Source organism: Mycobacterium sp. 236(2023) (assembly GCF_029623955.1).
Taxonomy (GTDB): domain Bacteria; phylum Actinomycetota; class Actinomycetes; order Mycobacteriales; family Mycobacteriaceae; genus Mycobacterium.
In genome coordinates this window covers 115344-229291 of the sequence record NZ_JARSBP010000006.1, presented here as the reverse complement: position 1 = coordinate 229291, position 113948 = coordinate 115344, and the positions used below count along the sequence as shown (strand labels likewise).

Annotated in this window: 107 protein-coding genes (2 of these 107 cut by a window edge); 43 read left to right on the top strand and 64 right to left on the bottom strand. The window is 66.2% G+C overall.

Translation table 11 applies throughout. The features are described from left to right. Positions 1-983, bottom strand: partial view of a dihydrodipicolinate reductase gene (locus P9A17_RS24040; protein ID WP_278041257.1) — the 5' portion only. 73 nt of this gene lie to the left of the window's left edge; 983 of the gene's 1056 nt are visible here — the first part of the coding sequence; it begins with the start codon at positions 981-983; its stop codon lies beyond the left edge, outside the window. An 80-nt stretch (positions 984-1063) separates the two neighbouring features. Between P9A17_RS24040 and P9A17_RS24035 the strand changes: the two genes are divergently transcribed. After that, positions 1064-1870: an SDR family NAD(P)-dependent oxidoreductase gene (locus P9A17_RS24035; protein ID WP_278041256.1), complete on the top strand. Its 807-nt coding sequence runs from the start codon at positions 1064-1066 to the stop codon at positions 1868-1870. Between the two features lie 3 nt (positions 1871-1873). Here P9A17_RS24035 and P9A17_RS24030 read toward each other — a convergent pair whose 3' ends face one another. The 3 genes from P9A17_RS24030 to P9A17_RS24020 are packed head-to-tail and all read right to left on the bottom strand — an operon-like array spanning position 1874 to position 4673. After that, positions 1874-2866 carry an acyl-CoA dehydrogenase family protein gene (locus P9A17_RS24030; protein WP_278041255.1) on the bottom strand — a complete coding sequence of 331 codons (993 nt, stop codon included), beginning with the start codon at positions 2864-2866 and terminating at the stop codon, positions 1874-1876. After that, on the bottom strand, positions 2863-4002 hold the full coding sequence (locus tag P9A17_RS24025; RefSeq protein WP_278041254.1) for an acyl-CoA dehydrogenase family protein: 1140 nt from the start codon (positions 4000-4002) through the stop codon (positions 2863-2865). Before P9A17_RS24025 ends, P9A17_RS24030 begins: the two co-directional genes overlap by 4 nt. Then, a complete protein-coding gene (locus tag P9A17_RS24020) occupies positions 4002-4673 on the bottom strand; it encodes a hypothetical protein (RefSeq protein WP_278041253.1) in 672 nt (223 codons plus the stop codon). The genes P9A17_RS24025 and P9A17_RS24020 overlap by 1 nt, the downstream gene beginning before the upstream one ends. Before the next feature lie 112 nt (positions 4674-4785). Here P9A17_RS24020 and P9A17_RS24015 point away from each other — a divergent pair, with 112 nt between their 5' ends. Genes P9A17_RS24015 through holA form a run of 3 tightly spaced genes read left to right on the top strand, consistent with a single transcriptional unit; the run spans position 4786 to position 8021 of the window. Beyond that, entirely contained in the window at positions 4786-5598 is an 813-nt protein-coding gene (locus tag P9A17_RS24015; RefSeq protein WP_278041252.1) for a ComEA family DNA-binding protein, read from the top strand. A 3-nt stretch (positions 5599-5601) separates the two neighbouring features. Beyond that, positions 5602-7065 (top strand): ComEC/Rec2 family competence protein, encoded by a 1464-nt coding sequence (locus tag P9A17_RS24010; protein ID WP_278041251.1) that lies wholly within the window; start codon positions 5602-5604, stop codon positions 7063-7065. Positions 7066-7070: 5 nt separating this feature from the next. Further along, positions 7071-8021, top strand: coding sequence for a DNA polymerase III subunit delta (holA, locus tag P9A17_RS24005; protein WP_278041449.1), 951 nt, complete (start codon positions 7071-7073; stop codon positions 8019-8021). A gap of 48 nt (positions 8022-8069) precedes the next feature. On the opposite strand, the gene rpsT is transcribed toward holA, so the two are convergent. After that, positions 8070-8330: a 30S ribosomal protein S20 gene (rpsT, locus tag P9A17_RS24000; protein WP_278041250.1), complete on the bottom strand. Its 261-nt coding sequence runs from the start codon at positions 8328-8330 to the stop codon at positions 8070-8072. 197 nt (positions 8331-8527) lie between these two features. On the opposite strand from rpsT, the gene P9A17_RS23995 reads away from it, so the two are divergent. From P9A17_RS23995 to P9A17_RS23985, 3 genes are read left to right on the top strand one after another with little or no spacing between them, the layout of a single operon-like run. Next, positions 8528-10165 (top strand): circularly permuted type 2 ATP-grasp protein, encoded by a 1638-nt coding sequence (locus P9A17_RS23995; protein ID WP_278041249.1) that lies wholly within the window; start codon positions 8528-8530, stop codon positions 10163-10165. A gap of 14 nt (positions 10166-10179) precedes the next feature. Then, positions 10180-11154 (top strand): alpha-E domain-containing protein, encoded by a 975-nt coding sequence (locus P9A17_RS23990; RefSeq protein WP_278041248.1) that lies wholly within the window; start codon positions 10180-10182, stop codon positions 11152-11154. Positions 11155-11156: 2 nt separating this feature from the next. Further along, the gene (locus tag P9A17_RS23985) at positions 11157-11996 is read left to right on the top strand and encodes a transglutaminase family protein (RefSeq protein WP_278041247.1); all 840 of its coding nucleotides are present in this window, start codon (positions 11157-11159) and stop codon (positions 11994-11996) included. On the opposite strand, the gene P9A17_RS23980 is transcribed toward P9A17_RS23985, so the two are convergent. Then, positions 11993-12844 carry a ribonuclease Z gene (locus P9A17_RS23980; protein WP_278041246.1) on the bottom strand — a complete coding sequence of 284 codons (852 nt, stop codon included), beginning with the start codon at positions 12842-12844 and terminating at the stop codon, positions 11993-11995. The genes P9A17_RS23985 and P9A17_RS23980 overlap by 4 nt on opposite strands. Before the next feature lie 58 nt (positions 12845-12902). Next, positions 12903-13910, bottom strand: a complete 1008-nt coding sequence (locus tag P9A17_RS23975; protein WP_278041245.1) for an aldo/keto reductase — start codon at positions 13908-13910, stop codon at positions 12903-12905. A gap of 124 nt (positions 13911-14034) precedes the next feature. Here P9A17_RS23975 and P9A17_RS23970 point away from each other — a divergent pair, with 124 nt between their 5' ends. Both P9A17_RS23970 and P9A17_RS23965 read left to right on the top strand, forming a co-directional pair. After that, positions 14035-14463: a CBS domain-containing protein gene (locus P9A17_RS23970; protein ID WP_278041244.1), complete on the top strand. Its 429-nt coding sequence runs from the start codon at positions 14035-14037 to the stop codon at positions 14461-14463. A gap of 7 nt (positions 14464-14470) precedes the next feature. Beyond that, positions 14471-15070, top strand: a complete 600-nt coding sequence (locus tag P9A17_RS23965; RefSeq protein ID WP_278041243.1) for a GNAT family N-acetyltransferase — start codon at positions 14471-14473, stop codon at positions 15068-15070. A gap of 27 nt (positions 15071-15097) precedes the next feature. On the opposite strand, the gene P9A17_RS23960 is transcribed toward P9A17_RS23965, so the two are convergent. Beyond that, positions 15098-15709, bottom strand: a complete 612-nt coding sequence (locus P9A17_RS23960; protein ID WP_278041242.1) for a type II toxin-antitoxin system PemK/MazF family toxin — start codon at positions 15707-15709, stop codon at positions 15098-15100. Between the two features lie 114 nt (positions 15710-15823). Here P9A17_RS23960 and lepA point away from each other — a divergent pair, with 114 nt between their 5' ends. The 8 genes from lepA (at position 15824) to P9A17_RS23920 (ending at position 24061) form a co-directional block, all read left to right on the top strand. Further along, positions 15824-17665 carry a translation elongation factor 4 gene (gene lepA / locus P9A17_RS23955; RefSeq protein ID WP_278041448.1) on the top strand — a complete coding sequence of 614 codons (1842 nt, stop codon included), beginning with the start codon at positions 15824-15826 and terminating at the stop codon, positions 17663-17665. A 12-nt stretch (positions 17666-17677) separates the two neighbouring features. After that, the gene (locus tag P9A17_RS23950; RefSeq protein WP_278041241.1) at positions 17678-18379 is read left to right on the top strand and encodes a sensor domain-containing protein; all 702 of its coding nucleotides are present in this window, start codon (positions 17678-17680) and stop codon (positions 18377-18379) included. Between the two features lie 127 nt (positions 18380-18506). After that, positions 18507-18641, top strand: a complete 135-nt coding sequence (locus P9A17_RS23945; protein ID WP_278041240.1) for a hypothetical protein — start codon at positions 18507-18509, stop codon at positions 18639-18641. Positions 18642-18710: 69 nt separating this feature from the next. Continuing rightward, the gene (locus tag P9A17_RS23940; protein ID WP_278041239.1) at positions 18711-18989 is read left to right on the top strand and encodes a WhiB family transcriptional regulator; all 279 of its coding nucleotides are present in this window, start codon (positions 18711-18713) and stop codon (positions 18987-18989) included. A 93-nt stretch (positions 18990-19082) separates the two neighbouring features. Continuing rightward, positions 19083-20510 (top strand): APC family permease, encoded by a 1428-nt coding sequence (locus tag P9A17_RS23935; protein ID WP_278041238.1) that lies wholly within the window; start codon positions 19083-19085, stop codon positions 20508-20510. Continuing rightward, positions 20507-21844: a glutamine synthetase family protein gene (locus tag P9A17_RS23930; protein WP_278041237.1), complete on the top strand. Its 1338-nt coding sequence runs from the start codon at positions 20507-20509 to the stop codon at positions 21842-21844. Before P9A17_RS23935 ends, P9A17_RS23930 begins: the two co-directional genes overlap by 4 nt. Next, positions 21841-22851 carry an LLM class flavin-dependent oxidoreductase gene (locus P9A17_RS23925; RefSeq protein WP_278041236.1) on the top strand — a complete coding sequence of 337 codons (1011 nt, stop codon included), beginning with the start codon at positions 21841-21843 and terminating at the stop codon, positions 22849-22851. The genes P9A17_RS23930 and P9A17_RS23925 overlap by 4 nt, the downstream gene beginning before the upstream one ends. A gap of 16 nt (positions 22852-22867) precedes the next feature. Continuing rightward, a complete protein-coding gene (locus P9A17_RS23920; RefSeq protein WP_278041235.1) occupies positions 22868-24061 on the top strand; it encodes an acyl-CoA dehydrogenase family protein in 1194 nt (397 codons plus the stop codon). 162 nt (positions 24062-24223) lie between these two features. Here the strand turns inward: P9A17_RS23920 and P9A17_RS23915 are convergent, their stop codons facing one another. The 14 genes from P9A17_RS23915 to P9A17_RS23850 form a co-directional block, all read right to left on the bottom strand. Further along, on the bottom strand, positions 24224-26938 hold the full coding sequence (locus tag P9A17_RS23915) for a fumarate reductase/succinate dehydrogenase flavoprotein subunit (RefSeq protein WP_278041234.1): 2715 nt from the start codon (positions 26936-26938) through the stop codon (positions 24224-24226). After that, complete coding sequence (locus P9A17_RS23910; protein ID WP_278041233.1) at positions 26938-27681, bottom strand: ABC transporter ATP-binding protein; 744 nt, start codon at positions 27679-27681, stop codon at positions 26938-26940. The genes P9A17_RS23915 and P9A17_RS23910 overlap by 1 nt, the downstream gene beginning before the upstream one ends. 28 nt (positions 27682-27709) lie before the next feature. Then, positions 27710-28573, bottom strand: coding sequence for an ABC transporter permease (locus tag P9A17_RS23905; protein WP_278041232.1), 864 nt, complete (start codon positions 28571-28573; stop codon positions 27710-27712). Next, complete coding sequence (locus tag P9A17_RS23900) at positions 28570-29991, bottom strand: ABC transporter substrate-binding protein (protein WP_278041231.1); 1422 nt, start codon at positions 29989-29991, stop codon at positions 28570-28572. The genes P9A17_RS23905 and P9A17_RS23900 overlap by 4 nt, the downstream gene beginning before the upstream one ends. 27 nt (positions 29992-30018) lie before the next feature. Next, complete coding sequence (locus P9A17_RS23895; RefSeq protein WP_183471137.1) at positions 30019-30246, bottom strand: ferredoxin family protein; 228 nt, start codon at positions 30244-30246, stop codon at positions 30019-30021. A 3-nt stretch (positions 30247-30249) separates the two neighbouring features. After that, complete coding sequence (locus P9A17_RS23890) at positions 30250-30996, bottom strand: GntR family transcriptional regulator (RefSeq protein ID WP_278041230.1); 747 nt, start codon at positions 30994-30996, stop codon at positions 30250-30252. 251 nt (positions 30997-31247) lie between these two features. Beyond that, positions 31248-32561: an NtaA/DmoA family FMN-dependent monooxygenase gene (locus P9A17_RS23885; protein WP_278041229.1), complete on the bottom strand. Its 1314-nt coding sequence runs from the start codon at positions 32559-32561 to the stop codon at positions 31248-31250. 16 nt (positions 32562-32577) lie between these two features. Beyond that, the gene (locus tag P9A17_RS23880) at positions 32578-33396 is read right to left on the bottom strand and encodes an ABC transporter ATP-binding protein (RefSeq protein WP_278041228.1); all 819 of its coding nucleotides are present in this window, start codon (positions 33394-33396) and stop codon (positions 32578-32580) included. Between the two features lie 8 nt (positions 33397-33404). Next, positions 33405-34223 carry an ABC transporter ATP-binding protein gene (locus tag P9A17_RS23875; protein ID WP_278041227.1) on the bottom strand — a complete coding sequence of 273 codons (819 nt, stop codon included), beginning with the start codon at positions 34221-34223 and terminating at the stop codon, positions 33405-33407. Next, on the bottom strand, positions 34216-35118 hold the full coding sequence (locus P9A17_RS23870) for an ABC transporter permease (RefSeq protein WP_278041226.1): 903 nt from the start codon (positions 35116-35118) through the stop codon (positions 34216-34218). Before P9A17_RS23870 ends, P9A17_RS23875 begins: the two co-directional genes overlap by 8 nt. Further along, positions 35115-36128 carry an ABC transporter permease gene (locus P9A17_RS23865; protein ID WP_278041225.1) on the bottom strand — a complete coding sequence of 338 codons (1014 nt, stop codon included), beginning with the start codon at positions 36126-36128 and terminating at the stop codon, positions 35115-35117. Before P9A17_RS23865 ends, P9A17_RS23870 begins: the two co-directional genes overlap by 4 nt. A 6-nt stretch (positions 36129-36134) precedes the next feature. Then, positions 36135-37667 carry an ABC transporter substrate-binding protein gene (locus P9A17_RS23860; protein ID WP_278041224.1) on the bottom strand — a complete coding sequence of 511 codons (1533 nt, stop codon included), beginning with the start codon at positions 37665-37667 and terminating at the stop codon, positions 36135-36137. Between the two features lie 123 nt (positions 37668-37790). Beyond that, the gene (locus tag P9A17_RS23855) at positions 37791-38885 is read right to left on the bottom strand and encodes a 12-oxophytodienoate reductase (RefSeq protein WP_278041223.1); all 1095 of its coding nucleotides are present in this window, start codon (positions 38883-38885) and stop codon (positions 37791-37793) included. Positions 38886-38924: 39 nt separating this feature from the next. Then, positions 38925-40133 (bottom strand): acyl-CoA dehydrogenase family protein, encoded by a 1209-nt coding sequence (locus P9A17_RS23850; RefSeq protein WP_278041222.1) that lies wholly within the window; start codon positions 40131-40133, stop codon positions 38925-38927. A 107-nt stretch (positions 40134-40240) separates the two neighbouring features. Here P9A17_RS23850 and P9A17_RS23845 point away from each other — a divergent pair, with 107 nt between their 5' ends. Together P9A17_RS23845 and P9A17_RS23840 are read left to right on the top strand one after the other, a co-directional pair. Beyond that, the gene (locus P9A17_RS23845; RefSeq protein WP_278041221.1) at positions 40241-41572 is read left to right on the top strand and encodes an NtaA/DmoA family FMN-dependent monooxygenase; all 1332 of its coding nucleotides are present in this window, start codon (positions 40241-40243) and stop codon (positions 41570-41572) included. Positions 41573-41583: 11 nt separating this feature from the next. After that, on the top strand, positions 41584-42915 hold the full coding sequence (locus tag P9A17_RS23840) for an NtaA/DmoA family FMN-dependent monooxygenase (RefSeq protein WP_278041220.1): 1332 nt from the start codon (positions 41584-41586) through the stop codon (positions 42913-42915). A gap of 125 nt (positions 42916-43040) precedes the next feature. Here P9A17_RS23840 and P9A17_RS23835 read toward each other — a convergent pair whose 3' ends face one another. Then, complete coding sequence (locus tag P9A17_RS23835; protein WP_278041219.1) at positions 43041-43523, bottom strand: hypothetical protein; 483 nt, start codon at positions 43521-43523, stop codon at positions 43041-43043. A 109-nt stretch (positions 43524-43632) separates the two neighbouring features. Here P9A17_RS23835 and P9A17_RS23830 point away from each other — a divergent pair, with 109 nt between their 5' ends. Beyond that, the gene (locus tag P9A17_RS23830) at positions 43633-45171 is read left to right on the top strand and encodes a rhodanese-like domain-containing protein (RefSeq protein WP_278041218.1); all 1539 of its coding nucleotides are present in this window, start codon (positions 43633-43635) and stop codon (positions 45169-45171) included. Between the two features lie 11 nt (positions 45172-45182). Here P9A17_RS23830 and P9A17_RS23825 read toward each other — a convergent pair whose 3' ends face one another. Next, entirely contained in the window at positions 45183-45554 is a 372-nt protein-coding gene (locus P9A17_RS23825) for a MerR family transcriptional regulator (protein ID WP_278041217.1), read from the bottom strand. A 63-nt stretch (positions 45555-45617) separates the two neighbouring features. Here P9A17_RS23825 and P9A17_RS23820 point away from each other — a divergent pair, with 63 nt between their 5' ends. Beyond that, positions 45618-46484: a polysaccharide deacetylase family protein gene (locus P9A17_RS23820; RefSeq protein WP_278041216.1), complete on the top strand. Its 867-nt coding sequence runs from the start codon at positions 45618-45620 to the stop codon at positions 46482-46484. Here the strand turns inward: P9A17_RS23820 and P9A17_RS23815 are convergent, their stop codons facing one another. The 13 genes from P9A17_RS23815 to P9A17_RS23755 all read right to left on the bottom strand — a co-directional run bounded on the left by P9A17_RS23815 (position 46485) and on the right by P9A17_RS23755 (position 62762). After that, positions 46485-46832: a hypothetical protein gene (locus P9A17_RS23815; RefSeq protein WP_278041215.1), complete on the bottom strand. Its 348-nt coding sequence runs from the start codon at positions 46830-46832 to the stop codon at positions 46485-46487. A gap of 169 nt (positions 46833-47001) precedes the next feature. Beyond that, positions 47002-48405 (bottom strand): LLM class flavin-dependent oxidoreductase, encoded by a 1404-nt coding sequence (locus tag P9A17_RS23810; protein ID WP_278041214.1) that lies wholly within the window; start codon positions 48403-48405, stop codon positions 47002-47004. Positions 48406-48416: 11 nt separating this feature from the next. Beyond that, positions 48417-49757 (bottom strand): NtaA/DmoA family FMN-dependent monooxygenase, encoded by a 1341-nt coding sequence (locus P9A17_RS23805; protein WP_278041213.1) that lies wholly within the window; start codon positions 49755-49757, stop codon positions 48417-48419. Then, positions 49754-51382, bottom strand: a complete 1629-nt coding sequence (locus P9A17_RS23800) for an ABC transporter ATP-binding protein (protein ID WP_278041212.1) — start codon at positions 51380-51382, stop codon at positions 49754-49756. The genes P9A17_RS23805 and P9A17_RS23800 overlap by 4 nt, the downstream gene beginning before the upstream one ends. Positions 51383-51396: 14 nt before the next feature. Beyond that, positions 51397-52197, bottom strand: a complete 801-nt coding sequence (locus P9A17_RS23795; RefSeq protein ID WP_278041447.1) for an ABC transporter permease — start codon at positions 52195-52197, stop codon at positions 51397-51399. 95 nt (positions 52198-52292) lie between these two features. Beyond that, positions 52293-53261, bottom strand: a complete 969-nt coding sequence (locus P9A17_RS23790; protein WP_278041211.1) for an ABC transporter permease — start codon at positions 53259-53261, stop codon at positions 52293-52295. After that, a complete protein-coding gene (locus tag P9A17_RS23785; protein WP_278041210.1) occupies positions 53261-54853 on the bottom strand; it encodes an ABC transporter substrate-binding protein in 1593 nt (530 codons plus the stop codon). Before P9A17_RS23785 ends, P9A17_RS23790 begins: the two co-directional genes overlap by 1 nt. A 136-nt stretch (positions 54854-54989) precedes the next feature. After that, positions 54990-56207, bottom strand: a complete 1218-nt coding sequence (locus P9A17_RS23780; RefSeq protein WP_278041209.1) for an acyl-CoA dehydrogenase family protein — start codon at positions 56205-56207, stop codon at positions 54990-54992. A gap of 9 nt (positions 56208-56216) precedes the next feature. Next, entirely contained in the window at positions 56217-57539 is a 1323-nt protein-coding gene (locus P9A17_RS23775) for an NtaA/DmoA family FMN-dependent monooxygenase (RefSeq protein ID WP_278041208.1), read from the bottom strand. An 11-nt stretch (positions 57540-57550) separates the two neighbouring features. After that, entirely contained in the window at positions 57551-59230 is a 1680-nt protein-coding gene (locus P9A17_RS23770; RefSeq protein ID WP_278041207.1) for an ABC transporter ATP-binding protein, read from the bottom strand. Positions 59231-59245: 15 nt separating this feature from the next. Next, complete coding sequence (locus P9A17_RS23765) at positions 59246-60121, bottom strand: ABC transporter permease (protein WP_278041206.1); 876 nt, start codon at positions 60119-60121, stop codon at positions 59246-59248. Continuing rightward, complete coding sequence (locus tag P9A17_RS23760; RefSeq protein WP_278041205.1) at positions 60118-61137, bottom strand: ABC transporter permease; 1020 nt, start codon at positions 61135-61137, stop codon at positions 60118-60120. The genes P9A17_RS23765 and P9A17_RS23760 overlap by 4 nt, the downstream gene beginning before the upstream one ends. After that, entirely contained in the window at positions 61134-62762 is a 1629-nt protein-coding gene (locus P9A17_RS23755) for an ABC transporter substrate-binding protein (protein WP_278041204.1), read from the bottom strand. The genes P9A17_RS23760 and P9A17_RS23755 overlap by 4 nt, the downstream gene beginning before the upstream one ends. Before the next feature lie 180 nt (positions 62763-62942). Here P9A17_RS23755 and P9A17_RS23750 point away from each other — a divergent pair, with 180 nt between their 5' ends. Next, entirely contained in the window at positions 62943-64256 is a 1314-nt protein-coding gene (locus tag P9A17_RS23750) for an NtaA/DmoA family FMN-dependent monooxygenase (RefSeq protein ID WP_278041203.1), read from the top strand. Positions 64257-64263: 7 nt separating this feature from the next. On the opposite strand, the gene P9A17_RS23745 is transcribed toward P9A17_RS23750, so the two are convergent. Both P9A17_RS23745 and P9A17_RS23740 read right to left on the bottom strand, forming a co-directional pair. Continuing rightward, entirely contained in the window at positions 64264-65082 is an 819-nt protein-coding gene (locus P9A17_RS23745) for an ABC transporter permease (protein ID WP_278041202.1), read from the bottom strand. Further along, positions 65079-65837 (bottom strand): ABC transporter ATP-binding protein, encoded by a 759-nt coding sequence (locus P9A17_RS23740; protein WP_278041201.1) that lies wholly within the window; start codon positions 65835-65837, stop codon positions 65079-65081. Before P9A17_RS23740 ends, P9A17_RS23745 begins: the two co-directional genes overlap by 4 nt. A gap of 136 nt (positions 65838-65973) precedes the next feature. Between P9A17_RS23740 and P9A17_RS23735 the strand changes: the two genes are divergently transcribed. The 7 genes from P9A17_RS23735 (at position 65974) to P9A17_RS23705 (ending at position 73982) form a co-directional block, all read left to right on the top strand. After that, positions 65974-67584, top strand: a complete 1611-nt coding sequence (locus P9A17_RS23735) for a rhodanese-like domain-containing protein (RefSeq protein WP_278041200.1) — start codon at positions 65974-65976, stop codon at positions 67582-67584. Continuing rightward, complete coding sequence (locus P9A17_RS23730) at positions 67584-69104, top strand: ABC transporter substrate-binding protein (RefSeq protein ID WP_278041199.1); 1521 nt, start codon at positions 67584-67586, stop codon at positions 69102-69104. The genes P9A17_RS23735 and P9A17_RS23730 overlap by 1 nt, the downstream gene beginning before the upstream one ends. Continuing rightward, positions 69101-70066 carry an ABC transporter permease gene (locus P9A17_RS23725; protein WP_278041198.1) on the top strand — a complete coding sequence of 322 codons (966 nt, stop codon included), beginning with the start codon at positions 69101-69103 and terminating at the stop codon, positions 70064-70066. Before P9A17_RS23730 ends, P9A17_RS23725 begins: the two co-directional genes overlap by 4 nt. Continuing rightward, positions 70063-70926 (top strand): ABC transporter permease, encoded by an 864-nt coding sequence (locus P9A17_RS23720; RefSeq protein ID WP_278041197.1) that lies wholly within the window; start codon positions 70063-70065, stop codon positions 70924-70926. The genes P9A17_RS23725 and P9A17_RS23720 overlap by 4 nt, the downstream gene beginning before the upstream one ends. After that, positions 70923-71777: an ABC transporter ATP-binding protein gene (locus P9A17_RS23715; RefSeq protein WP_278041196.1), complete on the top strand. Its 855-nt coding sequence runs from the start codon at positions 70923-70925 to the stop codon at positions 71775-71777. Before P9A17_RS23720 ends, P9A17_RS23715 begins: the two co-directional genes overlap by 4 nt. Further along, complete coding sequence (locus tag P9A17_RS23710) at positions 71734-72528, top strand: dipeptide/oligopeptide/nickel ABC transporter ATP-binding protein (protein WP_278041195.1); 795 nt, start codon at positions 71734-71736, stop codon at positions 72526-72528. The genes P9A17_RS23715 and P9A17_RS23710 overlap by 44 nt, the downstream gene beginning before the upstream one ends. A gap of 116 nt (positions 72529-72644) precedes the next feature. After that, complete coding sequence (locus P9A17_RS23705; RefSeq protein WP_278041194.1) at positions 72645-73982, top strand: NtaA/DmoA family FMN-dependent monooxygenase; 1338 nt, start codon at positions 72645-72647, stop codon at positions 73980-73982. Positions 73983-74023: 41 nt separating this feature from the next. On the opposite strand, the gene P9A17_RS23700 is transcribed toward P9A17_RS23705, so the two are convergent. The 14 genes from P9A17_RS23700 to P9A17_RS23635 form a co-directional block, all read right to left on the bottom strand. Further along, complete coding sequence (locus tag P9A17_RS23700; RefSeq protein WP_278041193.1) at positions 74024-74821, bottom strand: SDR family NAD(P)-dependent oxidoreductase; 798 nt, start codon at positions 74819-74821, stop codon at positions 74024-74026. 30 nt (positions 74822-74851) lie between these two features. Beyond that, positions 74852-75328, bottom strand: coding sequence for an acyl-CoA dehydrogenase family protein (locus tag P9A17_RS23695; RefSeq protein ID WP_278041446.1), 477 nt, complete (start codon positions 75326-75328; stop codon positions 74852-74854). Positions 75329-75393: 65 nt separating this feature from the next. Then, positions 75394-76023 carry a hypothetical protein gene (locus tag P9A17_RS23690; RefSeq protein WP_278041192.1) on the bottom strand — a complete coding sequence of 210 codons (630 nt, stop codon included), beginning with the start codon at positions 76021-76023 and terminating at the stop codon, positions 75394-75396. A gap of 18 nt (positions 76024-76041) precedes the next feature. Then, positions 76042-76962 carry a MetQ/NlpA family ABC transporter substrate-binding protein gene (locus P9A17_RS23685; RefSeq protein WP_278041191.1) on the bottom strand — a complete coding sequence of 307 codons (921 nt, stop codon included), beginning with the start codon at positions 76960-76962 and terminating at the stop codon, positions 76042-76044. Positions 76963-76972: 10 nt separating this feature from the next. Beyond that, positions 76973-78529, bottom strand: a complete 1557-nt coding sequence (locus tag P9A17_RS23680) for a copper resistance protein CopC (RefSeq protein ID WP_278041190.1) — start codon at positions 78527-78529, stop codon at positions 76973-76975. Positions 78530-78532: 3 nt separating this feature from the next. Next, positions 78533-79288, bottom strand: a complete 756-nt coding sequence (locus P9A17_RS23675; RefSeq protein ID WP_278041189.1) for a YcnI family protein — start codon at positions 79286-79288, stop codon at positions 78533-78535. A 3-nt stretch (positions 79289-79291) separates the two neighbouring features. Further along, entirely contained in the window at positions 79292-80389 is a 1098-nt protein-coding gene (locus tag P9A17_RS23670; protein ID WP_278041188.1) for an LLM class flavin-dependent oxidoreductase, read from the bottom strand. Positions 80390-80400: 11 nt separating this feature from the next. Continuing rightward, positions 80401-81273 carry an ABC transporter permease gene (locus P9A17_RS23665; RefSeq protein ID WP_278041187.1) on the bottom strand — a complete coding sequence of 291 codons (873 nt, stop codon included), beginning with the start codon at positions 81271-81273 and terminating at the stop codon, positions 80401-80403. Continuing rightward, the gene (locus tag P9A17_RS23660; RefSeq protein WP_278041186.1) at positions 81260-82111 is read right to left on the bottom strand and encodes an ABC transporter ATP-binding protein; all 852 of its coding nucleotides are present in this window, start codon (positions 82109-82111) and stop codon (positions 81260-81262) included. Before P9A17_RS23660 ends, P9A17_RS23665 begins: the two co-directional genes overlap by 14 nt. 9 nt (positions 82112-82120) lie before the next feature. Beyond that, positions 82121-83209, bottom strand: a complete 1089-nt coding sequence (locus tag P9A17_RS23655; RefSeq protein ID WP_278041185.1) for an ABC transporter substrate-binding protein — start codon at positions 83207-83209, stop codon at positions 82121-82123. A 221-nt stretch (positions 83210-83430) separates the two neighbouring features. After that, complete coding sequence (locus tag P9A17_RS23650; RefSeq protein WP_278041184.1) at positions 83431-84417, bottom strand: 2-dehydropantoate 2-reductase N-terminal domain-containing protein; 987 nt, start codon at positions 84415-84417, stop codon at positions 83431-83433. Next, positions 84414-85493: an LLM class flavin-dependent oxidoreductase gene (locus tag P9A17_RS23645; RefSeq protein WP_278041183.1), complete on the bottom strand. Its 1080-nt coding sequence runs from the start codon at positions 85491-85493 to the stop codon at positions 84414-84416. Before P9A17_RS23645 ends, P9A17_RS23650 begins: the two co-directional genes overlap by 4 nt. Then, positions 85490-86872 (bottom strand): NAD(P)/FAD-dependent oxidoreductase, encoded by a 1383-nt coding sequence (locus tag P9A17_RS23640; protein ID WP_278041182.1) that lies wholly within the window; start codon positions 86870-86872, stop codon positions 85490-85492. Before P9A17_RS23640 ends, P9A17_RS23645 begins: the two co-directional genes overlap by 4 nt. Beyond that, on the bottom strand, positions 86869-88209 hold the full coding sequence (locus P9A17_RS23635) for an LLM class flavin-dependent oxidoreductase (protein WP_278041181.1): 1341 nt from the start codon (positions 88207-88209) through the stop codon (positions 86869-86871). The genes P9A17_RS23640 and P9A17_RS23635 overlap by 4 nt, the downstream gene beginning before the upstream one ends. 143 nt (positions 88210-88352) lie before the next feature. Between P9A17_RS23635 and P9A17_RS23630 the strand changes: the two genes are divergently transcribed. After that, positions 88353-89570: an acyl-CoA dehydrogenase gene (locus tag P9A17_RS23630; RefSeq protein ID WP_278041180.1), complete on the top strand. Its 1218-nt coding sequence runs from the start codon at positions 88353-88355 to the stop codon at positions 89568-89570. A gap of 24 nt (positions 89571-89594) precedes the next feature. Here the strand turns inward: P9A17_RS23630 and P9A17_RS23625 are convergent, their stop codons facing one another. After that, positions 89595-90527 (bottom strand): LysR family transcriptional regulator, encoded by a 933-nt coding sequence (locus tag P9A17_RS23625; protein WP_278041179.1) that lies wholly within the window; start codon positions 90525-90527, stop codon positions 89595-89597. A gap of 303 nt (positions 90528-90830) precedes the next feature. Continuing rightward, positions 90831-91775 (bottom strand): aldo/keto reductase, encoded by a 945-nt coding sequence (locus tag P9A17_RS23620; protein ID WP_278041178.1) that lies wholly within the window; start codon positions 91773-91775, stop codon positions 90831-90833. A gap of 231 nt (positions 91776-92006) precedes the next feature. On the opposite strand from P9A17_RS23620, the gene P9A17_RS23615 reads away from it, so the two are divergent. Genes P9A17_RS23615 through P9A17_RS23595 form a run of 5 tightly spaced genes read left to right on the top strand, consistent with a single transcriptional unit; the run spans position 92007 to position 96523 of the window. Continuing rightward, entirely contained in the window at positions 92007-92948 is a 942-nt protein-coding gene (locus P9A17_RS23615; RefSeq protein WP_278041177.1) for a TauD/TfdA family dioxygenase, read from the top strand. Positions 92949-92984: 36 nt separating this feature from the next. Next, the gene (locus P9A17_RS23610) at positions 92985-93920 is read left to right on the top strand and encodes an amidohydrolase family protein (RefSeq protein ID WP_278041176.1); all 936 of its coding nucleotides are present in this window, start codon (positions 92985-92987) and stop codon (positions 93918-93920) included. Positions 93921-93955: 35 nt separating this feature from the next. Beyond that, positions 93956-94966, top strand: a complete 1011-nt coding sequence (locus tag P9A17_RS23605) for an aldo/keto reductase (protein WP_278041175.1) — start codon at positions 93956-93958, stop codon at positions 94964-94966. Positions 94967-95024: 58 nt separating this feature from the next. Then, positions 95025-95768 (top strand): sensor domain-containing protein, encoded by a 744-nt coding sequence (locus P9A17_RS23600; protein WP_278041174.1) that lies wholly within the window; start codon positions 95025-95027, stop codon positions 95766-95768. A gap of 32 nt (positions 95769-95800) precedes the next feature. Then, positions 95801-96523 (top strand): sensor domain-containing protein, encoded by a 723-nt coding sequence (locus P9A17_RS23595; protein WP_278041173.1) that lies wholly within the window; start codon positions 95801-95803, stop codon positions 96521-96523. 2 nt (positions 96524-96525) lie between these two features. On the opposite strand, the gene P9A17_RS23590 is transcribed toward P9A17_RS23595, so the two are convergent. Further along, the gene (locus P9A17_RS23590; protein WP_278041172.1) at positions 96526-96795 is read right to left on the bottom strand and encodes an ANTAR domain-containing protein; all 270 of its coding nucleotides are present in this window, start codon (positions 96793-96795) and stop codon (positions 96526-96528) included. Between the two features lie 75 nt (positions 96796-96870). After that, the gene (locus P9A17_RS23585; RefSeq protein ID WP_278041171.1) at positions 96871-98889 is read right to left on the bottom strand and encodes a glycoside hydrolase family 15 protein; all 2019 of its coding nucleotides are present in this window, start codon (positions 98887-98889) and stop codon (positions 96871-96873) included. Positions 98890-98976: 87 nt separating this feature from the next. Between P9A17_RS23585 and P9A17_RS23580 the strand changes: the two genes are divergently transcribed. From P9A17_RS23580 to P9A17_RS23550, 7 genes are all read left to right on the top strand, one after another. After that, entirely contained in the window at positions 98977-99183 is a 207-nt protein-coding gene (locus tag P9A17_RS23580; protein ID WP_278041170.1) for a hypothetical protein, read from the top strand. Positions 99184-99539: 356 nt separating this feature from the next. Next, positions 99540-100565, top strand: a complete 1026-nt coding sequence (locus tag P9A17_RS23575) for a sulfate ABC transporter substrate-binding protein (protein WP_278041169.1) — start codon at positions 99540-99542, stop codon at positions 100563-100565. Further along, on the top strand, positions 100562-101434 hold the full coding sequence (gene cysT, locus P9A17_RS23570; RefSeq protein ID WP_278041168.1) for a sulfate ABC transporter permease subunit CysT: 873 nt from the start codon (positions 100562-100564) through the stop codon (positions 101432-101434). The genes P9A17_RS23575 and cysT overlap by 4 nt, the downstream gene beginning before the upstream one ends. Before the next feature lie 7 nt (positions 101435-101441). Continuing rightward, positions 101442-102260: a sulfate ABC transporter permease subunit CysW gene (cysW, locus tag P9A17_RS23565; protein ID WP_278041167.1), complete on the top strand. Its 819-nt coding sequence runs from the start codon at positions 101442-101444 to the stop codon at positions 102258-102260. A 16-nt stretch (positions 102261-102276) separates the two neighbouring features. Then, positions 102277-103329, top strand: a complete 1053-nt coding sequence (locus tag P9A17_RS23560; RefSeq protein ID WP_278041166.1) for a TOBE-like domain-containing protein — start codon at positions 102277-102279, stop codon at positions 103327-103329. Between the two features lie 21 nt (positions 103330-103350). Continuing rightward, positions 103351-104142: a sulfite exporter TauE/SafE family protein gene (locus P9A17_RS23555; protein WP_278041165.1), complete on the top strand. Its 792-nt coding sequence runs from the start codon at positions 103351-103353 to the stop codon at positions 104140-104142. 30 nt (positions 104143-104172) lie between these two features. Beyond that, positions 104173-105195 (top strand): TOBE-like domain-containing protein, encoded by a 1023-nt coding sequence (locus P9A17_RS23550; RefSeq protein ID WP_278041164.1) that lies wholly within the window; start codon positions 104173-104175, stop codon positions 105193-105195. Here P9A17_RS23550 and P9A17_RS23545 read toward each other — a convergent pair. The 6 genes from P9A17_RS23545 to P9A17_RS23520 form a co-directional block, all read right to left on the bottom strand. Continuing rightward, positions 105192-106190, bottom strand: coding sequence for a hemolysin family protein (locus P9A17_RS23545; protein ID WP_278041163.1), 999 nt, complete (start codon positions 106188-106190; stop codon positions 105192-105194). The genes P9A17_RS23550 and P9A17_RS23545 overlap by 4 nt on opposite strands. Then, on the bottom strand, positions 106187-107551 hold the full coding sequence (locus P9A17_RS23540) for a hemolysin family protein (protein ID WP_278041162.1): 1365 nt from the start codon (positions 107549-107551) through the stop codon (positions 106187-106189). Before P9A17_RS23540 ends, P9A17_RS23545 begins: the two co-directional genes overlap by 4 nt. Positions 107552-107637: 86 nt before the next feature. Then, complete coding sequence (locus tag P9A17_RS23535; protein WP_278041161.1) at positions 107638-109107, bottom strand: amidase family protein; 1470 nt, start codon at positions 109105-109107, stop codon at positions 107638-107640. 38 nt (positions 109108-109145) lie between these two features. Then, the gene (locus P9A17_RS23530) at positions 109146-109850 is read right to left on the bottom strand and encodes a sirohydrochlorin chelatase (RefSeq protein WP_278041160.1); all 705 of its coding nucleotides are present in this window, start codon (positions 109848-109850) and stop codon (positions 109146-109148) included. Between the two features lie 7 nt (positions 109851-109857). Continuing rightward, the gene (locus P9A17_RS23525) at positions 109858-110565 is read right to left on the bottom strand and encodes a phosphoadenylyl-sulfate reductase (RefSeq protein WP_278041159.1); all 708 of its coding nucleotides are present in this window, start codon (positions 110563-110565) and stop codon (positions 109858-109860) included. Between the two features lie 6 nt (positions 110566-110571). Beyond that, positions 110572-112245, bottom strand: coding sequence for a nitrite/sulfite reductase (locus P9A17_RS23520; RefSeq protein WP_278041158.1), 1674 nt, complete (start codon positions 112243-112245; stop codon positions 110572-110574). Between the two features lie 408 nt (positions 112246-112653). On the opposite strand from P9A17_RS23520, the gene hemW reads away from it, so the two are divergent. Beyond that, positions 112654-113829 carry a radical SAM family heme chaperone HemW gene (hemW, locus tag P9A17_RS23515; protein WP_278041157.1) on the top strand — a complete coding sequence of 392 codons (1176 nt, stop codon included), beginning with the start codon at positions 112654-112656 and terminating at the stop codon, positions 113827-113829. On the opposite strand, the gene P9A17_RS23510 is transcribed toward hemW, so the two are convergent. Continuing rightward, positions 113830-113948: the 3' portion of an LLM class F420-dependent oxidoreductase gene (locus tag P9A17_RS23510; RefSeq protein WP_278041445.1), read on the bottom strand. 742 nt of this gene lie beyond the right edge of the window; the window shows 119 of its 861 coding nt (coding positions 743-861); its start codon lies off the right edge, out of view — the gene reads right to left on this strand; it ends in the stop codon at positions 113830-113832.

Genomic DNA, 113948 nt, shown 5'->3' with positions numbered 1-113948 from the left:
GCGGGCACCGCGTTGGTCACCGGCAGCGCGGTGTAGATCATGCCGAGCCCCATGAATCCGGGTTCCGTCCAATCCTTCGGCGGCAGGCAATGGACGACGGTGCGCATGTTGGGCAGGCCGAACACCTGCACGACGTGTCCGTGCTCAAGCGGCTTGGGTGGGGTGACGTGCTCGCCCATGATCCAGTTGAACCCGACGCTGACGATGTTGTGGTCACCGACCCAGCCGCGGTGATAGCCCATGACACCGCCGACGGTGCCCTTCGGGATCTGCATGAACCCCAGGTCGGTGTCCCCGGTGGCCGTCGTGAACGTGACGTCGAATGTGATGCGGTCCAGTTTCGCTCCGATGGCGTCGGCCATCATCGCCGCGGACTCGGCGAATACCTCGCTCTCGCGTCGCACGCTCTCGGCCAGCCCGGGGGTGTCGGGGTCTTGGGAGAAGCCCATCGCGGTCTGGGTGCCCGCGGACTCGTAGGTCGAGCAGTCCACCGACTCGGTGATGCGGATCTCGTCGACGCGCTCACACGAACCGGACAGCGCCATGCCGACAAGGTTGCTCATCCCGGGATGGGCGCCGCTGCCGAATATCGTGGAATTGCCGGTCTCACAGGCCTTCCTGATGCGAGCGAGATCCTCCGGCGTCTGCTTGCCGCCGGTGATCCATGCCGCACTCGAGCAGACGTTGATTCCCGATTCGAGCAGCCGGACCAGTTCGTCGATGCTCGGCCACAGCGGGTTGTAGCAGCAGGCGTCCGGCTTCAACGCAACCAGCTCTTCGATGTCGTTGGTGGCCTTGACCCCGGTCGGCTCCGGCCAGCCCGCGAGTTCGGCGGCGTCCACCCCGACCTTGTCGGCTCCGTGCGCGAAGACGCCCACCAACTCCATGTCGTCACGGCCGATGATCGCGTGCAGCGACCGTCGTCCGATGTTGCCGGTGGTCCACTGGATGACGCGCAGCGGTCGGTCGGTGGTCGTGCTCATGGCAGAGAGCCCTCCTCGTCGAGTGTGAACAACACCGAGTGTTTGTTCACACTGCAAGCTACTGCCTCTAAGGTGACCGCATGAGTGACATGGCGCCGGTGGCTGTCGTGACCGGGGCCAGCAGGGGAGCGGGGCAGGGTATCGCCACCGCGTTGGCGGCCCGGGGATGGCGCGTCTACGGCACGGGACGGACCATGCCCGACGCGCCGGAATGGGGCGTCGGCGTCAAGGTCGACCACCACGACGACGACGCCGTCGGGCAGCTGTTCGAGCGCGTCGCCGCCGAAGCGGGCGGCCTGGACCTGCTCGTCAACAATGCTGCGGTCATCTCCGACGCACTGGTGAGCCCGGGGCCGTTCTGGGAGAAGCCCCGCAGCCTGGCCGACGTTCTCGACGTGGGTCTGCGGTCTTCCTATATCGCGTCCTGGCACGCCGCCCCGCTGTTGACGGCTCGGGACCGCGGGCTGATCGTCTTCACATCGTCGCCGGGCTCGGTCTGCTACATGCACGGGCCTGCGTACGGCGCGCAGAAGGCCGGCGTCGACAAGATGGCCGCCGACATGGCGGTCGACTTCCGTGGCACCGGTGTCGCCGCGGTGTCTCTGTGGATGGGAATCCTGCTCACCGACAAGCTCACATCCGCCTTCGAGGGGAACCCGGACGCTCTGGCTTCCTTCTCCGAACAGGCCGAGACCCCCGAATTCATCGGGCACGTCATCGACGCGCTCTACCGGGATCCGAATCTCGCCGACGTGAGCGGTCAGACGTTGATCGCCGCCGAACTGGCGGCGCAATACGGCATCACCGACGAGGGCGGGCGGACACCGCCCTCGCACCGGGGCATGTTGGGGGAGCCCCGCATTCCCAGTTCCGTCGTCGTCCGCTGAGCGCTAAGGGCAGATCAGCGACCACAGTCCGTGGGGCCCCGCCTGTACGGCCATGTCGGTCAGCACCGCATCCCAGTGACGCACCGATCCGTACTCCGAACGCCAGGCCAGCGCAGCCCTGGTGAACTCGTGGAGGCGGTGCTCACTGGTCGTCCCGATGGCGCCGTGAATCTGATGGGCGTTGCGCACCACGACCGTCGCCGCGTGGCCAGCACACGAACGCGCCGCGGCCACGAGGAACTCCAGGTTGGGGGCCGACCAGTCGGTCGACACCGCCGTCGTCAGCGCGGTCTCGGTCGCCGAACGTGCGAGTGCCGCCTCGGCTGCGATATCGGCGATCTGATGCTGCACGGCCTGGAACTTGGCCAGCGGCCGACCGAACTGATGACGTGACGTCGCATGCTCGATCGTCATCTCCAGCGCCCGGTCGAGGGCCGCACACACCTGAATCGACCGCACCAGCGTGGACTTCAGCCGCAGCACCGTGATCGTCGCCGCATCCACCTCGACACCGGTCAGCATGTCGAGATCGGCGGTGACGCCGTCGCGGGCCTCACCGATCATGTTGGTGCCGGCGGTGATCGCCACCTCGTCGGTGGAGACGTCGGCGATGGAGTAGGCATCGCCGGTCGACCACACCAGGACGACCCGGTCCACATGTGAGGCCCATGGCACCGAGGCCGCCGCACCGTTTTCATCGAGCACGCACACCGTCCGCACCGATGCATCACAGTCGATGCCCACCGACTCCAGAACCCAGCAGGCCAGCAAGTCGTGCTCTGCCAACGGGATTCGCGTGCCGTGGCGCACCGCCGCCGACAACAGTTCGGCGGCTTCGTTCCAGCCCGCACCGCTGCCGCCGGACTCCTCATCACCGGTGAGCCGGATCAGCCCGAGCCCGTCGAGTCGGTTCCACAGGTCGGCGTCGCGCCCGTGTTCGGCGAAGACGCCGTCCATCATCTCCGCCAGCGCCGGGTCGATTCCCGGGGTCGTCATCGGATCCCCAGGCCGCGCGCGATGACGCCGCGTAGCACTTCGTTGGTGCCACCGCGCAGTGTGAAGCCGGGGCGCTGATCGACGGCGAAGGTGGTCATGGCCGAGAACTCTTGTCCCGCAGCATCGTCGGCCGCGAGATGGGCGAACTCGGCGATGTCACCCTCGGTCGTGGTACCGAGGACCTTGACGACGGCGGCGGGCACGTCGGCGGGCTCGTGACGCTCCAGCGCCCCGGCCACAGCGGTCGACATCTGGTGCAGGCCCGCCACTCGCGCCACCAGCCGACCGAGGTCCTCGCTACGCGGAACCGATTGTGCCGCCATGCTTTCCGCAAAGGCATCGAGTAGCACGAATGTCGACAGGAAGCGTTCGGGTCCGCTGCGTTCGAAGCTCAGCTCCGAGGTCACCTGCTGCCAGCCCTCGCCGATGGTGCCGAACACCATCTCATCCGGGACGAAGGCGCCGTCGAGGATCACCTCGTTGAAGTGGTGAGCGCCGTTCATCGACACGATCGGACGGATGTCCACGCCGGGGCCGCGCAGGTTCACGATGAACTGACTGAGTCCGGCGTGCCGGTGGGCGGGGTCCACCGGTGCGGTGCGAACCAGCGCGATGAAGGCGTGCGAGAGGTGGGCGCCCGACGTCCAGACCTTGGTGCCGGTCAGACTCCAGCCGCCTTCGACGCGTTCGGCTTTGGTGCGCACGCTGGCGAGGTCGGATCCCGAATCCGGTTCACTCATCCCGATTCCGAAGAAACACTCACCGCGTGCGATCTTCGGAAGGAATTCCTGCTTCTGGAATTCGGTGCCGTACTTCAACAGTGACGGCACGATCTGCCGGTCGGCGATCCAGTGCGCGGCCACCGGCGCACCCGCGGCGAGCAACTCCTCGGTGACGACGAACCTTTCGAGAAACGAGCGACCGTGCCCGCCGTAGGCGGCCGGCACCGTCATCCCCAGCCAGCCGCGTTCGGCGAGCGCGGCGCTGAAATCCTCGTCCCATCCGCTCAGCCATGCGTCGGGTGACGGGGTGAATTTCCCGGCGGCGAGTTGGTCGGCGAGGAACCGGCGCACCTCAGCGCGCAGATCATCGGCGTCCACAGTGGCCGACGGGGGAACCAGTCGTGGTAGGGCCATCAGTCTCCCGGGTGTTCGTCGGCGGTCGACAGTTGTTCGGTAGGGGTCTCGTCCGGGGGAGGTTGCGGCGCTTGGCCGCTCGCGCCGGCAGGCAGCGTCAACGCAACTCCGAGAACGAGGAAGAACGCGGCGGTCAGTGTTCCGCCGAGGTAGTGGTTCATCGGTCCGCCGGGGGAGATGAAGCTGCCGGGTGGCCCGATGACGGTGATGGTCTCGATCAGCTGTTCCACCGTGAAGACAGCGGCGGCGGTGCCGAGCCACCGCGGCAGACGACCTTCGTTTGCGGTCAACAGAATCGGGATGGCCACCAGGATGTTGGCGATCGTGGACACCGGCAGCCACAGCGCGCCGATGTCGTCGATTGCCAGGGCCGTTCCGACGGTCACCTGACCGGGCCGCAGCGCCGGCCCGGCGATGAACCACACCGAGATGCACAGCTGGGCGACGAGCACCGACGAACCGATGGTGAACAGATGGGCGGGCGGTCCGGTCAGCCGGTCCCGCGCGAAGGCGAGCACCACGACGATGGCGAGCGCCGAGAAGGCCAGCAGCAGTGCCTGCATGCGGACGAGCCCGGGGTCGGGGTCGCGGACCGCGGAGAGCCCCAGGACCGCAGTCGAGTAGAGCACCGCGAACGCGACTCCTGCGATCAACGGGGCTCGGCGGTTCATATCGAAGAGCAATGGTAGCCGTCCTATCCCCAATGCCGAGTTCATCCACAGGCGGCGCCACTCGACCGTCTACGGGGTCTGTGCCGTCACCGCGCACGCATACCGTCGGCGCATGTCCACCGAATTGCCTGCCGACCGGTTACGACGGCGCCTCGGCGGCGACGATGCCGACCCGCTGGACGATCCGGATGATCCGCCCGACACATCGCTGTCGCGGTGGCTCCCGGCGCAGTCGCCGTCGGGTGTCTCGGCGTGGCTGTCGAAAATCCGTGCCGATCCCGGGCGGGCGGGCGTCATCGCGCTCGGTGTCATCGGAGTCGTCGCCGTGCTGGTGACGGTGCTGACCCTGATGCGGGACGGCCCTCCCGCGGTCGTCGCCGCCAAACTTCCGCCGGTCGAGATGGTCTCGTCGGCGGCGCCGGCTTCGGGCGGGCCGCAGGCAGTCCCGGCGCAACCCGTGGTGGTCAGCGTCGTCGGTCTGGTCCAGACGCCGGGTCTGGTCACCCTCGAACCCGGCGCCAGGATCGCCGATGCACTCGATGCCGCGGGCGGCGCGCTCGACGGCGCCGACGTGCTGGGTCTGAACATGGCGCGACGTGTCGCCGATGGTGAGCAGATCGTGGTCGGTATCGGTGCTTCGCCGGGTCAGCCCACCGAGATGGGCAGCTCGGTCGTGACCGAACCCGGACCATCGGGAGCTGATCAACCTGGCGAGAATGCAACGGAGCCAACGGCATTGATAGACCTGAACGGAGCCACCGCCGAGCAGCTCGACACACTGCCGGGCGTCGGTCCGGTGACGGCGGCGGCGATCATCGCGTGGCGCGACGCCAACGGTCGGTTCGACAGCGTGGATCAGCTCGGCGACGTCGACGGTATCGGGCCTGCGCGTCTGGACAAGCTGCGCGACCTCGTCCGGGTATGACCGGTGGACCTGCGACTCGTCCCGGCAGCACTGACGAGCTGGGCGGTGACGGCGGCCGGGATCGTCTGGTGGCAGGCGGGGGCGGTCGCCGCGGTGGCGGCAGCGGTGACGACGACAGCCGTCACGGGCTGGTGGGGCGCGCGCCGCCGCCCGGGAGGCCTCGACCGCAAGGTCCTCGCGACGGGAGTGTTGGCCGTGTTGATAATCGGGGCCGGTTTCGCCGTGGCCGTGCTGCTGCGTGTCCAGGCGGTGCGCGACCACGCGATCACCCAGTACGTCGGAGGCATCACCTCGGTGACGGTCACCGCTTCTGAGACACCGCGGGTCCTCGACGGCGGGCGTACGTTGATCCGCGGGAGGCTCGTGGTGCTCGATGGCACCGAATCGTCGGGCGACGTCGTGGTCTTCGCCTCGGGTGCCGATTACGCAACGCTCACGGCCGGCCAGCCGGCCGCGTTTCGCGCACAGGTGGGCCGCCCGACACGGCACGACCTCAGCGTCGCGGTGCTGTCGGCGCAGGGTGAGCCGGTACCGGGTGAGGCGGCCCCGATCCACCGGGCCGCCCATCACCTGCGGACTCGTTTCGCCGACTCCGCACGCCTGGCGTTGCCCCCGGGCGAGGCCGCCATGCTTCCCGCGCTCGTTCTCGGCGACACCTCGGCGGTGGCGTCGCGGACGACGGCCGAGTTTCGCAGCGCGGGTCTATCGCATCTGACAGCGGTATCCGGCGCGAACGTGACGATCGTGTGCGGGGCGGTGCTGCTGTCGGCGGTGCTGATCGGGCCACGCGCGGCGGTCGGGCTTGCGGCGGTCACGTTGGTCGCGTTCGTCGTCATCGTGCAGCCCTCACCGAGCGTGTTGAGGGCCGCGGTCATGGGATCGATCACGTTGCTCGCTGTGCTGTCGCACCGGCGGCGACAGGCACTACCTGCGCTGTCGGCGACCGTGATCGCGTTGATGATCGGCGCACCCGAGTTGGCCGTCGATGTCGGATTCGCGCTGTCGGTGTCGGCCACCGCGGCGCTGATCGTGCTGGCCCCTGCCTGGTCGCGGCGTCTCACCGGCCGGGGGTGGCCCAAACCGCTCGCAGATGCGGTGAGCGTGGCGGTCGCCGCGCAACTCGTCACCGCGCCTCTGGTCGCGGCCATCTCCGGATCGGTGAGCCTGGTGGCCGTCCTCGCGAATCTCGTCGTGGCGCCGGTGATCCCGCCGATCACCGTCATCGGGACCGCTGCGGCCGCGCTGTGTGCGCTGTGGCCCGCGGGTGCCGAACTCCTGATCCGCTTCACCGGCCCGGAGGTGTGGTGGCTGCTCACGGTGGCCCATTGGGCGGCGCGGATGGCGGCTGCGTCGGTAACCGTGCCGTCGGGCCCGGCGGGCGTGACGGTGGTCGTGTTGACGGTGCTGGCGGCGGGGGCGGTGTGGCATTGGGCGGTGTCGGCGCGACGTGACACCATCGTGCGGTGAGTCAAGTGAGCGGCCTGCACCTGATCCTGGGCGATGAGGAGCTGCTGGTCGAGCGCGCCGTCGCCGAGGTCCTGGCGAGCGCCCGGAAATCGGCGGGGACAAATGACGTACCGGTCGATCGCATGCGGGCCGGTGAGGTCAGTGTCAGCGAGCTCGCCGAACTGCTCAGCCCGTCGCTGTTCGCCGACGAGCGGGTGCTGGTCCTGGAGTCCGCCGCAGAAGCCGGCAAGGACGCGGTGGCGCTCATCCAGAACGCCGCCGCGGACCTGCCGGAGGGGACGATGCTGGTCGTCGTCCACTCGGGCGGCGGGCGCGCGAAGTCACTCGCCGACCACCTCAAGAAGCTCGGCGCCGACGTCCATCCCTGCCCGAAGGTGACCAAGGCCGCCGAGCGCGCCGACTTCGTCCGTAAGGAGTTCCGCGCGCTGCGGGTGAAGGTCGACGACGCGACGGTGACCGCGGTGCTCGACGCGGTGGGGTCGGACCTTCGCGAGCTCGCCTCCGCCTGCTCGCAGCTGGTCGCCGATACCGGCGGGACGGTCGATGCGGTCGCGGTGCGTCGCTACCACTCGGGCCGGGCCGAGGTGAAGGGCTTCGACATCGCCGACAAGGCCGTCCTCGGCGATGTCGCGGGGGCCGCCGAAGCGCTGCGGTGGGCGATGATGTCCGGCGAACCGCACGTCGTGCTCGCGGACGCGCTGGCTGAGGCCGTGCACACGATCGCGCGGGTGGCCCCACTGTCCGGGGATCCGTACCGGCTGGCCGGTGAACTCGGTATGCCGCCCTGGCGCGTGCAGAAGGCGCAGAAACAGGCACGGCGATGGTCCCGCGATTCGGTGGCCGAGGCGGTTCGGGTGGTGGCCGCGCTGAATGCCGATGTCAAGGGTGCGGCCGCGGATGCGGACTATGCCCTCGAGAAAGCAGTGCGCTCAGTCGCCGAGTTGGTCAGCGAGTAAGCAGACCAGCTATCGGCAACTGAGCGCGGAAAGCTGAAGCTGAGGGCCTCAGATCTTGTTGAGGGCCCTGGCCAGCGCCGACTTGCGGTTGGCGGCCTGGTTCTTGTGGATGACGCCCTTGCTGGCGGCCTTGTCGAGCTTGCGGCTGGTCGCGACCAGCAGTTCGCCGGCCTTGTCCTTGTCGCCGGACTCGACGGCCTCCCGGAAGCCGCGCACCGCCGTGTGCAGCGACGACTTCACCGACTTGTTGCGCACCCTGCGGCGCTCGTTGGTGAGGATGCGCTTCTGCTGCGACTTGATGTTGGCCACGCGTGTATTCCTTCTAAAGCTCGACTGGGTTACTTGAGTCTGTGGGCGCCCGCACGGGGGCAGCGACTGTTCAGGGTAGCAGCGAGTGGGTAAAAGGCCCAAAGCGAGCGTCACCGGCCTGCCGAAATGGTCGGAATGCTGCAGAGTGGCATCCACATGCTCGCGCAACGTGCGCCCGGGAAAGAGTAGGGGACATCTTGGCGACCGAAACGGTGCGAACCGCACGAAACGGCACGAGAACCGCGAAGCGCCATGACGGCATCTTCGGTGGCTACAACAAGCTCGGGTCGTACTCCCGGGCCTTCGACGAGATGTTCGACGCCGAGGGCACCGTCCGGGGTCCGTACAAGGGCATCCACAAGGAACTCGCACCGTCGGATGTGTCCGAACTCGAAGCCCGCACCGAAGCGCTCGGGCGCGCGTTCATCGACCAGGGCATCACGTTCTCGCTGTCGGGGCAGGAGCGGCCGTTCCCCCTCGACCTCGTGCCGAGGGTCATCTCGGCGGCGGAGTGGACGCGGCTGGAACGCGGCATCAAGCAGCGCGTCAAGGCGCTCGAGATGTACCTCGACGACATTTACGGCGAGCAGGAGATCCTGCGCGACGGTGTGATCCCGCGGCGGCTGATCACCTCGTGCGAGCACTTCCACCGCGAGGCCGTCGGCATCGCGCCGCCCAACGGCGTGCGCATCCATGTGGCCGGCATCGACCTGATCCGCGATGCGCAGGGCACCTGGCGGGTGCTCGAAGACAACCTTCGATCGCCGTCGGGCGTCTCCTACGTGATGGAGAACCGTCGCACGATGGCGCGCGTCTTCCCCAACCTGTTTGCGACCCACCGGGTGCGCGCGGTGGGCGACTACTCGTCGCATCTGCTGCGCGCCCTGCGCAACGCGGCCGCCAACAATGTCGCCGATCCGACGGTCGTGGTACTCACCCCCGGCGTCTACAACTCGGCGTACTTCGAGCACTCGCTGCTCGCTCGGCAGATGGGTGTCGAACTCGTCGAGGGCCGCGACCTGTTCTGCCGCGACAACGCCGTGTACATGCGCACGACCGAAGGCGAGCGTCAGGTCGATGTGATCTATCGCCGCATCGACGACGACTTCCTCGATCCGATGCAGTTCAAGCCGGACTCCGTGCTGGGCATCGCCGGAATTCTCAACGCCGCCCGCGCCGGCAACGTCGTGATCTCCAGTGCCGTCGGCAACGGCGTCGGAGACGACAAGCTGGTCTACACCTATGTACCGACGATCATCGAGTACTACCTCGGCGAGAAGCCGCTGCTGGCCAACGTCGACACGTTCCGCTGCTGGCTCGACGAGGAACGCGAGGAGGTGCTCGATCGGGTCGACGAGCTGGTGATCAAGCCGGTCGAGGGATCGGGCGGCTACGGCATCGTGTTCGGTCCCGACGCGTCGGAGAAGGAACTGGCCACGATCGCCAAGAAGATCATCGCCGACCCGCGCGGCTGGATCGCCCAGCCTGTGATGCAGCTGTCGACGGTTCCGACGCAGATCGGCGACAAGCTGGCGCCCCGCCACGTCGACCTGCGTCCGTTCGCGGTCAACGACGGAGACGACGTGTGGGTGCTGCCCGGCGGCCTGACCCGGGTCGCGCTGCCGGAGGGTTCACTGGTCGTGAACTCCAGCCAGGGCGGCGGGTCCAAGGACACCTGGGTGCTGGCCTCGCGGACGTCGGCCGCCGATCGTGAGCTCGGCGCGGCGGAGGTGGTGCGCTCGTTGCCGCGGGCTGCAGGCAAGAACGGCAGCAAGTACGGCAAGGTCGACACCACCTCAGACCAGCAGCAGCAACAACAGCAGAACCAGCAGTAGGGGGGCGCTGAACCATGTTGGCACGCAACGCTGAATCGTTGTATTGGATCGGCCGCTATGTGGAGCGCGCCGATGACACAGCCAGGATTCTGGACGTCACCGTGCACCAGCTGCTCGAAGACTCCAGCGTCGATCCCGACCTGGCTTCGCGCACGCTGCTGAAGGTCCTCGGGATCGAGTCTCCCGACGAGCGTCTCGACGTGTGGTCGCTGACCGACATCGTGGCGTTCAGCCGCGAGACGTACGGCGCCTGCTCGATCGTCGAGGCGATCTCGGCGGCACGCGAAAATGCGCGTGGTGCACGAGAAGTCACGTCGACCGAGATCTGGGAGTGTCTGAACACCACCTACAACGCCCTGGCGGAGCGGGAACGCGCCGCCAAGCGGCTGGGTCCGCACGAGTTCCTGTCCTACGTCGAGGGCAGGGCGGCGATGTTCGCCGGGCTGGCCGACTCCACGCTCAGCCGCGACGACGGCTACCGGTTCATGGTGCTGGGCCGGGCGCTGGAACGGGTCGACATGACGGTGCGACTGCTGCTGTCGCGGGTCGGGGACAGCGCGTCTTCGCCGGCGTGGGTCACGCTGCTGCGGTCGGCCGGCGCGCACGACACGTACCTGCGGACCTATCGCGGAGTGCTCGACGCCGGCCGGGTTGTCGAGTTCATGTTGCTGGACCGGCTTTTCCCCCGGTCCATCTTCTACTCGTTGCGGCTGGCCGAGCACAGCCTCGACGAGTTGATGAATCGTCCGCACGACCGACTCGGTTCTACGGCGGAGGCGCGGCGCTTGCTGGGACGGGCACGTAGCGAGCTCGAGTTCCTCCAGCCCGGGGTGCTCCTGGACTCGTTGGAGAGCCGGCTGGCGGGTCTGCAGCAGACGTGCTTCGACGTCGGAGAGGCGTTGTCGCTGCAGTACTTCCACTCTGCGCCGTGGGTCGCGTGGACAGATGCGGGACGTGACGCACTGGTCATCGAAGAGGGAGAGATCTAGATATGTGGCGGATGCGAGTGGTGCATTCGACGGGATACGCCTACAAGTCGCCGGTCACCGCGTCGTACAACGAGGCGCGCCTGACCCCGCGGTCGGACTCCCGGCAGAACGTGATCCTCAACCGCGTCGAGACGGTGCCCGCAACGAGGTCCTATCGGTACGTCGACTATTGGGGCACCGCGGTGACGGCGTTCGACCTGCACGCTCCGCACACGGAGCTCGAGGTCACCGCGTCGTCGGTGGTCGAGACCGAACGGCCCGACGCACCCAAGGACAAGGTGAGCTGGGCCGATCTGACCACCGAAGCCGTGATCGACAAGTACGACGAGGTACTCGCCCCCAGCCACTACGTGCCCGCGAGCAAGCGCATCGAACGGGTCGGTAGGCGCATCGCGAAATACCACGAGCCTCAGGAGGCGGTGATCGAGGCGGCGCGCTGGGTGCAGGGCGAACTGCAGTACGTGCCCGGCACCACCGGTGTGCACACATCAGGCGTCGATGCGCTGCGAGAAGGCAAAGGCGTATGTCAGGACTTCGCACACTTGACGTTGATCCTGTTGCGCAGCATGGGCATTCCGTCGCGCTACGTCTCGGGGTATCTGCACCCGAAGAAGAACGCGAAGGTCGGTGACACGGTCATCGGGCAGAGCCACGCGTGGATTCAGGCGTGGACGGGGGAGTGGTGGTACTACGACCCGACCAACGACGCCGAGATCAACGAGCAGTATGTCAGCGTCGGCGTGGGCCGCGACTACGCGGACGTCTCCCCGCTCAAGGGCATCTACTCGGGTGAGGGCTCGACGGATCTCGACGTCATCGTCGACATCACCCGGCTGGCTTAACTTTTCCGAGCGCACACGCCCGGGTGGACCTCGACGCGGTGCAGATCGTCGCCGAGTTCGATCTGGCAGTCGAACTTCGACGCGGCCAGTTCGCGCCAGGCGTCTTCCTGCCCTGGCTGCAGCGGAGGCACATAGTGGGTGAGGATCAGCGTGCCGACGCCCGCCTGCTGCGCGGTTTCGGCGGCCTGCTCCACCGACGAGTGGTAATCCAGGATGTCGCGCAGCCGCTGCTGCGGTGACAGTGCCACCAAGTCCTCGCGAATCACCGTGTGTACCAATGCTCCTGCTCCGGTGGCAAGCTCGGTCAAGCTGTCACAGGGCACCGAATCGCCTGCCACCACGACCGACGCGTCGCCGTATTCGATGCGGAACGCAATGGTCGGTTCGACCGGCCGGTGATCGGTGGGGGCCACGCGGATCTGGACGTCATCGGCATCCCAGATCGGGCCGTCGGTGAACTCGTGAACCTCCACGACGGGAGGTTCGGTGATGTCGGCGTGATGCCCGACGCGATAGCTGATGTCGGGCGCGAGGGCCTCCAGGGTGGCCGCGACGACCGCCGCGGTGCCGGGCGGCCCGTAAACAGGCAGCGGCGTACGCGTGAACGTGGAGACCCACCGCGTGGTGATGACGTCGCTGAGGTCGGTGATGTGGTCGCTGTGCAGGTGCGTCAGCAGCAGCGCCGCAATGTTGGCTGCGCCGACACCGACCGCGGCGGCGCGCATCAACACACCACGCCCGCAATCGACGAGGAACAACGCGCTGCCGGCCCGGACCAGCGTGGAGGGTCCCGCCCGGTTGGGGTCCACCATCGGGCTTCCGGTGCCGAGCAACGTCACTTCGATCATGGGCAAGATATACCGGCCCCGTCGACGCAGCGTGCGGTTATCGCGGGTTGGTTGCCCGCTATTCGCGGCTTGAGCCGATGTGTGACATATCCGCGTAGCGGGCGCCCGTGACCCCATCGCCGGCCGCTCCCAGTAAGTCGACCTGTTCGGGTGTCAACGTCACCGACAGTGACGCGAGGTTCTCGTCGATCCGCGCCGCACGCCGCGTGCCGGGAATCGGCACCGACGCCACCCCGAGGTCGTCCGCGCGGTGGCGCAGCCATGCCAGCGCGACCTGTGCCGGAGTCGCTCCGGCCTCGTGGGCTACTGCGGTCACCGCGTCGACAACGCTCTGGTTGGCGTCCAGCGCGGCACCGGCAAACCGGGGCATGGTGCGGCGGAAGTCGTTGGCGCCCATGTCGGCTGCCGATCGCACGCTGCCGGTGAGGAAGCCGCGCCCGAGCGGGGAGAACGGGACGATCCCGACGCCGAGTTCGGCGGCGGCCGGGACGATGACCGCTTCGATGTCCCGGGTCCAGATCGACCACTCGCTCTGCAGCGCGGCGATCGGATGAACGGCGTTCGCGGCGCGCAGTTCTGCGGCGGAGACCTCGGACAATCCGAGGTGGCGCACCTTGCCCGCGGTCACGAGTTCGGCCATGGCGCCTACGGTTTCCTCGATGGGGACGTTCGGGTCGCGACGGTGCAGGTAGTACAGATCGATGACGTCGGTGTGCAGCCGTTGCAAGCTCTCGTCGACGCACTGACGGACGTAGGCGGCGTCGCCGCGCAGGGACACGCTTCCCGCGGCACGCTCGGCGGGATTGCTCTGGATGCCGAACTTGGTGGCCAGCGTGACCTCATCGCGGCGGTCGGCCAGCAGGCGCGCGATCAGGCGTTCGTTATCGCCGGATCCGTAGATGTTGGCGGTGTCGAGGAACGTGACGCCGACGTCTACGGCGTGATGGAGGGTGGCCAGCGATTCGTCGTCGTCGACCGCCCCGCCGTAAACGGGTGTGAGTGCCATTCCGCCGAAACCCATTGCGCTGACTGGCAATTGGTCGCCGAGGGTGATTGATACCGGCATGGCCGTCCTTTCGGGCAGGTTCGGGGTCATCTTTGCGTGCAACCGGGGCAATGTCGGATGTGTTCCGCTGGGAACCTGCTGAGTAGTAGCCTGGTGTGAGCCAGGTCACCACAGGGAGATGTCGATGCGGATATCCGACGTGCTGCGCAACAAGGGTGCGACGGTCGCCACGATCACGCCGGAGACCTCGGTCGCCGGGCTGCTGACGGAGCTGACGGTGCACAACATCGGCGCAATGGTGGTGGTGTCGCCGGACGGACTTCTCGGCATCGTGTCCGAACGCGATGTGGTGCGTAAGCTCCACGACATGGGTGCTGACCTGCTCCGCCGGCCGGTGTCGGAGATCATGACGACGCTCGTGGCGACGTGCTCTCCGGACGATTCGGTGGACAGTTTGAGCGTGCTGATGACGAACAATCGGGTGCGGCACGTGCCCGTCGTCGTTGACGGCAGGCTCGCCGGCATCGTCAGCATCGGCGACGTCGTGAAGACCCGAATGGAGCAGCTGGAGCACGAACAGGAGCAGCTGCAGGCCTACATCACGCAGGGCTGATCCCTCGGTGGCCGATGTCGATGTCCGGTTCGCGCAGAAACCGGACGTGAAAGAGCTTTCGCGGGTACTCGGCCGGGCGTTCTTCGACGATCCCGTGATGACGTTCATGGTGCCCGACGACGCCAAGCGTGCGCGGGCGCTGCCGCTGGTGTTCGGCGCGATGACGCGGCACCACTTCCTCGGCAACGGCGGTGTCGAGGTCGCCGGCGACATCGGGGCGGCGGCGCTGTGGGATCCGCCGGGGCGGTGGAAGCAGACGCAGCGTGAGGAGCTGCGGATGATGCCGCGCTTCCTGCTCGCGATGGGTCTGCAGGTCGGGCGCGGAATGGCGATTTCGGAGCTGATGAAGAAGAACCATCCCGAGGAGCCGCACTGGTATCTCGCCGTCATCGGCAGCGACCCCGACGTGCGCGGCGGCGGGTTCGGGCACGCGCTGATGACGTCGCGACTCGACAGGTGCGACAAAGAGGGCGCGCCCGCCTACCTGGAGTCGAGCAAGGAATCCAACGTTCCGTATTACATGCGGTTCGGCTTCGAGGTGACCGGCGAGATCCACGTTCCCGACGGCGGTCCGACGATGTGGCAGATGTGGCGGCGACCCGGCTAGGTCAGCTCACCCCGCCGGAGGCGGGAATCAGGACCACGAGTATTCGGAGCGCAGCCGGGCGGCGACGACGTCGAACACGTGCCGTTCCAGAATGGCGCCCTCGCGCCGGATGCCTTCTTCCGGGACGTCGAGAACCCGGTCCAGCCGCACCCAGCTGGCCCTGCCCTCGTAATCCCAGGACCCGTTGCCGATGCCGACCCAGTTCGGTTCGTCGCGGTGATGGTCCTGGCTCGACAGCATCAGGCCGAGTAAGACCCTGTTGTCGCGGCCGACGACGAGGACCGGGCGGTCTTTACCCCGGGTCGGGTCGTCCTCGAACACCACCCACGTCCAGACGATCTCACCGGGGTCGGCGCGTCCGTCGAGGTCGGGTGCGTAGGAGACCCTGCGGGCGCGATGCGCCGTCGGGACGAAGTTGTTGGACACCGGACGGCCCGCGGGCAGCGCCGGGGCGTTGCTCTCCGATGGTCCGGCCAGCACATCGAGGCCGATCCGGATGCCCTGTTGGATGCCGCGCTGAACGGCGTCCGATTTCTGCAATTGGCGGACCAGTTTCGGCGCCTCGTTGAACACGAGGTTCTCGGTGCTCTTCACCAAGAAGCGTTGAAACGCCTTGAAAGGCGATGCCGATGCGGCCATACCCGACAAGCATAGGCGGTGCGATCACGGCTCGATTGGGCCGCGGGGTGCTGCGGTCGATACTCTGGACGAGCCTTCTCAGGCTGACAGACCGCGCTCACCAGGAGATTTCCAATTAGCAGCTTCGCCGACAAGACGTTCACTGCGCCGGCGCAGATTCGGAACTTCTGCATCATCGCCCACATCGACCATGGCAAGTCCACGCTGGCCGACCGGATGCTGCAGCTCACCGGCGTGGTCGACGAGCGTTCGATGCGGGCCCAGTACCTCGATCGGATGGACATCGAGCGTGAGCGCGGCATCACGATCAAGGCGCAGAACGTGCGCCTGCCGTGGGTTGTGAACGGCGAAGAATTCGTTTTGCACCTGATCGACACGCCTGGCCACGTCGACTTCACCTATGAGGTATCCCGCGCGCTGGAGGCCTGCGAGGGTGCCGTGCTGCTGGTCGACGCCGCGCAGGGCATCGAGGCGCAGACGCTGGCCAACCTGTACCTGGCGCTGGATCGCGACCTGACGATCATCCCGGTGCTCAACAAGATCGACCTGCCGGCCGCCGACCCCGACCGGTACGCCGGTGAGATCGCCCACATCATCGGCTGCGAGCCCGAGGATGTCCTGAGGGTGTCGGGCAAGACGGGCGTCGGCGTCTCCGAGCTGCTCGACCACGTCGTGCGCGAGATCCCGCCGCCGCAGGGCGACTCCGACGCGCCGGCGCGCGCGATGATCTTCGACTCGGTCTACGACATCTACCGCGGCGTCGTCACGTACGTGCGCGTCGTGGACGGCAAGATCACCCCGCGCGAACGCATCGCCATGATGTCGACAGGCGCGACCCACGAACTGCTCGAAGTGGGCATCGTCTCGCCCGAACCGAAGCCTTCCGACGGACTCGGGGTCGGCGAGGTCGGCTACCTCATCACCGGCGTGAAGGACGTGCGCCAGTCGAAGGTCGGCGACACCGTGACCACGGCGCGCAAGGGCGCGACCGAAGCGCTGACGGGATACCGCGAACCCAAACCGATGGTCTACTCGGGGCTGTATCCGGTGGACGGCTCGGACTATCCCGTGCTGCGGGAGGCCCTGGACAAGCTTCAGCTCAACGACGCCGCGCTGACGTACGAGCCCGAGACGTCGGTGGCGCTCGGCTTCGGCTTCCGGTGCGGGTTCCTCGGTCTGCTGCACATGGAGATCACCCGCGAGCGACTGGAACGTGAGTTCAACCTCGACCTGATCTCGACCGCGCCGAACGTCGTGTACCGCGTCGTCAAGGACGACAACACCGAGATGACGGTGACGAACCCGTCGGACTGGCCGGAGGGCAAGGTCCGGTCGGTGTTCGAGCCCGTCGTCAAGACGACCGTCATCGCGCCGAGCGAATTCATCGGCACGATCATGGAGTTGTGCCAGGCCCGGCGCGGCGAGCTCGGTGGGATGGACTACCTGTCGCCCGAACGCGTCGAGCTCCGCTACACAATGCCGTTGGGCGAGATCATCTTCGACTTCTTCGACTCGCTGAAGTCGCGCACCCGCGGCTACGCCAGCCTCGACTACGAGGAGGCCGGCGAGCAGGAAGCCGACCTCGTCAAGGTCGACATCCTGTTGCAGGGTGAGGCCGTCGACGCGTTCTCGGCCATCGTCCACAAGGACGGCGCGTCGGCCTACGGCAACAAGATGACGACCAAGCTCAAGGAGCTCATCCCGCGACAGCAGTTCGAGGTGCCGGTGCAGGCCGCGATCGGGTCGAGAATCATTGCGCGCGAGAACATCCGGGCCATCCGCAAGGACGTGCTCTCCAAGTGCTACGGCGGTGACATCACCCGTAAGCGCAAGCTGTTGGAGAAGCAGAAGGAAGGCAAGAAGCGGATGAAGACGATCGGCCGTGTCGACGTCCCGCAGGAGGCGTTCGTCGCGGCGCTGTCCACCGAGTCCGTCGCCGACAAACCCAAGAAATAGGGACGGGCGACAATGCGCGGGGCGCGTGCCGGGGTGGCGATCGCCGCGACCCTGCTGTGTGTGGGGGCCACCGCGTGCACCAGCGTCGTGGACGCGACGGCGGTGCGTGGCGGGGACGCGTCGCCGGGAACCACGACCATCCTCGGTGAGCGGGACCTCGACTCGATCCTGCTCGACGAACGGGAGCTCAACGACCTACTGGGTAGTTCGCTGATCGAGGTCACCGGCGAGGTCGACAAAATGACCGACGACACCGCGGATGTGTCGGACCCCGAATGTGTCGGTGCGCTCTACACCGCCGAGGAGCCGGTCTACGCGGACACCGGCTACACCGCCGTGCTGACGCGGCTGGCGAGTGAGTCGGGCGACGACTACGAGCATTGGGTCGAGGAATCCGGGGTGGTGCTGCCGACAGCAGACGCGGCGGAGAAGTTCGTCGCCGAATCGGCGACGCAATGGGAGGACTGCGGCGGTCAAGCCGTATCGGTCAGCGACGGTGACGACTGGTACGACTGGGATCTCAACGATGCGGTCACCACGGATGGCATTCTCAGCCAGAAGTCGACGGCCCTGGATTCGATCGAGTGGGAGTGTGAGCACGCGCTGGTCGCGGTGTCGAATGTGGTCCTGGAAGCGTCGGTGTGCGCCGAGAGGATTGCCGACGAAGCGTCGGTGCTGCTGACCGAGATGGTTGCGAAGGCCTCGCAGCGCTAGTTGTACGCGGGCTGATTCAAACGTCGCTGAATCGTAAAGCGTTGCACTGCCCGTGTTTTCACGGAGTGCGGGTTGGTGCTCGCTTGCGCGTGTTCTGCTGCAGACCGTTCGGGCATAGCGTGGCGCCATGGAGGAGACGCCCACGCCGTGGCTGATCGCCCAGGCCATCGAGTCATCAGGTATTGCGGTGTTGTGGGTGTGGGTCGCCTCGCTTGCCGGTGCCGCGCTGGTTCTGCTCGGCGCAATCCTGTTCTGCAGCTGAGATTCGGGCGTAAAGCTCACGCGGAGTCGATGTCTGGGCACCGCGCCTGATCTGGGTCAACATCGGCGCATGACAGCGGTGTGGCAGGCCCAACCCGACACGGACGAATACTGGAGTTGGCAGCTGCACGGCAGGTGCCTGGACTTTCCGGCGGACCTGTTCTTCCCTGAGAGTGAGCGACGTGCCGATCGCCGTGAGCGCGAGGAGAAGGCCAAGCGGATCTGCCGGGACTGCCCCGTGTTGAATCGGTGCCGCGAGCACGCCGTGCGCGTTCCCGAGCGCTACGGCATCTGGGGTGCAACCACGCCGCGGGAGCGCGGCATCCCTCCGACGCACCGCGGCAGATAAAAGAATTCACGCTGACCGCAATAATTGAGCAACGCCGGAGACGTCCCTACGGTGCGTTCAGCATCATCCCATGACACCAGAAGGACGTCACTAATGTCTGAAGCAACGCTGCCCGGCGAGGGTTTGGTGGCAAACTCGGACGCGCCGCAGGAAACTCGGCGGCTGCGCGGCAATCTCGGCGTCGCGTCGATCGTGTTCATGGTCGTCGCCGCGGCTGCACCACTCGGCGTCATCGGCGGTGTGGTGCCGCTCGGGCTCGCCAGCGGCAATGGCGCGGGCTTCCCGGCGACGTTCATTGTCGCGACCGTGATCCTGCTGCTCTTCTCGGTGGGGTTCACCGCGATGACACCGCATGTCGAGGAGGCCGGTGCCTTCTTCTCGTACGTTCGGCAATCCCTGGGACTTCCGGTCGGCATCGGCATCGCGTTCGTCGCCATCGTGAGCTACGTCGCCCTCGAAGCCGGTGTGTACGGGCTTCTGGGTCCCGCGGGTGCCAGCGTCGTCGAACTGTTCGGCGGTCCCGCCCTCCCGTGGTGGCTGTTCGCCGCGGCGGCGTTCGCCGTGACCACCTACCTGGGCTACCGCAACATCGAGCTGTCCAGCCGCGTGTTGGCCGTCCTGCTCACCGCCGAGATCGCGATCGTCGCGATCCTCGACCTGGTGATCGTCGTGCGCGGTGGCGACCACGGGTTGTCCTCGGGGATCGTCAACCCGGATGCGATCTTCTCCGGATCCCTGGGCATCGGGCTGCTTTTCGCGATCATCAGCTACGTCGGATTCGAAGCCACGGCGATTTTCCGCGACGAGGCCCGCGCCCCAGAACGCACCATCCCACGCGCCACCTATGTCTCGCTGCTGCTGATCGGTGTCTTCTACGCGATCACCAGCTGGGCGCTGATCTCCGGTTGGGGTGACGAGCAGGCGGTCGCGCAGGCGACCGACAACGGTGGCACGTTCCTCGGCGACACCGCGTCGCGTTACATCGGGGTGTTCGGTGCCGACGTCATCACGGTGCTGTACTTCACGAGCCTGTTCGCCTGCATCCTGGCGTTCCACAACGTGGCGTCGCGCTACATCTTCGCGTTGGCACAGAAGGACGTGCTGCCCGCGTCGTTGAGCCAGCCGCACGCCAAACACGGTTCGCCGCATCAGGCTTCGCTGTGGATCTCCGCTGTGGTCGCGGTGAGCGTGATCCTGGCGGTCGCTTTCGGCCTGGATCCGGCCGCGCAGTTCTACACGTGGTTCGCCGGGGCGACGACAGTCGGCATCGTCGTGCTGCTGATCGCGACCAGCGTTGCGGTGCTGGTGTTCTTCGCCAAGGACCGCCGCGGTCTGTCGCAGTGGCGGGTACGTATCGCGCCGGCGCTCGGGCTGGTCGGCCTGCTGGGCTCGCTCGCCCTGATACTGGCCAATCTCAGCGATCTCGTCGGTGGGTCAAGCATTTTGGCGTGGGTGATCATCGGCCTGCTCGTCGGCGCGTTCGCTGCGGGCACGGTCGTCGGGCGGAGGGCCGCGACATGACGCAGTTGTCCGAGCCTGACGTCAGCACCGCGGCCGATGAACTGCGGGAGGGCATCGCCGACGGTTCGCTGACCGAGATCGAGGTGGCCTGGAGCGACCCGTTCGGCCACGCGGCGGGGAAGCGAATCCCGGCCGGACAGTTTCTCGACCGGGCCACCGGAACAGGGTTCGCGTTCTGTGAGGCCGCGTTGGGCTGGAACACCGACGGCACGGTGATCGACGGACTGCGACTGACGAACTGGGACGGGGGATACCCGGATGTCTATGCGGTGCCCGACTTTTCGACGTTCACCAGGTTGCCCTGGCGTCGCGGTGTCGGGCATGTGATCTCCGATATCGTCACCCATCACCGCACCCCGTCACTGTTGGATCCGCGGGCGGTGCTGAAACGGGTGCTGGCACGGCTGCAGGCCCTTGGTTTCACCGCCAAGGTCGGCGTGGAGTTCGAGTTCTACCTGCTCGAACTCGACGGTTCTCCGATCATCGACCGAATCCAGGCGTACTCGCTGGAGAACGCCAACGCGTTGGACCCGTTGATCGCCGATTTGTACGAAACGCTGGGCGCCTTCACACGATTGGAAGGCATCCAGACCGAATACGGACCCGGCCAGGTGGAGACCAACCTGGTGTACACCGACGCGTTGGCCGCCGCTGACGACAGCGCCAGGCTCAAGTACGCGGCGAAGGAAGTCGCACGCCGACACGGCAAGTTGGCCAGCTTCATGCCGAAGCCGTTCTCGGAACACTCCGGAAGCTCGGCGCACCTGCACATCTCGCTGTGGCGTGATGGCGAGCCTGTGTTCGAGCCCGCCGGCGGCGCGGAAAGCCAGGACGCCCGGTACGCGATCGCCGGGCTGTTCGAACACTTGCCGTCGATCACGCTGTTCGGGGCGCATTCGGTCAACGCCTACCGCCGCTTCGCGCCAGACACGTTCGCGCCGGACACCGTCAACTGGAGTCGCGACAATCGCAGTGCCGCCATCCGCTCCCTGATCGAGGACCAGCCGGGATCGTCGCGCATCGAGTTACGTTCGGGTGCTTCCGATTCCAATCCGTACTGGCTGATCGCGTCGGCTCTGGCCGCGGTGATCGCGGGATTGGAGGCGCGTCGCGAGCCGCCCGTGGCGGCCGTGGGCAACCTGTACGGCAAGGGCACGCCTCTTCCTGACTCGCTGGGGACCGCTGTCGCATTGGCTGTTCAGGATGACACCATCCTCGACATTCTCGGTGAGCAGTCGGTGCTCGACTTCGCCGCGATCGCCCGCAGTGAATGGGATCAGTATGTCGGGCACGTCAGCGACTGGGAGCGGCGTCGCTACCTGACTACGTCATGACGGGACCCCGATTCGGGGTGTGGGCACCGGTCTACGGAAACCACGGTGCCCGTAACCATCCGCAGGATGCCCCCGACGCCGGTTACCGACGCAACCGTGACCTGATCGTGCACGCCGAACAGGTGGGATTCGACGCCACCCTGGTGGCGCAGCACGTGATTCATCCCAGCGATGTCGAGGACGACGTGCTGGAGACGTGGTCGACGCTCGCGGCGCTCGCCGAGGCCACCGAATCGATCGAGCTGATCGGTGCGATCAAACCACTGCTGTTCAACCCGTTGGTGTTCGCCAAGCTCGCCGCCAACATTGCCGACATCTCAGAAGGGCGGCTGTCGATCAACGTCGTCAGCGGATGGTTCCTGCCGGAGCTCGAAGCACTCGGCGTGACGCTACTCGATCATGACGACCGCTACGAGCACACGAGGCGCTGGCTCGAGAAGGTGACTGCGCTGTGGGCGGGCAAGCAGGTCGACACCGGCGGAAGGCAACCCGCGTTGGTGCGTCCGGTACCTCGGTTCGTGCCGCCGGTGTACGTCGGTGGCGAGTCCGAGCCGGGAAGGGCGCTGGCTGCGGCCACGGCTGACGTGTTCTTCATCAACGGCAGGCCGCTGCCCGAAACCGAAGAGGTCATCGCCGATCTCCGGTCCCGCCGAGCCGGATTGCGGTTCGGACTGTCGGCATTCGTGATCGCTCGGGACACCGACGCCGAAGCGCAGGCTGAGGCCGAACACCTGCAGGCGCTGGTGGACGCCGAAGTCCGTCCGGAGATCTCCGGCGGAACCGACCCGAAGACCCAGATGTACAAGGTGCTTGCAGGCACCAGTCGCGTCGGTTCGAACGGTGGAACACTGGCCGGGCTCGTCGGCAGTTATGACACTGTGGCCGAACGTATCTCGGCGTTCCATGCCGCAGGTATCGAACTGTTCATGCTGCAGTTCCAGCCGATCGAAACGGAACTCGACCGGTTCGCCGAGCACATAATTCCCCGATACCGCAAGGCCGACTGACGGACAAGGAGTGACGATGACCCTCACCGTCGATAACGACGTTGCCGGGCGGCTGGCCCGCCTCACACCGATCGTCGAAGCGTTGCGTGCCGACGATCCGTCGGCCGAGCGGGAACGGGTGCTCCAGCACGACGCGGTCGCCGAGTTGCGCGGTTCCGGTGTCCTGACGCTGCGGGTCCCGAAGCGGTACGGCGGGCCCGGTGGCAGCACCCGTGACGTCCTCACCGCCGTCATTCACATCGCGTCGGGGAGCTCCAATGTGGCTCAGGCACTTCGGGCTCACTTCGGGTTCAGTGAGCGCCTGTTGAGCAATCGCGCCACCGAGGCCGAGCGGTTCGAATGGTTTCCCAAGATCAACGCGGGACTTGTGGTCGGCAACGCCATCACTGATGCCAAGGGTCGTACGCCGGGCAGCTCGGACACCACCGTGCTGCCCGACCGTGACGGTGTGCTGCGGCTCAACGGGCACAAGTTCTATTCGACCGGCACGTTGTACGCCGACGCGATCGCGGTGTCGGCGGTTGACGCTCAGGGCAACGATGTGCAGGTGATCGTGCCGACCGACCGTGCAGGTGTCGAATTGTTCGACGACTGGGACGGTTTCGGGCAGCGCATGACCGCCAGCGGGGCCACCCGGTTCACCGACGTCGAGATCGCTCCGATCGAGGTGACGACGGTATCCGACGGGCACCACCTCGGACACAGCACGACATTCCTACAGCTGTACCTGGCGGCAGTCGCCGCGGGGATCGCCGTGGCGGTGCGCAACGATGCGGTCGAGTACGTGCAGACGCGTGCGCGGCCCGCGGCGCACTCGCTAGCGAGCCGCGCTGCCGACGATCCGTTCATCCTGCAAGCGGTCGGAGAGATCGGTGCTGCTGCGGCGGCCGCCCAAGCGTTGGTGCTTTCGGCCGCGGACTCTCTGGATGCGCTGGTGGACAACGGACTTCAGGATGACGCGGGAGCCCTGGCCGACGTGGCCGTGGTGGTCGCGCAGGCGCAGCTGGTTGCCGAGCGGCTGACGCTGGACGTCGCGCAGCGGTTGTTCGACACCGGGGGAGCGTCGGCGACGTCACGCAAGCTGAACCTCGATCGCCATTGGCGCAACGTCCGCACGGTCGCCAGCCACAACCCCCTCGACTACAAGGCGCACGCCGTCGGCAACTACCTCGTCAATGGAACGACACCGCCGGCCAACGGCTACTTCTGACGATCCTTGCCCCGCACCGCGAGCGCGCGCGTCTGCACAGGGACACGCCGCAGAACTTGGCGCTCGGCGCGCGCTCGTTGCGGTCGAACGTGCATGAAATGCCCGCGGGACCCGGCGTGTCGGCGGGCAGACACGCGCGCTCGCGGTGCAACAGAAGGACCCTCAGGTTGCCGCTTCCAGCGCCCGGCGTGCGTAGGCGCGTACGTCGGCGTCGCCGTCGTCGAGCGCTCCGGTGAGGGCTTCGCGGGCCGCATCCTCCGACGATGCCCACCGCGTCAGGCTCAGCACGGCGGCCTTACGGACGTCCAGGTGGGGGTCCGAAAGTGCCTGCGACAGTGGCGGTACCGCAGCAGACGGTGACGGTGCACCCGCCAGCGCGCGGGCCGCGCCCTGGCGAATCTGCCACGCCGACGCCGCCAGCGCCTTCTCGACCGTCGACACATCGGCATCGTCCCAGCCGATCGCGCCGATCGCCGTGAGCGCGGCGGCGCGCACCAGTGGGTCGGCGTCGTCGATCAGGGCGCGCACGGTGGCCGATCCCGCACCCAGCGTTCCCAGTCCGTTGGCGACGGCGATCCGAACCTCACGGTTGGCGTCGGTGTGTGCCGTCGCGACGCCGTCCACATCGTCCACCGAGACCAGGGCGCGGACTGCTTCGATCCGGACCCGGTGATCGGCGTCTGCCGCGAGCTCCCGGTAACGCCCGGCGTCACCGGCGCGGCGTGAGGCCAGCACATAGATGGCCGCGCCGCGCACGACGGCATCGCTGGAATCAACGTGTATCTGAACGGCTTCCGGATGGGGCAGGACCTCGACGAGCTCGCGGATCCCGGCGGCGGCGACGTGGCGGACCTCTACGTCGGCGTCGCTGAGCGCCTCGATCAGCGGTACGGCGTATCCGTCGCACAGCGTCTCGGTCAGCACATCGACGGCGATGCGCCGCACTCCGGGATCGCTATCGGCCAGGAACGGTGTCAGCTCGTCGACGGAGGGTTCGTCGAGCGCCAGCACCGCGGCGATGCGCGGCGACGGAGGCTGAATCGCCGTGGCCGGCACCCGCGACACCTCCGAGGCCGGAGCGCGACCACCCGCCAGTTCGGGCTCGATGACGGCGATCGGCTCGCTTTCACCGCTGGGCAATCCGTCGAGGCCGGGCACGGAAACGAAATACGGTGCGACAGGCCGCTTGAAGAACTCCATGTCACCGTCTTCGGTCCGGCGCAGATTCAGGTGGTAGCGCCATTCGACGTCGTCCCGTTCGGGAACATCACTGCGCTCGTGATACAGCCCCCAGCGCGACTCGGTACGGGTCAGCGACGACCGGGCCGCCATCTCGGCGCAGTCACGGATGAACGACACCTCCACCGCCCGCATCAACTCGTGCGGTGTGGTGGCGCCGATACCGGCGACTTCGTCGCGCATCCGGGAAAATGTCTCGACGGCCAGCGACAGTTTGGTCGCGGTCTTCGGCGGGGCGACATAGTCGTTGACGAACCGGCGGAGCTTGTACTCCACCTGAGGCTGCGGCGGACCGTCAGGATTACGCAGCGGCCGATAGATCAGCTCGTGCGCCGCCTCGATCTGATCGGCCGGAAGATCCTGTGGGACAGCCACATCGGCGATGGCCGAAGCGGCGTCCGCACCGGCCAGATCACCGTAGACGAACGCGCCGATCATGTAATTGTGGGGCACGCACGCCAGGTCGCCTGCCGCGTAGAGTCCGGGAACGGTTGTGCGTGCGTTCTCGTCGACCCACACGCCGGATGCCGAATGTCCACTGCACAAGCCGATCTCAGAGATGTGCATCTCGATGTCGTGTGTGCGGTAGTCGTGGCCGCGGTTGGCGTGGAACGTTCCGCGTGTCGGGCGTTCGGTGGTGTGCAGAATGTCTTCGAGTGCGGTCAGCGTCTCGTCGGGCAGGTGGCTGACCTTGAGGTAGATCGGCCCGCGAGCAGATTCGATCTCGCTCTTGACCTCCGACATCATCTGGCCCGACCAGTAGTCGGAGTCGACGAAACGCTCTCCGAGGGCATTGACCTGGTAGCCGCCGAACGGGTTGGCGACGTAGGCGCACGCGGGACCGTTGTAGTCCTTGATCAGCGGGTTGATCTGGAAGCATTCGATGCCCGACAGTTCTGCCCCGGCATGGAACGCCATGGAGTAGCCGTCGCCGGCGTTGGTCGGATTCTCGTACGTGCCGTAGAGGTACCCCGAGGCCGGCAGACCCAGCCGTCCGCATGCGCCGGTGGCCAGGATGACGGCCTTCGCGGCGACGACCACGAATTCTCCGGTGCGGCTGTTGAGTGCCGCCGCGCCGACGGCGCGACGCGTTGATTTCCCGTCGCTTCGCTCGCCCAGGTCGTCGGTCAGCACGCGAACCGGTACCAACCGGTTCTCGATCTGGATCTTCTCGCGCATCGACCGCTGCCGCAGCACTCGGTAGAGAGCTTTCTTGACGTCCTTGCCCTCGGGCATCGGCAACACATACGACCCCGACCGGTGCACGCGGCGCACCGCGTACTCGCCGTGCTCGTCCTTCTCGAACTTGACGCCATAGCGTTCCAGGCGCTGCACCATCGCGAAACCCCGTGTCGCGGTCTGGTAGATGGTGCGCTGGTTGACGATCCCGTCGTTGGCCCGCGTGATCTCGGCGACGTAATCCTCCGGTGTCGCCTTTCCGGGGATCACCGCGTTGTTGACGCCGTCCATACCCATCGCCAGTGCACCGGAGTGCCGGACGTGGGCCTTCTCCAACAGGAGTACCTGGGCGCCGTTCTCGGCGGCGGTGAGGGCGGCCATTGTGCCCGCGGTGCCGCCGCCGATGACGAGGACGTCACAGTCCAGCCGGATCGCGTCGTCGAGTGAAGGTATCTGCATCAGGAAACAAGCTCCGAATGGTCTAGGGCGGCAATGACTTCAGTGCGCAGAGCCGTGCGCGACACAGATGTGTCACGGGGTGAAGGGACGTCGAGCAGCGCCCGCAGCGGTCGGCCGGCGCGACCGAGGACCGCGATCCGGTCACCGATGAGCAGCGCCTCGTCGACGTCGTGGGTGACGAAGACGATCGTCGTCGGGTGTGCTCGCCATGTGTCGATGAGCAGCCGCTGCATTGTCGCTCTGGTCTGGGTATCCAGCGCTCCGAACGGCTCGTCCATCATCACCGCTCTGGGCGCTCCGGCCAGTCCGCGCGCGAGTTGGACACGCTGACGCATGCCGCCGGAGAGACTCTTGGGAAGGTACTTCTCGAAACCCGTCAAACCGACGTCGGCGATCCACTTCGAGGCCTCCTCGCGGCGGCCCTGTCGCGGTCGGCCGGAAAGCTTCAGCGCCAGTTCGACATTGGACTGCACCGTGCGCCACGGCAGAAGGGCGTTGTCCTGGAACACCATCGCCCGATCCCTGGACGTGTTCGCCACCCGCACGCCGTCGGCGAACACGTCCCCGCTGTCGGGGGTCAGCAGACCCGCCAGTGCCCGGAGCACTGTGGATTTCCCGCACCCGGATGGGCCCGTCAGGACGAGTATCTCGCCGGGCCGGACGTCGAGATCCAGGCCGGCGATCACCGGCGCACCGCCGTAGCTCAATTCCAGATCGCGGAGTTCGAAGGTGAGTCCGCTCATCGGTACTGTCTCCTCTTCGCGCAAGCGCTCATCGGTTGCTCTCCTCGCCACGCGGCAGCCAACGCGTCACGCGGCGGCCGATCAGTTCGACGGCCGCCGATGTGACGAAGCCGAGCACGCCGATCGTGATGATGCCGACGAATACCTCGGGGTAGGCGAGCACCGTGTACGCCTGCCACGTCCGGTATCCCACCCCGAGGCGGCCCGAGATCATCTCAGCCGAGATGACACAGATCCACGCCACTCCGATGCCGACGGACAAGCCACCGAAGACGCCAGGAAGGATGCCGGGCAACACCACCCGCACGATCACGTCCCAGCTGTTGCCGCCGAGGGTGCGCACCGAGTCCTCCCACAACGTAGGCAGAGCGCGTACCGCGTGGCGCGTACTCACCATGATCGGGAAGTACGCGGCGAGGAACGTGATGAACACGATCCCGGCCTCGTCGGTGGGGAACAGCAGGATCGCGACGGGCACGATCGCGATCGCGGGGATCGGGCGGGCCAGTTCGGTGAGCGGCCCGAATACGTTGGCGAACTTGGCCGATCGTCCGAGCAGGATCCCGGTGACGACGCCGGCGATGGCGGCGAGCGCGAAGCCGGTGAGGATGCGGATCAGCGACTGCCCGAGGTCGAGCCAATAATCGGTGGTCGCGACGCGCACCGCGAATGCCGCGACGATGTCGCTGACGGTGGGCAGCGTGTCGAACCGCAACCAGAGCCGAACATCGTTGGCGGTCAACAACTGCCACAAACCGATCGCGGCAGCGACCGAAGCGATCCGAACGAGCCAGGCCCGCCACGGCGCGTTACGCGTCGCCTTGGGCGACGTCTTGCGCGGCGTCGCGACCACCGGTGCATCGGCGGTCAGAACCGCAGGCGGGGTGGTCATACCGCGCCCGCCAGCGCCTGCTGGTAGTCGACGACCGCGGCGCCCGGGTGTGCTGTTGTGTAACGCGCGGCCCCGGCGGCGGTGTCGAACGGCAGGTGCTTCTGGCCGTCTCTGACCCAGAAGGACTTGTCGGCGAACCAGCGGGTGCCGAACTCCGTGTCGGGAACGAAAGCAGCGCGGATGTTTTGGCCGTCGGCTGTGGCTTCACGGACGGCGCGCAGAAGGCAGTCGGGGTTGGCTGCGGGTTGGGTGGACTCGGCGCCGTCGATCCACAGTTCGCCGGCGAGCTTCGCATCGGTCACCGCGACGTCGCACACGGGATCCTGACCGCTGATCGCCGACGGGTTCGTGGTGTCGCCGAGCGCCGCGTCGTAGTCCTGACCGCGGTCGGCGAATGCCTTGCGGATCGCTGTGTCGGACACGAAGTTGTCGACGTCGAGCGGGGCGAATTCACCGATCGACTGCAGGTACGGAACGTCACCCTTGAGCGCCTCGACCAGGGATGGTTTCAGCGTGGTGTCGAAGCTCGTCCCGCCGGGCCCGTTGTAGAGGTAGACGACTTCTTCCGGCAGTCCACTGCCCTCGGCCACCAGTTTGGCCGACTCCAAGGGGTTGTCGTTGAGGAATTCGGTGGCGTCGAGCTGTGCCTGGAGGAACGCGTCCAGAACCTCGGGGTGCTGGCCCGCGTAGTCACGACGCACGACGACACCGTGGAAGGTCGGGTAGTCGCCTTCGGCTCCGTCATAGAGCAGAGTGGCCTTGCCCTGGAAAGCGAGCAGGCCGGGCCACGCGACGAACTGCGACAGTGCCTGAACCTGACCGGATTCCAGCGCTGAGGCTCCGACCTGCGGCTGCTGGTTGAGTACCTCGACACCGGTTTTCGGATCGATGCCGGCGTTGTCGAGCGCTCGGACCAGCGTGCCGTGCCCGGCGGATCCGACGCTGGCCGAGACCTTCTGCCCTTTGAGGTCGGCGATGGTGCGTGCCGGTGAGTCGGGCGGTACCACAACCATGTTGAGCGAACCGGTGGGGCTGTAGCCGGTCACCGAGACGAGCTCGGTACGAGCACGCTCGTTGGCCTGGGTCTTGGAGCCGTTGATCAGTAGCGGGTAGTCACCCATCGAGCCGATGTCGATCTTCTCGGCGACCATCTGCGCGGTGATCGGGGCGCCCGTGTCGTAGTCCTGCCACTCGACGACGTACTCCTTTCCGCCCTCCTTGGTGATGTCGCCGAGCCGTTGCTCGAAGAAACCCTTGGCCCGCAACAGCGTTCCGGCGGTCACGGTGTTGATGGTCTTGGATTGGTAGCCGATGACAACACGGACGGTGTCCTCGGACTGGGACTGAGAGTCCAGCGAGCACGCGGTCAGCGAGGTGGCGGTGGCCGCGGTGAGCAAAGCAGCGAGTGCGCGTTTCATGGCGTGGTCCTTGGTGTTTCGGAGCGGCTAGCGGATGAGGTAGGGCATGTTGACGGTGACGGCGCCGGTGGGACAGCGTGCGGCACAGGGCCCGCAGTACCAGCACTCGTCGACGTGCATGAATGCCTTGCCGTTCTCCGGGTTGATCGCCAGCGAGTCGAGCGGGCAGATCTCGACGCACAGCGTGCATCCTTCGATGCACAGTGACTCGTCGATGGTGACGGGTACGTCCACACGCTGGGTGACCTGAGCCATGAGCTATCCCCTAATCAGATTGCTGCGCAGTGTGATTCGGTCACCACGCATCCGGATGTATTCGAGATCGACGGGCCGCCCGTCGTCGAGGTGGGTGAGTCGTTCGAGTAACAGCAGCGCGGCGTTGTCGGGCACCTGCAGGATCGCCGCCGAATGCGGATCTGCGGTGACGGCTTCGACGGCGACTCCCGCGTGGCCGAGACGCCGGCCGGTGACCAACTCGATGAGGGAGAAGACGTCGTTGTGCTCCAGCGAATGCTCGATGACGGCTTCTCCGATGTCGCGCGCCAGGTAGGTCATGTCCAGGCTCAGCGGGAGGTCACCGAGGTAACGCAACCGTTCGACGAAGACGACGGGCTCACCCGGATCGAGCTGGAGCTTGTGGGCGACCGACGGTGGCGCCGAGACGGTGAGGGTGGCTCGCACCTCATTGCGGATCTCGCCGTAGCCCTTGAATGTTTCCTTCAACCCGACGAGGGCGTCGAGACCGTGGTCGTACTTGCGGATCGCGACATGCGTGCCGATCTTTGGTTCGCGGTCGATGAGGCCTTCGGCTTTCAGAACCCCGAGCGCCTCCCGCACGGCATTGCGTGAGACGAGGAACTCGGCGGCCAGCTCGGATTCCGAGGGAAGGCCGCTCTGGTATCCGCCGGCGTGGATCTGGTGGCGGACCACGTCAGCCACCAGACGCGCCTGGTCGGAGCGCGGTCGGCGCAGGGGCGTCGGAGAGTCGTCGCGGGCGGGTTCCACCACCGGTCACCTCGGGTCGTCTTGGGCTGCAAGAGCGCTGAAAGTGCTGGTGGTGACCGTAAATCGCATACGGCGAATGGCCGAATGATGTACTGGCGGTGGTTTCGCAACGGACTCCATTGCGCCGCCTCGCCGGGACGTTGACCTGGGGCGATCGGGGTAGCGGCGGTCATTGCGCCACCCTCGCTGCGCCTGCCTGGTTTTGATCGCGATGAGCGCAAATCCGCCGACAGGTCGACCGGCCCCGGGAGCTACCCGGATGCCGCGAGTGGAGCGGACTCCGGATCGTGGGTCGTGAACAGGTCGCGGAAGGTCGTGGGCTCGTTGCTCAACGGCGTGAAGTACCCCGCGCGCTGGAGTTCTGGCAGCAGACGTCCGGTGATGGCATCCAGTCCGTGGGGATAGTGGGTGGGCCAGATGTTGAATCCGTCGGCGAGGCCTGAGTCGAACCGCTCCGCGAACGCGGCGACGACGTCGTCGACGGTGCCGACGACGGTCCAGTGTCCGTTGGTGTTGGCCACGTAGTCGACGAGCTCCTCCAGGGTGTACTCCTCATCCACGGCCAGGCTCTTGAAGACCTCGTAGCGTCCCTGGCGACGCAGGATGTCGTCGGGCGGCGGGATGATCGCCGGGTCGATCGTGTCGGTCCGTGCGAGACCGCTCAGATCGGCACCGCCCAGGAGCGCTTCGATGCGGCGCCGGCCGGCCTCGAAATCGCTGGGCTCCCTCAACTGCGCGGCAAGTTCCCGCGCTTGGGCTCGGTTCTCGCCGATGATCGGGATGACACCGGTGATCACCGTCGGCCGGGTCCCGTCGGCGCGTTGCTCGCGCGCCCGTCGACGAAGGTCGGTGAAGTAGTCCTCGGCGATGCGCTTGCTCGGTTGCACGGAGTAAACGAAATCAGCGACCTCGGCGGCGAATTGGCGTCCGAGATCCGACGAGCCTGCTGCGCCGATGCCCGGAATCCCCTGGGGCGAACGCGGCACATTGAGCGGGCCCTCGACCCGGAAGTGCTCGCCCACGTGCTCGATCGGCTTGACGAGGTCGGACAGGTAATAGAGCCCCGAATCCGCGTCCTCGATCACGGCTTCGAGATCCCAACTCGACCAGAGCTTTCGGAGGACAGCGGTGAACTCGCGGGCGCGCGCATACCGGTCGTCGGGGCGAGGCAGCGTGCCGCCGTAGTTCTTCTCCCCGGTGAACGACGTCACGAGGTTCACCCCGATACGGCCGCCGCTGAGGTTGTCGAGAGAGTTGACGGCGCGGGCGACGGTGAACGGTTCGTTGAATGTTGTCGACACGGTGGGGATCAGACCGATCCGCGAGGTCCGCGCGGCCAGTGCCGCCAGCAGTGTCAGCGGCTCGAAGGCACGCGGCACCTGCCGTGCCTGATCGAGCGTCAGCCCGTCGGCCAGCAGCAGCCCGTGTACGCCTGCACGCTCGGCTTCCACCGCGACGCGGAGGTAGTGCTCGAAGGACTCCAGATGGCGACCCCGCGGAAGCCACTTCCATGCGTTGCGTTGACCGGTACCCAACATGATCGTGTAGCGGGGCGTGTCAGGCATCAACGACCTTTCCGTATCAGGAGATTTCGAGACGGCGGCGCAGCGTGGTCCGTTCGTCCTTGGTACTGCCGTGGGTGAACAGGCTGCCCGCAGACCCGACCAGCAGCTTCGAGTAGTCGTGGGCGGGCTCGCGGATCAGGTCCCAGGTGGGGGCTTCTTCGACGATGCGGCCGCGGAACAGGACAGAGGTCCGTGTGGTGACGGCCGTAGCCGAACCGATGTCGTGTGTGATCAGCAGCAGCGCAATTCCCTGCCGGTTCAGCTCGACGAGCAGATCGATTGTCGACGCCCGGTTGGCGGCGTCGAGGGCGCTGAGGGGTTCGTCGAGAATCAACAGTTTCGGATGCTGGATCACCGCGCGGATCAACCCGATACGTTGGCGCTGTCCGCCGGACAGCTGCGAGGGCCGTTTGTCGAACAGTGACTGGTCCAGCCCGAAGCGGTCGAACAGTTCACGACTGCGTTCCGCCGCGGCTCGGCGCGACATTGATGTCCGGACGAGAAGTGGTTCGATCGTGGAGTTTCCCACCGTGATCGCGGGGTCAAGGCTCTGCAGGGTGTCCTGGAATACGTAGTCGATGTCGCCGGCGCGCCTGAACTCCGTCCTCTGCCTGCCGTTCAGGCGAGCGATGTCGCGCCCTTCGAAGAGGATCTCACCCGAGCGCGGCGTGACGACGCCGAGGATGGTCCTGGCCAATGTCGTTTTACCCGAGCCGGATTCGCCGATTACCGCGACGGATTCGCCGGCCCCGATGTCGAGGCTGACATCTTTGAGTACGTCGTTGCGGCCGCGACGGCTGCGGTAGCTGACGTCGACGTTTCTGACTTTGAGCACCGTGTTCCCTAACCCACTGACGCGGTCTGCGCCACGGCGTCGACGCGATCGATGCCGTATTTCGTGTAGGAGTCGATGAGCAACCGCAGGTATTCCGACCGCGGCTCCCGCAGAAGGCGTTGTGTCGGTCCGGCTTCCACCACGACGCCGTTGCGCAGCACGATGAGGTCGTCAGCCAGCCGGGACACCACCGAAAGGTCATGGGAGACAACAATGACCGACATCTTCGCGTGATTTCTGAGGTCGGCGATGAGGTCGAGGACCTCCGCCTCGACCGTGACGTCCAACGAGGTCGTTGCCTCGTCGGCGATGAACACCTCCGGCGAGCGGGCAAGCGCCAGAGCGATGACGATGCGTTGCAGGGTGCCACCGCTGAGCTCGTGACGATACCGGGTCAGGACAGCTTCGGCGTCCCGGATGTTGACAGCCCGCAACGCATCCAGCGCCCGGCGACGGCGTTCCTCCTTGGGGATGCGCAGAGCGACGCGGTAGAACTCCTCGAAGTGCTGCAACACGGTGTAGGACGGGTTGAGGTAGCTTCCGGGGTCCTGGAAGACGGCGCCGAACTTGTTCGCCCACAGGGACCGCCACGTCGCAGTGTCGAAGGTTGCGGAGTCCTCACCGAAGAGTTCGATGTGACCGGACGTCGCGCGGACCGTGGTCGGCAGCACCCCCAGGATGGACTTGACGAGAAGAGTTTTCCCGCTGCCGGATTCCCCGACGATGCCGAGCACCTTGCCCTGGTCCAGGGTGACGCTGACATTGCGCAGAATCGCCCTGTCGGACTCCAGCGAGAGGTTCCGCACGGTGACGACCGCTTCAGTCATTGCTTTCCTTTCCGGCGATGGTCAGTGGCGCACTGCCGAGGCCGCCCGGCGAATCGACTGTCTGCAGTCGTCCGGAATCGGCCTCGGCGTCGCGGAGCAGATCCGCGAGCGCGTGGAAGGCCCACACCGCGGCGATGATGAACGCAGAGGGGAAGATGGGGCCGAGCGGCTGGCGGCTGATGTGCCCGAGGGTGTCGGCCAGTATGCCGCCCCAGGTGGGCTCCGGCGGTTGGACGCCGATGCCGAGGAACGACAGCGACGATATGACGATCAACCCGGCCGCGACGGTGTTCGCGAAGGTGACCGCCAGTGCGGGAATCAGCTTGGGCAGAATGTGTTTGGCGACCACCCACGCGGTCGACGCCCCGAAAAGCCGTGCCGCCAGGACGTAGTCCGCGGAAATCGTGTTCAGCGCTATCGATCTCGACACCCGGTAGAAGATGGGGGAGACGAGTACCCCGACGACGACCAGTGCGGGGATGAGCCCGTTGCCGAGCAGTGCGGTGACCGCGACGGCCACGATCAGGAACGGTAGCGCGATCACCGTGTCCATCAACCGCAGGCTCGACCATTCGAACACCCGGCCGAGATACACCGACAGGATGCCGGGAAGCGTCCCGACGAAGAAGGCGACGACGCTGACCAGCACGCCGCCCAGCAGGCTGACACCGGCCCCGGCCAGGATCCGGCTGAGCACATCGCGCCCGAGGTTGTCGGTGCCCAGCCAGTGCGCCCCGGACGGGCCGGCCAGCGGCACACCGGTGATGTCGAGCGGATTGAACGGCGCCAGCGCGGATCCAAAGGCGCCGATCAACACCAGCCCGGCCGCGAGGATCAGGGCGAACTGACCGGAGCGTTTGCGTAGTGCGTAGCGGATCCACATGAGCGTCGTCACGCCCCTCTCTGCCCTGCCGGGGCAAGCACATTGAGCAGTGAGTTGATGAGGAAGTTGAAGCCGACCACGGCGATGATGCAGATGACCAGAACTCCCTGGACGGCAGGGACATCGCCGGCAAGCGCCGAATCCGCTGCATACATCCCGAGACCGGGAATGCCGAAAATCGTCTCGGTGATGACAGCGCCGCCGATGAGGCTGGGTAGTTTGAGACCGATCAGTGTGATCGCCGGCCCGACACCGTTGCGAATCGAATAGGCCCAGAGCTGGCGCGTTCCGGAGTAGCCGTTGAGCCTGGCCCCGAGCAGATAGTTCTCGTCGCGCGTGCCGAGGATCGAGGTGCGCAGCTGCCGCGCCACGTCGGCGATCAGGTCGAGGCTCAACGCCGTAGCCGGAAGCACGATGTGTGAAAACCACGGCCAGAAACCTTGATTGGGTGAGCTGTAACCCGCCGATGGCAGCACTGGAAGCGCCACCGCGAACACCAGGATCAGCGCGATGCCCATGATGAAGGCGGGCAACACCGACATGATGGTCGTGAAGAACGTGACCGAGCGGTCCAGCCAGGATCCGTGGTACTTGACTGCCAGCACACCGAGCGCGGTGCCGACGACGACGCCGATGAGCAACGCGACGGCCGCGATCTGGAGGCTGATGAGCGCCCGCCGCAGCAGGACGTCGCCGATCGCCGCCTGTGACACCCAGCTGTAGCCGAAGTCTCCGGTGAAGATGCCGGTCAACCATTCCCAGTACTGCTCGAAGAAGGGCTTGTCGAGTCCCCACTTCGTCGTCAGCTCCGCGACCGCCGACGCCGACGGGTTCTCGCCGAGCACCACGAACACCGGATCGATGCCCGAGATGACAGCCAGCAGGAACGTGAAGAAGGTGGCCGCGAAGAAGACGGGAACGAGCACGGCCAGCCATCGGCCGATTACTCGGAACGCACGAAAAGCGTTGGCCCGTATGCGTAACCAGCCGAGAGAGTCGGCTTTCACAGTCGTCTCAGTCATGTTGTGTCACAGGTTCTGCGAGACGGTGACGCCCTTGAAGCTGACGCTGCCCGGTGTCCGCGGGAAGTCGGAGATCGTGTCGGACTGCACGTAGGAGTAGTGGTAGGTGTACAGGTAGATCTTCGAACCGAACTTCAGCGATGACGTCGCCAGGGCCTGCACGGCCGCTTCGTAGTTCGGTGAATCGAGCGGAGTCGCTGCCGCCGCGTAGAGCAGGTCGTCGAAGTCCGCGGGTTGCAGGCCGCTGACGTTGACATTGCCGTTGGCGGAGAACTGCTGGCTGAAAGTCTGCAGTGGGTCGAGGTAGTTGTGTGTCCCCGACACCAGCAACGGATACTCCTTCGACTTGGTGAAGGCGAGTTTGGAGATCGCGTCGGTCGGCAGCACCTGGATGTCGGCATTGATCCCGATGGCTTCCAGCTGCGACTGCAGGACTTCGGCCTGTGCCTGGTTCTCTGCGGCGATCGGGATCGTCAAGCTGATCGCTCCGGGCGCATAGCCGGCTTCGGCGAGAACGCCTTTGGCCTTCTCCGGGTTGTACTCCGGGTTGTTCAGCGCCGGGACGTGGCCGATTTCGCCTTCCTGGTAGGGCTGAGCGGAAACGGCACCAATTCCGTTACCCGCCTTGGTCAGGAACTCCTCGCGGTTGATTCCGAGGTTGAGGGCCTCGACGACCTTCGGGTTGTCGAACGGGGCACGCGAGACGTTGACATTGATGTACCAGTTGTTGTTGCCCGCCGGGCTGAACACCTTGACTCCCTCGACGCCTTCGGCGGACCGCTGGGTGCCGGTGTCGATCGCATTGACCAGGTCGTACTGACCCGACGTCACCGATGCGGTCGCCTGCGCGGGCCCGGGCTTCGGGTAGAACTCGATGCGGTCCACGTGAATGTTGGCCGCATCCCAGTAGTTCGGGTTCTTCTCGAGATAGACGTGATCACCCTCGACGAACTCGGTCACCGTGTACGGCCCCGCGCCGGTCGGGTTGTGCTTGAGCTCTTCGGGATCGACGGCGGGGCTCGGCACCTGACCGGCTTTGGGACCGAGGCGCAGCAGGATGCCGTAGTCGGGGCGCTTCAGGTGGAGGGTGGCGGTGTACTCGTCGTCGGCGGTGACCGTTTCGACGGATTCGAAATCCACCTTGCGGGCGGATTCGGGATCGTCGAGCGCGCGCTCGAAGAACGCCTTGATCGCCTCGGCGTTGACGGGCGTGCCGTCGCTGAACGTGTTGCCTTCGCGCAAATTCAGCGTGAGTTCAGTTCCCTGCGGGTTGTATTCCCAACTTTCGGCGAGACCGGGGCCCGGCTTGCCCTCGGGCGTGATCGATAGGATGGGTTCGTATACGAGGTTCGTGTAGTACTGCGGGTAGTGCGAACTCGTCAGCACCGGGTCCCAGTCGGGCGGGATGATCACCGCCCACCTGATGAGGCTGCCGTTGTCGGTGGCGCTTCCGCACGCGGAGAGGCCGAGCACGAGAGCGATGGCCATTCCGGCCGCGATCGCGGTCCGGAGGATCGGGGTCAGTGCGGATTTCAACATCGTCAGGCGCAGTTCTCTCGGTTGGCGGGGGTACCTGCGCTCCACCAAACCCGCCCGGGTCCGTCGCAACCAGACTGTTTATCTACCGAAAATGAAAGGGATTTGCTTAACCGTGGCGGACGGTCAGGCCAGGGCGGACAGCGCCCGTGCCGGGTCGTACCCTGCAAAGCCGTCGAGTTGCCCGTCGCGCAGGCGGTTCACCCACGAGGGGTCCGCCAGCAGTGCACGACCGATGGCAGCGATGTCGAACTCGTCCGCGTCGAAGTCTGCCACCAGGCGGTCGGCGGGCTCGGGTTCGATGACCTGTCCGGGCTTTTCGCTGCGGAACTGGGTTTGCAGGCCGACCGATCCGACGGCGATGACGGGCACTTCGGCAACCTGCTTGGTCCAGCCCGCGAGGGTGCGTTGCGCGTCGACGTCGGGAAAGGCGGCTGTGTAGTGCCGTCGCGTCGACGGGTGCAGGATGTCGACGCCGGCGGCTACCAGCGGGTTCAGCAATGCACGCAGTTGCGTGGGGTCCTCGGCGATGGAGGCGCCGTAGTCGGTGCCCTTCCACTGCGAAAACCGGTAGGCGATCGGGTAATCGGGGCCGACCGCGGCACGAACCGCGGCGACCACCTCGGCCGGGAAGCGGGTCCGCTCCGACAACGATCCGCCGTATCCGTCGGTACGCAGATTGGTCTTCTCCCAGAGGAACTCGTCGAGGAGATAACCGTGCGCGCCGTGCAGTTCCACCGCGTCGAAGCCGAGCTCTCGTGCCGTCGCGGCGGCCTGCGCGAACTGTGCAGCCACCGCGGGCAATTCGTCGACGTCGAGCGCCCGGCCTTTGATGTTGCCGAGCCCGTCGATACCGGACGGGCTCACCGCGACGACTCCGTCGCCCTCGGCGCGTTCGGCGCCCTGGTGCCAGAGTTGCGCCGCAATCGTCGCGCCCTCGTGGTGGACGGCGTCGACGACACGTGCCCATCCGGCGAGGACCTCGTCGCCCGCGATGGTCGGAATGGACGACGGATAGCCTGCCGAGGGATCGGCGAGCCTGACGCCCTCGGTGATGATCAGCCCGACACCGCCGGCCGCACGCTTGCGGTAATACTCGGCGACGTCGGCGCCGGGCACTCCGTCGGGGGAGGCCTGCCGGGTCATCGAAGCCATCGCGAAGCGGTTGGGCACCCTCAAAGAACGGACGGTCAGCGGTTCAAACAGGTCAGCGATGGTCACAGCGCAATACAACATCGGTGGATCCACCGAACATTCCGGTCAGAAGAATCCCTGATTGGGCAGCGGCGTGCCGTTGAGTGCGTGGCGGCCCACAGCGACAGCTTTGAGGGTCTTCGGATTGTGTGCCGCGATGGACCGGATGTTGCGCCAGTGCCGGTCGAGGTGCTTGCTGCGGTGCACCAGCGAGCCGCCGCCGACGTCGAACAGTTCCGACGCCGCGCGGTTGGCGATCTCGTCGATGACGACCTTGGCTTGGGCGTTGTACAGCGACGCCCGCAGCGAGAGCTCGGGCTCGGCGGGAGTGCCGTGCGCGGCGTAGGCCTCGGTGAGCGCCGCCCCGGCGTTGAGCACCATCGACTCGGCCGCGAAGGCCTGGCTGTGCAGCAGGCCGACGGTGTAGGCGACGATCGGGTCGTCGGCAGGGGTCTCCTCGACGGCGTGGTAGAAGGCGCGGGACTTGCGGTGGACGTGCTCGACCGCGTCGGCGGCGATGCGGTGCAGGATGCCGGTGATCATCGCGCTGAGCTGGATGTGGAAGAACGTGGAGCGGTACGGCAGGGCGTCACGGGAAAACGCGCCCTTGGCGAAGTAATCCTCGGGCCCCACGACGACATCGTCGAAAGTCACTGTGCCGCTTCCGGTGAAGCGCTGTCCGAAGCCGTCCCAGTCGTTGGTGCGCACCACGCCCGGGCGATCCGTCGGGAGGATCACCTCCGCTTTGGTCCCGTCGACGTCGGTGACACCGACGATCAGCCAGTCCATGTACAGGCTGCCGGTCGTATAGTGCTTCGTCCCGTTGAGGCGCAGCCCCTGCGGAGTCGACGTAATCGACGTCCGGTACGGAAAGTCGATGGCGCCGGCTTTGGCGCTCAGCTCGGTCGACGCCGAGCCGATCAGGTCGCCCTGGGCGACCCGGTCCAGCCACCGTGCGTCCTCTGGGCGGGTGCTGCGCAGCAGGTTCTCGACGACCCCGAAGTGGCTGCGGATGATGTGCGCGACGTTGGAATCCGCCGCGGCGAGGTCGATGAACAACCGGAACGCCTCGACCAGTGTCGCGCCCCCACCACCTCGGGCTGCGGGTATGCGCAGCGCGCCGAGCCGGGCACGCTTGACCGCTTCGATTGCCTCATAGGGCAGCTCGTCGCGTTCGTCGCGCCCGATGGCGCCCTCGCCGATGTGGTCGATCAGTTCGCGCAGTTCCGGCGAGCCATACGTGACGGCGGTCCTGGCCTCGGCAAGTTCGGTCATCTGCCCAGTCTCAGGGTGGCAGAGCCGGCGATCAACGAAGATTCGCTTCACGAAACCGGTAGCCGCTTCGCGTTCATCTCGGTACCCCGTGCCTGGACAGTGGAGTGGTGACAGAGCGGCGACTGCACCTGAACGTGAACGGCAACGGGTTGGCGAAGCCGCCGAACAGCTGGCGGCGCAGCGATCCGCCGGGATGGTTCCTCGATTTCAGCTCGTGGGAGAAACTCGGTCAGATCGCCGAACGCGGCCTGCTCGACGCGGTTTTCCTGGCCGACCACCTCGGCGCGACCAATTTCGACAAGCCGTGGCATGCGTTCGAACCGTTCATGCTCCAGACAGCAGTCGCCCGCGCGACGACACACATCGGCCTCGTCGCCACGTTGTCGGCGACCTTCAACCATCCGTGGGATGTCGCCCGGCGCGCCATCACGCTCGACATCGCGTCGGGCGGTCGCGCCGCGGTCAATATCGTCACCTCGGGGGACGACACCGCCGCGGCGCTGTACAGCCGAAAGCCGCTGCCGGAGCGCGAGTTTCGGTACAGCCGTGCTGAAGAGGTGCTGATCGCGGTCAAACAGCTCTGGGATTCCTGGGATGACGGAGCGTGGATCGCCGACCCGGCCACGGGAGAGTTGGTCGACGACGACCTGGTCCCGACTGTCGACTTCGACGGCGAACACGTCGGTTTCAGCGCCAAGTTCCAGTTCCCGCGGTCGGTGCAGGGGCGTCCGGTGATCGTCCAGGCCGGCGCGTCACCGCTGGGCATCGAGCTTGCGGCCCAACACGCGGACGCGGTGTTCTGCGCCGCCAACACCATCCCTACGGCGCAGGCGTTCTATCGAAATCTCAAGGCACGCGCGATCGCTCACGGACGTGATCCTGACGGACTGCTGGTGCTGCCCGGTCTGAACATCACGCTGGGCGGCACCGAGTCGGAGGCGAAGGCGCGTCGCGCCGATGTCGTCGGCCCCATCGTTGCCGACGAGGCCGCCCTGCACGCACTGGCCATCCACATCGGGGTCCCGGCGGAGCTCCTCGATCTGGACAAGACCCTGCCGTGGGACTTCGTCGACTCACCGCGGTGGCTGCCGCGCAGCATCGGCAGCGCCAATTCCGTGCTGTCGGTGGCCCGCCGGGAGGATCTCACGGTGCGCCAGATCCTTGAACGCCGGGCAGATGCGCAGAACGCCATCGTCGGCACGCCCGAGCAGGTCGCCGATGAGATCGAACTGTGGTTCACCGAACGCGCGGCCGATGGCTTCAACATCAATTTCGACATCTTCCCGTCCGGTCTCGAACAGATCGCCGATCATCTGATTCCGGAGTTGCAGCGGCGGGGAATCTTTCGCAAAGAGTACGAAACCACCACATTACGTGGCCATTACGGCCTGCCTCCGCTGGCGACCGACACGAACCGCGCCGCGGCCGCGACGGCGTGACCAGGAGAAGCATGAGCAAACGACAGCTCCATCTGAACGTCAACGCCAACGCGCTGGGGCGTGCGCCCGGTGGCTGGCGGCTGCGCGACGACCCACTCGGATTCATCGATATCGCCGAGTGGGAGAACCTGGGCAGGACCGCCGAGCGCGGCCTGCTTGACGCGGTGTTCCTCGCCGAGACCTACGGTTTCGGGCAGCAGGAGTTCACGAAGCCGTGGAACGCAATCGACCCGTTCATCGTGCTGACCGCCATCGCACGCGCGACAACGCACGTCGGACTGGTCGCCACGGTCTCGTCGACCTACCGCCACCCGTATCACATCGCCCGTCTGGCATCGTCGCTCGATCTGGTCTCCGACGGGCGCGCCGCCATCAACGTCGTCACGACGCAGTCGCTGCGCGCGGGCGCCCAGTTCGGCAGAGATGCTCACCCCGACCGCGACACCCGTTACGGCATTGCGGACGAGTCGATTTCGGTGATCAAAGAGCTCTGGCAGTCGTGGGAACCCGACGCGCTCGTCGGCGACGCGGCGACGGGGGAGCTCACCGACGTGTCGAAAGTGCGCGAGGTCGATTACGCCGGTGAGCACGTCCGCGTCAACACGTACTTCCAGGTGCCGCGCTCACCACAGGGTCACCCGGTGGTCCTGCAGGCCGGTGCCTCCGATCAGGGCATCGACCTTGCCGCCAAACACGCCGACGCGGTGTTCTGCGCGGAGCACAGTTTGGCGCAGGGTAAGGATTTCGCGAATAAGGTGAAGTCACGGGCGCGCGATGTGTACGGCCGTGATCCCGACGACGTCCTGATCCTGCCCGGGCTGTGGCCGGTGATGGGGAGCACCGAAGCCGAGGCACGGGAACGTCGAGACCTGCTGGCGAGCCTGAGCACTGACAGCGGGGACGCGCTGGGGTCACTCGCCAAACAGCTGGGCCTTCCGCTGGCCAGCCTCGACCTGGACAAGCAGCCACCGTGGGATCTGATCAACGCGCCGGAATGGACGCCGACGAGCTTCGGATTCGCCAACTCGGTGCTGCATACCGCGCGCGTCGAGAACCTGACGGTGCGCGACATGGTCGACCGGCACATCGCGGGCGGCGGACACCGCATGGTGGTGGGCACGCCCGAGCAGGTCGCCGACGAGATCGAGGCCTTCTTCACCGAGGGTGCCGCAGACGGTTTCAACCTGAACCACGACTTCTACCCCGACGGTCTCGACCTCATCGTCGACCACCTAGTGCCGGAGTTGCAGCGACGGGGAATCTTCCGCAAGGAGTACGAATCGACCACGCTGCGAGGGCATCTCGGCCTGCCGGTCCCCACGCTCTCTCCTGCCGACGCGTGAGGAGGGGAGACTTGCACCGCGAGCGCGCGTGTCTGCACGCCTTCACGCGGCGTGTCGCGTGCATGCGCGCCCTTTCGCGGACGACGAGCGCACGCGCAATGCCACGAACAGCGGCGCGTCACTATTCAGACGCGCGCGCTCGCGATGTGGAGGTCGGGGCTGCGGAGGTGACTCTCGACCGTGTCGAGTACGTCGTTGACGGTGAGCGCGTTGACTTCGTCGGCCAACTGTGCGGCACCCGCGAACCGCAGCAGCTGCGGAAGCTTGTGCCTGACCTTGTCGATCACCCACTGCAAGAAGTCACCGTCGGCCACCGAATCGAACCCGACCCAATGGTTCTGGACGCCGGGGGTCAGGTAGTGGTAGTGCTCCTCGCCGGGGAACGCGTCGAAACGCAGATGCTCAAGGCCCGTGGCGGTTTCGAAGACGTGGAGGGTAGGGCCACCAGCCCATGGGGCATCGTCGCCGTCCTCGAAGAGCGCGCGGCCCTCGACGCCAAAGGTGACTGCTCCGGCAGGATAGTAGGTGGTGGCTTCCGTCACGACGGGCAGCGGATCGCCCTCATAGAGCTTGCCGAGCCTGGTGGTGGTGAAGGGGGGAGCCGCCATGCCCGTAATCTAGGGACTCCGGCCGCACCGTTCCACGGTTTATCTCGCTGTGCGCCAAAGCAATCAGACCAACACCATCACGATGACATCGAAGGAGACGATCACTGCCATGGCGCGACCTATCACGGGTGAGGAACTGTACTCGGCGCTGCTGGGAGACGAGCAGCTGGCGATTCTTGATCTCCGGACTCCGGCAGAGCGCGCGGACGGCCACATCGCGGTCAGCGCAGGACTCTCCCTTCATGATCTGGAGCAGCGCATCGCCGACCTCGTGCCGCACGCATCGACGCCGATCGTCGTCGTGGGGACACCGGAATGGGAAGCCCGCGGTGCGGAGGTGCTCGAGCGGCTCGGCTACCGCGACGTGTCGACGCTCGATGACGGTGTCGGGGGCTGGCAGTCCGCCGGAGGCCGCCTGTACACGGGGACCAACGTGCGGAGCAAAACTCTCGGCGAGTGGATCGAACACACCTACCAGACCCCGACGGTGGAAAGTGCCACGCTGGCAGGCTGGTTGGCCGCAGGCGATGACGTCGTCATCCTGGACAGCCGTACCCCCGCGGAGTACCTGCACCATCACATCCCGGGCGGTCTCAACACTGGTGGCGGAGCCGAGGTCACCTACCGGGCGCTGCAGGCCATCACCGACCCGGCTACGAAGGTCGTCGTGAACTGCCAGGGCAGGACCCGTGGCATCGTCGGCGCGCAGTCGCTGATCAACACCGGGATACCCAATCAGGTGTTCTCGCTGCACAACGGGACGCCGGCGTGGGAATGGGCGGGCCAGCCGGTCGAGTTCGGTGCCGGCGTCGACCTGGCCGCACCCGACGAGATCGAACCGTCGCTGCGGGAGTGGGCCGCTTCAACCCTGCAGAAGGCGGGTGTCGCGATCGTCGACCCCGCGCAGGCACAGGCCTACGTCGACGAGGAAGTCAGCACCTATGTGCTCGACGTCCGCGCACGCGACGAGTACGCCGCCGGCCACTTTGCGGCGGCTGTGCACACGCCTGGAGGTCAACTCGTGCAGGCCACCGACGACTTCGTCGCGGTGCGGCGCAGCAGGGTGATCCTTGTCGACACCGGCGACTTCGTCCGGGCGGCCAACACCGCGCAGTGGTTGCGCTTCCTGCATGACGGCCCGATCTCGGTCATTGCATACGCCGCAGGCGCAGACGTCATTCGTCCGCACCAGGTCGTGATCGCAGTGCCGACGGAGCGCCGGGTGACCTGGGACGAGGTGACGCGATGGCAGAGCGAGCGCTCTGTGCGCCTGGTCGATGTACGGAGCTCAGCCAGATACGCGGCAGGACATGTTCCCGGCTCTGTCCATGCACGGCGCGAACATCTCGGCGGCCTTGTCGCCGACGGTTCCACGGTGGTGCTCATCGGCGACAAGGACTTCGTTGCCGATCATCTCGCGGACAGCACCGACGTGTGGGTGCTCGACGGCGGAATCGACTCGGCGGTAATCGCTCTCAGCACCGACGATCCACAGCACGCCGGCCCCGTCGTCGACCGCACCGGTGCTCCCGAGTTCGGCCCCGAGCGCGACGCCTGGTACGTCGCGTATTTCGAATGGGAGTTGTCGTTGCTCAGCGAGTCCAAGGGTGACCCGTTCTTCGACTTCGACACGGTGTCTGCCACCTAGACTGCGGCGGCCTAATCGTCGGTCGGTGGCTGCGACGCCGCCGAGATGACGTCGTCGAGCACTGCCCGTGAGTTCGTCAGATCGCGGATCTGGGCATCGAGGCGGCTCCGCTCCTCGGTCAGCGTCTCGACAAGCAGTGGCGTGGCATTGGGGGCGGCCCTGCCGTCGACATCCCGCATGCACGGCAGCAGCCCGGCGATGGTGCGGCTGTGCAACCCTGCGGCGAACAACTCCTGGATGTGAACCACGCGGTCGACCGCGGCATCGGGGTACTCGCGTTGCCCGCCACGACTGCGGGTGGGGATCAACAGCCCACGCTCTTCGTAATACCGCAGCGAGCGCTCGCTCACTCCGGTCCGTCGCGCCAGCTCGCCGATCCGCATGCCCTCCGTTATACCTCTGCAGGCTTGACACTGACACCGGTGTGAGGTCCTACGGTATGCGCCATGACGTCAGAGCCGTTGCCGCCCTTCACCTACAGTCCGATCACCGAGCGTCCGGTCCTGCGCTGGCCTGACGGCGCGTCGGTGGCCGTCTATGTCGGCCTCAACATCGAGCACTTCCTGCCGAACAGGCCGTCGACGAGCATCTGGCCCGGCACCGCCGAGCTCTCGCCGGATCCACTGAATCACGGTTGGCGCGACTACGGCGCCCGGGTCGGCATCTGGCGGACGATCGAGGCGTTGGATGACCACGGAATGCGGGCCAGTGCCTTGGTCAACTCCACTGTGGCCGAGGCCTATCCGCAGATCATCTCCGCCGGAGTGGAGCGGAACTGGGCCTGGCTCGCCCACGGACAGACGAATTCGGTGCTGCACAATGGCTTCGACGCCGACTCCGAGCGTCGCATCCTTGCGGAAATCACCGACACCATCGACTCCGCCACTGGACGCCGGCCGCTGGGATGGATGGGGCCTGGACTGACCGAGACGCACCACACTCCACAACTGCTGGCCGAACTCGGCTATCGCTATGTCCTGGACTGGACCAACGACGACCAGCCCTATGAGCTGACCATTCCCGGAATGCTCAGTGTGCCGTACTCGGTGGAACTCAACGACCTGCTGCTCTTCGGAAAAGGCTGCACGGGAGAGCAATTCGTTCAGATCGTCAAAGACCAGTACGATCAATTACGGGTAGACGCGGCCACAGGTGGCCGCGTGCTGGCCCTGGCATTGCATCCCTTCGTGATAGGTCAGGCGTTCCGGCATCGCTACCTCGTCGAGGCGCTGAGCTACCTTGCGGCGCAGCCGGAAGCGTGGCTCACCACCGGCGATGACATCGCCGCGTACTTCCTGGCGCAGCGCTGCTGATCACCAATCGCCGATGCCGGGCCCCGAGGGCCATCCGCCGTCGAAAGCCGAGGCGGTCCCGCCGACAACTGCCTTGGTGCTGTCGCGGACCTCCCCGACGGCGCTGACGACACCCGCATCGGCCACGCGTGCCTCCGAGATGCCGCGGGCGACACCGTAGTCATTGATACGTACCACCGAGATCTCCGAAGCCTGGCGGCTCGAGACGACGGGACCCGGGGCGATCTCTTCGACCTCAGCACCTGCGACCCCGCCGGCGAGGGCAAGGAATGCTGCTGCAGCAGAGCAGGACCCGACTCCAAGGGCCAATGTGCGTCTCATCACGTGGATCTGCGGTGTTGTTCTCATCGGATCGTCGTCTCCCTTGTCCAGAACGGTATGGTGGTTACAGATGTTGACATGCAATGGATTTCGTTGGGTACGAGTTCGGCATCGGTGAGTCATCAAGATCAGAAAACCGCAGGTGGAGATCCTGAAAACCACTTGCTGCCTTACATTCTCGCTGCGGCGAACCCGTCTAGGAGCTTGAAACGATCGATGCAGTTGCCGGAGAACTGAAGTGTCCACGCCACTGCCGGGCGGGATGGCGGTCCGGCAGTGCGGGTCCGCCATCGAATAGCTTGTCGCGCAGAGTGCCCGAACGGTATTCGGTTTGGGCCAGGCCACGGGACTGCAGTTCGGGTACGACGTGGTCGATGAAGTCGGCGAAGCTTCCCGGGGTGGTGATGTAGCGGATGTTCAGACCGTCGACGCCCGCATCCTGCCACTCTTGGAGGCGGTCGGCGATCTGATCTGGCGTGCCGACGACGCGCGTCGCCTCCTGTTGCTGCCTGACCAGATCGGCGATAGTCGGATTCGTCCCGGGTGGCGCGGCGTTGACGAGCGCCTCGATGGTGCTGCGCGTGCCCTGCACTTGGTCGGCGAGGTCGCCGATCGGAGTGTCGTGATCGAGTCCGCCGAGGTCGATGCCGATGCCGCCGCTGCGGTGGGCGATCAGGCCGTCGACGCTGAGATACTCGTCGAGTTCGCTCGCTCTCTGCCGGGCTTCGGCCTCTGTGGAGCCGACGACGAACGACAACCCCTGGAAGAACTTGACGTCCTCGGGGCGGCGTCCGGCAGCCACCGCCTTGGCGCGGGTGTCCTCGATGACCACGCGTGCCCCCTGCGGCGACGCAGCATTGATGAACACGCCTTCAGCGTGCCGCGCAGCGAAGGCCCTACCGGCAGAGGATGTCCCGGCCTGGAAGAGGACCGGAGTACGTTGCGGGGAGGGGAAACTGAGGTGCGGACCCTCGACGCGATAGCGCGGGCCCACGTGGTTGATCTTGTGGACCCTGTCGGGGTCGGCGTGCACGCCGTTGTCGCGGTCTCGGACCAGTGCGCCGTCGTCCCACGAGCCTTCCCACAGCTTGTACACGACCTCGGTGTACTCCTCGGCCCATTCGTAGCGGGCGTCGTGCTCTTCCCGATCGGTGAGCCCGAAGTTGCGTGCGGAGTTGCGCAGGGCACTGGTGACGACGTTCCAGCCGATGCGGCCCTTAGAGGCGTGGTCGAGCGTGGAGATCTTACGGGCGAACGAGAATGGGTGGTCCTGCAGGATGGAACTCGTGATGACCAAGCCGAGGTGCTCGGTCGACAGCGCGAGCGCAGACAGGATCGCCGACGGGTCGTGGTTGGGGATCTGCAGGCCTTCCCGAAGGTAGGTATCCCATCCGCCCCGATAGTCGTCGTAAAGCCCGACAACATCGGCAAAGAACACCGAGTCGAACTTGCCGCGTTCCAACAGTTTGACGAGTTCCACCCACGGGTCGAGTTGGTCGAACTCGACGCTTCGTGTGTCGGGGTTGCGCCACGCGCCGTACGACACATGGGTGGCGGTGTTCATCGTGAAGGCGTTGAGGATCAGCCGAGGCCGGGGCATGTCGAGTCCTATCAGTATGCGAGGGCGGCGCGCGAGTGCGGCAGGCCCGGTGTCCGGGTACCGAGCCGCTCACGCAGGCGACCCGGGGGCGTTGGGCCGTCCCGGAAGATGCCACGCTGACGGAGCAAGGGGAGCAGGTCACCGGCGATGCGGTCGAAACTTGATCCACCGAGCAGAATGAACCCGTCGGAGGCGCCGCCGTCGATCCAAGCCGCGATGGTCTCCGCCGCATGTTCGGCCGTCCCGATGACCTGGAAATGCCCGAATGACGTCGCGTATCGCAGCAGGAAGTCCCGCAACCTGGCGTACGTGCCGTCCTCGACCCAGCTGCGGTAGATCAGCGCACGGCTGACCCGACGACCGTGGCGTTCGAGCTCCTCCTTGGTCGGGAACCGTGAGAGAGGAATCGTGGCATCGAGGCGCAGATCGCTGAGGTCGAGCCCCGGCACCTCGTAGGTGATCGCCACCCTGGCACGTTCGAGATCCAGTTCGGTCAACTCGGAACGGTAAGCTGCCCAGGCTTGTTCGTCGTCATCACCCAGGTATATCCGGATGCCGGGCAGTACCTTGAGATCGTCGGCGTCTCGGCCGTTCGCCACCACCGCGGCCTTGAGGCGGCGGTAGTACTGCCTGCCCGCCTCGAAGTCGGGACTTGCGACGAAGACGACCTCGGCCGATTCGGCCGCGAAATCGATGCCGGTGTCCGACGCGCCGGCCTGGGCGATCAGCGGAAATCCCTGCGGGCTCGGCGGCAGGTCGAGCGCCTGCTTGACCCTGAAGTGATCACCGGCCCAGCCGATGTCGGTGATTCGTTCGTTGTCGGCGTACACCTCGGTGCGCCGGTCTGCGACGATGGCGCCGTCCCGCCAGGACGACCATAGCGCCTTGGTCACGTCGAGAAACTCCCTCGCGCGGGCGTATCGTTCGGCAGGAGAGGGAATCTCGGTGTAGCCGTAGTTGACCTCACCGTTGAAGGAGGTCACGACATTCCATCCGGCCCGGCCGCCAGACAGCCGGTTCAACGACGTCAGTTCTCGAGCCACCGTATACGGTTCGCTGAACTGCGTGGACAACGTGATGACGAGCCCGATGCTCTCGGTGTGAGCGGCGAGATAGGCCGCGAGCGTGAGCGGTTCGAACGACCGAGGCCCTGAGTAGCGGATCTGCGTGCGGTTCAGGCCGGCGAAATCGGCGACGAACACGGCGTCGAATCCGAGGTCTTCCAGCTCGGCGGCGAAACGTGCCTTGCCCCGGTGCCGTTCGCTGGGCAGATCGTCCTCCGGGGCGTGCTTCCATCGCGGGAAGCGGTCGGCGAAATGGAACTCCGAGGAGACGAAGAAGGTCGACGTCACGATGCCGCCAGCGCGAGAGCGGCCAGCCGACGGCCGGGGATGGCGTCCAGCAGTGCGCGCGTGTAGTCGGCTTGCGGAGCCTCGAAAACGTCTGCTGTCGAACCTGTTTCGACGACCTGGCCGGACTTCAGGACGACGACGTGGTGTGCCAGCCGTTTGACGACCGACAGGTCGTGCGAGATGAACAGATATGTCAAGTCGCGCTCCGACTGCAGGCGCAGTAGCAGACCGATGATCTGGTCCTGCGTGACGACGTCGAGGGCGGACAGCGGTTCGTCGAGCACGATCACCTGAGGCCGGACCACCAGGGCGCGGGCGATCGCGACGCGCTGCCGCTCGCCGCCCGACAGTTCGGCGGCGCGCCGTTCGAGCTTGTCTGCCGAGAGGTTGACGCCGTCGAGCGCCTCGGCGATGCGTTCGGTGCGTTCCTTTCTGTCGTGCAGGCCATACGACGTCAGCGGGGTGTCGAGGATCTGCTGAACGGTCCAGCGCGGGTCGAGTGCCGAATCCGGGTTCTGGTAGACGAATTGGATGTCGCGCCAGTGTTCGCGACGGGCTCGATGGGACAGCGCGGCGATGTCGCGCCCGAGCACGGTGACCGAGCCGCTAGTGGGTTTGGTGAGACCGATGATCATTTTCGCGGTGGTGGACTTGCCCGAGCCGGATTCGCCGACCAGCGCCACGGTTTCGCCTCGCCGCACCCGCAGGCTGATATCGGCTGCAGCCGCGAATGTCGTCCGCCCGGAGAGCCGGTATTCCTTGGTGGCCCCTGCCACGTCGATGACCGTCTCACCGTGCGGCTCCGTCGCATCGCGTTCGGGTCGGGCGATGGCGCCGATACGGCGGATGAGCCGTGTCGCGTACTCGGATTGTGGTTCGGTGACGATCGTCTCGACCGGCGCGTCCTCCACGACGGCGCCGTGACGCATCACGATCACCCGTGACGCGTGATCGGTGGCGACCCCGATGTCGTGGGTCACGAACAGCACGGTGGAGCCGTGCTCGGAGACCAGTCGATCAAAAATCCGCAGCACGCTGGCCTGCACGGTCACGTCGAGCGCCGACGTCGGTTCGTCCGCGACGATGAGGTCGGGGTTCAATCCGAACGCGATCGCGATCAGTACTCGCTGTCGCATACCGCCGGACAGCTCACCGGGGTATTGCTTGAGCCGGCGTTCGGGCTGGTCGATCTCGACCTCTTCGAGGATCGCGATGGACCGCTGCTTGATCTCCCGGCGGCTGAGCCGCTTCGCGCGGAGCTCGAACACTTCCGCGAGTTGAGATCCGATGGTGCGCACCGGATTCAGCGACGCCCCGGGATCCTGGGGGACGAGGCCGACTGTGCGACCGCGGATCCGGCTCCACTCCCGCTCGCTCAGTCCGAGGGTGTTGCGTCCGCCCAGAGTCAGGGTGGCAGCGGTGACAGTCGCCGATCCGGGAAGCAATCCGACCACGGTGTTCGCCAAGGTGGTCTTACCCGAGCCGGATTCGCCGACCACGGCGACGAATTCGCCGCGGTTGACGACCAGGTTCACATGATCGAGCGCTACCTTGGGTCGCGCATCCACCGACGGCCCAGGATAGGTCACCACGAGGTCGGACAGTTCGAGAAGCGGTTCTGGCATGCGGTTGCTCCCGATCAGATGTGGTTGAACTTGAGAATGCGGCGGCTGACGGCGCCGAGTGCGACGATCACGACGACGATGACGACGCCCGGCAGCGACGTCAGCCACCATGCGTTGGCGAGGTAGTTACGGCCCTCCGCGACGAGCAATCCCCATTCGGGGGTCGGCGGCGGTGCGCTGTACCCGAGGTAGCCCAGGGCCGAGATGGCCAGGATCGCCGCGCTGAGATCGATGACAGCGAGGGCGACGACCGCGCCGACGGCGTTCGGAACGATGTGGCGCCGGATGACCGACCACCGCGTCTCGCCGGACAGGAACGCGGCCTCGACGTAGTCCAGCGCGCGAACCCGCAACACCTCGGCTCGGAACACCCGGGCGAAGATGGCGATCGAGCCGATGCCGACGCCGATCCCGACCGACAACGGGCCGGGGCCATAGGCAGTGACAATCCAGATCGAGATCAAGAATGCGGGCAGCGCGAGAAGCACGTCGCTGACCCGCATCCCGACCGCGTCGACGACAGGGCCGGAGACGCCGGCCAGGATGCCGATGACGCTGCCCACCACGAGGCCTACCGCCACAGCGATGCCCGCGGTCAGAATCGTATGTGACGTTCCGTAGATGACGCGCGCGAGTACGTCGCGACCGAGGTGGTCGGTGCCGAACCAGTGGGCCACGCTCGGAGCCTGGAACTTGTCAAGGTGGTTGCCCTTCAATGGATCCTGGTCGGTGAACAAGCCAGGCGCGATCGCCCACGCGGCGACAAGGACCAGTAGAGCGGCCGACAGTCGCACCGACCAGGGTGTGTCGCGCAGCGCGGCTCGCCAGTTCCGGTCCGGGCCCCTCGGCGCCGCGGTGTCATTGCGCGTCGCCAGCTCCGCGGCTGCAAACGTCTCGCTGGCTTCCAGACTCACGTGAACCTGCCCAGTCGTGTGTTGAAGCCGCGGTGCGACGTCTTGGTCACGCGCGGATCCAGGATCGGATAGATGAGGTCCACCAACAGGTTTGCGCCGACAATCACAACCGTCGTCAGGAGCACCAGGCCCTGGATCAAGGAGATGTCCTGGGTGGACACCGCATCCAGCAGCACCGTCCCCAAACCTGAGCGGGAGAATACGGTCTCGGTGATCACGGACCCGCCGAGCAGTGCGCCGATGGTTGTCGCAGTCACGGTCAGTGCCGGGCCGGCGGCGTTCTTCAACACGTGCTTGCGGATCACCCACCCCGGCGATCCGCCCTTGGCCCGTGCGGTATTCACGTGCGGCAGCGACAGGGTGGCCTCGGCGTTCTTGAGCAGGACCTGGGCGATCGGCGCCGAGATCGGGACTGCCAGAACCAGGGAGGGGATCAGCAGTGAGGCCAGCGACCCGTCCGGGAACATCGAGAAGAGGCCGAGCTGGACGGAGAAGATCTGCAGCACAACCAATCCGAGCCAGAATGTCGGAACGGCACTGAACAGTGGCGGGATGCTGCGGATGAACGTCCGCAGCCATTCCGCCTTGCCCGTTGTGGCCAGGAGCACGATGCTGATCGCGAAGGCCAGGGCCAGCACCGTTGCAGTCGACGCGAGCTTGAGCGTCTCGCCGATCACGCTGCCGATGCGGCTCGTCACGGATTCGCCGCTCGACAGTGAGAACCCGAAGTTGCCCTGCAGCAGCTGCGTGAGCTGCGACCAGTACTGGACCCATGCCGGACGGTCGTATCCGTAGTACTCCTTCACCTGCGTCACGACGTCGGGGTTGAAGTAACCCTCGCCCTTGGCGACGAAGATCGTCACCGGGTCCGCGGGCAGGATCGTCACGCCCCAGAAGATGACGGTGAACGCGAGCAGCAGCACGAGTGCCGACTGTCCGATCCGGGCGAACGTGTACCGCAGCATCAGGCTTTCCAAGCGCTTTGGAACAACGGTTCTGTGTAGTTGCTGAACTCGATGTGGACGTTGGGGGCGGCCGAATGCACCTGCACCTCGTCCCACAGGATCAGTGCGAGTTGCTCGTCGATGATCTTCTGCTGCTCGCGGGCCACGACGTCTTTGAGCACCGCCGGGTCGGTGGCCTTGAGTTCCTCGTCGGACAGCGCGATCAGGTCCTCGTTCTTGGCGAACGTCAAGTTCCCTTTGTCGCGGCCGAAGAGCAGGCCCAGGCCGATGTTGTAGCCCGTCCTGGTGCCCAGCAGCGGAACGGATGGGTCGGTATTGGCCTGGTTGAACAGGGTGGTGTCACCCGCTCGATTCACCAGCGCCACACCGAGTTCCCGCCAGCCGGATTCGATGAACTCGAACGCGGGCCGGAACACCACGCTCTGGTTCGATGCGGCGAGCGTGACCTCGAGTTTCTTGCCGTCCTTCTCGCGGGTGCCGTCCCCGCCGACCTTCCAGCCAGCCTCGTCGAGCAGTGCCGCCGCCTTGTCCGGGTCGTAGCCGATGTCGGCGCTGACGTCGGTGTAGAGCGGATCGTCATGGCCGAGAACCGAGTCACTGGCCCGGTAACTGGGTGACAGAACGGTGTCGACCACCGCTTGGCGGTCGACACCGAGTTGCAGGGCCCGGCGCACTCGCTGATCGCTGACCAGTTCGTTGTTGACGCGGAACGCGACGAGATTGACGGTGAGCGACGGCGCGGCGACCGGGATCACCTGGAAGTTGTTGGCAGCCAATGCTGATTCGTCGGTCGGCTGGATGCCCCGGGCGAGATCGACCTGCTTGGACTGCACAGCTCCGGCACGTAGACCGGGTTCGCCGATGACGCGGACGACGATCTTGTCCAGGTAGGCCGCCCCCTTGTTGGGTGACGTCGCAGGAGGCCATGCGTAGTCCGGCCGCTTGCGCAGCGTCACCTCTTGGTCCGGGACCTGAGATTCGTAGACGAATGCCCCGGAGCCGACAACGTTCTCGATCTGCGACTGGCCGTCGTAGTCCAGGGCGAGGGTCGAGAGTCCGCGGATGGCGGCGCGTCCGTTGGCGGCCAGCTTGTAGAAGTTGGTGTTGGGACGGCTGAGGAAGACCGTCGCGGTGTTTCCGGAGACCTCGGTGCGGTCATAGCCGACGAAGTCGGAGAACGCCGGGATCTTCTTCGCCGGATCGCCCTTGCCCAGTTGGTCGAAGTTCGCCTTGACCACCTCGGCGTTCAGCGGTGTGCCGTCGCTGAAGGTGACGCCGTCGCGAATCTTGAACGTGTACTGGGTGGCGTCGTCGTTGCGAGAGAACTGCTCGGCCAACCACGGGTGGACCTCGCCGGTCTTCGGGTCGATGAACACGAGCCGGTCGACGATCTGGAACAGCAGGTTCGCCGTGGTGTAGTTCGTGCTCAGTGCGTCGGTGACGAACTGGACGTCGGAGAAGACGAGTGTGCCGCCGGGATTCGGATCCCCTGTGGGCCCGGTCGGGGCGGTGGGGGCTTGCTGCTGACCGGAGCAGGCAGCCAGCAGGATCGCCGAGATGGCGACGGCGATCAAGGTGCGGAAGCGAGACATGAAAAAGTCACCTATGTACATCGATGGTCAGTTACTTTGGTACGCACCCTGATTCGCGATGCACCGTTGTCGGACGGTAGCGGCGCCGTCGGCTCCGTTCAACGGTTTCTCTTGCGCTGCGCAAAACTAGCTGGGCTTACGTGTTCGACGGCTGCTGGCCTCGCTTCCTGTCGTAGAACGACTTCGCCGTCGTGCCGTTGACGACGAAGTCACCGATGACCCGGGGCTTGTAGACCACCGGATTGTGGGACGCGAGCGTGCGCGCGTTGCGCCAATGCCGATCGAGGCTTTCGACCCCGCGGATCGCCGACGCCCCGCCTGCGTTGAAGATCTGTGTGCTCGCGTCGAGTACCGACTCGATGATCGTGACCTGTGCCGCGGACACGTCGATGAAATTGCGCGCGTAGTCGTCCTCGGCGTCGAGGCCCGCGTCGGTGAGCTGGTTGGCGCGTTCCAGACCGGTGGCGACCTGAACGAGAAGCGCATCGGCAGTTTGCGCATGCCGGTAAAGGTTGCCGACGACGCCGAGGACCTCAGGATCCTCGTCGGCTTTCGCCGACAGAGCATGCAGGTGTGTGCGTTGCCGTGACTTCAGCAAAGCAACCGCGTCGCTGACGATGTTGCGGGCAATGCCGGCAAGGTTGGCCAGATGCACCAGCTGTACGAATGCCTGGATCGACCTCAGGTTGGACTTCGACCGGCCCAGGTCACCGTCCTCTGACACCGGAACAGCGTCGAAGTAGGTGGTGCCGCTGCCAGTCAGCCGCTGGCCGATACCGTCCCAATCGTCGGCATGGGTGACCCGCGGGTCGTTGGCCGACACCACGGCGAAGGTCACGTCTCCGTCCTCAGAGTCCGCGACCGCGGCCGCCACGCGAATGTAGTCGGCGTACAACGCCCCGGTCGAGTAGTACTTCACGCCGGAGATGACGGCTTGCCCGTCCACGTGGTGTAGCCGGGTGCTCGGCAGGAAGTCCGGACTGTCGGACGCGGGTTCGGATTGCGCGTTGCCGAAGATGGCTCCGTCGGCGGCCCGGCGCAGCCACAGCTCACGTTGCCGCAGTGACGGCGACCGTCGCAGGATCTCGACGGTGGTGAAGTGGCCCCGCAGGATCTGGGGGACGTTGGAGTCTGCCGTGCCCGCCTCGGCGAGAAGTTCGAACAGCGTCGGGAGATCGACGCCGAAACCGCCGTACTCCAGCGGAACCCGCAGCCGCCCGAAACCGGCTGCCGCCAGGGCCCTGATCTCGTCGTGAACAGGCTGACCGGTGTGATTGCGGGAGGCGGCTTTGGCGGCGAGTTCGCGGAAAATGCGCTGGAATTCGGCAAGACTGGTTTGAAAATCGGCTGACACGATGCCCTTTCAGTTCGCGATGGCGGGCACGTGGCGCGGGTCCCGAAGTCCGAGGCGCTCGCGGATCGTGGTGCCGTCGTAGGCGGTCGGGAATGCGCCTTCGGCCTGCAGAAGCGGAATCACCTCGCGGTTGAACTCGGCGATACCGTCGGGAAGGACCGGGATGTGGATGTTGAAGCCGTCCACCGCTCCGTCGCGCCACCACCGCAGGATGTCGTCGGCCACGTCGCGCGCCGTGCCGATCGCAAGTCGGTGCCCGCCCTCGACCCGGCGTACCAGCTGCCGCGGAGTGATGGTCTCCAACGTGGTCAGTTCGGCGAAAGTGCGGACGAAGCCGACGGGGCGGAACTGGTCTTCGGTGTAAGTGAACAGTTCGGGGCTCAGCGGCTTGTCCGGATCGAGATCGGTGCTCAGATCCAGAACTGCTGTCCGCTTGAGGAAGTCGGCGATCAGGCCGTCCTCTCCGCGATGTCCGTGCAGCGCCTCGTGCTTGCGGTAGGCCGCCTCGCGGGTTTCGCCGAGGATCACGGTCAGACCGGGCATCAGCCGGATGTCGTCGGCGGGGCGACCGTGACGGGCCGCGGCGTCGGCAAGCTGCGCGCGGTAGTCGAAGGCCGCCTGGGGATGCAGTAGCGAGGCGTACACGATGTCGGCATGCTTGGCCGCCAGATCGATGCCCGCCTGCGAGGCGCCGGCCTGAGCGATCACCGGGTGGCCCTGCGGCCCGATCGGAACATTCAATGGACCTGCGACGTCGAAGAATTCGCCGTGGTGGTGAATCGGCCGGGCAGTGTCGAGGTCCCACAGCGTGTCCGCGGGTGTGGGGCCTTCGGGGGTATCCCAGCTCAGCCACAGCTTCTTGACGACATCGAGGAACTCGTCGGCGCGACGGTATCGGTCGGCCCTCTGCGGCAGTGGGGCTGCCGAGAAGTTGGCGGCGATGTCGGGATTGAAGCTGGACACGACGTTCCAGATCACCCGGCCACCGGAGATGTGATCGAGAGTGGCCAGCCGGCGGGCGAGGTTGTAGGGCGAGTTGTACGACGACGATGCGGTGAGGAAGAACCCGATGTCGGGGACCGCGGCGGCCACTGACGCGAACAGCACCGTCGGATCGAAGCTGTGTAGCGGACGCGACCTGTTGTCCCGCTGCAACGCTGGATGATCGGAGACGAAGACGATATCGAAAATGCCTTCGCGGGCCAACCGTGCGGACGTCAGGTAGTGGTTCCAGTCGGCGAACCGCCCCCAATTGGTCCCTGGCGCCGCGAATGACCGTCCCGCCGAACCGGTGCTGTTGATGGCCGCGCTGAGAAACAGGCGTCGTGTCATGTCAATACCTTTCAGGCGCTCACGCGGCCGAGTTGGTCGCGTAGACGCCGCCCGGGGGTGGCGTCGAGGAGGGCGCGGGTGTAGTCCTGGCCGGGTTCGGCGAAGATCGTTGCGGTCGGCCCGGTTTCGACGACCTGGCCGCGGCGCATGACGGCGACATGATCGGAGATCGAGCTGACGAGGTCGAGGTCGTGGGAGATGAACAGGTAGGTGAGCCGGAGCTCACGCTGAACGTCGTCGAGGAGATCGAGGATTCTGCCCTGCGTCACGACGTCGAGTGCCGACAGCGCCTCGTCGAGCACGACAATGGGGGACCGGGGCGCGAGTGCCCTCGCGATCGCGACGCGTTGCTGCTGACCGCCGGAAAGCTCGCGCGGTTTACGAGCGGCGTAGCTGCCCGCCAGCCCGACCTGGTCGAGCAACTCGGCGACCCGGCGGCGCCGTTCGGCCCGGTCGCCGAGCCTGTAGGAGCGCAGCGGTTCGTCCACGATCTGCTCGACGGTCAACCGTGGATCGAGGGCGACCTGCGGGTTCTGTTGCACCAGTTGGACCTTGCGCCACACGTCGCGGCGCGATCGTCTGGGCAGACGGCTCACCTCCTGGCCGTCGATGTGGACCTCGCCGGCATCGGGCTGTGTGAGCCCGAGGATCAGCCGCGCCGTCGTGGACTTGCCCGATCCGGACTCGCCGACCAGCGCGAACGTCGTGTTGGGTGAGAGCTCGAAGGACACGTCGTCGACGGCTGTGAAGTGACGGTTGGGGCCGTGCGTGAAGATCTTGGTCAGACCGCTGACCGCGAGGACGGGATCGCCTGAGGCGTTGGGATTCTGGTCACGCGGGCGGACCCTGTCACCGAGACCGAAGGCGCTCGTGATGAGCTGACGGGTGTACTCGTGTTCGGGGGAGAACACCAACTCATCGACGGGGCCGCTGTCGAGAACCTCACCGTTGCGCATGACGATCGCCCTGGTGGCGTGGTCGGAGGCCACCGCGAGGTTGTGCGTCACGAACAGCACCGCCACCTTGGTCTGCGCGGTGAGCTTGTCGAACACTTCGAGGACCTGCTTTTGCACGGTGACGTCCAGCGCCGAGGTCGGCTCGTCGGCGATCAGCAGCGCAGGACGAAGCCCGAATGCCATGGCGATGAGCACGCGTTGCTTCATTCCGCCCGAAAGTTCGTGCGGGTACTGCCGCAGTCTTGCCTCGGGGTGATCGATCCCGACGAGATCGAGCAGTTCGATGACCTTGTCACGAAGATCGCTGCGGGACAGCGTGTTACCGTCGCCGTGCAGACGGAAAACCTCGGTGATCTGGCGGCCGATCGGCTGCACCGGGTCCAGTGACGTCGCAGGGTCCTGCGGGACGAGGGCGACGATCTTGCCGCGCAGTGTGACGAGGTGACGTTCGGGCAGCCCGGTGATCTCGCGCCCCGCCACCCGGATCGACCCGTTCTCGATCGTCGCCCCCGGCGGCAGCAGGCCGATGGCGGCCCTGCTCAGAGTGGTCTTCCCCGAGCCGGATTCACCGATGACGGCAACGACCTCACCCGCCCTGATCGTCAGGTTGGCCCCGCGGACCGCGGGTTGGGCGGCACCGCGGTAGGAGATGGTCAGGTTCTGGATCTCGAGGACGGCATCGCTGTCGGGCAGGGCGGCCACGCTGGTGTCGTCGGCGGGCAGGGTGGTGGTCATGGAGAGGCTCCTTGATCAGATCCGAAAGCGGCGCTGCAGTATTCGGCCGGCACGCGACACTGCGAGCACGGCGATGAGCACGACGAAGCCGGGCAATGTGGTCAGCCACCAGGCGTTGGCGAGGTAGTCACGACCCTCGGACAGCAGCGTGCCCCATTCCGGCGTCGGCGGCGGTGCCCCGTAACCGAGGAAACCCAGACCGGCGATCGTCAGGATGGTTTCGCCGAGTTCGGTGGGGATGAGCGCGACGATCGGGCCGGAGGAGTTCGGCAACACGTGACGGAACAGAATCGCCGAGGAGCCTGCGCCGGAAATTCGTGCCGCATCGATGTATTCGAGTTGGACTACTCGCAGTGCTTCGCTGCGCGCCACCCGGGCGAACGGTGCGACGGCGGCGATGCCGACACCGATGGCGACGTTGACGGTGCCCGGCCCGAATGCGGCGACCACGCACAGCGCCAGCAGGAAACCGGGGACCGCGAGCAGCACGTCGACCACCCGCATGATCACCGCGTCGACGGCGCCGCGCAGTACCCCGGCCGCCACACCGAGGACAGTCCCGACGACGAGGCCGATCGAAGTGCCGATCACGGCTCCGTACACGGTGTTACGGGTGCCGTGCACCACCCTGGCGAAGGTGTCGCGGCCGGCCCGGTCAGTGCCGAACCAATGCTCGGCACTGGGCGGCAGGAACTTCAGCGCCCCGTCACCGATGAGAGGATCGTGGCTGGTGAACCAGCCGGGCGTCAGCGTCCACGCGATGACGGTGAGCAGCACTACCGCGGCGACGAGCGTGGCGATATCGCTGGGCCGCAGACTCTTTCGACGGTGGCGCAGTCTCGGCGGCTCCGGCGCCGGAACAGGAGTGTGCAGCTCAGGTGTGATCGTCATCCCTGCGGCCCTCCCGCCGTCAGCAGGATGCGCCGATCCAACACGGGGTAGAGCAGGTCGATCAGCAGGTTCACGACCACGTACACCCCGGCGATGATGAGGATGAATCCCTGGACCAGCGACACATCTTGCTGTGACACTGCGGTCTGCAGCACCCGGCCGATACCCGCCCGCGCGAAAACCGTCTCCGTCACCACCGTCCCACCGACCAGCTTGCCCAGGACGGTGCCCGCCACGGTGAGGCCAGGGCCGGCGGCGTTGCGCACCACATGCCGCCAGAACACCCAGTGCTTGCCGGCTCCCTTCGCACGGACGACGTCGACGAAATCACTGGCGAGGACGGTGTCGACGCTCTTGAGGAGCACCTGGGCGATCGCCGCCGACATCGGTAGGCCGAGAACGAGAGACGGCACCAGAATCGAGGCGAACGAACCGTCCGGAAACGCGGAGATCCAGCCGAGCTGGAACGACAGCAGATTGAGCACGACGATGCCGACCCAGAACACCGGAGCGGCAGAGAAAAGCGGTGGCAGGGTCACCACCGAGGCCCGCACCCAGCGCCACCGGCCCAGCGTGGCGGTCGCGACGATGGCCGCAGCGATCAGGATCGCGACGATGAATGCGGTGCCTGCCAGGCGCAGAGTCGGTCCGACTGCGTCGGAGATGGCATGAGTGACTGTCTGACCGGTGCTCATGGAGTACCCGAGGCCTCCGCGCACGACCTGTCCGAGTTCGATGAAGTACCGCTCCACGACGCCGTGGTTGTAGCCGTAGTACAGCTTCATCTGCTCGACCGTCGTCGGATCGATGACACCGGTGTCGTCGGCGGCGAACATGTCGATCGGGTTCGACGGCAGCAGCGTGATCGCGATGAACGTCAGCGTGTACGCCAGCCACAACACGACGAGCGCCTGGAAGACTCGGCCGCCGACGTAGCGCAGGAGTTGCCGGGTGCGGGGGCTGGCCCAGCTACTGGTGGGCCCGCCGCCTCGCGGTGTTGTGGTCAGCGCCGTCACGGCTTCTTCCACGCGTTGTAGAAATCCGGATACGTCTGAGTCTGGAACGTCACGTGGACGTTGGGCGACGCCCCGAACGTCTGCGCTTCCTCGAAGTACGCGATCACGTAGGAACCCTTGATCAACGCCTTCTGCTGCTCGATCTGAACGTTCTTGAACTCGGCGTCGTCCTTGGCCTCCAGTTCGCGATCGTAAAGTGCCGCGAGTTCGGGCGGTGAGCCGAGAAGCGCGGTGTTACCTGGCCCGCCGAAGCTCTGGCCGAGCGAGATGATCGACGTCCGGCTCACCACCAGCGGCACGGTGACGTCCTTGTTGGCCGCTGCGGCGAACGACGGATCGTTGCGCACATCGAGCACGACGCCGAGTTCCTTGCGCCACCGCTGGGCGATGTACTCCCAGGCCGGACCGAGCGCGACCTGCTGGGCGCTCTGCGGAACCGTCAGGTGAAGCGCAGTGCCGCCCTTGGTGCGGATACCGTCGGACCCTTGCGCCCAGCCCGCTTGAGAGAGAAGATCGCGGGCCTTGTCCGGGTTGTAGGCGAACTCGCCCGCCAGGTCGACGGCGTTGGCGTTGTTGACGTTGAGGATGGAGATCGGCGGCGGGTAGCTCGGACTCAGTGCGTCGCGGGACAGGCCGTCGCGGTCGATGCCCAGTACCAGGGCCTGGCGCACCAGCGGATCTTTGGTGAACTCGTTGTCGACGCGCAGGCCCGCGTAGTTCGAGGTGCCCAGCGGGGGACGGTACAGCAGCAGCTGGTAGCCGGAGGCCTGGATGACGGACTCGTCGGAGGGCTGGATTCCGCGCGCGACGTCGACCTGATTGGACGTCAGAGCGCCTGTCCGAAGCCCGCTTTCGGGAAGAACCTTCCAGACGATCTCGTCGAGATAGGCCTCACCCTGGTTCGGGGAGCCGGCGGGTGCCCACTGATAGCCCGGCCGTCGCACGAGCACTGCGGATTGGTTGGGGACCTGCGACTTGAAAACGAACGGCCCTGCGCCGACGTGATTCTCGGGGCGCCCGGCCTCTTCGAGGTCAAGGGCGAGGGTCTTGGCGCCGAGGATCGGGGAGTTCAGCCGCGTCGTGTCGATGAGGAACTGCTGGTTGGGCTTGTTCAGCACGACGGTGACGGTGTCGCCATCCACCTCGACGTGGTCGAATCCGCGAGAGAGCTGCTGGTGCACCGAGATTCGCAGTGCCTCGTTACCGCGCCCGTAAAGGTCGTAGTTCTGCGCGACGATCTCCGGGGTGAGCGGGGTGCCGTCGCTGAACGTGATGCCCTTGCGGATCGTGAAGCTGAAGCGGGTGTTCTCGTCGTTCTTCGTCCACGATTCGGCGACCCAGGGCTGGAGCTGCTTCTTGTACGGGTCGAAATACAGCAGGAACACATTGGTGTGGAAGGTCAGGTTACCGGCGCTGTAGGTGCTGAGCTTCTGGGCCTGCCACGAGGCGACGGCCTCGGTGTCGGAAAATGTCAGTGTGCCGCCCCGGACCGGGTCGCCAGTCGGACCGCTGGGGCTCGTACTCGGTGCCTGGCCGCCGGGTGCTCCGCAAGCCACCAGCAGACCCGAGCCGAGGACGGCGGCCGAGAATCCGAGGAAGGCGCGGCGATCGAGGTGGACGGTCATGGAATGGGGTCCTCATCTGTGACTTGAGCACGGCTGTCGGAAGGCTCAGCGGCGGGGGAGAAGCCGGGCACAACAACATGGGCATGTCACGCCATCGAGTGTCTCGGGCCGCGGGAGGGGGAACAACGCATTCCTGCTACACGATCGGTTAAGCCGCGCCTCCTTGTTCGGGCAACCACCGTGGCTGACGCTGATCCGATGGGCAGCGACCGCACTCTGATCCTCAACTCCGTCATCCGTGCCATCGGCTTCACCCAGGGCGGATGGCGGCATCCGGACGCGACGCCGGAACGGGCGCTCGACCTCGCGTATTACCAGGAGTACGCGCAGATCTCGGAGCGCGGACTGTTCGACGGCCTGTTCGTCGCGAACACCCCCGCTGCCCGAAGTAACGACTGGACGACGCTCTTCTCGCCGCTGGAACCGGTGACACTGCTGTCGGCGGTCGCAGGCTCGACGTCCCACATCGCATTGATTCCCACTCTGTCGACGACCTTCAACGATCCGTTCAACGTCGCGCGCCAGATCGTCACCCTCGATCACCTCAGCGGCGGGCGCGCGGGTGTCAACCTCGTCACTTCCGGGTCCCTGGACGCCGCCCGCAACTTCGGCTACGACGAACTCCCCGAACATGATTGGCGCTACGAGCGGGCTTATGAGTTCCTCGACGTGCTCTATCAACTGTGGGACAGCTGGGATGCCGACGCGCTGATCATCGACAAGGCGGCGGGTGTCCAAGCCAAGCCCGGCGCGGTGCGGCCGATCGGCCACCGCGGCAAGCACTTTGCAGTACACGGTGCGCTCGACGTGCCCCGCTCACCGCAGGATCGTCCTCTGGTGTTCCAGTCCGGTGGCTCAGCACCGGGCCGGCGTTTGGCCGCCGCCTATGCCGATGCCGTGTACACGGCGCAGCGCACGATCCCCGAAGCGCGGGCGTTCCGAGACGAACTCCACCAGACCCAGCGACAGCTGGGCCGGTCCGGCCCGCCCGTCAAAGTGTTGCCAGGGCTGATCCCGATCGTGGCCGGTACTGATGCCGAAGCCCACGCGCTGTACGACGAGATCAGCGCCCTAAATCCTCCCGAACGGTCCGTCGGCATCCTCGAGGGGCGGTTGCGGGTCGACCTGACGGGAGTCTCACTCGACGATCCATTCCCGGTGGACCGGCTGCCTGCGGTGGAGAGCCTGGCAGGTGAGCGGAGCTTCCACGAGATAGTGCGCAGCCATGCCGACGCGGGCGGGTCGCTGCGCGAGATCCTGCGGGTCACCGACTCCGGCAATGCCCATCTGAGGTTCGTCGGGTCGGCCGAGCGGGTCGCCGACGAGATCGAGGCATGGTTCACCGCGGGCGCGGTTGACGGCTTCAACATCAACCCGGCGATCACACCGACCGGGCTGACAGATTTCGTCGACCATGTCGTTCCGCTGCTGCAAGACAGGGGAATCTACAAGCGGGAGTACACCGCAGCCGGTGCACGCGCGGCGTTCGCCTGAGAACGGATCACGGCTTGAGGCGGTCGCCCGTGCGGAACTTGTGGGCCAGGAAGGCGCCGACAACCGCGGCGGCCCCGATCACCACGACCAGGGCGAGCGGCGCCGAGATGTCGGCGTGGCCGAGCATGCCGTTGCGCATCGCCTGGACCGCGTAGAACACCGGATTGAGATAGCTCAGCGCTCGCCAGGCAGGCGCGAGGTCGTGCACGGAGTAGAAGACCCCGCCGAGGAAGCACAGCGGCTGCACGATCAGCACCTGGATCGCGGCCACGTGTTCCTGGGTCTGGTTGTACATCCCGGCGATCATCCCGGCCTGCGCGGCGAAGATCAGCACCGCGGCGAACGCGACGAATGCGTAACCGGGCCTGGCGATGTGGGAACCGGTCAGGGGCATCGCGATCAGCAGGATCGCCGCCGAGATCAGGATGCCGCGCACGATCGAACCCAGCACCAGCGCGAGGTTGATCTCCCACCAGCGCAGCGGGCTGGCCAGCACGGCATTGATGAATCGGTCTTTGCGCGCCTCGAACAGCGAGGCGGAGCCTTGGATGTAGCCGGCGGTCACTACTGCGAGCACGACGAGGCCCGGGAGGATGAATTGGTCGTAGGGAACCCCGCCGACGGGCGCGATGCGGCTACCCAGCGCGAGTCCGAAGACGAAGACGAACAGCAGCGCGGCGAGAACTTGGCCGGCGACGGTGTAGTACCACACCTTCATGTAGCGGACGATCTCGCGCTGCAGCAGCCACGTGAAGGCGGGGCGCTGCGAGGCGTAGGGCTGGTCGTAAGGTGTCAATGGTGCTGTGCGGAGCCAGTTCTCACTCATCGCGATGCCTCCGTCGACTCGGCCGCCATCGCTCTGGCGTACACCTCGGCGAGGTCGGCGGCGCCGAAGGTGATCCGCAGGGCCTCGGCGCTGTCGCGTGAGATCACCTGACCTGCCCGGATCAACGCGATCTCGTCGCACAGCGCCTCGGCCTCTTCGAGGTAGTGCGTGGTGAGCAGGATCGTGTGGCCACCCCGGTTGAGGTCCCGCATGTAACTCCACAGGTCGGACCGCAGCTCGACGTCGACGCCCGCAGTGGGCTCGTCGAGGATGAGCAGACGTGGACGGTTGATCATGGCTCGCGCCACCAGAAGTCGTCGCTGCATACCGCCCGACAGTTCGCGGGGCCGCTGCTTGGCCTTGTCGGCGAGGCCCAGGAGCTCGAGCAGATCGTGGGCGCGGCGGGTGGCTTCGCGACGGCCCAGCCCGAAATAGCCTGCGTGGTAGATCAGAACCTCGACATTGGTCAGGAATCGGTCGAGGTTGACCTCCTGCTCGGCCAAGCCCACGAGCGCCCGTGCGGTTCGGGAGTCGTGCGGATGGCCGAAGACCCTGATCTCACCGGCGGTCGGCCGCAGCAAGTTGCACGTCGCCGAGATCAGTGTCGACTTCCCGGCGCCGTTGGGGCCGAGCAGTCCGAAGAACGCGCCGTCGGGGATGTCGAGATCAAGCCCGTGCAATGCGGTGAAACCGGACGGGAACGTCTTGCGCAGCCCCCGGACGGTCAGTGCCGACGGTGCCTGTGCCTGCGACACTGCGAAGCCACCTCCAGTTCATGTGGGATACCTGACGCTACCTTGCAGGGCCTCGCCGACAGTTAAGTCAGCTCGACCGATTCCCGTAGCGCGAGAGGATTGTTCGATGTTTGTGTCGACTCCAGACTCTCCCGGTATGACGTCCGTTGCCACTGCCACGATCACTGCCGATGAACTGCACGAGCTGGTGGGATCCAGCGCGGAATACGCCCTCGTCGACGTCCGCGAAGCCGGCGTGACGGCAAACGAGGGCTCGATTCTGCTGGCCGTGTCGATCCCGTTGAGCTTCCTGGAGATCCGGGTTCGGGCGCGGATTCCGCGCCTCACGACTCCCGTGATCGTCTACGACGGTGGCGACGGAGGGGGAGGACTTGCCGAACGCGCATCCGCGAAGTTGTCGGCGCTCGGCTACACCGACGTGCGACTGCTCAACGGTGGCCTGCGCGCCTGGGCGGACGCGGGGCACAAGGTTCAGTCCGGAGGAGATCATGTCATCGGACAGGCGTTCGGCGAGTGGATCGAGCACGTCTACGAGACACCGCACATCAGCGTTGCCGACTTCCGCGACCGGGTCGCCGCGGGCGAGGACATCATCTTGCTTGACAGCAGGCCGATCGGCGAGTTCGAGAACCACAGCCTTCCCGGAGGCACGTCGATTCCGGGCGCCGAGTTGGTCTATCGCGCAGCCGAAGTGGTGAAGTCTCCCGATACATTGGTGGTGGTGAACTGCGCGGGCCGTACGCGCAGCATTCTCGGTGCCCAGGTCCTCATCAACGCGGGATTACCGAACAAGGTCGTCTCGTTGGAGGGTGGCACGCAGTCCTGGGTGCTCGAGGGTCACGAGCTCGTCCACGGCAAGTCGGTCGCTGCGCCGGAACCTGGGGCTTCGGCGCTGGAGTCGGCGCAGGCCGCGGCGGCAACCTTCGCGCAGCGTTTCGCGATCTCGACCATCGACAAGGACACTCTCGCGACGTTCCGCGCCGAAGCCGACAAGCGCTCGCTCTACGTTCTCGACGTCCGCACGCCCGGGGAGTACGAAGCCGGGCACCTTCCCGGATCACGGTCAGCGCCCAGCTGGGACGTCGCCCCGTGGACGTTCCGGCATGTCGGGACGCACAACGCGCGGATCGTCCTCGTCGACAACGATTCCGTGCGCGCGACGGTCGCCGCGTCGTGGATCACCCAGATCGGGTGGGGCGAGGTCTTCGTTCTTGAGAACGCCCTTGACGGGGTCGAGCTCGAAACCGGTCCGGCATCAAGCCTTTTCGAGATACCCACGGAAGGCTATGACCTCGTCGAGCCTGCTGCACTTCAGGCTCAGCTCGACGACGTCACCGTGATCGACGTGTCGTTGAGTCCCGCCTACCGTGCCGGCCATATTCCCGGTGCCCGCTTCGCCATTCGATCGAGACTTGCGGCAGAAGATATCCCCGGCGACGGCACTGTCGTCCTGACGTCGGAAGACTCGGTCATTGCCGCCTACGCGGCGGCGGAACTGTCGAGCTCGACAGACCGCTCGGTTCAGGTCCTCGACGGCGGTACCGCATCGTGGAAGGCCGCCGGACTACCTGTGGAGACCGGCGCCGAGACCTGGTTGAGCGAGCCCGACGACATCGTTGCCTCCGGATGGCGCGAATCCGATCCCGAGCGTCGCAAGGCCGGATTCCGTCGTTACCTGTCGTGGGAGCTGGGCCTCGTCGCCGAGCTCGATGCCGACGACACCGTGCCGTTCAAGAGGTTCGATTGATGATGTCGCGCAGCAAGATTCTCGCGGCCGTGCTGGCCGCTGTCACCGTGCTGGCGGCTGCCTGCGGTGGCGGCGGCGGGACCGTCGCGGGCATGAGCAACGAACTCAAGTGGGCCATCGGCATCCCGACCAGCTGGGATCCTGTCACGTCGCAGATCGGGTGGGACATCTTCGGTCTGCCGCTGGCCTACGAGGGCCTGACAGAGATCGACAAGGACGGTAAGCCGACGCCCGGCCTCGCCGAGAGCTGGGAGTACAACGACGACGGCACCCAGGTGACGTTCCACCTCCGTCCCGACCTGACGTTCAGTGACGGAAGCCCGGTGAACGCCGACGCCGTCAAGTTTCACTTCGACCGGGCCAAGAACCAGGAGAACTCCCGCTCCAAGGATTTGATCGAGACGATCCAGTCGGTCGACGTGGTCGACGACCTGTCGGCGCGATTCAACCTCGCGCAGACCGACTACCAGGTACCACTTCTGGTGGCGGGCCGACCCGGCCTCATCGCGAGCAAGCAGGCCGCCACGGCGGATCCGGCAGCGCTGGACACCAAACCCGTTGGCGCGGGGCCCTTCATCCTCGAAGAGTTCATCCGCGACGACCACGCCACGCTGGTCAAGAACCCTGACTACTGGAACGCCGACGCGATCAAGATCGACAAGGTCACCATCTACGAGAAGCCGGACCAGGCGACCGTGGTGGCCTCGGTGCAGACCGGCGTCTACAACGTCGCCTACGCCTTGCCTGCGGCGGCCAAGAACGCCGAATCACAAGGACTCCCCGTCGAATTCACCGAGACCGGCCAGGTCTACGGGGTCATCGTCAACAACAACAAGGCGCCGTTCAACGACCCCGACGTGGTGGCTGCCCTGCGCTATGCGTTCAATCGCCAGGAATTCGTCGACAAGAGCACGCTCGGCACCGGGCAGGTGACCAACCAGCCGTTCCCACTGCGCTACCCGCAGAATGACAACACGTTCCTGGAGGATTGGCCCTACGATCCGCAGCGGTCACTGCAGATCCTGGCCGACGCCGGCTACGCCCCGGGCGACGTCAAGGTCGAGCTCTACACACAGGACCCGGAGACCGGTGTCCCGGAGCTGCTTCAGGACCAGCTGACGAAGGCGGGCTTCGACGTGTCCATCAAGGTGATCAGCTCGGCGGAGAGCCGCCAGATCGTCTTGGTCAAGCGCGAGCCGTCGCTGGCGCTCAACACCTCGACGGGGCGGGAATCACCCGTCCAGGCGCTGCTGTCCTTCTACGGCCCGGCCGGCCTGATGAACCTCAGTGCGCCCTATGCGACGCCCAGGTTCGAGACCGCCCTGGACACGCTGCGCAGCACACCGCTGGACGCGCCCGACTACGACACCATCCTCAAACAGACGGTACGGATCGCGGCCGAGGAGTCGCCGCACAACTACCTGTTCGACGTTCCCTGGACGTTCATCAAGGCGGACGGAGTCTCCGAGCTCGACGCCCGACAGGGCCAGATCCGCTGGGAAGATGTGACGATCCAGTGAGTGTGCGCAGCCGATGGCTGCGGGGATCGCTTCGCCTGCTGGTCATTTCGATCGTGGTGTTCGTCCTGGCCAGCCTCGTGACGTACGGCCTGGGTGTGGTCAGCGGGATCAGCCCGGCCGCGTTCGTCGCCGGCGACGAGGCCACCGCCGAGGACCTGGCGCGAATCAGCCACGAGTGGGGGCTGGACCGGCCGCTGATCTTGCAGTACCTCGACTGGCTCGCCGGCCTGTTCCGCGGCGAGCTGGGCAACTCGTGGTCCAACGGAGAACCGGTCGCCGATCTGCTGTTGCAGAAGGCGCCGATCAGTTTGTCGGTCGCGCTGCTCGCGCTGGTGATCGGCGTCGCCGGTGGTGTCGGGCTTGGCGTCGTCGCCGCGTTCCGCCAGGGCGGCGCGGTCGACAGGGCGATCACCTGGCTGGCGTCGATCGGCACCGCGGTGCCCGCCTTCGCGATCGGGGTGCTGCTCATCCTGGTTTTCGCGGTCGGCCTGAAGTGGTTCCCCGCAGGCGGTTACGTGCCCCTCGAGGAGGATCCCGCTCTCTGGCTGTGGACCATTACGCTGCCCGCGGTCGCGCTGAGCTTCGACACGATCGGGGACCTGGCCCGGCAGGTGCGGGCAGGTCTCGTCGGCGCGCTCGACGGCAACCACGTGATCGGGGCTGTCCTGCAGGGGTTTTCGCGTCCACGCATTGTGGTGGGCAACGTGTTCCGCAACGGCGTCGGTCCGGCGCTGAGCATCCTGGCGCTGAAGTTCCCCACGCTGCTCGGCGGTGCGGTCATCACCGAGTCGGTGTTTTCGATGGCGGGTTACGGCGCCTACACCGCCAAGGCGGCGCAAGGCGGTGACCTGCCCGTCGTGCAGGGAGCCCTGATCGTGTCGATCGTGCTGGTACTCATCTTCAACACCGTCGTGAACCTGGTGCTCGACCGGTTCTCCCCGGACCGCAGGGGGACGCTGTGAGCCGAATTCATCGCACCCTCGGGATCTTCGGGTGGATCAGCATCGGGATCTGCATCGCGGTCCTCGCACTCGCGGTCTTCGGACCCGTGATCGCCCCGCACGATCCGCTGGGCGTCACCGACCACATCCTCGCCGGACCCTCGGCTCAGCACCTGCTGGGCACCGACTATCTGGGCCGGGATGTGTTGAGCCGCATCCTCTACGGGTCGCGACTCTCGGTGTTCTCGGCGCTGGAGGTCGCGGGAGTGGCCTTCCTCGTCGGCGTTCCCGCCGCCGTGCTGTCGGTGTACTCGCACCGCTCGGTCGAATGGCTGAGCCTGCGCATCATCGACACCTTGATCGTCGTACCGTTCCTCGTGTTCGCCGTCGCGGTCACGCAACTCGTCGGCAACGGACTGCACCAGGCGATGATCGTCGTCGGGGTTCTGACCTCGCCGCTGTTCTACCGCGTCACCCGTGCCGCGTGTCTGGCGGTCGGGCAGGCCGACTACGTGCACAGCGCCCGGCTTTACGGCGGCAGCACCTGGTATGTGGTGCGGGCGCACATCCTCCCGAAGATCATTGCGCCCGTGTTGATCGCGGCGGCCAACACCGTCGCGACGGGCCTGATCATCGTGTCCAGCCTGACATTTCTGGGCATCGGTATCGTGCCACCCGCGCCCACGTGGGGCGGCGCGGTGTCCAGCGACCTCGCCTATCTGGGGCAGCGACCGTACTCGCCGCTGGTGCCCACGATCCTGATCGCCGCGACCGTCATCGCACTGAACAGTCTCGCCGACATCGCCCGTCAGCCTTCGCGGCGCGGCGAGGTCGCCAGTGGGCTTTTCCTGTTGCGCGCCAAGGGAAAGGTTCGCGCATGACCGAACAACTGCTGACCGTCGACCGGCTGACTGTCACGAACAACGACGGCCAGGACGTGGTGGCCGGCATCGGATTCGGCGTGGCGCCCGGTCAGACGGTCGGAATCGTCGGCGAGTCGGGCAGCGGCAAATCGGTGACCTGCAAGACGGTGCTGGGCATTCTGCCGCAGCAACTCCGCGTCACCCACGGTGATGTCACGCTGGCCGGCCACCGCGTGCTCGACTACGGGTTTCGTGAGTGGCGGCAACTCCGCGGTGGGGTGATCTCCGCGGTGTTCCAGGACCCCGGCTCCTACCTGAACCCGAGTGTCCCGGTGGGCAGGCAACTCGCGACGTCGCTGCGGGTCCGGTACGGGCTGTCACGACGCGAGGCGGCGCGACGCGCGAGCGACCTGTTCGCCGAACTCGGACTGGGACCGGAGTCGGGTGTCGAGTCGAAGCTGCCGCGCGAGCTGTCCGGTGGCATGCTGCAGCGGTCGGTCCTGGCGATCGCGCTGTCAGGGGAGCCGTCCCTGCTCATCGCCGACGAAGTCACCACGGCGCTCGATGTTTCCGTGCAGGCGCAGGTGCTCGACGTGCTGACGCGGCGACAGGACGCCACCGGGATGGGCATCGTCTTCGTCTCACACGACCTCGCCGTGGTGGCGTCCGTCTGCGACACGGTACTCGTCATGCGGGACGGTCACATCGTGGAAGCGGGACCGACCTCGTCGGTGCTCGCCGATCCGCAGCACGAGTACACCCGCCTGCTCATCAGCGAGCACAAGCGTTTCGGCATCGAGCGTTTCACCGCATCGGAGGACTCCCGTGACTACGTCACTGCCCAGGTCACTGCCCAGGCCACTGCTTAGCATCTCGGCACTGAGTGTCGGCTACGGCGACGACACCATCCTCGACGGGGTCAACCTCGACGTCGCCCAGGGTGAGGTCGTCGGACTGATCGGCGAGACGGGGTCGGGCAAGAGCACGCTGTGCCGGGCGGTCCTCGGTTTCGCCCCGGTTCGCAGCGGCCGCATCGACTTCGACGGAACGGACGTCGTCGCCTTGCGTCGGCGCGGACTGCGCAGGCTGCGCTCGGGCGGCGCGATCCAGTATGTGTTCCAGGATCCGCTGGCCAGCCTTGACCCGGACTGGAGTGTGCTGCGATCAGTCACCGAACCTCTGGTGTTGAGCAGCAACATGATTGGTTTCGACGAGTCGGTGCGGACCAGCGCAGAGCGCGCGTTCGGCGACGTCGGGTTGGACACGGCGCTGCTGGACCGGCGACCCGCCGAGTTGTCCGGGGGGCAGCGGCAGCGCGCCGTGATCGCCAGGGCCCTCATCACGCGGCCGCGGCTGCTCCTGTGTGACGAGCCGGTCAGCGCGCTCGACGCCAGGAACCGGATCGTCGTGCTTGAACTCTTCGCCGAGCTGCGTGAGCGGTATGGCATGGCAATCGTGTTCGTGTCCCACGACATCGGGTCCATCGCGGGCACCTGCGACCGCCTGGCGGTGTTGCACGAAGGTGTGATCGTCGAGGACGGACCTGCCCGCGATGTCATCCGGACTCCCACGAGCGACTACGCCAGGCGACTGATTGCGGACGTCCCGTCACTGCCGTAGTTAAGTGGGTGATGAACGGATCTCGTAGATCGCCAATGTTGTTCGAGTTCAGTGTGGTGCCGAAGCTGAGAGGGACGAACCCGCCCCGCCGCGGGCTCTGCTGATCGGAGAATGTCATGGCGCCACGCCGGGAGTACCTCAACCTCGTCCTGTTCGACCGGCCCAGCGGCTGGGCGGACAAGCAGCCCGCACACGGCTCCACGCCCAGTTCAGCATTCGCGCGCATCGTCGAGTTCGCCCAGCAAGCGGAGCGCGCACGGCTCGACGCCTTTTTCAAAGCGGACTTCCTCGGCTTCGACAAGAACAACATCATCAACGATCCGAGTTTGCTCGGTGAGCCACTGGCGGTGTCGGCGGCACTGGCCGCCGTCACAGAGCGGATCGGGCTCGTCGTCACGGCGTCGACGTCGTTCTTCGAGCCGTACAACGTCGCCCGTCAGATCGCGACGCTGCACAACGTGAGTGGAGGCCGGGCCGGCTGGAACGCGGTGACGTCGTTCAACGGGGAGGTGAACTTCGGGCCCAACGTGCTCTTCGCCCCCGCCGAACGCTACGCTCGTGCAACCGAATTCATCGATGTGGTGGTCAAGCTCTGGAACAGCTGGCAGCCCGATGCGCTCACGTTCACCGATGGCGCAGCCCCGGCGGTCGACCCCGGCCGCATCCACGACATCGAACACGTCGGCAAGTACTACGCTGTTCAGCAGGCGCTCGACGTGTCCCGGCTGATCGAGGACCTGCCCGTGGTGTTCCAGGCAGGCGCGTCGGAGGACGGGATCCGATTCGCGGCACGCTTCGGCGAGGCAGTCTTCGTCGCGACACCCGATCTGTCGCATGCCCGTTCCTATTATGAAAGTCTCAAGGCGCTCGTGATCGCCCACGGCAGGCACCCCGACTCGCTGCGTGTGCTGCCCGGGATCAGGACCTATATCGCCGATACCGAAGAGGAGGCACGAGCCGAGTACGAAGAGGCCTTCGCCGAGCCGAACTACTATGCAGCACGCCGCAAATTCGTCCAACGTGAGGCGCCCACACTGGTTCTCGACGACCTCGATCTCGACGACGTCATCCCCATCGACCGCATACCGAGCCGCGAGCTGATGGCGACCAATCACCGCCGGGTCAGCCGAGGACTGTTGTTACGGGACCTCGTCACCGAGATCGACGGTGTGACGGTTCGGCAGTTCCTGCAGCGCATCAAAGGCAGTGGCCACCTCGACGTCGTCGGTACCGCCGAGCAGGTCGCCGACGTCTTCGCCGAATGGTTCGCGGTGCGGGCGTCCGACGGGTTCACGCTGCACGGCGGCAACTCGTTCGACCGGTTCACCGGTGAGGTCATCCCGCTGCTCCAGGACAAGGGCTTGGTGCGCCGCGAGTACGAGGCGCAGACGCTGCGCCAGAACCTCGGGCTTGAGCCCTACCACCTGGGACTCGCCGCGGATCTGGCGCGCTGACCGACGCTCACCGTCGTCGAACGCGCCAGATCCACTGACAGTCAGTAGTTGACGGAGCCGAGTAGACCGCCGCCGGCGGCGACGGCGTCCCCGGTGATGCTGACGCTGCGCGGCGAGGCCAGGAACGCGATGACGTCGGCGACCTCCGTCGCGTCGACGATCCGTCCGATGGAGTTGTTGGCGAGGTCCTTCTCGTAGGTCGCCAGGTCGACACCGGCCTTGTCGGCGCCGGCCTGGTACTGCGCGGTCTTCGACTCGGTGCGGGTCTGGCCGGGATGCACGACGGTGACGTTGACACCGTGCGGTCCGAGCTCATCGGCGAGATTCTTCGTCAGCGCGGCGACACTGACATTGCGGATGCTGCGCACGATCGAATGGGTCTGCCGGTAGCCGAGCCCGCTGACGTTGATGATCCGGCCCCAGCCCTGCGCCACCAGATGCGGCGCGACGGCCCGCGCGGCGCGCAGATAGCCGACCACCTTGATGTTCACATCACCCCAGAACGCCTCGTCGGTCGTACCCGCCAAGTCCGGAAAGCCCGCGCCGATGGACTGATTCGAGGCGTTGTTGACGAGAATGTCGACGCCGCCGAGCTCCTCGACGGCGCGGGCGACGAGATTGCGCACCGAGTCGTCGTCGCCGGTGTCGGTGACCACGGGGATGGCGCGGCGGCCGCTGCGCTCGGCGACCTCGGCGGCGGCCTTCTCCAGCGTCTCGTGCCCCCGGGCCGCCAAGACGACATCGACACCTTCTGCGGCCAGCGCGTGGGCGACAGCCAGACCGATGCCCTTACTGCCGCCGGTGATGATCGCGCGCTTGCCGGTCAGTTGTAGATCCATTCGTTGCTCCTTGATATCGGGTGGTTATGGTCAGAAGAACGCGCCGTTGGGCAAGGGTTCGCCGGTGAGTTCGTAAGCGCCGATTGCCTTGGCTTTATAGGTCTTCGGGTTGTGGGCGGCCAGGGTACGGATGTTGCGCCAGTGCCTGTCCAGGTGCGAGCTGCGCCGCGCGGCGGTTCCACCGCCGACGTCAAACAAGTCCCCGGCGGCGCGCAGAGCCAGCTCGTCGACGACGACTTTGGCCTTCGCGGCGCGCAGAGCTGCCCGTACCGAAAGCTCTGTCTCTGAGGCGGTGCCGTGCGCGGCGTACGCCTCGGAGAGTGCCTGTGCGGCATTGAGAACCAGCGCCTCGGCAGCGAATGCCTGGCTGGCCAGCAGACCCACCGATTGCTGCAGGATCGGATCCTCGGTGGGCTGCTCGGAGGCGGCGTGATAGAACGTGCGCTGCTTGGTTCGAACCAGGTGAGCGGCATCGCGGGTGACGCGGCGCAGGATCCCTGCGATCACCGACGTGAGGTAGAGCTGCGGGAACGTCGCCGAGTAGGGCAGCTCACCGTACAGAGTGCCGCGGCTCAGGAAGTCGGCTCGATCGACAGCGACGTTCTCGTATCGCGTGGTTCCGCTTCCGGTGAAGCGCTGACCGATTCCGTCCCAATCCTTGTCGACGAACACCCCCTCGGAGCGGGACGGAACGACCACGCGAACGGTGTCACCGTCGGGACCGGCGGCGCTGACGACGAGGAAGTCGGCGTACAGATTGCCGTCTCGAAGTCGCGGGCGCGGCGGCCGGCGCTCTTGCGGCTCAACTCGGTCGTCGAGGTACCGAAAAGCCTTCCCGCCCTCACCTGATCGAGCCACCGGGCGTCGGCACCCTGTGGCTGCCGCAAGAGGCTCTCGGTGAAGTTGAAGTGGTTTCGCACGCTGTGCGCCACATTGGGATCGACTTCGCCGAGCGCGATCACCGTCTCGAACAGTTCCGTGAGCGTCGCACCGCCACCACCGTCGGCAACGGGCAGTCGCAACGCACCGAGGCGAGCGTCGCGGATCACCTCGAACTCCTCGAACGGGTGCCGATCGTCGCGGTCGCGGTCCACGACACCGGCATCGATGTAGTCGAGCAGCAGCGTCAAGCCCGGTGAGCCTACCGCCACCGGTTCGGTGAAAACGGGCTTCTGGTCCGGCTTTTCGGCGATGAGCGACATGCGATTCTCCTTCTGGGGTTATCCGTTGAACGGCAGCTGCGCCGAGATGAACTTTCCTTGATAGGTGCGAGCGAGGTAGTCGGCCACCTCTTTGCTCTCCAGCGCGTGCGCGAGTGCGGAGACGCGAGGATCACCCGCGAGCCGCGACGGGGCCACCAACACCCGCGCATACGGGTTTCCCGGCCCTGCTTCGATCGCCAGGGCGTCCCGAGCCGGCACCAGGCCGATCGACGCCGCCGTGGTCGTATCGAACACCACCGCGTCGAAGTTCTTGTAGATGTCCGCGGCGTACTCGCTGAAGTCCAGCGCGCGAAGTGCCAGATGCCGTTGTGATTCCAGCACGTTCGCTTCGGTGATCGACAGGTCGGCCAGCGTGAGCCCGCCGAAGGCGCGGTCGAGTGTGACCAGATCCACCGATTGGAGCAGATACAGGCTGCGCGCGAACCCCGCCTTGGTCTGGGGCACGGCGACCATCGCCCCGTGAGGCAGGCTGTGCGCGGTGATCTTGTCTTCTCCCAAGGGGGAATTGACCCAGTCCTCGGTCGGCGCCAGGTCCTTCCACCGCGACGAATACAGCGCGTACGGTGCGACGTCCACCTTGGACACGATGCTGAGGGTGTCGTGGCCATTGGCCTCCTGGTTGCCCAGGAACGCGGGTTGCGTCTGATAGAACGCGAGATCGGCGTCACCGTCGACGATCCGGCTGTTGGTGGCCTCGGCTGCGTCCGTCAATTCAATCTGGACGCCGCCGGCAAGGTTGGCCTGCGACACGAATTCGAGCACGTCGCGATAGCCTTCGCCACCCACGTGGATGCGCAGTATATCCCCGCTGGCTCGCCCATCCTGGTAGGTCACCGGCACGTCATCGGAACAACCGGCGGCCGACACCGCGAGCATCACCGCGCAGACAATCGCCTGCACGTTGCGTAACAAGGACATGGGCACCTCCTCAGAGCACCTGGTAGAAGAACGACGCCAACTTGGGGCCGCTACCGTCGTCGAAGCGCACCGTCACCTTCCAGCGGCCCGCAGCCGGGACGATGAGGCCGTCGCTGCGCCACTCACCTGCGCTCACGGGCGTCATCTCCACCGGAAGACGCGCGACATTTGCTTCGGGAGAGGACAATTCGACTCCGATATCCGCGGTCATGGAATCCGCGATGTCGATCGTCACGACTTGGCTGCCGCGGCGCACGGTGTCGATGTGGACGTCGAGAACGTCGGCGTCGCCGAAGTCGACGGTAGTGGCGACATCGGTGGTGTAGCTGTCCTTGGCGGGAGTCAGCGACGACAGCGACGACGTGACCCCGATGACGACGACGGCCAGGACAGCCTCCACGAGGATCGTCCGCCCGCGAGCGTGGTCGCCGGCTCGTGCCTTTCGGTAGACGAGGTACCCGGCGGCGATGGCAGCGCCCACCGCCGCCACTTTGACCGCCAGGGTGAGGCCGTAGGACGTCGTGACGATCGCAGCAAGCGGACGGACCTGGAACAGCGCCACACCGATTCCGGCTGCCACCAGCAGGATGACGTGGCCGAACGCGACGCGATGCCAGCGGTGCAGCGCAGGAAGCTCGGGTGCCACGAGAGCGATCACGCTGACACCGCCCAGCCATACCGCCACGGCGTAGATGTGGACGAAGGTGATCAGAAACGGCAGGGGCCACAGTTGGGTGGAGCCGCCGTGGCCACCGAGGGTGACGGCCGTGACGGCTGTGACTGCGAAGGCCAGCCCGAGAAGCGCTGTGGGACGGTTTCTTCCGGGTGGGAGGGTGAACGTCAGCGCGGCCAGCGCCGCACCGGCCGCAAGAGCGATCCCGAACGGTGTGGACAATACCGCCGAGACTGCGGGCCATGCAGCAGACAGGCCGCCCGACTGTTCGACGACCAGAATCAGCCCTCGCCCCAGCAGACCCGCACCGAGCAACGCGGCGCCGATCCGGTAGACGACGGTGAATCGGCGCGAATGAGTCACACCGGGCCACGCCCACCGAGCCGCGAGCAACAATCCTGCCGACAACACTGTTCCGAGGTATTCGATTGTCTTGACCGGCAGCACGATCGACCGGCCGACCGTAGAACCGCCCGTCAGGTCACCCCACTCGCCCTGCTGGATCACCGCTCCGACGGTGAAGCGAATGGAGAGCGACACCACGTGGGTGTCGGCGGAGACCACACGCGCGGTCGCCAGGTACGCGCCGTCCGGCAAGGACTCGGCGGGTTCGATGACGATGCGGGTCCGGCCCTCGTCGAGCCGCTCTGCCGCAAGGGGGCAACGGTCGCCATCGGCGTTGATCAGCTGGACGGAACCTTCGACGAGGGACACCGGCTCACTCAGCTCGAACGTCAAGACCGACGGTGACGCGTCGAGCTGGGTCCCGTCCGACGGCGTGCTCGCGAGGAGCGTGGCATGAGCCGATGCCGGCGCCGCCGCCCACGTCGCCAGCACGACGGGAGCGAGAATCACGAGCACTGCCAGCAGGACGCGCGAGAGCCGTGGTGTCATCACTCACGAGGACCCGGCGCCACGATTTCGTCGCAGCGAAACAGTGAGCAGACCGGCGGTGCCGAGGGCGACGACGAGGCTCGCCAGTGAGGCGGCGCGCCAGAACCACGATTCGGGCACTGCGGATTCCGCGGAGGCGGAGGCGACGTCGCCGGTGTGTGGATGGCTGTCGGTCGACAGAGCAGCCGCTGAATCGTCCTGCGCGCCATGCCCGTCGTGACTGTGGCCGGCCTCGGGTGCGCCCAGCGTGACGACGGGGGCGGGGTGCTCGGGCTCGGTGTTGGCGTCGACGGCGATCTCGTTCCACGACACCACGGTGCCGTCGCTGTACTTCTGATCCGTCAGGAGTGCGACGGATCCGCTGTTCTCGGGCCACGGTCCCGCGGAGAACGTGAACTCGCCGAACTCCGCGGGTTTGATTCCGGTGGCGTCGTCGACGGCGCGCCACGTGATCGCCTTGACGCGTTGGCTGTTCCCCGCGGGTTCGGTCTCGACGGTGGCGATCCACCCGGCGATGGGCAGTGTGCGAGCAGTGGCGAGGTCGACGCCCTGCGGCAGGTTGACGGTCAGGCCCACAGTCGAGGCGTCCGCGGATTCGGTCGGAACGATCAGTCGCACGATCCCGTATCCGCCTTGCGGTGGTGCCTGTCCCTCGTCAACTCGGACGTGAGCCGATGCCGGTGCCGCGGCGATGACGGCCCCGAACGTCAATGCGGCGGCTGCCGAGAGCGCGCTACGGATCGTGTTGAATGTCTGCATGATTCAGTTCCAGTTCTCCGCGATGAGTCGGTAGGAGTTACGACGGTCGTCGGGGGAGTACACGATGGTGCTGACGAGGAGTTCGTCGGCGGAGACGCTGTCGCTCAGGGCGCGTAGGCGTTCGACGACGGATCCGGCGTCACCGGCGAAACTCAATGCCCGGGAATCAGCGAACGTCTGGTTGTCGGGGGTGACGAAGCCGTCTCCCGTCGGCGGCTCAGACGGCAGATAGGCGCCTCGCGAGCGCAGGCTCGTCAGCGTCCGCAGGAATGTCTCCTCCAGAGCGCGGCCCTTTTCGGTGCTTTCGGCCGCGATGGCGTGGGCGGACACTCCGACATAGGGGGAGGCGAGTCGCTTGGACGGCTCGAAGTTGTCCCGATAGCGCGCGACCGTCCCGACGATGTCGTTCTTGATGCTGTGCGCGTTGACATAGAGCGGTAACCCGAACTTGGCGGCAATGGTGGCGCTCCAACCAGATTCACCGCCGAACACCGCCAAGCCCAGGTCTTCCTGGTAGCCGGGGGAGACCCGGTACTCCTCGCCGCCGACGACAGCTACGGGACGTTCCAGATAGTTGAGGATCTCGCGGATGCGGGACTCGTCGTCGGGGACCGTCAGCGGCGCGTTCGACAGGTAGCCGAGCAACTCGAACAGGAAGTCCGAGCCGTTGGCCGCGACGTGCACGTCGTATTCCTGCGATCCCGGCTGGGCGGTGACCGTAGCGAGAATCTCACTGATCTCGCGGTAGGGCGCCGACTTCCCGTACCCCTGCTTGGACCGGCCGAGGCCGAGCACCACGCGTCCGGGTGCCACGGCGGCCAGCGACCCGAACTCTTCGGCGACCTCGAGACTGGTGTGGAACGGCAGAACTGTTGCCGCACTTCCCAAGGTGATGGTCCGCGTCGCCTCGATGGCCAACGCGATCAGGATCGCCGGTGCCGATGACGCGCGGCCCTGGTCGAGGTGGTGTTCGGCGAACCAGTATCCGCGGAAGCCGAGATCCTCGACGTAGCTGGCCAGTTCGACGCTGCTGCGGATCGCCGCGCCTGCGGTGGAGCCGCGGGGGATGGGTACTTGGTCGAGCACAGAAAGCTCAGTCATGTCTTTCCGATCTACTTGCTGGTGAGGCCGAGTTGCCAAGCAGTGATCCGCTTTTCGACCGCAGCCAGGACCAGGTTCAGTGTCACGCCGATGATGCCGAGCACCACGATCCCGGAATACATGGCGGGGATCTGATAGCCCTCCTGGCTGGAGCGGATGTAGATCCCGATACCTTCTGTCGCACCGAGGTATTCGGCGGCGACGAGCGCAGTGAACGAATACGATGCAGCCAACCGGATCCCGGGGAAGATGTTCGGAACCGACGCGGGTAGGACGACCTGGGTGAAGATGTAGAAGCGGCCGCCGCCCAGCGTGCGGGCGGCATTGATGAGGATCTTCTCGACGCCTTTGACCGCGTTGACGGTGCTGATGAAGACGGGCCAGAACGCCGCCCACGTGACGATCGCGACCTTGGACTCCTCACCGATCCCGAAGAACAGAAGGAAGACCGGGAACAGGGCGAGGATCGAGAGGCTCCTGAAGAACAGCAGGACCGGCTCGAAAGCCTTCTCCAGCGGGCGGATCGATCCCACCAGAATGCCGGCGACGACGCCGAGACTGGTGCCGATGGTGAATCCGGAGAGCCCGCGCCGCAGGCTCGGCCACACCTGCTCGCGCAGATCGCCGCCGGAAGACAGGCCGTCGACCAAGCTAGCGAGCACCGTCTGCGGTGGCGTCAGGAACTTGGGGTCGAGCAGGCCGGTGGCAGTGGCCGCCCACCACGCGAACAGGAAGCCCGCGATCCCGATGGAGCCGTAGATGTACTTGTCGTACTTGGCCAGCCGGGCGCGCCACAGCTTCGGCGGTGCGGTGGCACCGGACGCGGGTGGTGTCGTGGTCGGCGGCTTGGGCTTGACCGCCGCCGACAGATCAGTTGTTACCAACTTCGACCTCCTCCTTCAGGATCTGGGCGACCTGCCCACGGATCCGGCCGAACTCGGCGCTGGCACGCGAGTCGTCGTTGCGGGGCCGCGGCAGGTTCACGTCGATGAGTGCCTTAACGGCGCCAGGGCGTTTGGTCATCACCGCGATGCGATCGGATAAGAAGATCGCCTCATCGATGGAGTGGGTGACGAACAGGATCGTCTTCTTCCTCGCTCCTGATTCCCAGATCCGAAGAAGCTCGTTCTGCAGGAACTCGCGGGTCTGGGCGTCGAGTGCGGCGAACGGCTCGTCCAGCACAAGCACCTCGGGGTCATACGCGAGCGACCGTGCGATGGCGACCCGCTGCCGCATCCCACCGGAAAGCCGGTGCGGCAACAGATGTGCGAAGTTCTCCAGCCCGACGGTTTTGAGAATTCGGTCGGAGATCTTGCGTCGCTCGGTCGATGACACCGACCGGACTTTGAGTCCGACCTCGACGTTCTTCTGCACCGACAGCCACGGGAACAGGGCGTAACTCTGGAACACGACCCCGACGTTCTTGTTCACGCCCTCGACCGCGGCGCCATCGAGCGTGAGCTGGCCGCCGTTGTAACTCTCCAGCCCGGCGAGGATGTTGAGGAAGGTGGACTTGCCGCAACCGCTGGGGCCGAGTAACGCCAGGAACTCGCCCTCCCTGATGTCGAGGTCGAAATCGCGCAGTACCTCGATCACCGAAGCCTTCTCTCCCTTGGCGATTCGGCCGACGTGGGGGAATTCCTTGTGCAGGCCCTTCGACTGGATCTTGACGGCGTGGCCGGCGGAGTCGGTGGACGGCAGGTCGATCAGTGGCTGTGCCATGGTCGGTCCTCAGATCTCGGTGTCGGTCAGTACTTCGGTGTTGTCGGCTTGCGACTCGATGAGGTCAGGCCCCTTCGCGTACGGGTTGTACTCGTTGGTGGCGATGTCTTCGGGCTTCAGCGCGGCCTCTGCGGGGGTGAGCGTGCCGACTCGCTCGGCAAGCCCCCACCAGAACCCTGTCTGCTGCTTGTCCAGGATCAGGTTGTTGGTGAAGTAGTACTTGGTCACCTGCTCCTTCGGGAACCCGGTGAGGCGGGCGACCAGTTCGCGATACTCCTCGGGATGGGCGTTGGCCCAGTTGGCGACCTTCGCCAGCACACCCACGAATTCCCGCGTCTGCTCGGGATATTTGCGGATGAACTCGCCACTGGCGCTGATCGGCGCTAGACCCCCGTCGTTTCCGGAATTGTTGAAGTCGGAGAACGCCACCTTCAACGCCGGATCCGTGCGCAGCACCCCGTTGAGCGGTGGATGGATGACCGCGAGCGCGACCTCACCCTGCTCCAGCGACTGAGGCATCTGGCTCTCGGCTTGGGTCAGGAACTTGACCTTGGTGATGTCGACGTCATTCTTGACGAGGAAGTCTTTCAAGATGAACTCGGCGCAGCCCTTCAGAGAGTTCAGCGAAACAGTCTTGCCCTCAATAGCTTTCAGATTGTCTGGACTGATGTCGGAGTCGGCGCGCACGAAGTACTCCATGTGCGGTTCGTCCTGCGTGGTGTAGGTGCGCGACGCAATGACCTTCAGGTCGACACCGGCCGCTACCGCGGACAACGAGCGGTTGAACATGAAGGAGGCGAAGCTGACGTCACCGGTGCCCAGAAGTGCTGGGAGTTGGCCTGAATCGACGTCGCCGAGGTATTCCGGTCGAAGCCCGGTGCCCTCCCACAGGCCGAACTCGTCGGCGATCTTGACCAGTGAGGGGGCGTTCTTCTGCTCCACCCACTTGAAGTAGACGGGGTTGCTCGGGTCTGACGGCACCACTTCTTCCGCCTGGGTCGACTCGCTCGATGAGCAGGAGACCAGGGCGCTGCCGGCGATGACTGCGGCAATGAGTGCCGTTGCGCTGCGGCGGAATCGGCCGTGAGTTGTGACCATGGGAACCTCTCGGATGTCTTCGGGCTGGAAAGGGCCTGGGAACTGGCTTGTTAGGATCAATCGTGAGTTGGGTACACTCTTTCGCCTAGAAAAATCGGCTACCGGAACTGTTAAGTGGCACCTAATGTCCTGCCTTGCTCGCCGAGATAGCAGCCACGGTCGTGATTGTGGGCGGATTCGCAGCCCTCAGCGCTATTTCGGCGCACGACGTGACCGGTAGCTCAGGCGGTCGCGACAGCCAAGCGCTCCAGGGCCTGCTCTGCGTCGAGTGAACGCGGTTGCCGGCCGAGACGGGCATGTTCGGCGGTGACGTGTTGGATCAACTCATTCGCAGGTGCGCGGAGCCCATGTAGGCGAGCCAGGAGAACGATTTCCCCGTTGAACCAATCGGTTTCGACATCGGTGTGGCCGCGGGTGACGCTTTGCCACGTCGACCCGAAGTAGTCGTCGCGCAGCCTGCCTCGCAGGAAATCGCTGCGGCGCTCAGTATCTTGTTCGGCACTGACGAACGGGATCCCGGCGACGGTCAGCACATGCTCGGCTTCCGAGCGGGCCAGCGCGACAAGCTGATCAGCCGCCGCACCCGGTTGGAATGCGGCCGTGACGCCGTTGCCGAGGTTGGCGATCAGCTTGCGGTACTTCCACGCCATGATGTCGGTCCGCACCTCCGAGAGGAACTGAGCGTCCCGCAAGCCGGCCGCGAGTTCCTCGGCGACGTCGTCGCCACCTCCGGGGTAGCGTCCGAGATCCAGAATGCCCGCCACCGGATAGCTCTGCTGGACCACGATTCCGGGCTCGAGGTGCGCCGCGGAGACCACGACGGCCACGGCATAGACGTTCGCGAACCGCCGCAGCGTCGCGGCCTCATTGGCGACCCCGTTCTGCGCGACGAAGACCGGGGTGTCCAGCGGTGCGTGTGCGGCGAGGTCGTCGAGCGCCGCGGCGGTCTGGTGGCTCTTGACGGCCACCACGACCGCGGGCCGGGCGGACCAGTCCACCTCGGCGGCACGTGAGGCGGCCGGGACTTCGACGGTTTCGGTGCCGGTCTCGGTGACGAGTCGCAGACCTTTGGAACGGATTTCACGTAGATGCTCTCCGCGCGCGACGGCTGTGACCTCTTGACCTGCCAGCGCCAGCCTCGCCGCGACGACGCCTCCGATCGCTCCCGCCCCGTAGACGACGACGGGCCTGCGCGAGGGCGTGCTCACAGGGGGACCTCGATTCGGTTGCGCAGCAGCGGCAAGAGCTGGTCGCCGATTCTCTCGACTTCAGACTTGTAGGGCGTGTCGGAGAGCACGAAGTGCGTGATGCCCAGGTCGGCGTATCTCTGCAGCGCCGCGCCGACGTCGGCCGCCGAGCCAACCAGCCATGTCGTTCCCGCTCCGCCGCCGCCGTAGCGGCCGGGTGTGGTGTACAGGCACGTGTCGAGAACCTCGCCCTGCTCGGCGAGATCGAGCAGGCGTTGCTGCCCTACGGCGGCACGCGGATTGCGGCCGTGCAGGTCTGGCTTCCCCGCAATGTCCGCGATCTTGGCTTCGGCGTCGCGCCAGGCCTCTTCGGTGGTGTCGCGGACCAACGTGGTGACTCGGAGACCGAACTCCAGCGGGGCGTGCTCTCTGCCGAGTGTCTCGGACAGTGTCCTGAGCCGGTCGATTCTTTCCGCGATGCCGTCGAGTGGCTCGCCCCAGAACAACTGCACATCGGCTTCGGTCGCGGCCACGGCCTCTGCGGCCGCAGACGCCCCGCCGAAGTACAGCCGTGGATGACGCCCCGACTCTGCGTCGAACGGCTTCTGGGCGACTGTGGAGTGCTCGACGTGGAAGAACTCACCCCGGTAGGTCACGTCGTCGTCGTGCCAGAGCCTGCGGACCACCTGCAGGAATTCGCGGGTCCGGTCGTACCGTCGGGACTTGTCGAACTCGCCGTCTCCGTAGGCGGCCAGATCGTCGGTGCCGCTGACGATGTTGATGAACAGCCGGCCGCCGCTGAGCTGGTCGAGAGTGGCTGCCGCGCTGGCGAAGTGCGCCGGGTGCCAGTAGCCGGGCCGGATCGCGACCAGTGGGGTGAAATGCGTCGTGCGCGCGGCGATCGCGGTGGCGACCGTGAAGGTGTCCGGCCTGCCCCATCCGGTCCCGATCAGTGCGCCGCCCCAGCCATGCTGCTCCGCGCTCTGGGCCAAACCGACGGAGTAATCGAGGCTGCCCCAGCCGTCCACAGTGTCATCACCCCGGTGACCGGGTGTGACGGTGTTGGGGATGTACCACAGCAGCTCGGGTGACGTCACCTCGTCGACTCCGCGTTGCGGAGGTCTTCCAGCACCAGGTCGCGGGTGATGGCTTGCACCAATCGGGGTACGCCGATGCGCAGGCTGGGGACGTCTCCGACGGGCCGACCGAAGCTGACATTGGCCCCGATGCTGAACACGTGGATGTCGGACAGCCACGGCGCAGCACCGGGAGTCTTCTCTGTGAATTCGTAGCCCCCACCGAGATACGGTGCGACGGCGAGGAGGTCGTTGGCCCGGTCAGATGGCGGTGAGTAGACGTCCTGCCATAGGGCGACGTGAGGTGCGATGGTGCCGAGCTCGCTGCGGGTGCGCGGATCCTGCTGATAGCCCGTGCCCGCGATGACGAAGTCGAACGTCCCTGTGCCGTCGGCAGCCTCGACCCGGACCCGGCCGTCGTGTTCGGTGGCCGAGATCCACGGTGCGGACACGTGCAGGCGATAGTTGTCGAAGACCGCCGCCCGGTTCACCGAATCCTCGGGCACGTTCGCGCCTGCGGTTGACGCCTTCCATCGCAGTTCCCACCGCTGCTCATCAGGCAGGAGGTGGAACACATCCTGCGCCAACGGGTTCGGTCGATTGGCCAGGTTGGCAACGACGACTTCAGGACGCCGAGTGTAGACGTGCACCTCGCCGGCCCCGGACTCCAGCGCGGTGGCCGCGGCGTCGAACGCCGATGCCGCTGCACCGAGCACCGCGACAGTGCGCCCACGCAGCGCGTCGAAGTCGATCGCGTCGGCGGTGTGTGCCCACAGAGTTCGCGGCAGGTCCGCCAGAACCTCGGGGATATGCGGACCGCCGGTGCCGGATACGCCACCGGCCAAGACGACCTTCCGGGCCGTCTCCGTCGAGCGCCGCCCGTCCTGCTCGATGCTGAGGAGCAGTCCGCCATCAGTGGGCGCGATGTCGGCGACCCGGACACCGCGGCGGATGTCGACGCCCGTCTGGCGTCGGAACCAACTCAGGTAGTCGGCCCACTCCGCCGTCGGGATCCGATCGATGTCGTCGAAAGCTTCTGTGCCATTGCGGCTTTCGAACCACGCGCGAAAGGTCAGGGCGGCATTGCCGAGTTCGGGACCGGAAATGGTCTTACCGGTGCGAAGCGTCCGCATACGGGCCCTCGCACGCCACGCGGAATCCGATTCCGACCGCCCGGCATCGATCACCGTGACGCGGGCGACGCCGGCTCGTAGCAGCGCGTGCGCGATCGTGACACCGCTTTGACCGCCCCCGATCACCGCGACGTCATGGTCGACGTCCTGTCGATCGGCGATCCAGTTGTTGCCGTCCAGACCGAGCAGCCGCAGCGATTCCCGGGCGGACACGTCGGCGAGTGCGTCCTCGGCCAGCTCGGGCACTCTGGTGATCTCGGCGGTCATCCGGCCACCGCCTCGGCGAAGAGGTTGGCGTTGGCTGGGCGATCGAGACCGTAGTGGCCGCGCAGCGTCGTCGCGGTGTACTCCCGACGGAACAGTCCGCGGTCGCGCAGGATCGGCACGACGTGGTCGACGAACAGTTCGAGCCCCGACGGCAGAATCGGTGCCATGACGTTGAATCCGTCGGCGGCACCGCTGTGGAACCATTCGTCGATGGTGTCGGCCACCTGTTCGGGTGTACCGGTGAAGGTGCGGTGACCGCGACCGCCTCCGAGCCGCCCGATCAGCTGACGGACCGTGAGCTTCTCGCTGCGGGCGAGCTCGACGATCAGGGTGTACCGGCTCTTGGCGCCCTCGATCGCATCCTCGGGCAGTAGATCCGCCGGAAGCTGTTTGTCCAATTCCAGTTCGTGTATCGGGACTCGTAATGTCTTCGCCAGCTGTTGATGGGCATACTCGGGCACGATGGCCTCCTCCAGTTCGCGGTCCTTGGCTGCGGCCTCGGCTTCGGTGCTGCCGATCACCGGCACGATGCCGGGCAGAATCTTGAGGGTGTCCGGATCCCGCCCGGTGGCCGCGGCGCGTGCCTTCACGTCGGTGTAGAAGTCGCGGCCCTGCACGAGGGTCTGCTGCGCGGTGAAGACCGCTTCGGCATAGCGCGCCGCGAAACCCCGTCCATCCTCCGATGATCCGGCCTGAACCAACAGCGGGTAGCCCTGAGGGGAGCGCGGAATGTTCAGCGGGCCTTCGACGGAGAAGTACTCGCCCCGGTGTGCCGGTGGGTGGATCTTCGACCGGTCGCCCCAGAGCCCCGAAGACTTGTCGGCGACGATCGCATCGTCTTCCCAACTATCCCAGAGCTTTTGGGTGACACGAACGAATTCGTCGGCGCGCGCATACCGGTCTGCGTGCGCGGGCAGGTCGTCGAGGCCGAAATTACGGGCGGCCTCGACGGTCGCCGTGGTGACGATGTTCCATCCGGCCCGGCCCTTGCTGACGTGGTCGAGCGAGGCGAACCGGCGAGCCAGGTTGTAGGGCGAGTTGTACGACGTGGACGCTGTCGCGATGAGGCCGAGCCGTTCGGTCGCCGCGGCGAGAACGGTCAACAGCGTCAGCGGCTCGAGCACGCCGAGGGGCCGGCGTCCGACATCCCCGTTGAGTTGGGGGCTGTCGGCCAGGAACACCGAATCGAACGTGCCGCGTTCGGCAACGGCGGCCAGATGCAGGTAATGCTCGACGTCGGTGGCCGCCAGCGGGTTGCTCTCGGCAAGCCGCCACGACGCCTCGTGGTGACCGGTGCTCATCAGGAATGCGTTCAGGTGCAGCTGTCGACGTGACACGTCAAGAAACGTATCGACGGGACAGGTAAAGATCAGCTCACTTCTCCTACGGGAAAGCTGTAGTGCGACTGCGTTGATCGTCGCCGGGCTGGTGTCCACGCTGAAGGCTGGGCGCTTGCCCACCGGCCGCGAGGAGGACAGCGATGACCGGAGTCATCACCACCCGACCACCCGCCATCGACTCACCGGAGTTGGCTGCGGTGATCACCGAGATTGCCGAGGATGCGCGCCGCAGACGTTCCGACCCCGCCGGGGATCGTCAACCGCATGCCGCGTTGAGGCTGGCGCGGGAGCACCGTCTCGGCGCTGTTCGGCTACCCACCGAACTCGGCGGCGGCGGGTACAGCAAGCGCGACTTCTTCCGCCTCGTCGTCAAGCTCGGTGAAGCGGATCCCGACGTCCCCCACATTCTTCGTGTGCACTGGGGATTCGTGGAAGACCGGCTTCGCCGCCGCGCCGTCGAGGTTGGGCGGCCCTGGCTTGGGCAGATCGCCGACGGAGTGCTCTTCGGTGGCGCCAATTCCGAGCTGACGGACCGTGCCGCCGGAACATATTCGTATGACACGACTCTGGTCGCCGACGGCGACAGATTCCGGCTGCGTGGCCGGAAGTTCTACAGCACCGGCAGTCTGTACTCCGACTTCCTCCGCATCATGGCCAACGACGAGGACGGACAACAGATCAGCGCACTGATTCCGGCCGACCGGGCCGGCGTCATTCATGCGGATGACTGGGACGGTATAGGGCAGGCCCAAACCGGCAGCGGCACGACGATTCTCGACGACGTCGTGGTCCATGCCGACGAGGTCATCCCATTCGAGAGCTGGGAAGACCAGCAGCGCCCACGGCAGTCGCAGCCACAGCTGATCCTGCACGCGATCGCCGCCGGAATCCTGCGTGCAGTGGCAGCTGATGCCGCCGACGTCGTGCGGACGCGCCGCCGCAGTTACTCGTGGGCGGTGGCCGAGGAACCACGACACGACCCGCAGCTGCTGCAAATCATCGGTTCCCTGACGTCGGCGGCGTTCGTCGCCGAGTCGACCGTGCTCGCCGCGGCAGATGCGCAAGACCGGGCCGCCCGATACGCCTACGACAACGGCCACGCCGACGAGGCGCTGGAACACGAGGCGTCGGCGCAAGCCGCGAAGACGAAAGTCGGGATCGAAGAATTGGCGCTACGTGCCGCGGGAGATCTCTTCGGTGTCGGGGGAGCGTCGTCGACGCGGTCGTCGGCGAACCTCGATCGGCACTGGCGCAACCTGCGAACCTTGTTCTCGCACAACCCCACTGCGTATAAGGCGCGCATCCTCGGCGACAACCTCGTGAACGACACCCCGTTGCCGCGGGTCGGCTTCTTCTGACGAAGGCCGACCCGCGCCGGCGGATCAGGAAGCGACGCTGAGTTCTTCGTCAGAAGCCGCAGGAAGCGCGTCGGCCGCGATCGACCGCAATGTGCGAAGGACGAGGGCGATGTTGGGATCGCGCTGGCGGCCCGCGCGGACCATCGCGCTGATCGTCCGTCCGCCGAGTTGCAGACCCGGCACGATCAGCGACTCGAGTCTCTGCGGAACCGATAGGCGCGGAACGATCGCCGATGCCATCTCCGTCGCGGCGAGATCACAGATATTCTGCGCGCCGATCAGCCGGTGCTTGACCTGCGGAGTGAATCCGGCACTTTCGCTGACCCTCATCACCGCGGCTCCCAGGCCAGAGTTCTGGGGTCCCGTCACCCACTGGTTGTCGGACAGCGCGGCGAGCCCGCTCTTGATCACTCGGAGGTGAGAGTGTTTGGGAGCCAGCAAGACCAGTGGTTCGAACAACAGCTCCTCACTGGCCAGACCGCCCACGGATTCGTCGCCGAGGAAGTCGTAGCGGCAGGTGATCGCGACATCGATCTCGCCCTGTCGGAGCAACCGCAACGAGTCCGCGCTGGTGACCTGCTGGACCTCGATCCGCAGATCCGGCTCGGTCGCGCCGAGCCGTTGCATCAGCGGCGCCGCCAAGGTCGGGATGCCCATGTTGAACGTCCCGATCGCCACCTGGCCGGCCGTACGGTCGCGCGTCGCGGCCACGGCGCTCATCGCCTCGTCGACCGCATTGATGACCCGGCGGACGTGGTCGACAAGCACTTGACCGGATCGGGTCAGCCCGAGGGTGCGACCCTCGCGGCGGAACAGAATCGCGTCGGCTTCCTCTTCGAGTACGCGAAGTTGTTGGGAGACAGCAGAGCTGGTGATCCCGCGGCGCTCGGCGACGGCGGTGACCGAACCGAGGTCGGCGAGATCGCAGAGCAGCATCATGCGGCGCAGATCGAGCATCAGACACCTCCAACGATCGAGGATCCGAAAATGACTCTGGCAGAACTGAACAAGATCGACATGTGTTGAAACCTCGTGGGCAGGGTGTGACACGGGTGGCACCATGAAGGGCCTGGGCTGGTGGCGACACGTTTGACGGACGACGTCAACGGCAACAGGCAGCACTACAAGAGCGCATCAGATCGACATGACGTCGAGCGAAGAGTTCCACCGCAATCACGGGATTGATGGTGGCACAGCGTGGTACCCACGAGAAAGGCGCCGCCCGCCGACGTATTCGCGCGCGGTCCCTTTGACCTGCACTTACCTGGCGATGGCTCCAGGAATCAGCGCGGATGTAATTCCGGCGTCATCGAGTCGGCGGTGCGCTTCGGCCAGCACGTCGGCGGATAACGGGCCACGACGGGCCGCCCGGACGTTGTCGCGAACGTGGTCGGGGTTGGCGGTGCCGGCGATGATCGTGGTGACGCCCGGCGTCGAAATCGCGTATCGCAGAAGGAAGCCCTGCTCGGTGTCACCGTCGAGAAGTTCGTCGAGCCCGGTGTCGGCCCATGTCACCGGGTTTCCGTCGGCGGTCAGCTTCTGGCGCTTGCCCGCCTGTGCGACGCCACCGCGCACGATGATGCCGACGCCTTGCTCACCCGCGAACTTGATGCGGCTCTCCAGCGAGCGCTCCAGCGCCGAGAACGGCACCTGCAGCGCCGAGAAGTCCTCGATGGCCAGGTGGTCGTCGATCTCGGGAAGCGTCGAGGACACCCCGAACGCGAGGATCTTGCCCTCGTCGCGCAGTGCGGTCAGCGTTTCGACCACACCCTCCCGGCGCAGTACCTCCACTGACGGGCTGATGTGCAGCTGTAGCAGATCGATGCGGTCGGTCTGCAACCGGCGCAGACTCTGTTCCACGCCGGCGCGGATGTTGGCCTCGGAGTAGTCGTGGGCCAGCGGCCGCCCCGGTGTGGCATCGGGCTGGAAGTCCAAGGGGCACCCCGCCTTGGTCGCGAGAACGTACTCGTCGCGGCGAGATCCGATGTGCGCCCCGATCCTTTCCTCGCTCAGCGCATAGTCGACGGAGGTGTCGATAAACGTGATTCCCTCGTCGAGGACGGTGCGGAGCACGTCGGCTGCCACCGACTCGTCGAGCGGGCGCGGGTTGCGATGAGGTGTGCCGCGCAATTCCATGGCGCCGAAACCCAGAACGGTGACCTCCGGTCCGATCTCGCCCAGCCGTCGCAGTTCCAGATCGCTCACTGTCTTCTCCTCGGTTGTGCCTCATGCCAATCTGTCACCGGCGATGATCCGCCGCGCAGCGCGTGTCATCAACGGACGTCTGCTACCGGGTTCTGCAACGAAAACTGTGCGATACGCCCGCGGTTAAGAACCGCTGAAGGTTTCCGGTAGCCGATGACTGTTGTTTCCCTACTGTGGCGATTCCAGGCTGAGTGGGCCCGCACGAACGTCCCACGATCAGAAAGTCAGCCCATGACCGAACTCAAGGACAGCGGAATCGACACCGGGTTGGATGTAATCCCCGTCGCCGGGTACATCGGCGCTGAAGTCAGGGGAGTCGACCTGCGCGGCCCGTTGGAAGCCGCTGTGGTGCAGGAGATCCGCGATGCGCTGTTCCGCTACAAGGTGATCTTCTTCCGTGACCAGGAGATCGGCCACGCCGAGCAGATCAGCTTCGCGAAGAACTTCGGCAAGGTGACGCCCGCACACCCGCACGAGGAGAGCCCGCCCGAGGGATTCCCGCAGATCCTGCCGATCGACAGCCGCCGCTACGAGGCGACGCTGGGCCGCAAACGCACGTCCTATGACAGCAGCTGGCACACGGATGTGACCGCTCTGGTCAATCCTCCTGCGGCGTCGATTCTGCGGGCACATATCCTTCCCCCGCATGGCGGAGACACGGCATGGACCAATCTTGTTGTGGCGTACGAAAACCTGCCGACAGAGCTGCGGGAGCTGGCCGACAAGATCTACATCAGGCACCAGTTCAACACCAAGGCCGTGGCGGGAAGCCAGCGCGACCGGAAAGTCGCCGAGGCGAACCTCGCCGCCTGGCATCCCGCGGTGCGCGTTCATCCCGTGACCGGTGAGCGCGCTCTCTTCGTGAGTCCCGGTTTCACCCGCGGGCCACGCGAGATCCGCGGGTTCACCCCGGCGCAGAGCGAGAGCATCCTCAAGCTGCTGTGGGATGAGGCGACACGCACCGAGTACACGGTCCGCTTCCGTTGGGCCCCCGGCAGTGTGGCGTTCTGGGACAACCGTGCCACAGCGCATCTGGCGATCCCGGACGCCGGGCATCTCGGCTACGACCGCGTCCTCTACCGTGTGACGATCGAGGGCGACATCCCCAAGGGCGTCGACGGCCGCGAATCCGAATTGATCTCAGGGCAGCCGTTCTACGGATCGGATCAATGACGGTTGCGCAGGTCGATGAGGTCGGCTGAGACGTCGATGGCAAACCTTGACGAGTCGTATGTGCTTGACATCCATACGCATTGGCGGCCCGCCGACTGGCGACGGAGTCCTTCGCTGACAGATGGCGAGGCCGATCCACGAGAAGACCTCGATGCGTTGGCGGCAGAGTCCGTCGCCAACGGGGTCAGCGCGAGAGCGCTGAGCGCTCCGGTCGAGCAGTTGTTCGGGCCTCACGGAGACGTGGCGACCGCGGATGTCAACGTCGTCAACGAACACCTGGCCGAGATTGTCGGGAAGCGCCAGAATTTCCTGGGTCTGGCGACAGTCGATGCCTATGCCGGTGACGCCGGTGCCGAGCAGGCCCGGTACGCGATCGACGACCTCGGTCTGCATGGGATCGTTCTCGACTCGGCGCGACACGGCACGTTCCTCGGATCTCCCGAGGCCCTGCCGACTCTGGAGCTCGCGGCGCTGCGGGGCGTCCCGGTGTTCGTCCATCCCGTGGCCGCCCCGCAGGTCGAGATATTGCGAGCCGTGGCGGGCAAGGCCGGCAACTCGGCGGGCCGTGGCCTGCAGAACGCGGTCGCCTTCCTGTCCGCGTTGAACGCCGACCTGCCGACCCGGCTGCCCGACCTTCACCTTGTGTTCACCACGCTGGGACATGGCGGGTTGCTCTATGCCGCAGAACAATTGGCGCGCTACCGCGCCGAGGCGGCCGACGGGACCCTTGGCGCCAACCTGTACTTCGACACGATGCGCTTCAGTGCGCCCGTGCTGCGCTACCTCGGTGACGTGCTGGGGCCCGACCGCCTGGTCGTCGGCAGCGACTGGCCCATCCACCGGGACGCCGAACGAGCTCATATCGACACGGTGCTCGCGGCTGCCGGATTCAGTGCCGCTGACCAACACAAGATCCGAATCGGTAACTCACGACGCCTCTTCGGGCTCCGTGCGACCTCGCTTGCCGCCTGACCATCCACCGATAACAAGATAGGAATCGTGCAACGATGACAACCCTCCCCACTCGCCGGCTTGGTGTCGACGCGCTTGAGGTCTCGGCAATCGGGCTGGGATTCATGAGCTTTCGCACTTCCGCCGATGCCGACGACGAGAAGCAGGCCAAGAACGTCGTCGACTCCGCGATCGACCATGGCGTGACGTTCTTCGACACTGCCGACATCTACGGACCCGAATTCAGCGAGATCCTGCTGGGTCGCGTGATTCAGGGACGCCGGGACGACCTGACCATCGCCACGAAGTTCGGCAACACCCTTGACCGGGCGACCAACCCGCGCGCGCTCGACGGTAGGCCCGAATACATTCGCGGCGCCATCGAGGGTTCGCTGCGCAGGCTGGGAATCGACCACGTCGACCTCTACTACCAGCACCGCGTCGATCCGCACGTTCCCATCGAGGACACCGTGGGAGCGCTCAAGGAACTGGTGCAGGCGGGCAAGGTGCGCCACATCGGGTTGTCGGAGCCGGGTCCGCAGACGCTGCGGCGGGCGCACGCAGTCCATCCGATCACGGCCATCCAGAACGAATGGTCGCTGTTCACCAGGGATATCGAGCACGACGCGCTTCCCGTGGCACGGGAATTGGGCATCGGAATCGTCACTTACTCGCCTCTGGGACGCGGCTGGCTCTCCGGTCGTGTCCAGAGCGAGTCCGACATCAGCGGCACGCACCGTCAGCACCCACGCTTTTCCGCGGAAGCGTTCGAACGCAACCGGAGCTTGGCCGAGACGGTGGTCGCCGTCGCGTCGGAGGTCGGTGTCACCCCCAGCCAGGTGGCACTGGCCTGGGTGCTGTCCCGTGGGGAGGACGTCGTGCCGATTCCGGGTACGCGGCACGTCGAATACCTGTTGGAGAACCTCGGAGCCGCCGGTGTGCAGCTCAGCCAGGAGCAGATCGAGCGACTGGAGGAGATCGCGGGACAGGTCGCGGGCCATCGCTCGATCCGGCCCGAGAACCTCGGCACCGAGGCACCGGAAAGCGTGGGGGCGGCCACCGCGTGAGATTGAGGGTTCTCTGAACCCGGTCGCGCACCCAGGCGCGGCGTGCTACCTAAGAGTGATGTCGGGGAAGCACGCCGCTGCTGCGGTCGGCGCGGTGTGTGCCGCAGTGGCGATCTCTGGCTGCGCGGGCGCGCCGGTCGACAACCGTCCCGTCGTCACGATCGTCGAGGCCGCCCAACCGTCGGCCGCGATTCCCCTCGGCCCGTTCCTGCCGACCGCCGTCGAGTTGTCCACCATCCTGGGCACCGGCCCGAACGGCTTCATGGGATCGCCGGTCGAAGGTGGCTCCGACGTACTGCTGCGCAGCGTCGGCGACGGCCAGGCTACGCCGATGGACTGCGTCAGCGCCGCCTACCGGCTCCAAGAGATCGTGTACGACGCGGGCCCGGTGCAGTCGGTGGCCACCAACACATGGGCGGGCGGCGGTTTCGACGCAGCGCCGGTGACCGGGTTCTTCGGCGTCGTGCAGATGGCCAGCCCGGCCGCCGCGCAGGAGTTTTTCGCGTCGATGACCGATCAGTGGCGGCGCTGCAACGGCGAGACGGTGACATTGCAGGTCCCCGACCACGGGGCCGACGAGTTGAGCAGGGTCACCGACGTCGCATTCGGCGAGCGGGTCATGTCAGCGAACGTGCTGCACACCTCGGCCGGAACCGAATCGCCGACCGGATTGCGTGCCGTCGGTCTCGCCGGTGACTGCATCGTCGAAGTCGAGCTCACCGACCCGCGTCCCGCCGGTGCCACAGACGGCGCAATCGCCGTCGCCGACGTCATCCTCGACAAGATCGCAGCGACTCGCTGAAAGGTACCTGTACGTCGCGGCCGTGAGGGCCGATGGCCCACAATGAGTCGGTGAATACCTCCGCCGCGAACCGCCGAGCCTGTCTCGCCGGCATGGTGACCGCGGCATCTGTGCTGATCACAGGCTGTGTCAGCACAGTGGAAGGGACTGCGGTGCGCGGGCACGGCGCCGGTCCGCTCAACGTCCCGCCGCTCGACGAGGCCAAGCTCGACGAGGTCTTGCTGACCATCGGGGAGATCAACGGCATCGTCGGTTCGACCCAGATGAAAGTGACCAGCGACCTCGATGAGATGACCGACCACTCCGCCGACGTCTCGGATCCGGACTGCCTCGGCGCGGTGTACGGAGCGGAATCGCCGGTGTACGAGGGCACGGACTGGATCGCGGTGCGCGACCAGGTGGCCCGCGAACCCGACACCGACAACGACCACTGGGTCGAACAGACCGCCGTGCTGTACCCGTCGGCGGAGAACGCCAAGCAGTTTTTCGACGATTCCACGGCAACCTGGCAGGACTGCGCCAACGACGCGATCGTCGTCGGCGAAGGCGAGTACCTGTGGGAACTCGACGACGTCCAGATGGGGGACACGCTGATCACGCAGATCACCACCCAGGAGGGTGCCGACGGCTGGGCCTGCCAGCACGCGCTGTCGCTGGTGTCGAACGTGACCGTCGAGGCGTGGGCGTGTGGCTACAGCATCACCGACGAAGCCGCCGAGATCGCCGACGCGATGGTGGAGAACGCCGCCCGCTGAAGTCAGGACGCGGGGATCAGCGGAGCCGGCCTGGCGTTCCCGATCAACTCGCCCCACACGGTGAACGCCTCGACGTGCTCGGCCGACGCCGAGCCGCTGGCGACCGCGACCAGCCCCGAGGCGATGGTGCTCAAACCGATGCCGGTCTCGCGCATGACGCGCACCATCTCCTCGAAGGCCTCGGCGCGCGAGCAACCGCGAAGCCCGATCAGGATGCCGGTGGCGATGTCGATGATCTGACGAGACGTGTCGTCAGCCGTACGAAAACTCATGACGGACATCATTGTCCGGCCAGGTGAACGCCAGGAGTCTTTCGCGCGGACAGACGCAAACCCGCGATCCTGCTGTTACACCGGTGCGTTCGCCGGCTGGAAGACACCGGAACTGTCCGCCTCCTCCTCGGCGCGGATCACGTGGACGACGGCGTTGATGAGCGCCAGGTGGGTGAACGCCTGCGGGAAGTTACCCAGGTGGCGACCGGTGCGCGGCTCGATCTCTTCGGCGTAGAGATGCAGCGGGCTCGCAAAGGACAACAGCCGCTCGCACAGATGCCTGGCCCGGTGGATCTCACCGATCTCGACGAGCGCCGACACCAGCCAGAACGAGCAGATCGTGAACGTGCCCTCTTCGCCGGCGAGCCCGTCGTCGGTCTCCTCGACGCGGTACCGCAGCACGAGTCCTTCTTCGGTCAGCTCGTCGGCGATCGCCATGACCGTCGCCCGGATCCGCGGATCGTCGGGCGGCAGGAACCGCGTCAACACCGCCAGCAGAAGGGAGGCATCCAAGGCGGGATCGCCGTAGCGCTGCGTCAAGACCCCGCGCTCGTCGACACCGTGTTCGAGGATGTCGGCCTTGATCTCCTCGGCGATCACCCGCCACTGCTGGGCGTAGGACTTCTCGCCTTCGAGCTCGGCGAGCTTGGCCCCGCGGTCCAGGGCGACCCAACACATGATCTTGCTGGACGTGAAGTGCTGCGGTTCGCCGCGCACCTCCCAGATGCCGCGGTCGGGCTCCTTCCAGTGCTTGATCGCCTCCTCGACCTGTTCCTTGAGGACCGGCCACAGCGTCTCGGGGATCTGTTCCCGCGACTTGGTGTGCAGATAGACCGAGTCGAGCATGGTTCCCCAGATGTCGTGCTGCATCTGGTCGAAGGCGCCGTTGCCGATGCGCACCGGACGGGAGTTGTCATAGCCGGAGAGGTGATTGAGCTCCTCCTCGACCAAGCTGCGCTCGCCCCCCACGCCGTACATCACCTGCAGCGGGTGGCGTTCGCCGTTGTTCGCGCCGGACACGTCGGCGATGAACGCGAAGAAGTCGTCGGCCTCTCGGTCCAGCCCCAAGGTGTAGAGGCCCCACAGTGCGAAGGTCGAGTCGCGCACCCACGCATAGCGGTAGTCCCAGTTGCGTTCACCCTGAGGAGTTTCCGGCAGCGACGTGGTCGGTGCGGCCAGCAGCGCTCCGGTCGGGGAGTACGTCAGCCCCTTCAACGTCAGAGCGCTGCGCTGCAGGTAGGCCCGCCACGGATGGTCGGGGAAATCGCCGACGTTGATCCACTGCCGCCAGCACTCGCTGGTCTTCCACATCTTGTCCGACGCCTCTTCGAACGTCTGGGGGGCGGCGAACTTCGACCAGCTCAGCGCGACGAACACATTGTCGCCCTCACTCAGCCGCGTCCGTGCCCGCGCCTCGCGGCCCTCGAGTCCGATCCGCAGGTTCGTGGTCAGACGCAGCGTCGGATGCGAATCCGGATCCTTGGTGGCACGCGCGATCGCCTCGCCGTACGCCGAGGCCGAGTACTCCCAGTGGGCGCTCGTGCGGTGGTAGTCGAACGACGGCTCGCAGCTCATTACCAGTTCCACGGTGCCGCTCACACAACGGACGGTGCGCAGCAGGATGTGCTCGGCATCCCAGTCCATCGGGGTGCGCCGGTGGGTGCGCGAGCGGGCTTCGAGGTCATGCCACGGGCCCATCACCAGCGCGTCGCGCACGATCACCCAGCCCGTGTGGGTCTGCCAGGTCGTCTCCAAAATCAGGCTGCCCGGCAGATAGCGGCGCGCCGCCGGGACGGTCACGCCGTACGGGCCGAGCCGGAAATGTCCGGCGCCCCGGTCCAGGATCGCACCGAACACGCTGGGGGAGTCGGGCCGCGGAACACACAACCACTCCACCGAACCGGCCGACGAGATGAGGCACGTCGTCTCGCAATCCGACAGGAACGCATAGTCGGCGATGGGCGGGAACGGGTTCCGCAGCGCACTGGATCCGTATGAGGGCGTCGGTGCGGGCAGCGACAGGGCTGACGTCAATGCCGTCGATTCACCGTTGGATGACACTCCGTCTGAGGCCTCGGACTGCGGCAAAACCATGCGCACATCATCGACGCTCAGGCACCCCGGCGTCTACTCAGAACACCGGTGCGACTTGCGCAGTTCCCCGACGCATAGGCTGGCCGGATGGACGGCTTCCTCAACTGGTGGGACGGAGTGGAGCTGTGGTTGTCCGGGCTGCCGTTCGTCGCTCAGACGGTCGTCGTGATGCCCGTCGTGCTCGCGCTGGCCTACGTGGTCGCCGTCAGCCTCGACAATCTGCTCGGCAACGGGATCCGGATCCTGCACCGCATCCGCCACACCGACGACGACGCAGAGGAGCGCAGATCATGACCGGGATGCCGAGATCACGGGTGACGCTTGCGCTGGTGGCGCTGATCGTCCTGGTCATCGTCATGTGGGTGCTCACGCGCTGACAGGCGGGGACTGCCCGTCCGGCTTCCATCGAGACAACTGTGCGGTCTCTGTTATTCTTCGCGCCATGCAACTGGCGTCCGGCAACAAGGGTGGTCACATCGTGACCCTCATTGCCGTGGGATTCGCTGCCGTTGCTGATGTCTGTTGTTGTCGCTGACACCCTGCCCGTTCGTGGCGTGGCGTCGGTGACGGCTGTGGCGTAGCTGCCTTCAGTAAGAACCTGCCTTTCCGCAACGGGTCCATCCTCGGAATCCGAAACCGGAAAGGTCACCATGCAAAAGATCCTGAAATCCACGAGGCGCTGGCGCACCGCCGCCGCGCTCGCAACCACGGCGACCGTGCTCGCCGCGTGTGGCGGCGGCGCCAGCGACGTGGCCGGAGGAGACGGCGGCAGTGGTAACGCAGAGACCACACTGACCCTGGTCGCGTTCGCGGTGCCGGAGCCGGGCTGGTCGAAGGCCGCCCCGGCGTTCGCCGCGACGGATGAGGGCAAGGCAATCGAGGTCACCGCATCCTATGGAGCCTCCGGTGACCAGTCGCGTGCGGTCGAATCGGGCAAACCCGCCGACATCGTCAACTTCTCCGTCGAGCCGGACATCACCCGTCTGGTCAAGGCGGGCAAGGTCGACGAGAACTGGAACGCAGGACCGAACAAGGGAATCGCTTTCGGTTCCGTCGTCAGCTTCGCCGTGCGACCGGGCAACCCGAAGAACATCCGCACGTGGGACGACCTGCTGAAGCCGGGTATCGAGGTCATCACGCCGAGCCCGCTGAGCTCGGGCGCGGCCAAGTGGAACCTGTTGGCGCCATACGCCTATGCCAGCAACGGCGGCCAGAATCCGCAGGCGGGAATCGATTTCGTGAACAAGCTCGTCACCGAGCACGTCAAGCTGCGCCCGGGCTCGGGTCGTGAGGCCACCGACGTGTTCCGGCAGGGCAGCGGGGACGTGCTGCTCGCCTACGAGAACGAGGCGATCAACTTCGACCTCGAGCACGTCAACCCCGCGCAGACCTTCAAGATCGAGAATCCGACCGCGGTGGTCAACACCAGCCAGCACATCGACGCGGCGCAGGCCTTCGTCGACTTCCAGTTCACCCCCGAGGGCCAGAAGGTGTGGGCTGATGCCGGATTCCGGCCGGTCGATCCCGCGGTGGCCGAGGAGTACAAGGACAAGTTCCCCGCGCCTGAGAAGCTGTGGACGATCGACGACCTGGGTGGTTGGAAAGCGGTCGACACCGAACTGTTCGACAAGGACAACGGCACCATCACCAAGATCTACAAGCAGGCGACTGGATGACCTCTGTTATAGATCCGAATCCTGAGGCCATCCGCCCGGAGCTGACCCCAGCTCCGGGCGGGGGCCGGGGACTCCGTAGGCCCGGTGGCACGACGCTGCAGGTCGGCGTCGCAGTGGTGTGGTTGTCCGTCATCGTCCTGCTGCCGCTGGCCGCGATCTTCTGGATCTCCGCCAAGGGCGGCTGGGATGCGTTCGTCTCGGCGGTGACCTCGCCGTCGGCCATCGCGTCGTTCCAAGTCACGCTGACGATCTCGGTCGTCGTGACGCTCGTGAACGTGGTGTTCGGATTGCTCATCGCGTGGGTCTTGGTGCGCGACGACTTCCCGGGGAAACGCATCATCGATCCGATCATCGATTTGCCCTTTGCGTTGCCCACGATCGTGGCAAGCCTTGTGCTTCTCGCTCTCTACGGTCCGTCGAGCCCGGTAGGCATCCACATCCAGCACACCGCGTGGGGCGTCGGCCTGGCGCTGGCATTCGTGACGTTGCCGTTCGTCGTCAGGGCGGTGCAGCCGGTGCTGCTCGAGCTCGACAAAGACGTCGAAGAGGCGGCGGCATCGCTGGGTGCCAACAACGCCACCATCTTCTTCTCGGTTATCTTGCCCGCACTGGCGCCGGCGCTGCTGTCCGGCGCCGGCCTGGCATTCTCCAGGGCCATCGGCGAATTCGGCTCCATCGTGCTGATCGGCGGCGCCATCCCCGGTGAGACCGAGGTGTCCTCGCAGTGGATCAGGACGCTCATCGAGAACGACGACCCGGCGGGCGCCGCAGCGATTTCCATCGTCTTGCTGGTCATCTCCTTCGTCGTGCTGTTCATCCTGCGGTACTTCGGAGCCAAGGCGGCCAAGAGGGAGGCAGCAGCGCGATGACCGCGAAATGACGCTGTCGCTGCCCACCAAGCTGATCCTGCGCTTGGTGGCCCTGGCCTACATCATCGCGCTGCTGATCGTTCCGCTAGGTGCGATCCTATGGCGGACGTTCGCGCCAGGTCTCGGCGCGTTCTGGGATTCCATCACCACACCGGCGGCTCAGTCGGCGCTGTCGTTGTCGCTGCTCGTGGTGGCGATCGTGGTGCCACTCAACGTCGTGTTCGGGGTTTCGACCGCACTTGTGTTGGCCCGCAGAAAGTTCCGCGGGAAGAATGCGCTGCAGGCGGCGATCGACCTGCCGTTCGCGGTGTCACCGGTCGTGGTCGGCGTGGCATTGATCGCGTTGTGGGGCACCGCGGGCCTCTTCGGATTCGTACAGAACGACCTCGGAGTCAAGATCATCTTCGGGTTCCCCGGCATCGTGCTGGCGAGCATCTTCGTGACGCTGCCGTTCGTCATCCGGGAAGTCGAGCCGGTGTTGCACGAGATCGGTACCGACCAGGAGGAGGCGTCGGCGACGCTCGGCGCCAATGCGTGGCAGACGTTCTGGCGCATCACGCTGCCTTCGATCCGGTGGGGTCTGACCTACGGTGTCGTGCTCACCGTCGCCCGAACGCTCGGCGAGTTCGGCGCCGTGCTGGTGGTGTCGTCGAACCTACCCGGCCAATCGCAGACGCTCACGCTGCTCGTGCACGACCGCTACACCCGCGGTGACGATTACGGCGCCTACACCGTGTCGACCGTGCTGATGGCCGTCGCCGTGACGGTGCTGATCGCACAGATCGTCTTCGATGCCCAGCGCAAACGCACGAAAACCGAAGACTGAGCAGGGAGTCGGATTCATGAGTGAGTACGCCATCGAGGTCAAGGGTGCCAACAAGCACTACGGAGACTTCGCCGCGCTCGACAACGTCGACTTCGTCGTCCCCAAGGGATCGCTGACCTCGCTACTGGGACCCAGCGGTTCCGGGAAGTCGACCTTGTTGCGGGCGATCGCCGGACTGGATCAGCCCGACTCCGGGCAGGTGATCATCAACGGCCGTGACGTCACGAAAGAGCCGCCGCAGCGCCGCGGAATCGGATTCGTCTTCCAGCATTACGCGGCCTTCAAACACCTGACGGTGCGCGACAACGTCGCCTTCGGTCTGAAGATTCGCAAGAAGCCGAAGAACGACATCAAGACCAAGGTCGACGACCTGCTCGACATCGTCGGCCTCGGCGGCTTCAAGGACCGTTACCCGGCGCAGTTGTCGGGTGGTCAGCGCCAACGCATGGCGTTGGCCCGCGCTCTCGCGATCGACCCCGAGGTGCTCCTGCTCGACGAACCCTTCGGCGCGCTCGACGCCAAAGTGCGGGAGGACCTGCGACTCTGGCTCCGCAGGCTGCACCACGACGTACAGGTGACGACCGTGCTCGTGACCCATGACCAGGCCGAGGCGCTCGACGTGTCCGACCGGATCGCGGTGCTGAACAAGGGCCGCATTGAACAGGTCGGATCCCCTGTGCAGGTCTACGACCAGCCGGAGACCGAGTTCGTGCTGGGCTTCCTCGGGGCGGTGTCCGCGCTCGACGGAGTGTTGGTGCGTCCGCACGACATTCGTGTCGGCCGCAACTCGGACCTGCCGGTCGCGGCCGACGGTTCGGGCATCGGTACGGCGGTCGTGGAGGCGACCATCGATCGAGTGGTGAAGCTGGGCTTCGAGGTTCGCGTGGAGCTCACCGACGCGACGACGGGCGCCCCGTTCACCGCGCAGATCACTCGTGGTGACTCCGAGGCCCTCGGGCTCACGGCGGGGGACACCGTATATGTGCGGGCCACCCGCGTGCCTCCCATCGCCCGCAAATTGGAAGCTTCTGTCGCCGAGGGCGATTCGGAGCCGGTGCCTGCGAGTTGACGTCGCAGAGCTTGTGCGCCGGTGACCTCGCTGGAACTGCTGGCGGTCAGCTTCACCGCCGGTGTCGTGCTGTCGACCGTGACGGCTCCCGTCGGCGTGTCGGGAGCCGTGTTCCTCATGCCGGTTCAGATCAGTGTGCTGCAGATCCCCAGCCCTGCGGTGACACCGACCAATCTCCTGTTCAACATCATCGCGATTCCCGGTGCGCTGGTGCGGTATTCACGACGATCCTCGCTGCGGAGCGCGTTGACCGTCGTGATGCTCGCCGGCACGGTACCCGGCGTGGTCATCGGGGCTGTGGTGCGGGTCTTCCTTCTCCCCGGCGCCGCGGTCTTCCAATTGTTCGTGGCGGCGATCCTCTTGCCGCTGGGTGTCTGGCTGTGCCGGCGCGCGTGGACGAAACAGACTCGCGTGCGGGAGGGACATCCGGACTCGCGGGCTCGGATCGCGCTGCTGAGCCTCGTGATCGGAGTGGTCAGCGGAATCTACGGCATCGGCGGAGGGTCGTTGTTGAGCCCGATTCTGGTCGGCCGTGGATTGTCGGTTGGAATCGTCGCGCCGGCTGCGCTCACATCGACCTTCGTGACGTCGCTCGCGGGTGCGGCGACCTACATGTTGCTCGCCTTCAGCCGGCCCGGCCTTCCGATCGTCCCTCACTGGACCGTGGGGATCGCCGCAGGAATCGGTGGGCTGCTCGGCGGGTATCTGGGTGCTGCTTTGCAACCGCGACTGCCGGAGCGGGCGCTACGTTTTACGCTGGGCATTCTGGCGATCATCACGGCGGGTTTCTACATCGGCGAGTCATTTCGCTGAACAGTCACGACAAGGGGACGTGAGATACGTATGACAGACGCGATCATCGTCCGTGGAGCGAACAAACACTTCGGTGATTTCGCTGCATTGGACAATGTCGACTTCTCTGTGCCGAAAGGCTCACTGACTTCGCTACTGGGGCCGAGTGGCTCCGGCAAGTCGACGCTGCTGCGGGCCATCGCGGGTCTGGACAATCCTGACACCGGCACGGTGGTGATCAACGGTCGTGACGTCACGAACGTGCCGCCGCAGCGGCGCGGCATCGGGTTCGTGTTCCAGCACTATGCGGCGTTCAAGCATCTGACGGTCCGCGACAACGTCGCCTTCGGTCTGAAGATCCGCAAGAAATCGAAATCCGACATCAAAGACAAAGTCGACAACCTGCTGGAAGTGGTCGGCCTCGCCGGCTTTCAGAACAGATACCCCAACCAGCTTTCCGGTGGGCAGCGCCAGCGGATGGCATTGGCTCGCGCGCTGGCGGTCGACCCCGAAGTTCTTCTCCTCGACGAACCGTTCGGTGCGCTGGACGCCAAGGTGCGCGAGGACCTTCGGGCATGGTTGAGGCGTCTGCACGATGAGGTACATGTCACGACGGTGCTCGTCACCCACGACCAGTCGGAGGCGCTCGACATCTCCGATCGGATCGCCGTTCTGAACAAGGGCCGCATCGAGCAGGTGGGCTCACCCAGCGCGGTCTACGACGCGCCTGCCAACGCGTTCGTGATGTCGTTTCTCGGTGCGGTGTCCTCCCTCAACGGAGTACTCGTGCGTCCGCACGACATCCGAGTCGGCAGAAACCCCGACATGGCGATCGCGTCCAGTGACGACTCTGTCCAAGCCACCGGCGTGACCCGCGCAGTGATCGAACGGGTGGTCATGCTCGGTTTCGAGGTACGGGTCGAGCTCATCAACTCGGCGACACACACACCATTCACCGCGCAGATCACCCGCGGCGACGCCGAGGCCCTGGGCCTCAAGGAGGGCGACACCGTTTACGTGCGTGCGACCCGGGTGCCGTCGCTACCGACCGACGAACCGGTGGTCGTCGGCTAGGCCGCTTCTGTCGGCAGCAGCCGGTGAAGCAGATCCGTCAGGGTGATCAGACCGCGTCCTGACGGACCGTCCACCACCACAAGGTGATTGCGTGTCTCACGCATGACCTCAAGCGCCTCGTAGACCGGGGTGCCCTCGGGCAGCGTGAGGATCGGCCGCATCAACTCGCGCGCGCTCGCCGTCGAGGCGAGACTGTCACGAACGTGCACCACACCGACGGTCGCGTCGCCGTCGCGCACCAGCAGCCGGAGATGGCCTGTCGCCCTCGACTTTTCCCTGATCTGGTCGGGGCCGGCATCGACAGGAACGTCACTGTGGACGCCACCGCGGCGGGCCACATCCCCGACCGTGAGCGCTTCGAGTTCCAGCGCGCTGGCCAGGTTGGCGTGGTAGCGCTCGTCGAGGGTGCCGACGGTCGCCGAATGCTCGACGAGCTGGCGCAGAGCGTCAGGGTCCTGGGAGTCGGCGAGTTCGTCGACGGGTGTGACACCGACGCGGCGCAGACACCAGTTGGCGGCCTGGTTGAGGGCCCGCAGCAGCGGGCGGGTCACGAACATGAAGCCACGCATCGGCAGCGCCAGCATGATCGCCGACCGCTCCGGGTGGGCGATCGCCCACGACTTCGGCGCCATCTCGCCGATCACCAGGTGCAGGAACGTCACGATCACCAAAGCCAGCACGAATCCGCCGACGTCGGCCACCCAGCGCGGGGCGCCGAGGTCGCTGATCCACGGTGTGAGTGCATGGTGCACAGCAGGTTTGGTGATCGCTCCGAGCATCAACGTGCAGACGGTGATACCCAGTTGGGCGCCGGCCAGCAGGACCGACAGCTCGCCGGTGCTGCGCAGGGCCGCCCGCGCCGCGGCACTGGTGGCGGCCGCGTCCTCCAGCCGGTTGCGGCGCGCCGCGATCAGAGCGAATTCGACCGCGACGAAGAAGGCGCTCAATGCGATCAGTCCGGCGGTGATCGCAGCCACCACCCATGGGCTACTCATCGGGGGTCTCCCTGGCTGATCTCGATGGTGACGAATATCGTCGCCGGAACCCGGCGTTCGATCGACCGGATCGCAGCGATCAGTCGTCGCGCCGGCGGGCCGCCGTCGTCGATCAGGTCGGCCGGGACGAGCGGCAGGTCGATGACGATGGTGTCGCCGACTTCGGGCAGACCGTCGGTATGGGCGACCACCATGCCGGCGATCGTCTCGTAATCGCCCTGCGGCAGCGCCAATTCGAGGGTGCGTTCGGCCTCGTCGAGCGGAAGATCGCCGGCGAGCAACCAGCCGTCTCCGTCGGCCACGATGTCGGCATCGCCTTGTGTGTCGTGCTCGTCGTCGATCTCGCCGACCACTTCCTCGGCAAGATCCTCGATCGTCACGATCCCCGCGAATCCGCCGTACTCGTCGATGACGACGGCCATTTCTTCACCGCTCTTCTCCAGCTCGCGAACCACGTTCGGCAACGGCAGCGTTTCGGGGACGACGACCGGGGGCCGCGAATGCGCGCCCGCCGGGTCTGTCTCGGGTACTGGGCCGAGGAGATCGTGCAGGTGAATCACGCCGATGATGTCGTCGGAGGCTTTGTCGATCACGGGGTAGCGCGTGTGTCCGGTCGACATGCGTTGCAGGACAGCCGATACCGGCTCGTCGGAGGCAATGGCGTCGACCCGGGAACGCGGGATCATCGCGTGCTGCGCGGTGCTCGTGGGGAAGTCGAGAATGCGGTCGAGAAGCGCCGACAGCTCGCGCGGGATTTCGCCGGCCTCCCGCGACGCGGCCACGATGTGCTCGAGATCGCGTGGCGTGGCCGAATGCTCGACGTCGTGCACGGGCTCGATGCGCAGTACGCGCAGCAGGAGGTTCGACGACTGGTCGAACAGCCAGATCAGCCAGCCGAAGAGTTTCAGATACAGCGTGGTGGACAATGCCAGCCAGCGTGCGAGCGGCTCCGGACGGGCGATCGCGAGGTTCTTCGGGAAGAGCTCCCCGAACAGCATCTGCACGATCGTCGACACGCCGATCGCCGCGACGCCACCGACAGCCACTGCGATTGCGGTGGGAATTCCGTTGTCGCCGAGCAGGACTTCGAATCCGCGACCGATCAACGGTTCGGCGACATAGCCGACCAGCAGTCCGGTGACGGTGATGCCGAGCTGAGCGCCCGACAGCATGAACGACGTCCGCCGGGTGACGGTCAGTGCACGAGCGGCTGCCGCGTCACCCGACTCGGCGCGCGCTTTCAGGCGCGACCGGTCCACGGCCATGTACGCGAATTCCTGCGCGACGAAGTAACCGGTCAGCGCGGTGATGAGGAGGACGACAAGAAAGCCAGCGAGAATACCGAGAACGGCGGTCAGCACGTGACCGCCTCGGGTCTATGAGGTTGCATCGAGTCCTTGCTCAGTTACGGGGTTCAACTCCACTGTACCGAATCGCACAGAGTGCTTCAGATCGGAGCGACGCGGTCCGTCCACGGCACCGCTCCTTCGAGCTGCGCAGCCAGCCGGAGGAGCAGACCCTCGCCTGCCAGCGGCGCCACGAACTGGACGCCCAGCGGCAGGCCGCCGGGGGTCCAGTGCAGCGGCAGCGATATCGCCGGGCGCCCAGTGAGATTCGCCAATTGCGTGTACGGCACCCAGCCGAGGTTCTTGTCCACCATGTCGTCGACGATCTTGGTGTAGCGCAGGAATCGGGCGGTGCGTGTCTTGAGCAGTACGTCTGAGGCGCGCTGCAGCGGGGCGGGGAGATCGAACTCGCCGATGGTGGGCGGCGGCGTCGCCAGCGTCGGGGTCAGCAACAGGTCGTAGTCGTCGAAGAACTTGGTCAACCGCCGGGTGTGCTCGTGGCGGCGCGCGACGGCGCCGACGTAGTCGACACTGCTCGTCGCGTGACCGAGCGCGGCCATGATCAGCGTGTCCCGTTCGAAGGCATCGTCACCCGCGCCGGTGAGGCGCTTCACCTCGGCCACCTCGTAGGCCAGGGAGACGAACCAGGTGAGGAGGAAGTCTTTCGCGAGCTCGGCGTCGTCGAACGGCCCCTGCGCCAACTCCTCGACCTCGTGGCCGAGCTCGGAGAGCGTCCGCACTGCGGTCTCCACGGCGGCATAGGCCTCGCGGTGCGGTTGCGGGGTGATCGCCGACGGCACCCGCACACCGATGCGCAGCTTCCCGGGTTCCCGACCGATGCAGGACGCGAACGAAACGTCGGGCAGGCCCGGAACATAGGGGCCGAACGGTTCACCACCGGCGAGGACGTCGAGCATCGCGGCGGTGTCGCGCACAGTCCGTGATACAACGCCCTGGACCGCGGCCCCGTGCATGGGCTCACCTGCTGCCGGACCAGACGGGATCAATCCGCGTCCGGGTTTCAGGCCGACGAGACCGCAGCACGCCGCTGGAATTCGGATCGACCCACCGCCGTCACTGGCGCCGGCGCACGGGACGATGCCTGCGGCGACCGCGGCCGCCGAGCCTCCCGATGATCCACCCGGCGAGCGTGACAGGTTCCAAGGATTGCGCGCGGGTCCCCAGGCGGCGGGTTCGGTGATGCCCTTGGCGCCGAACTCGGGGGTGTTGGTTTTGCCGAAGATGACGAGGCCGGCCTTGATCCACCGTTGCACCACCGTGGAGTGCTGGGCGGCAGGGGTCGACGCCAGGGCCCGCGAGCCGCTTGAGGTGGGAAGCCCTGCGTAGTCCTGACCAAGGTCCTTCAGCAGGAACGGAACACCGGCGAACGGTCCGCCCAGATCCGCCGGCACCTCCGCGGGCACATCGCGCACGATGGCGTTGATGCGGGGATTCACCTCTTCGGCGCGCGCACGGGCCAGCTGGAGCAGTTCGTCGGCCTTCACGTCTCCGTCGGCGACGAGCTTTGCCAGGCCGGTCGCGTCATGTGTGCGGTACTCGTCGAACCTCATTTGCCCCACAGTAGGCGGGCAGGGAGTGGCAGCTCAGGTCAGGCTGCCGAGCGGATCGCCAGCGCGGCATCGAAACGGTCCAGGACCGTCTCGGCGACCTGGCGGTGTGCGCCCAGCGGCGCGGACATCGGAATGTTCTCGGCCGCCGCGAAGGCGGCGACTCGGTCGGTGATCCGGCCGTGCGCCAGGAACCACGGCGCGACGATCAGCCGGGTGGCGCCGCGCTCGCGCAGCTGCTGGGCCGCCTCGGCCAGCGTCGGCTGCGAGCCGGTCGCGAAGGCCGTCGTCGCGGTCCACCGGGTGGTGAGAGTCAATTCATGCGCAACCGAAGCCGTCCGTACGTTCGCGTCGCCGCGCGACGACCCGACTGCGGTGACGAGTACGCCCACGCGCGGATCGAGCCGGGACACGCCCGCATGTTCGAGGCGTTGACGCAGCACATGGATCAACCGGTCGTCCTCACCCAACACGCCGGCCTGAACGACATCGGCGCCGGAGTCGGCGATCATCGCCGGGATGTCGACGCGGGCGTGGTAGGCATCGGCCAAGAGCAGCGGCACGACGACGCCCTGCCGGTGCGGCAGATCCGCCAGCACATCACGCAAATTCGGAGAGTTCTGCTCGCAGAACGCAATTCGGGCATCCAAGCCCGGCCGTAGACGGCGGATGCACTCGACGATCAACTGCGCCGTCGCGGCGGACCGCGGGTCGGCGCTGCCGTGTGCCGTCAGAACGAGCGTCACCGCTGGCTCACGATGCGTGCAATCCGCATTCCGTCTTGGCCTGACCGGCCCACCGGCCGCTGCGCGGATCGGCGCCCTCGGCGGGCTTGTTGGTGCATGGTGCGCAACCGATCGACGGATAGCCTTCGTCGACGAGCGGATTCACCAGGATGCCGTTCGCGTCGATGTAGTCCTGCATCTCGTCGTCGCTCCACGCCGCCAACGGGTTGATCTTCACCAGCCCGAACGCCTTGTCCCAGCTGATCAGCGGCGCGTTGGCGCGCGTCGGCGCCTCCACGCGGCGGATGCCGGTGACCCAGGCGCGGTAGCCGCGCAGCGCCTTGCTCAGTGGTTCGACCTTGCGCATCCCGCAGCATGCGCCCGCATCGCGCGCAAACAGGTCCTTGCCGTGCAGGCGGTCCTGCTCGGCGACGGAGTTTTCAGGACGCACGTTGACGACGTTGACGTCGTAAACCGCCTCGACCGCGTCGCGGGTCCCGATCGTCTCGACGAAGTGATAACCGGTGTCGAGGAACAACACGTCCACGCCCGGCCGGACCTTCGCGGCGAGATCGACGAGCACCGCGTCCTGCATGTTGGACGCGACAATGTAGTTGCCGCCAAAGTTATCGTCGGTCCACCGCAACAGCTCTTCGGCCGTCGCGTTCGGCCCCAACTCCTGCGCTCCGCGCTCAGCCAGCGCCTGAAGATCGGTATCTGTAGCCAGTTCCGTCACTTCACATCACCTCAAATCCGCATCGTCGGCACGAATGGCCCACGTAGCGAAACGCTCACCCTGCTCTCGTTGTTTCACAAAATTGCGAACAACTCGCTCGATGTAGTCACCGAGTTCGGTGGCGACCACTTTGTGCTGACGCAGCTTGCGACCGAAACCGCTGTCCAGGCCCAGGCTGCCGCCCAGGTGGACCTGGAATCCCTCTTCAGGGCCGTTGCCGTCGTCAACCATCTGACCCTTGAAGCCGATATCGGCGACCTGGATCCTGGCGCACGAGTTGGGGCAGCCGTTGATGTTGATCGTGATCGGTACATCCAGCTGGGCGTTGATGTCTTCGAGGCGCTTCTCCAACTCGGGCACCAGCACCTGCGACCGGCTGCGGGTCTCGGCGAAGCTGAGCTTGCAGAACTCGATGCCTGTGCAGGCCATCAGGTTGCGGCGCCAGTGCGACGGGCTCGAGGGCAGGCCCAGCGCATCCAGGCCCGCGCGCAGCGCCTCAAGCTTGTCGTCGGCGACGTCGAGGATGATCAGCTTCTGATACGGCGTGAACCGGATACGGTCACTGCCCGCGGCCTCGGCCAGATCGGCGATCTTGGTCAGGATGGTGCCCGAGACACGGCCCGCGATCGGCGAGACACCCACGGCGTTGAGGCCGTTCTTGAGCTTCTGCACACCGACGTGGTCGATGGGCCGGGTCACCGGGTCCGGGGCCGGACCGTCGATGAGGGGACGCTTCAGGTACTCGGTCTCGAGAACTTCCCTGAATTTTTCTACACCCCAGTCCTTGATCAGGAACTTCAGCCGGGCCTTCGCGCGCAGTCGGCGGTAGCCGTAGTCGCGGAACACGCTGACGACGCCTTCCCACACGTCCGGCACCTCGTCGAGCGGCACCCACGCGCCGACACGCTGACCCAGCATCGGGTTCGTCGACAATCCGCCGCCGACCCACAGATCGAAGCCGGGGCCGTGCTCGGGATGGTTGACGCCGATGAAGGCGACGTCGTTGACCTCGTGCACGACATCCTGCAGACCCGAAATCGCGGTCTTGAACTTGCGCGGCAGGTTGGAGTATTCCTTCTTGCCGATGTAGCGCTTGACGATCTCGTTGACCGCAGGCGTGCCGTCGATCACCTCGTCGAGCGACTCGCCGGCCAGCGGGGAGTTCAGCACCACGCGGGGGCAGTCGCCGCACGCCTCGGTGGTCTGCAGACCGACCTCGTCGAGGCGGCGCCAGATCTCCGGCATGTTCTTGACGTCGATCCAGTGGTACTGGACGTTCTGCCGGTCGGAGATGTCGGCGGTATCCCGGGCGAACTCCGTCGAGATGGCGCCGAGGGTGCGCAGCGCAGCGAGCGACAGGGCGCCACCGTCGCTGCGGACGCGCAACATGAAGTACTCGTCTTCGAGCATGTCGGTGTTCTCGTCACCGGTCCACGTGCCGTCGTAGCCGGGCTTGCGCTGGGTGTAGAGACCCCACCAGCGGAAACGACCGCGAAGGTCACCCTTGTCGATGCTCTCGAAGCCCTGCTTCGAGTAGATGTTCTCGATGCGCTCCCGCACGTTGAGCGGGTTGTCGTCCTTCTTGGACTGTTCGTTCGGGTTGAGCGGCTCGCGGTAGCCGAGTGCCCACTGGCCTTCGCCGCGGGCGCGCTTGGCGGGCTTGTTCTGTGCTGTGGTCATGGCTGGGCTCCTAATCGGAGCCGGCGTTCAGATCGCGCTTCTGACCGGGGGCTGTCCGGCGGCGCAGATCCGGCGGCCAGCTGAAAATTGCTGTGGGCAGGGTCTACAGGTCTAAGGCAGACAGCAACAGGTACATACGCGCTTGAAATCCACATGCCGACGCGCCACCAGGGAAACCCGGCGGGGGAAGCTGTGGGCTGCAGTCACGGGTCCGATTGTGCCACGGACACCCACACCTGCCCTAACCGGCAGAGATTTGCACTCAGGATGAGCAAAAGTCGGCGCTGCGTCAGCCTGCGGGGATGCTGCGGAGCTGTGACCGTGGTTGCCGGCGTGGCCGCGGCTGACCTGGGCGGCTGCGACATCGCTGAGTTAGGTGCAGGTACGCCCGACTGGGACACTGGTGGCATGCCTGTCTCTGCCGCGCGTGCCCAGTTGCCCGCGGTGACGGCGCGGCCGGACGGGCCGTTCGGGATCTACGTCCACGTGCCGTTTTGCGCGGTCCGGTGCGGATACTGCGATTTCAACACGTACACGCCGTCCGAACTCGGGGGCGCGAACCCCGACGGGTGGCTGGCCGCGCTGCGCCTGGAGCTTCGCGCCGCCGCTGATCTGCTGGGCGATGCACCGGACGTGCAGACGGTGTTCGTCGGCGGCGGCACACCGTCGCTGCTCGGGGCAGTAGGGCTCGGCGCGGTGCTCGACGGGATTCGCGACAACTTCACGCTGGCACCCGATGCTGAAATCACCACCGAATCCAACCCGGAGTCGACGTCGGCACGGTTCTTCGCCGGGCTGCGCTCCGCGGGTTTCACGAGGATCTCGCTGGGCATGCAGTCCACCGCGCCGCATGTGCTGGCCGCGCTGGACCGGGTGCACACACCGGATCGGGCGCTCGCCGCAGCACGCGAGGCGCGCGCCGAAGGCTTCGATCACGTCAACCTCGACCTGATCTACGGAACGCCGGGGGAGACCGACGACGACCTCATACGGTCGGCGTGCGCTGCGGTGGAAACGGGCGTCGACCACATCTCCGGTTATGCGCTGATCGTCGAGGACGGCACCGCGCTGGCCAGGAAGGTGCGGCGCGGCGAGATCCCCGCTCCGGACGACGATGTGCACGCGCGCCGCTACGAACTGCTCGACCACCTGCTCGCCGACGCCGGCTTCGACTGGTACGAGGTGTCGAACTGGAGCCGTCCCGGCGGCGAGTGCAGGCACAACATCGGCTATTGGAACGGCGGCCAATGGTGGGGAGCCGGGCCCGGGGCGCACAGCTACGTGGGTGCGACCCGATGGTGGAACGTCAAGCACCCCAACGCTTATGCCGAAGCCCTCGGCTCCGGAGAACTGCCCGTCGCCGACTTCGAGGAGATCGACGCCGAGACAGCGCACGTCGAGGACGTGATGCTGGCGGTGCGGCTACGCACCGGATTACCCTTTCGGGCACTGTCCGGCCCGGAGCGCGCCCGCGCTGCGCAAGCCGTCGAGGACGGCCTGCTGGAATCACGCGGCGAGCGGTATGTGCTCACCGACCGCGGACGTCTGCTCGCCGACGCCGTTGTCCGCGACCTGCTGACCTGATCAGAGAAGGGCGGCCGCGAGCCGACGCCATTGCTCCCGCGGGAACTCGCGAGGATCTGCGGTGAGCACCTGGACACAGACATGGTTCGCGCCGGCGTCGAGATGCTCCTGCACGCGGC

What these genes read in the sequence shown, in the direction of transcription:
- P9A17_RS24035 (WP_278041256.1), top strand. Translation starts at nt 1,064, where the DNA reads ATGAGTGACATGGCGCCGGTGGCTGTCGTGACCGGGGCCAGCAGGGGA.
- P9A17_RS24030 (WP_278041255.1), bottom strand. Translation starts at nt 2,866, where the DNA reads ATGACGACCCCGGGAATCGACCCGGCGCTGGCGGAGATGATGGACGGC.
- P9A17_RS24025 (WP_278041254.1), bottom strand. Translation starts at nt 4,002, where the DNA reads ATGGCCCTACCACGACTGGTTCCCCCGTCGGCCACTGTGGACGCCGAT.
- P9A17_RS24020 (WP_278041253.1), bottom strand. Translation starts at nt 4,673, where the DNA reads ATGAACCGCCGAGCCCCGTTGATCGCAGGAGTCGCGTTCGCGGTGCTC.
- P9A17_RS24015 (WP_278041252.1), top strand. Translation starts at nt 4,786, where the DNA reads ATGTCCACCGAATTGCCTGCCGACCGGTTACGACGGCGCCTCGGCGGC.
- P9A17_RS23990 (WP_278041248.1), top strand. Translation starts at nt 10,180, where the DNA reads ATGTTGGCACGCAACGCTGAATCGTTGTATTGGATCGGCCGCTATGTG.
- P9A17_RS23985 (WP_278041247.1), top strand. Translation starts at nt 11,157, where the DNA reads ATGTGGCGGATGCGAGTGGTGCATTCGACGGGATACGCCTACAAGTCG.
- P9A17_RS23980 (WP_278041246.1), bottom strand. Translation starts at nt 12,844, where the DNA reads ATGATCGAAGTGACGTTGCTCGGCACCGGAAGCCCGATGGTGGACCCC.
- P9A17_RS23975 (WP_278041245.1), bottom strand. Translation starts at nt 13,910, where the DNA reads ATGCCGGTATCAATCACCCTCGGCGACCAATTGCCAGTCAGCGCAATG.
- P9A17_RS23970 (WP_278041244.1), top strand. Translation starts at nt 14,035, where the DNA reads ATGCGGATATCCGACGTGCTGCGCAACAAGGGTGCGACGGTCGCCACG.
- P9A17_RS23960 (WP_278041242.1), bottom strand. Translation starts at nt 15,709, where the DNA reads ATGGCCGCATCGGCATCGCCTTTCAAGGCGTTTCAACGCTTCTTGGTG.
- P9A17_RS23950 (WP_278041241.1), top strand. Translation starts at nt 17,678, where the DNA reads ATGCGCGGGGCGCGTGCCGGGGTGGCGATCGCCGCGACCCTGCTGTGT.
- P9A17_RS23945 (WP_278041240.1), top strand. Translation starts at nt 18,507, where the DNA reads ATGGAGGAGACGCCCACGCCGTGGCTGATCGCCCAGGCCATCGAGTCA.
- P9A17_RS23940 (WP_278041239.1), top strand. Translation starts at nt 18,711, where the DNA reads ATGACAGCGGTGTGGCAGGCCCAACCCGACACGGACGAATACTGGAGT.
- P9A17_RS23935 (WP_278041238.1), top strand. Translation starts at nt 19,083, where the DNA reads ATGTCTGAAGCAACGCTGCCCGGCGAGGGTTTGGTGGCAAACTCGGAC.
- P9A17_RS23930 (WP_278041237.1), top strand. Translation starts at nt 20,507, where the DNA reads ATGACGCAGTTGTCCGAGCCTGACGTCAGCACCGCGGCCGATGAACTG.
- P9A17_RS23925 (WP_278041236.1), top strand. Translation starts at nt 21,841, where the DNA reads ATGACGGGACCCCGATTCGGGGTGTGGGCACCGGTCTACGGAAACCAC.
- P9A17_RS23920 (WP_278041235.1), top strand. Translation starts at nt 22,868, where the DNA reads ATGACCCTCACCGTCGATAACGACGTTGCCGGGCGGCTGGCCCGCCTC.
- P9A17_RS23915 (WP_278041234.1), bottom strand. Translation starts at nt 26,938, where the DNA reads ATGCAGATACCTTCACTCGACGACGCGATCCGGCTGGACTGTGACGTC.
- P9A17_RS23910 (WP_278041233.1), bottom strand. Translation starts at nt 27,681, where the DNA reads ATGAGCGGACTCACCTTCGAACTCCGCGATCTGGAATTGAGCTACGGC.
- P9A17_RS23905 (WP_278041232.1), bottom strand. Translation starts at nt 28,573, where the DNA reads ATGACCACCCCGCCTGCGGTTCTGACCGCCGATGCACCGGTGGTCGCG.
- P9A17_RS23900 (WP_278041231.1), bottom strand. Translation starts at nt 29,991, where the DNA reads ATGAAACGCGCACTCGCTGCTTTGCTCACCGCGGCCACCGCCACCTCG.
- P9A17_RS23895 (WP_183471137.1), bottom strand. Translation starts at nt 30,246, where the DNA reads ATGGCTCAGGTCACCCAGCGTGTGGACGTACCCGTCACCATCGACGAG.
- P9A17_RS23885 (WP_278041229.1), bottom strand. Translation starts at nt 32,561, where the DNA reads ATGCCTGACACGCCCCGCTACACGATCATGTTGGGTACCGGTCAACGC.
- P9A17_RS23875 (WP_278041227.1), bottom strand. Translation starts at nt 34,223, where the DNA reads ATGACTGAAGCGGTCGTCACCGTGCGGAACCTCTCGCTGGAGTCCGAC.
- P9A17_RS23865 (WP_278041225.1), bottom strand. Translation starts at nt 36,128, where the DNA reads ATGACTGAGACGACTGTGAAAGCCGACTCTCTCGGCTGGTTACGCATA.
- P9A17_RS23860 (WP_278041224.1), bottom strand. Translation starts at nt 37,667, where the DNA reads ATGTTGAAATCCGCACTGACCCCGATCCTCCGGACCGCGATCGCGGCC.
- P9A17_RS23850 (WP_278041222.1), bottom strand. Translation starts at nt 40,133, where the DNA reads ATGACCGAACTTGCCGAGGCCAGGACCGCCGTCACGTATGGCTCGCCG.
- P9A17_RS23840 (WP_278041220.1), top strand. Translation starts at nt 41,584, where the DNA reads ATGAGCAAACGACAGCTCCATCTGAACGTCAACGCCAACGCGCTGGGG.
- P9A17_RS23835 (WP_278041219.1), bottom strand. Translation starts at nt 43,523, where the DNA reads ATGGCGGCTCCCCCCTTCACCACCACCAGGCTCGGCAAGCTCTATGAG.
- P9A17_RS23830 (WP_278041218.1), top strand. Translation starts at nt 43,633, where the DNA reads ATGGCGCGACCTATCACGGGTGAGGAACTGTACTCGGCGCTGCTGGGA.
- P9A17_RS23825 (WP_278041217.1), bottom strand. Translation starts at nt 45,554, where the DNA reads ATGCGGATCGGCGAGCTGGCGCGACGGACCGGAGTGAGCGAGCGCTCG.
- P9A17_RS23820 (WP_278041216.1), top strand. Translation starts at nt 45,618, where the DNA reads ATGACGTCAGAGCCGTTGCCGCCCTTCACCTACAGTCCGATCACCGAG.
- P9A17_RS23815 (WP_278041215.1), bottom strand. Translation starts at nt 46,832, where the DNA reads ATGAGAACAACACCGCAGATCCACGTGATGAGACGCACATTGGCCCTT.
- P9A17_RS23810 (WP_278041214.1), bottom strand. Translation starts at nt 48,405, where the DNA reads ATGCCCCGGCCTCGGCTGATCCTCAACGCCTTCACGATGAACACCGCC.
- P9A17_RS23800 (WP_278041212.1), bottom strand. Translation starts at nt 51,382, where the DNA reads ATGCCAGAACCGCTTCTCGAACTGTCCGACCTCGTGGTGACCTATCCT.
- P9A17_RS23790 (WP_278041211.1), bottom strand. Translation starts at nt 53,261, where the DNA reads ATGCTGCGGTACACGTTCGCCCGGATCGGACAGTCGGCACTCGTGCTG.
- P9A17_RS23785 (WP_278041210.1), bottom strand. Translation starts at nt 54,853, where the DNA reads ATGTCTCGCTTCCGCACCTTGATCGCCGTCGCCATCTCGGCGATCCTG.
- P9A17_RS23775 (WP_278041208.1), bottom strand. Translation starts at nt 57,539, where the DNA reads ATGACACGACGCCTGTTTCTCAGCGCGGCCATCAACAGCACCGGTTCG.
- P9A17_RS23770 (WP_278041207.1), bottom strand. Translation starts at nt 59,230, where the DNA reads ATGACCACCACCCTGCCCGCCGACGACACCAGCGTGGCCGCCCTGCCC.
- P9A17_RS23765 (WP_278041206.1), bottom strand. Translation starts at nt 60,121, where the DNA reads ATGACGATCACACCTGAGCTGCACACTCCTGTTCCGGCGCCGGAGCCG.
- P9A17_RS23755 (WP_278041204.1), bottom strand. Translation starts at nt 62,762, where the DNA reads ATGACCGTCCACCTCGATCGCCGCGCCTTCCTCGGATTCTCGGCCGCC.
- P9A17_RS23745 (WP_278041202.1), bottom strand. Translation starts at nt 65,082, where the DNA reads ATGAGTGAGAACTGGCTCCGCACAGCACCATTGACACCTTACGACCAG.
- P9A17_RS23735 (WP_278041200.1), top strand. Translation starts at nt 65,974, where the DNA reads ATGACGTCCGTTGCCACTGCCACGATCACTGCCGATGAACTGCACGAG.
- P9A17_RS23730 (WP_278041199.1), top strand. Translation starts at nt 67,584, where the DNA reads ATGATGTCGCGCAGCAAGATTCTCGCGGCCGTGCTGGCCGCTGTCACC.
- P9A17_RS23715 (WP_278041196.1), top strand. Translation starts at nt 70,923, where the DNA reads ATGACCGAACAACTGCTGACCGTCGACCGGCTGACTGTCACGAACAAC.
- P9A17_RS23705 (WP_278041194.1), top strand. Translation starts at nt 72,645, where the DNA reads ATGGCGCCACGCCGGGAGTACCTCAACCTCGTCCTGTTCGACCGGCCC.
- P9A17_RS23700 (WP_278041193.1), bottom strand. Translation starts at nt 74,821, where the DNA reads ATGGATCTACAACTGACCGGCAAGCGCGCGATCATCACCGGCGGCAGT.
- P9A17_RS23690 (WP_278041192.1), bottom strand. Translation starts at nt 76,023, where the DNA reads ATGTCGCTCATCGCCGAAAAGCCGGACCAGAAGCCCGTTTTCACCGAA.
- P9A17_RS23685 (WP_278041191.1), bottom strand. Translation starts at nt 76,962, where the DNA reads ATGTCCTTGTTACGCAACGTGCAGGCGATTGTCTGCGCGGTGATGCTC.
- P9A17_RS23680 (WP_278041190.1), bottom strand. Translation starts at nt 78,529, where the DNA reads ATGACACCACGGCTCTCGCGCGTCCTGCTGGCAGTGCTCGTGATTCTC.
- P9A17_RS23675 (WP_278041189.1), bottom strand. Translation starts at nt 79,288, where the DNA reads ATGCAGACATTCAACACGATCCGTAGCGCGCTCTCGGCAGCCGCCGCA.
- P9A17_RS23670 (WP_278041188.1), bottom strand. Translation starts at nt 80,389, where the DNA reads ATGACTGAGCTTTCTGTGCTCGACCAAGTACCCATCCCCCGCGGCTCC.
- P9A17_RS23660 (WP_278041186.1), bottom strand. Translation starts at nt 82,111, where the DNA reads ATGGCACAGCCACTGATCGACCTGCCGTCCACCGACTCCGCCGGCCAC.
- P9A17_RS23655 (WP_278041185.1), bottom strand. Translation starts at nt 83,209, where the DNA reads ATGGTCACAACTCACGGCCGATTCCGCCGCAGCGCAACGGCACTCATT.
- P9A17_RS23640 (WP_278041182.1), bottom strand. Translation starts at nt 86,872, where the DNA reads ATGACCGCCGAGATCACCAGAGTGCCCGAGCTGGCCGAGGACGCACTC.
- P9A17_RS23630 (WP_278041180.1), top strand. Translation starts at nt 88,353, where the DNA reads ATGACCGGAGTCATCACCACCCGACCACCCGCCATCGACTCACCGGAG.
- P9A17_RS23625 (WP_278041179.1), bottom strand. Translation starts at nt 90,527, where the DNA reads ATGCTCGATCTGCGCCGCATGATGCTGCTCTGCGATCTCGCCGACCTC.
- P9A17_RS23615 (WP_278041177.1), top strand. Translation starts at nt 92,007, where the DNA reads ATGACCGAACTCAAGGACAGCGGAATCGACACCGGGTTGGATGTAATC.
- P9A17_RS23610 (WP_278041176.1), top strand. Translation starts at nt 92,985, where the DNA reads ATGGCAAACCTTGACGAGTCGTATGTGCTTGACATCCATACGCATTGG.
- P9A17_RS23605 (WP_278041175.1), top strand. Translation starts at nt 93,956, where the DNA reads ATGACAACCCTCCCCACTCGCCGGCTTGGTGTCGACGCGCTTGAGGTC.
- P9A17_RS23600 (WP_278041174.1), top strand. Translation starts at nt 95,025, where the DNA reads ATGTCGGGGAAGCACGCCGCTGCTGCGGTCGGCGCGGTGTGTGCCGCA.
- P9A17_RS23595 (WP_278041173.1), top strand. Translation starts at nt 95,801, where the DNA reads ATGGCCCACAATGAGTCGGTGAATACCTCCGCCGCGAACCGCCGAGCC.
- P9A17_RS23590 (WP_278041172.1), bottom strand. Translation starts at nt 96,795, where the DNA reads ATGAGTTTTCGTACGGCTGACGACACGTCTCGTCAGATCATCGACATC.
- P9A17_RS23585 (WP_278041171.1), bottom strand. Translation starts at nt 98,889, where the DNA reads ATGGTTTTGCCGCAGTCCGAGGCCTCAGACGGAGTGTCATCCAACGGT.
- P9A17_RS23580 (WP_278041170.1), top strand. Translation starts at nt 98,977, where the DNA reads ATGGACGGCTTCCTCAACTGGTGGGACGGAGTGGAGCTGTGGTTGTCC.
- P9A17_RS23575 (WP_278041169.1), top strand. Translation starts at nt 99,540, where the DNA reads ATGCAAAAGATCCTGAAATCCACGAGGCGCTGGCGCACCGCCGCCGCG.
- cysT (WP_278041168.1), top strand. Translation starts at nt 100,562, where the DNA reads ATGACCTCTGTTATAGATCCGAATCCTGAGGCCATCCGCCCGGAGCTG.
- cysW (WP_278041167.1), top strand. Translation starts at nt 101,442, where the DNA reads ATGACGCTGTCGCTGCCCACCAAGCTGATCCTGCGCTTGGTGGCCCTG.
- P9A17_RS23560 (WP_278041166.1), top strand. Translation starts at nt 102,277, where the DNA reads ATGAGTGAGTACGCCATCGAGGTCAAGGGTGCCAACAAGCACTACGGA.
- P9A17_RS23550 (WP_278041164.1), top strand. Translation starts at nt 104,173, where the DNA reads ATGACAGACGCGATCATCGTCCGTGGAGCGAACAAACACTTCGGTGAT.
- P9A17_RS23545 (WP_278041163.1), bottom strand. Translation starts at nt 106,190, where the DNA reads ATGAGTAGCCCATGGGTGGTGGCTGCGATCACCGCCGGACTGATCGCA.
- P9A17_RS23535 (WP_278041161.1), bottom strand. Translation starts at nt 109,107, where the DNA reads ATGAGGTTCGACGAGTACCGCACACATGACGCGACCGGCCTGGCAAAG.
- P9A17_RS23520 (WP_278041158.1), bottom strand. Translation starts at nt 112,245, where the DNA reads ATGACCACAGCACAGAACAAGCCCGCCAAGCGCGCCCGCGGCGAAGGC.
- hemW (WP_278041157.1), top strand. Translation starts at nt 112,654, where the DNA reads ATGCCTGTCTCTGCCGCGCGTGCCCAGTTGCCCGCGGTGACGGCGCGG.